The sequence below is a fragment of the Thioalkalivibrio sp. ALE14 genome, assembly GCF_000376845.1.
GTDB lineage: Bacteria > Pseudomonadota > Gammaproteobacteria > Ectothiorhodospirales > Ectothiorhodospiraceae > Thioalkalivibrio.
This window is the reverse complement of record NZ_AQXY01000030.1, coordinates 1-112874: the sequence shown is the minus strand read 5'-3', so window position 1 is coordinate 112874 and position 112874 is coordinate 1. Positions and strand designations below refer to the sequence as shown.

The following is a 112874-nucleotide window of genomic DNA, read 5'->3' as shown; positions in this document are numbered from 1 at the left end:
GCCTCGCGCTCGAAGCGCACCACGCCGGCGGGGCTGGCACCATAGCGCACGCTCTGCGGTCCCTTGGTGACCTCGATATGTTCGTAGGCCTGCGGATAGACATAGGCGGTTGGCGGGTCCATCCGCCCCCCGCAGCCGCCGAGGATCGGGGCGTCGTCCAGCAGGATCGACAGGCGCGAGCCCCCCAGCCCACGCAGCTCCGGGTCTCCACTGGTGCCGCCCTTGCGGCTGACCGTGAACCCCGGGATGGAGCCGAGATAGGCGCCGCCGTCGTGGGCGGGCAGCGGCAGGCGGGGCTGGCGCGGGTCGGTGGTCACCACGCCTGGACCGGTCATGGGCGAAGCCGTGATAACCACCGGGCTCAGCCGCGGCAGTTCATCGGCTGCCAGGGGCGTAACGGCGAGTATCAGGCCCGCACCCATCAGACAGCCCGGCAAGGCGTATCGCGCTTTCATTGCATCCTGCTCCTTTGTCCATCAGGAGCCTGGACAAAGGCAAACCCCGTGCCAGCCCGCGTCGGCCCTCTCAACGCACTGTTCGGAGGAGTGTTTTGCGCGCGGTCGCTCCGTAGGAGCCTACGCCGAGGGTGTGGCAAATGCCACACCGGGCGCGGCAAAGCTCGCACTTTGACTGCTGCCGCGCCGCGTCGCATGCCTTGCCAGACGGGCCGGGTCCGGGCAGGCTTTCAGTCCTGTTAATCCGGTTAGATGTTGTCTGATGGACGTCCCTCCCGAACTGATTGGTGACTCCCCCGAACTGCAGGCGCTGATGCGGCAGGCGAATCTGGTTGCGCGTACCGACGCGACCGTATTGGTTCAGGGCGAGAGCGGAACCGGCAAGGAACGGCTGGCGCGCCGGATCCATGCGCACAGTCGGCGCAGTGCGGCACCGCTGATCAGCGTGAACTGCGCGTCCCTGCCGCCCGATCTGGTCGAGTCGGAGCTGTTCGGTCACCGTCGCGGGGCCTTCACCGGGGCACACGAGGCCCAGTCCGGCCTGATTCGTCAGGCCGATGGCGGCACCCTGCTGCTGGACGAGATCGCCGAATTGCCTCCCGGGGCACAGGCCAAGCTGCTGCGTTTTCTGGAGAGCGGCGAATGCCAGCCACTGGGGGCGGCTCGCCCCGAGAAGGTGGATGTCCGCATCATCGCCGCGACCCACCAAGACCTGAACCAGCATGTGACCGAGGGCCGGTTCCGGGCGGATCTGTTCTTTCGTCTGTTTGTGGTGCCGCTGGAAATGCCACCCTTGCGGCAGCGCCAGGGCGATGTGCGGCGTCTGGTGGAGCATTTCCGCCTGGAGCTCGCCAACGCCCATGAGCTTGAACCACCACACTTCACGCCAGAGCTGTTGCGCTGGCTCGAACGCTGGCCATGGCCCGGTAACGTGCGCGAGCTGAAGAACCTGGTCGAGCGCTGTGTGATCTTCATGGCCGGTCAGACGATCCGGCCGCAGGATCTGCCGGATTCCTGGATGCAGTCGCCGCGCGACCAAAAACACGGTCCGTGGGTGATCCCGCCCGACGGTCTGAGCCTGGAACGCCTGGAGATCGACCTGATCCGGCAGGCCCTGGAGCGTACCGCCGGCAATCGCTCGCACGCTGCCCGCCTGCTCGGGATCACACGCGACACCCTGCTGTATCGCATGAAGAAGAACGCGATTTCATAGCCCGTGCCCGACCGGCTCCCAGTGTTGTCTTCGGGTAGGTATCGGTGCTTTTACCCCTCCGGCAAACGACGTGCTCTGGGGCAGTTTATCCCCCGCTCAAACCCGGCCCACGGACCCTGCCCAGACGGGCACCTTCCATTCGGTGGGCGCGTGGTCGCGGAACTACCACCGCAAGAGCGACTAGCCACCAGCTAAAGGGCCTGGCAGGCAAATGCCGACTGCGCGATCATGGCGGGACTGCCAACCAGGAATGGCCATGGAAACCGGATACGCCAGGGAGACAGGTGGCCGCGCCGAGCAGCAGGATGCGGTGACCGTGCTGCACGGACCCGACGGGCAAACTGCGTTGCTGCTGGTGGCCGATGGCATGGGCGGCCACGAGGGCGGGGCGCAAGCCTCGCGCACGGCCGTGGCGACGGCCGAACGCCTGTGGAATCGCTGCGCGGGGCGGACCGCGGATGGCCCTGCCCTGCTGGAGAGCCTGTTCCACGAGACCCATGCGGCCCTGCTGGAACAAGGCGGTGCTGATCCGGCCCAGCGTCCCGGAACCACACTGGTGGCCCTGTACGTCACGCCGGACTCGGCCTGCTGGGCCCATTGCGGCGACAGCCGCCTGTATCACATCGAGGGGGACCGCCTGCAGGGCCGCACGCGCGACCACACACGGGTGCAGCAGCTGGTCGACCAGGGGGTGATCCGCGAGGCGGAGATGGCCACGCACCCGGAGCAGAATCGCTTGCTGCAGGGTCTGGGCGTGGTCGATCCCATACAGGTCGACCATGCCGCGGCGCCCGTGACCGCCCAGACCCGCTTCCTGCTGTGTTCCGACGGCTTCTGGGAACAGTTCGCGCCGGACGCGATCGTCGAACTGCTGGACCATCCCGATCTGGGCACCGCGACCACCGAGGCGGCCCGCGAGGCGGCGCGGCGCGCCGGGCCCGGCGGCGACAACGTGGCGCTCGCCACCTGGCGGGCGGCGCGACCCCGTGGCCGATTCTGGCGCCGGCACCTGAAGGCCCGTATCCAGCCGACGCTGGCGCTGTTGCTGCTGCTCGCCGCGGCGCTGGCGATCCTGCTGTGGCCGCTGGACTGATGCCGATCGTATACTCCGGGCGCCGCACCGCGCCCGAACCGAAGATGTTGCCATGACGCAGTTCCGCACCCTGCCTTTACGCCTCGTTCTGCTCGCCGCACTGGCCGGGCTGCTGCCCGGTTGCGCGCAGTTGCAGGGGGTATTCAACCCCGATGCGGAGGCCGAGGAGGAAACGGCGCCTGCGGAACCCCCCGCGCCCGAACCGGCAGCGGAAGAACCGGAGATCGAACGTCTCGAGATCGCCGAGATCGTGCAGCTCCTGCAGCGCGGCGAGATGGACCGGGCACAGGTCGCGCTCGACCGGATCCTCGCGGACGAGCCGCGGAACCACGCCGCCCGTCATCTGCGCGAGCAGCTTTCCGGGGATCCGCGGGCCATGCTCGGCGAGGCGCATTTCGAGCACACGGTGGAACCGGGTGAGACGCTGGCCCGACTGGCCCGCGAACACCTGGGGGATGCCAACCGATTCGTGATCCTCGCGCGGTACAACGACCTCGAGCGCCCGGACCAATTGCTGGTCGGGCAGCGGCTGCGCATCCCCCGAGACGCATCGGATCTGCCACGCGGCACCAGCGACCTGGACGATCAGCTGACCGCGCTGGATCCGGATGCCGCCCCCGGGGTGGGCGAGGACGGCCTGCGCCGGGCCCTCGAGGCCGATCTGGCCGCGGAGCGTTACGGCGCGGCCCTGGAGGTCGTGGAGCGGGCCCGGCAGCGCCCCGAGGCGGAGACGCAGTGGGCCGACTGGCTGGAGCCCCTGGCGCGCGAGGCCGAAACGGGCTACTGGTACCAGCGCGGCCTGAAGGCCCGGTCAGCCGGGGACACCGCGGAGGCGCTCGAGGCCTTCGGCGAGGTGCTCGCGCGGGACCCGCAGCATTCCGGCGCCCGCCAGTACCACGCCGAACTGGAGCAACAGCGCAAGGAGGCCCTGCATGCAGAGGCCATCGTGCGCTACCGCAACCAGGACCTGGATACCGCCATCGCGCTGTGGGACGAGGCGCTGGCGATCGACCCCGAATTCGAGGCGGCACGCGGCTACCGGCTGCGGGCACTGGAGCTCCAGCGCCGCCTGGATGCCCTCGACAACGGGAACCGCCCGAGCTAATCCGTACCCGTGCGCCGGGATGGAGCGTCCGGCAGGTCCTCGGGCGCAAGCTCCTGCGTACGGTCGCCGTCGGGAGTCGGTTCGACCGCGCTGCGGTCGGGCGACCGGTCCGCCCGACGCTTCACGCGCGCCTCCAGTGAATCCGCCATCGCGTTGTAGGCGCTGAAGACGCGTTCGAAGTCATCGTGACGCCGGGCCCGGATGCGGGTGTCCAGCCGTCCCTGCCCGATCTGGTCCAGCGCACCCCGTAATTGGTCCAGCGGCTGCTGCAGGCGCCGGGCCAGCACGTAGGCACCCAGCAGCACGGCCAGCAGGGTGACCAGTGTGAACATCACCAGGGCCATGAAGGTGGCCTCGTTCGCCGCCCGCAACGAGCCCGTGGAGAGGCCGACCTGAAGCTGTCCAATCAGGTGATCCTGGTAGCGCACCGGGGCCGCGAACAGGAACAACTCGCCGCCATCCGGTCCGGTGACCGACCAGATAGCCTGCTCGTCGCGGCGCTGGAGCAGCCGCTCCTCGGACGGCGGTTCGTAGGGCTGGCCCACCGCCTCCGGATCGCTGCTGGCCACCACCTCACCGCGGTGGTCCGCCACGTTTAGCAGGGCGATCTCGCGGTTCGCCTGCATGTCGCGCAGGCGTCCCTGGACCGCGATGGTGTCCTCCAGCAGCAGGTCTTCGGCACTCTCCACCGAAATGATTTGCGCGAGCGTCGCCCCGTAGTCGAACGCCAGGTCGGTCATCACCGCGTTCTGCTTCTGCTGGACCAGGGTCCCGCCGGCAACCAGCGTGACCGCCACCAGCACCCCCATGACCGCTGCCCAGCGCAACCGCAGGGGGACAATCCGGCGACCGCCCCCGGCACGCTCGCGCTCGGCGCGTTCCTCCTCGATGCGCTCGAGGTCCACCAGCAGCTCGCCGGCCGACTGGTAGCGCTGATCCGGGTCTTTCGCCAGCAGGCGAAGCACCAGTTCGATTAGCTCCTGCGGGCAATCGCGCACAATGACGCGCGGCGCGGGGACGGGATCCTTGACCACACGGGTCAGCAGGGTCTCGACATCATGGCCACGAAACGGGGTGGCGCCGGTGAGGAGTTCGTACAGGACCACGCCCACCGAGTACAGGTCGGCCCGTGCATCGGTCGCCTGCCCGCGGACCTGCTCGGGGGCCATGTAGTGCGGCGAACCGGCCACGTAGCCATCCTCATCGGCGCGCCAGTCGGGATCACTGAGGGTGCGGGCAATCCCGAAATCCATCACCTTGATGTTCACCGTGGCGCTGGTGACGATGATGTTTTCGGGCTTGATGTCGCGGTGCACCACGCCGTGCCGGTGCGCGTAGTCCAGGGCCTCCACCAGCTGGATGGCGATCTTCAGGACATTGCGCAGTAACAGCGGGCGGAACTGTTCCGCGAATTCCGCGAGCGTGATCCCGTCCAGCAGCTCCATCGCGATGAACGGCTGCTGGTCCGACTCGCCGACATCGAAGATGGTCACGATGCCCGGGTGCGTTAGGGTGCCCGCCGCGCGCGCCTCGGAGAGGAAGCGGCGGCGATACTCCGGGCGCCGTGCGTAGTCCGGCTGCAGGCACTTGATCGCCAGCGGGCGCCGGATATCCGGGTCGTAGCCGCGATGGATCACGGCCATGGCCCCGCGCCCGATCTCCTCGCCGACCCCGTAGCGACCGATTCGCTGCATGGAAGAGCCGGGGCCGGGCCTCAGGCCGACTCGAGCAGGATGCGCGCGATGACCGCCAGCACCAGGACCACCACGGCAATGCCCAGCCAGCGCCAGCGCCAGCGCGACCGGCGGCCGCCACCGGGACGGGCGTCGGAACCATCGTCGCGGCGCCGGAAGACGAACTCGGCACGCCCGAAGCGCACATGATCGCCGTCCTTCAGCACCGCCTCGTGGACTTTCTCGTCGTTCACCCAGGTCCCGTTGGTAGAGAGCAGGTTAACCACCCGGCATTCACCGCCATCGTTGACCAGCCAGGCGTGCTGCGAGGAAACGCTGCCCTCCTGCAGGACGATGTCGTTGTCCGCCTGACGCCCCACCGAGCGCTTGCCCGGCTTCAGCGTCAGGCGCTGCTGGCCAAACGGTTCGGAGAGCCCCACCAGGACCGGGTGCCCGCCAGGCGGTGCGTCCTCGGCTGCGCGGTCGGGGACCGCCTCTTCTTCGGGCACGGCCTGGCCCTGGAAAAGCATGGTCCCCTGCGGCCCACTGCGGCCCGCGTCCCTGCGTCGTCCCTGATCGCTCATACATCCCCCTGCTTCGCGAGCCGTGATCCGGCCCTGTTCGTCGAGCTTGCACCCGTTCGAGTATGCACGGGCCACACGCGCCAAAACAACGAATGCGTCACAGCATGAAACAGCCTGCTATGCTCCGGTCATCCGCCCATCACGACAAGGAGTCTGAACATGGAACAGGACGCAACCAGCGGAACCGACCTCCGCGGACTGATCGAACCACTCGTTCGCGGGAAGTTCTGGATGCAGCTGATCGGCATCATGCTGATCATCTCCGGCGTGCTGACCGCGCTGTCGATCATCGGGATCATCATTGCCTGGATCCCGATCTGGGCTGGCGTGGTGCTGATGCAGGCAGCCGGGGCCTCGCAGCGTGCCTTCGAAAGCGGTGATCCGGAGGCCATCAAGTACGCGCTCGGGCGCCTGCGGATCTACTTCACCATCTTCGGCGTATTGCTGCTGATCTACCTGATCCTGATGGTGCTGGGCATGGTCTTCGGAATCGGCGCCGGCCTGATGGGCGCCGGTGGCATGGGCGACTTCGGCCACATGCAGTAGCGCCCAACCGCGGCACCGTCCTTGCGGGAACCGAGAGCGGGTGGGACTTGAACCCTTCGGGATTGGCCGACCGATCCCGAAGGGCACATGCAACGGGTCCTCTCCCGTAGCGCGCACGATACGGGTCCGGTGGTCGCGGACGGCGATTGCTTCGGCGCGGTGCGCCTCGCAATGATCGTTTGGGGGACCCGGCGCGCCCGCGGGCCGGGTCAGACCTCGCGGTAGATCGTCGCGCCCTTCTCCACGAACTCCACGGCCTTTTCCTGCAGGCCCTTCTTCAGGGCCTCGTCCTCGCTGATGCCCTGGGCCGCGGCGTAGTCGCGCACGTCCTGGGTGATCTTCATCGAGCAGAAGTTGGGGCCGCACATGGAGCAGAAATGGGCGACCTTGTGCGCATCCTTGGGCAGGGTCTCGTCGTGGAATTCGCGTGCGCGCTCCGGATCCAGCGCGAGGTTGAACTGGTCCTCCCAGCGGAACTCGAAACGCGCCTTGCTCAGTGCGTTGTCCTGCAGCTGCGCGCCGGGGAAGCCCTTGGCCAGGTCGGCGGCGTGGGCGGCGATCTTGTAGGTGATGATGCCGTCGCGCACGTCCTGCTTGTTGGGCAGGCCCAGATGCTCCTTCGGCGTCACGTAGCAGAGCATCGCGGTGCCGTACCAGCCGATGTTGGCCGCGCCGATGCCGGAGGTGATGTGGTCGTAGGCCGGGGCGATATCGGTGACCAGCGGGCCGAGGGTGTAGAACGGCGCCTCGAAGCAGTCTTCCAGCTCCTTGTCGACGTTTTCCTTCACCTTCTGCAGCGGTACGTGACCGGGGCCCTCGATCATCACCTGCACGTCGTGCGCCCAGGCCTTCTGCGTCAGCTCGCCCAGGGTTTCCAGCTCGCCGAACTGCGCGGCGTCGTTGGCGTCGGCCAGGCAGCCGGGGCGCAGCCCGTCACCCAGCGAGAACGAGACGTCGAACGCCTTCATGATCTCGCAGATCTCGTCGAAACGGGTGTAGAGGAAGTTCTCCTCGTGATGCGCGAGGCACCACTTGGCCATGATCGATCCACCGCGCGAGACGATGCCGGTCACGCGATCGGCGGTCAGCGGCACGTACTGCAGGCGTACGCCGGCGTGGATGGTGAAGTAGTCCACGCCCTGTTCGGCCTGCTCGATCAGGGTGTCGCGGAACAGCTCCCAGGTCAGGTCCTCGGGCTTGCCGTCGACCTTCTCCAGCGCCTGGTAGATCGGCACGGTGCCGATCGGCACCGGCGAGTTGCGCAGGATCCACTCGCGGGTCTCGTGGATGTTCTTGCCGGTGGACAGGTCCATCAGGGTGTCGCCGCCCCAGCGCGCGGACCACACCAGCTTCTCGACCTCTTCCTCGATCGAGGAAGAGACCGCCGAGTTGCCGATGTTGGTGTTCACCTTCACGCGGAAGTTGCGGCCGATGATCATCGGCTCCAGCTCCGGGTGGTTGATGTTCGCGGGGATGATCGCGCGGCCGCGGGCGATCTCGTCGCGCACGAACTCGGGCGTGATCTCGTCAGGGATCGAGGCCCCGAACGACTCGCCGGCGTGCTGGCGCAGCAGCTTCTTGTAGCGCGGGTCGGCGCGCAGCTCCTGCAGGCGGTTGTTCTCGCGGATGGCGACGAACTCCATCTCCGGGGTGATGATGCCCTGGCGAGCGTAGTGCATCTGGGAGACGTTCGCCCCGGACTTCGCCCGGCGCGGCGGGCGGATGTGCTCGAAGCGCAGGCTGGCCAGTTCCGGGTCGGCGGCGCGGGCACGGCCGTATTCGGAGCTTGGGCCGTCCAGCCATTCGGTGTCGCCGCGCTCGTCAATCCAGCCGCCGCGCAGATCCGTCAGGCCCTGGCGCAGATCGATGGTCGCGTCCGGATCCGTGTACGGGCCCGAGGTGTCGTAAACCGGGATCGGCGGGTTCTCTTCCGGGGTGCCGGAGGTCAGCGTGGGGCTTTGTGCGACCTGGCGGAACGGCACGCGGATATCCGGGCGCGAACCCTGCACGAAGACCTTCTCGGAATTGGGGAACGGGCGCGTGACGTCGGCGGAGACCTGGGCGGTCTTGCGGGCGAAGGACTCGGGGATGGCGCTCATACGATGACCTCTGCAACTCGGGCGTGGTGGCAGAGAGATCGGAACGGGCCGGACAGACTGCGAACGGAGCGCGCGCGGACTGGAACGAGCACCGAGCTTCCCTCCGCCAGTGTGAACTGGTTCAGGTTCAAGGGGACTCTCTCAGCCCGCATCCATGGCGGGCACCCCCAGCTCTGATCCGCGAGTGTAGCGCACAGCGCGCGTCTCGACAGAACAAGTCCGCGCGAGCCGCGGTGTTTTGCGTTAGATTAGCGCTTTGTGACAATCTCCGCGCCGCCATGTCCCCCAAGAACTTCGTCTTCGAGCTGTTTGGCCGTTCCCCGGTGCGCCCGCTGCAGGCGCATATGGAGAAGGTACGTGCCTGCATCGCCGAGCTTCCCCCGTTCATGGAGGCCATGGCCCGCGACGACTGGGAGACCGCCCGCGCGCAGCAGAGGAAAATCTCGACGCTGGAGCGCGAGGCCGACCGCCTGAAGAAGGACCTGCGCCTGCACCTGCCCAAGGGCATGATGCTGGCGATGTCACGGCGCGATGTACTCGACACCCTGCTCATCCAGGACCGCATCGCCAACATGGCGAAGGATATCGCCGGGCTGATGCTGGGGCGCCAGATGCAGTTCCCCGACAACATGCGGGAGCCTCTGAAGCGCTTCCTCGACCGCAGCGTGGATGCCGTCGACCAGGCCGGCCGGGCCATCAACGAGCTGGACGAACTGGTGGAAGCGGGCTTCCGCGGCCACGAAGTGGAGGTCGTCAACGGCATCCTGACCGAGCTCGACCAGATCGAGCACGAGTCCGACGAGGCCCAGCGCGAGGTCCGCGAGATCCTGTTCGCCCAGGAGGTCGACCTGCCGCCGGTCAACGTGATCTTCATGTACCGCGTGATCGACTCGATCGGCGAGCTTGCCGACCTGGCCCAGCGTGTAGGCAGCCGCCTGCAGTTGATGCTCGCGAAGTAACCAACGGCACCCAGGCACACGCACAGGCACCGAGGACCGCATGGAATACAGCACCCTGTTGCTCGGTCTCGCAGTGATCTTCGGCCTGTTCATGGCCTGGGGCATCGGCGCCAATGACGTCGCCAATGCCATGGGCACCTCGGTGGGCTCGCGAGCCCTGACCATTCGCCAGGCGGTATTCGTCGCCGCGATCTTCGTGTTCTCCGGCGCCTGGCTGGCCGGTGGCGAGGTCACCCAGACCATCCGTAGCGGGATGGTCGACTCCAGCCTGATGGCTGACAACCCCGAGTTACTCGTTTACGGGATGCTGGCGGCGCTCGCGGCCGCCGGAACCTGGCTGATGGTGGCCTCCTATTTCGGCTGGCCAGTCTCCACCACGCATTCCATCATCGGTGCGATCGTCGGCTTTGCCGTCGTCGGGCTCGGGTTCGAGGTGGTGCGCTGGGAGCGCGTCGGCACCATCGCCATGTCCTGGGTGGTCTCGCCGATGGTCGGCGGCATGATTGCGTTCGCCCTGTTCCGCAGCGTGCAGATCCTGATCCTCGACACCGTGGATCCGCTCAAGAACGCCAAGCGCTGGGCCCCGCTGTATATCTTCCTGACGGCATTCGTGACGGCGCTGGTCACGATGTTCAAGGGCCTGACCCATGTCGGGCTGGAACTGACGACCGTTCAGGCTTACGGCCTGGCGACCCTGATCAGCGCGATTGTGGTTGTGCTCGGCGTGCTGGCGATTCGCCGCCTGCGCTTTGATCAGACCCCAGGGGAAGACGGGTCCCATTTTGCCAATGTGGAGAAGGTATTCGGGGTCCAGATGGTGGTCACCGGCTGCGCCATGGCCTTTGCACTGGGCTCCAACGACGTGGCCAATGCGGTCGGCCCGCTGGCCGCGGTCGTGGATGTGATCCAGACCGGCGATGTCAGTACCGAAACGCTGGTGCCGGTATGGGTGCTGTTGTTGGGGGGTGTCGGGATTGTGTTCGGCCTGTTCACCTACGGCCACAAGGTCATCGCGACCGTCGGCACCGGGATTACCCAGCTCACCCCCAGCCGCGGCTATGCCGCCACCGCCGCGGCGGCTGCGACCGTGGTGCTGGCCTCGGGCACCGGCCTGCCGATCTCCACCACGCACACGCTGGTCGGCGCCATCCTTGGCGTAGGCCTGGCGCGCGGGATCGCCGCGATCAACCTGGGGTTGGTGCGGATGATCTTCCTGTCGTGGATCGTGACCCTGCCCGCCGGGGCCATCCTGGCCGTGGTCTACTTCTACATCCTGCGCAGCATCCTCGGCTAAGCCCTGGCGCGCGAACCGCGCGCCCGCATCGATCGTTTCACGACGAACAACTCAGCTGAATACCGCTGGCCCATTCCGGAGGCAGGTCCGCATACGCCTCGAACTCCGGCTGCTCGTCGAATGGACGCGCGAGGATCTGCTGCAGACGCAGCACCTCCGACGGATCCCCCGCCTCGGCCTGCTCGATCGCCGCCTGCGCCAGGTGATTGCGCAGGATGTACTTCGGATTCACCGCGTTCATCGCCGCCCGGCGCGCATCCACCGCCAGCGCCTCCTGCGCCAGCCGCGCCTGGTAGCGCGACCACCAGGCCCGCCAGGCGGCCCCATCCTCCAGTTCCGATTCCAGCTGCGCGCGCGTCTCCGCCTGCTCCAGCTCCGGCAACTGACGGAAAAAGCGAGTGTAGTCCACGCCCTCGGCCGCCATGCGCGCCAGCAGGTCCTGGATCAGCGCCTCGTCGCCTTCCTGCGCCGCCTGCAGGCCAAGCTTCGCCCGCATGCGCGCGAGCCACGCAGCTCGGTACTGCGGCTGGAAGTCCTGCAGCAGGCCCTTGGCGCGCTCGATGGCCGCCTCGCGCGTGACGTCGGCAAAATAGATCACCAGGGTCTCGGCCAGGCGGATCAGGTTCCATTGCGCGATCTGCGGCTGCTGGTCGAAGGCGTAGCGCCCGCCCTGGTCGGTGTGGTTGCAGATGTAGCCGGGGTCGAAGGCGTCCATGAACGCGAACGGGCCGTAGTCGATGGTCAGGCCGGCCAGGCTCATGTTGTCGGTGTTCATTACGCCGTGACAGAACCCGATGGCCTGCCAGTCGGCGACCATCTCCGCGGTGCGGGCGATCACCGCCTCCAGCATCGCGGCGACGGGATCATCGGCCCCCTGGAGTTCCGGGTAGTCATGCGCCAGGGCGTAGTCGATCAGCTCCTGCAGGCGGGCGCTGTAGCCGTTGTAGTGGAAGTACTCGAAATGGCCGAAGCGCAGGAAGCTGGGCGCGGCGCGCAACACGATGGCCGCCGGCTCGATGCGCTCGCGGTACACCGGCAGGCTGGACCCGAACAGCGCCACCGCGCGGGTCGTCGGCACACCCAGCGCGGCCATCGCCTCGGAAACCAGGTACTCGCGCACCGAGGAACGCATCACCGCACGCCCGTCCGCGCCCCGCGAGAAGCGCGTGGGGCCGGCGCCCTTGACCTGCAGCTCCCAGGTCTCGCCGTGACGGGTTTGCACCTCGCCCAGGAGCTTGGCGCGCCCGTCGCCCAGTTGCGGGACAAACACCCCGAACTGGTGCCCGGCATACACCGACGCCCGCGGTTCCGCCCCTGTTAGCTCGTGACCCCACGTGCAGGCACCGAGCCACGGGTCGCGCTCGAAGGTCGCGGGCTCCAGGCCCAGTCGCTCGCACATCGCGGGGCTGGTCACCAGACAGGCAGCATCCGGGAACGGGGCCGGCGCCGGGGTCTCGTGAAAGGCCTCCGGCAGGCGGGCAAAGCGATTGATCCACTCCAGTTCGGAGTCGGTGCGGGCAGCTTGGACGGGGTCGGGGACCGACATGGGGCATCTCGGCAGGTTGCGGTGTCAGGGGTTATCATGCGCGTCGCATCGGCCCCGGTTCAGGAACCCACGGCGGTCGCGCGTTCATTTTCCGGCCGGGGCCCTGCAGTCCCCGGCAGTCCGCATCCCGGAGGCAAGCCCCGTGTCCGAACATGACAATCCCAAACCGCAGAACCTGAAGACCAGCGAACGTCTGGTCTGGCTCGGTTTCATGCTGTTTTTCGTCGTCGTGCTGGCGATCTATATCGCGCGCGGCAACGGTCTCGAGCAGGACCTCGCGGAGGCCAACCGCGACCTCCTGCAGACACAGATGCAATTGCAGCAGTACACCCGGCATGAGGTGCCGCGCCCGGTGGAACTGGGCCTGACCAACGCCCACATCCAGGACCTGCAGCGCCGAGGCATGGCGCGCCCCAACGAGCGCCTGGCGAATGACCTGATGCAGCAGACCGGCCTGATCCCGCACGAGGCGCCGGAGGGCGAGGCCTACGCGTTCCGCCGCGACGGCATCCACGTGCTGAACCACCAGTGGGTGCTGGCGAACTTCGAGGGGGATTCCGCCCATGGCCAGCTGCTGCTGGCCTACGAGGTCGTGCACGGCAACGTGCACTGGGAAGTGCTGGAGTCCACGCTGGACCGGATGTAAGGGCCACCGGCCCCGGGCGGGGGGCGCGCTCCCCGTCCCGGAACCCCCGGTCAGGTGTCGGCGCGCGCCAGTGCGTCCAGGTGTTCGCGGGCGGCTGCGGCCTGACGACGTACCTGCTCCGGGGCCGTGCCCCCGGTGAGGTTGCGCGCGGCGGCCGAGCCTTCCGGCGTCAGCACCGCGAAGACATCCTCGCCCACCGCCGGACTGATCGCCTGCAGGTCCGCCAGCGGCAGTTCCGCCAGGTCGACCCCGCGTTCCTGGGCCGTGCGCACCGCCCGCCCGACGATCTCGTGGGCATCGCGAAAGGCCACGCCCCGCCCCACCAGGTAGTCCGCCAGATCCGTCGCAGTAGCGAATCCCTTGCGAGTCGCCGCCAGGGTGTTCTCCCTGCGCACCTCGAGGTTTGGCACCATGTCGCCGAAGGCGCGCAACGAACCCAGCAGGGTGTCAACGGTGTCGAACAGCGGTTCCTTGTCCTCCTGATTGTCCTTGTTGTACGCCAGCGGCTGGCTCTTCATCAGGGTCAGCAGCGACATCAGGTGGCCGTAGACGCGGCCGGTCTTGCCGCGCACCAGTTCGGGTACGTCCGGGTTCTTCTTCTGCGGCATGATCGAGGAACCGGTGCAGTAGCGGTCCGGCAGCTCGATGAAGGCGAACTGGGCGCTGGTCCACAGCACCAGCTCCTCGGCCTGGCGCGACAGGTGCATCATCAGCGTCGCCGCGGCCGCGGTGAATTCGATGGCGAAGTCACGATCGGACACCGCGTCCAGGGAATTGCGGGTAACGCCATCAAAGCCCAGCAGCTCGGCGGTGTATTCACGATCCAGCGGATACGGCGTGCCGGCCAGCGCGGCCGAACCCAGCGGCAGGATGTTCACGCGGCGGCGCGCGTCGCGCAGGCGCTCGGCGTCCCGGTCCAGCATCTCGTACCAGGCCAGCATGTGGTGGCCGAAGGTGACCGGCTGCGCGGTCTGCAGGTGGGTGAAGCCCGGCATTACGGTCTCCGCCTCGCGTTCGGCCAGCGCGACCAGGCCATCCTGGTAGCCAATGATCAGGCGCAGGATGTCGTCGATGCTGGCGCGCAGCCATAGGCGGATGTCGGTGGCGATCTGGTCGTTGCGCGAGCGCCCGGTGTGCAGCTTCTTGCCGACGTCACCGATGCGCTCGATCAGGCGCGCCTCGATGTTCATGTGCACGTCCTCGCGCCCGACCTGCCAGTCGAACTCGCCGGCGGCGATCTCGTCGCGGATCGCATCCAGGCCTTCGAGGATCTGGCCGGCCTCGGCGTCAGTCAGCACGCCGACCTTCGCCAGCATGCGCGCATGGGCCTGGGAGCCCTGGATGTCCTCGCGGTACAGGCGACGGTCGAAATCCACCGATGCGGTAAAGCGTTCGACGAAGGCATCGGTCGGCTCGGAAAAACGCCCGCCCCACAGCTTGGCCTCGCCGGGAGCGGCGGGCGTGGCGGCTGGCTTGTCGTGCGGGGAATCCTGCGTCATGGTGCATCCTGGAGCGGCTTGGAAAGACACGGAAGTATACGGGCACAACGAGGGGGAGAACATGGTGCGACCGCGCCCCCGGAACAAGGCCCGGAACCAGGGGAGCAACAGACGCATGGCCCAGGGGGACACCGCCGGGGAGACCAACGGGGAGCTGTCGCCGCTGCCGGACTTCTGCAGCGCCGAGACGTTGCTGCGCGTGTTGATGGTGGCGGTGCTGCTGGCACTGGCGATCGCGCTGCTGCGCGGCGGGGGGCAGGACTGGCTGTCGGCCCTGGCACTGCATGCCCTGTTCATCTTCTGGGTAGCACTGACCAGCCTCCTGATCCTCTGCGCCCTGAAACGGCCGCTGCGCAGGCTGCCGCTGACGACTCAGATCGTGCTGCCGCCCCTGGTTCCAATTGCCAATACCGCGATCGTCTATCGCCTCGCCGAGGAGCTGGTGCTGGCCGATCCGGCCCTGCGCTGGCCGGTGATCGGCGTGGCGACCATCCTCAGCCTGGTGGCGATGCACTACCTCTACCTGCAGGCGGCCTGGCAACGCGAGACCCGGGCCGTGGCGACCGCCCGCGAGCAGGCGATGCGCGCGCGCCTGCGTCCGCATTTCCTCTACAACAGCATGAACACCATCGCCGGACTGTGCCGCAGTGACCCGGCGCGCGCGGAACAGATCACCCTGGACCTGGCGGATCTGTTCCGCGCCACCTTCGCCACCGGGGACCACCACACGCTGCGCGAGGAGCTGGATCTGGTCCGGGCGTTCCTCGGCATCGAGCAGACCCGCTTCGGCGAGCGCCTGGCGCTGGACTGGGACTGCCCCGACCACCCGGGGCTGGATCTCGCCGTGCCAACACTGTTTCTGCAACCGCTCGCGGAAAACGCAATCCAGCACGGCATTGCGCCGGCGCGCGGGCCCGGCCGCATCTGGGTGCGCTGCCGCATGGACTCGGGCCGGGTCACGCTGACCCTCGGCAACAGTGTCGACCCGCAGGCCCAGGGTGCGGGAACCGGGACCGGTACCGAGGCGGTCCGGCTGCGGCTGCAGCACGCCTTCGGCGGGCAGGTACACTTCCAGACGCAGCATGACCGCGAGCAATTCGAGGTCCGCATCCAGCTGCCACTGGCGAACCGGGAGGGAAGCCCATGAACAAGAGCCCACTGGACTTGCTGGTTGCCGACGACGAGCCGATCGCCCGCCAGCGCCTGACGGCCCTGGCGCAGGACCTGGGGCATCGGGTCGTGGCCGAAGCCGCACACGCCGGCGAGGTCACGACACAGCTGCAGTCCCTCTCTCCGGATGCCCTGCTGCTGGATATCGACATGCCGGGAGAAACGGGGCTCGAACTGGCCCGGCGGCTGCACGCGGAGGACCCGGGGCTGACCGTAATCCTGGTCACCGCCCACGACCGCTTTCCGCTGGAGGCCTTCGAGGCCGGGGTGCGCGACTATGTGCTGAAGCCGGTGCGCCGCGAGCGCCTGGAACAGGCGCTGCAGCGGGCGGTGCAGCAGAAGCAGGGTCGGGGCGAGACCTTCCCGAACGAGGTGCACATCACGGTCGGCCGCCGCGAGGAACGCGTGCCGCTGGAACGGGTGGACATCTTTATCGCCGAGGGGGGCTACGTGATGGCCCGATCGGCGCGCCTGGCCGGCTTCGTGGACGCCCGGTTACGCGACCTGGAAGCGTGCTACGGCCCGGCCCTGCTGCGCGTGCACCGCGGCTGCCTGGCGGTGAAGGCCTCGATCAAGGGGATCGAGAATCTGGGCCCGACCGACAACCGCCTGCTGTTCCACGACGACCTGGACCCGATGCCGATCAGCCGGCGCCAGCTTCCGCGGGTGCGCGAATACCTGCGCAACGGGACTTGAGCCGCCCGGCCCGCCGGCGGACAAACGAACCGTCATGGCCCGCGCATGCGGACGGTATTCGGGGACGGGGCGCAACGCCGTTATACTAGGCGGTTTTGAACGCCCGGCCGCCCGCGCCGAGGCTCGCCCGGACGACCCATGAAGCCAGTACGCATTGCCACCCGAAAAAGCCCCCTTGCCATGTGGCAGGCGGAACATGTCGCTGAACGCCTGCGCGCCCGCGAGCCGGAGCGTCCGGTCGAACTGGTGGGCATGACCACCCAGGGCGACCGGGTGCTGGACTCCCCGCTGGCACGGATCGGCGGCAAGGGGCTGTTCGTGAAGGAGCTGGAGATTGCACTGCTGGAGGATCGCGCCGACATCGCGGTCCACTCGGTTAAGGACGTGCCGATGGAGCTTCCCGAACAGCTGGAACTGCCGGTGATCCTGGACCGCGAGGATCCGCTGGATGCGTTCGTGTCCAACCGTTACGCCCATGTCGACGAGCTCCCGCAGGGGGCGCGGGTCGGCTCTTCCAGCCTGCGCCGGCAATGCCAGCTGCGGGCGCGGCGGCCGGACCTGGAGGTCCGCGACCTGCGCGGCAACGTGAACACCCGCCTGGGCAAGCTGGACGCGGGCGAATACGACGCGATCCTGCTGGCCGCGGCCGGGCTCAAGCGCCTCGGGTTTCACGAACGCATCCGCACCTGCCTGGAGCCGGACGTAAGCCTGCCCGCGGTCGGCCAAGGAGCAATCGCCATCGAATGCCGCGCCGGGGACAGTGCCATTGGCGAGCTGATCGCGCCGCTCAACGACCCCGACACCGCCGACCGCGTGCGCGCCGAGCGTGCCTTCAACCGACGCCTGGAGGGCGGCTGCCAGGTCCCGCTGGCCGCCCACGCCACACTGGCCGGGGATCAGCTTCACCTGGACGGCCTGGTCGGCGCGGTCGACGGCAGCCGCCTGCTGCGCCGCCAGGTCGAGGGACCACGCGGTGATGCGGAGGCCCTGGGCATCCGGCTGGCGGACATGCTGCTGGAACTGGGCGCGGGCGAACTACTCGCCGCCGCCCATCGCGAACACGGCCAGGACAACAGGGGATAGACGCATGACCGCAAGCGCAGACGAAAACGCCGCCGCCGAAGGGAACGGGCCGCTGGCCGGCCTGGGCATCCTGGTCACCCGCCCGGCCGCGCAGGCGGAACCCTTCTGCAATGCGCTGGAGACCGAGGACGCGACCGTGATCCGTTTTCCGGTGCTTGAAATTCTCGCCCCCAGCGACCCCACCAACCTGCGCGAGGTCCTGGATCGGCTGGATGACTTCGACATCGCGGTGTTCATCAGCCCGAACGCGGTGCAGCGGGTGCTGAACCTGGCGCTGGCGGACCGCGAGTGGCCCGCGACCACGCAGATCGCCGCCATCGGCAACCGCACCGCGCAGGAACTGAAGGGGTTCGGTCGCCCGGCGGATATCCTGCCGCCGCGGCGTTTCGACAGCGAGGCGCTGCTGGCACAGGAGGCCATGCAGGACGTGGCCGGCAAGCGCGTGGTCATCTTCCGCGGCGACGGCGGGCGCGAGCTGCTGGGCGACACGCTCAAGGAACGCGGCGCCGAGGTCACCTTCGCCGAGGCCTACCGCCGCGGCCGCCCCGAGGGCGATACCGGCGAGCTGATGTATTCCTTCTCGCGCGGGCAGATCGACATCATCACCATCACCAGTGGCGAAGGCCTGCGCAACCTGTACGAGATGGTGGGCAAGCTGGGGCGCATGTGGCTGCGCAAGACGCCGCTGGTGGTCGGCAGCGAGCGCATCGCGGAGATCGCGCAGGAACTCGGCTTCAAGGCCGCGGTGGAGACCGCCGAGGACCCCACCGACGCCGCCATGCTCGCCGCCGTCCACCGCCTGGCAGAGCAACTGCGCACCGGCGGCGTCTAGATTCACAGGAAGACGCGAAGCAACGAAGAAGGGCGATTTGACCACAGAGGGCACGGAGAACACGGAGCAAAACACAGGGCATTCATCGGGTCCGACTGCGTCGGTCAGAACAACACTCCGACGCCTGCACCACCACGTGGCGGCATGGCCTCGGACGTTCGTCTCTCGTCTCGAGCGAACAACCGGTCGCCCTTTATAGAGACCGCCTTTGAATTTCTCTGTGAACGCTGTGCCCTCCGTGGTGCATCCGCCCTTGCCTTCTTCGCCCCTTCGCGTCTTCCTGTGAGATCACTCGGCCGGGGTGGCGGGCTCGAAGCTGTCGTAATAGAGCTGCTCCGGCGGCAGGCCCGCCGCGCGGAAGGCCTCTCGGGCCGCATGAATCATCGCCGGCGGGCCGGCCATGTAGACGTCGAAGCCGGACAGGTCCGGGTACTCGGCCAGGACCGCATCGTGCGGCCAGCCAGCGACGGCGGCAAAGCCGGCGGCGGTCGCCGCCGGGGTCTCCGACAGCACTGGCGTAAAGCGGAAATGCCCGGCGTGCTCGTCCGTCATCTTTTTCAGCCAGTCGGGGGCGTAGACACCCTCGGCTGCGCGCGCACCCCAGAACAGGTGGTGCGGGCGATCCAGCCCCTCCGCGGCCAGGTGATCCAGCATCCCCTTCAGCGGGCCGAAGCCGGTGCCGCCCCCGACGAACAGGCGCGGGCGCGGGGACTCCTCGTCGACGAAGAAGCTGCCGAGTGGGCCCTCGATGCGCAGCAGGGCCTTGGGCTTAAGCTCCTCGAACACCATGGTGGAGAAGCGCCCGCCCGGCATGTGCCGCACATGCAGGACCAGTTGGGCATCGTCATGCGGGGCGTTGGCGATCGAGTAGCTGCGGCGGTCGCCGCCCTTCAGCAGGATGTCCAGGTACTGCCCGGCGAGGAACTGCAGCCGCTCGGTGGCCGGGAGCTGCAGACGCAGCTCCATCACGTCGTCGGCGAGGCGATTCAGCTCCGCTACGCGGCAGGGGAGGGTCTTGACCACGATATCCCGGGCGGCGCCGATCTCGCGTACCTCGATCTCCAGATCATCCACCGGCACCGCCTGGCAGAACAGCGCCATGCCGTCGGCCAGTTCCGCCTCGGTGATGCCCGGCGGCTTGCTCGGGCCGTGATCGACCTCACCCTGCAACACCCGCCCCTTGCAGGAGCCGCAGGCGCCATTGCGGCAGCCGTAGGGAAAGGCGAAGCCCTGGCGCAGGGCGGCCTCGAGGACGGTCTCGTCGTCCTCCATCTCGAACACATGGCCACTGGGCTGAATGGTGACATCGAACGCCATCGGGGTCCCCCTGTCGCGGAAAGCCCGTCATTCTCGCCAGACCCGGGCCGAACGCAAGCAACCGCAATGAGGCCGGGTCGTAGGGTTGGGACGTGACGAGTGGCCTCGCGGGGGTTCCCTTGGTCTGGCAGCTTCGGCAAAATCACGTGATCCACACAAAAGACAAGGGAATGCCATGCGTCATCTGCTGATTGCCGCCGGGGCCGGGTTGCTCCTCGCGACGGGCTGTGCCTCCAACGAGACTCGTTCCACGGATTCCACCGAGTCCGCCGATACCGCGGGCCAGGCCGAGGCCCCCGCCACCACCGCCGCCGATGTCCCGGCCGACGCGCCGGTGATCCGGGTGGCCCACTCGGTGCCCTACAGCGACGATGCCACCATCGCGAACAACATCCGCCAGGAGTGCAACCTCGAGGAACAGTTCTCCGAGTTCATCGCCCATTACGGCGCCGACCAGGGCATCCGGTTCGAACGTCGCCAGGATGTTGGCCCCTCCGCCGGGGGGCAGGTGCTGATGGTGGAACTGACCGATGCCGTCAGCGGCGGCAACGCCTGGATCGGCCATCGCAAGGTCACGGAGGCGGCCGGCACGCTGTACGCGGACGGAGAGGAACAGGCGAGCTTCACCTCGCGGCGCTTCTCCGGCGGCGGGGCCTTCGGCGGCTTCAAGGGTTCCTGCTCGGTGCTCGGCCGTACGGTACAGGCCATGGGCCGCGACATCGCAACCTGGTCGGCCGCACCAGCGGACGGCGCCCACCTGGGCGACTAGTCGCAGGCGCCGGGGTTTCGAGCGACGGCGGGCCCCGGCGCGTCCCGCGCCACCCGCTCCATCCAGGCCACCAGGCGCGTGGCCGTCTGCTGCCAGTCCGGGGCATGCAGGAGCAGATGCGGCCAGTCCGGTTCGGTCCAGACCTCGGCCAGGCCCCGCGGATGGGCCTCGGCCGCAGCGCAGACCGAGGCCTTCAGGATGGTCCCGTCCTGCTCGCCCCACAGGTAGACCACCGGCGCGCTGACATGCCCGATGGTGTCGGTGGCGTACTGGGCCAGCCAGACCACACCGGCATAGGTATCCATGCGCACGCGCCGGATGATGCGCGGATCGTGGGCGATACGCTCCACCGCCGGCGGCGCGAGGCTGTCGGTATAGTCCGGATCGATGGTCAGCGTGAGTCCGCCGGCGAGGGTCTCGCCGGCGCGCACGGCAGCGTCCCACAGGCCGCGCGCCGGGATACCGCCGCGCAGTCCCGGGGCGACGGCGATGACCCCGGCCACCGGCAGGTCCGGGAGCGTGGCGAGCGCGGCCAGCGCGGCGGAGCCACCCATGCTTTCGCCGAGCACGAAGACCGGCCGGTCGGGGTACGTTATGCGCGCCCTCCGGACCATCACGGCGACATCCTCGATCAGGGCCTCGCTGCCCGGCCAGCGGCCGTGCGGCTCGCTGGCGCCATGGCCGCGCTGGTCCAGGGCGTGCACCGCGTAGCCCCGGGCGGCCAGCCATGGACCCAGTTCCTCGTAGGCGGCGGCGTGGTCGCGAAAGCTGTGCAGGGCGACGACCACGGCGGACGGGTTGTCGGCCGGCCAGTGGCGGATGCGTTCCGGGGCGATGGAAGCGGGAGCCGCGTCCGTCATCGGAGCCTGGGCCGCGCGCACAGTCTCACGCTCGGGGGTGGCGGCGCAGGCCGCGAGGGCGAATACCAGCACGAGCAGAAACGCCGGGCCGCCCGTCGCGTGTCCCGGGCGTCTCACGTGTCATAGCCCCAGTTCATCCCAGATCTCGTCGACCCGGCGCTTGACGGCCTCGTCCATCGCGATCGGTCGGCCCCACTCGCGCTCGGTCTCGCCGGGCCACTTGGTGGTGGCGTCCATGCCCATCTTCGAGCCCAGACCCGAGACCGGGGAGGCAAAGTCGAGGTAGTCGATCGGGGTGTTTTCCACCAGCGTGGTGTCCCGTGCCGGGTCCATGCGGGTAGTAATGGCCCAGATCACGTCGTTCCACTCGCGGGTATTCACGTCGTCATCGACCACGATCACGAATTTCGTATACATGAACTGGCGGAGGAAGGACCACACCCCCATCATCACGCGCTTGGCGTGGCCGGGGTACTGCTTGCGCATCGAGACGACTGCGAGGCGGTAGGAACAACCCTCCGGTGGCAGGTAGAAGTCCACGATTTCCGGGAACTGCTTCTGCAGGATGGGGATGAAAACCTCGTTCAGGGCCACGCCGAGGACGGCCGGTTCGTCCGGTGGGCGCCCGGTATAGGTGGAGTGGTAGATCGGGTCGTCGCGATGGGTAATGCGGTCGATCGTGAAGACGGGAAACTCGTCGACCTCGTTGTAATACCCCGTGTGGTCCCCGAACGGGCCCTCCGGGGCGGTGTCGCCGGGGTGGATATGACCCTCGAGCACGAATTCGGCGGAGGCCGGGACCTCGAGGTCCGAACCGATGCAGCGGGTGACCTCGGTACGGCTGCCCCGCAGCAGGCCGGCAAAGGCATATTCGGACAGGGTATCCGGCACCGGGGTCACGGCACCGAGGATGGTCGCCGGATCGGCACCTAGCGCCACGGCAATCGGGAAGGGCTCGCCCGGATGGGCGCGAGTCCACTCCTGGAAATCCAGGGCACCGCCGCGATGCGAGAGCCAGCGCATGATCACGCGATTGCGCCCGATCACCTGCTGGCGGTAGATGCCGAGGTTCTGGCGGGTCTTTTCGGGGCCGCGGGTGACCACCAGCCCCCAGGTGATCAACGGCCCGGCGTCTTCGGGCCAGCAGGTCTGGACCGGGAGGCGGGAGAGATCGACGTCGTCGCCCTCGATCACGTGGCGCTGGCACGCGGCCCCGCGGGTCTTCTTCGGCGCCATGTCCAGCACTTTGCGGAAGACCGGCAGCTGTTCCCACGCGGCCTTCAGCCCCTTGGGCGGGTCCGGCTGCTTGAGGAACGCCAGCAGCCGGCCGACTTCGCGCAGTGCCTCCACCGAGTCCTCGCCCATGCCCATGGCCACGCGCTCTGGGGTCCCGAACAGGTTGGCCAGAACCGGTATATCGGAGCCGGTGGGGTTCTCGAACAGCAGGGCCGGACCGCCCGCGCGCAGGACACGGTCGGCGATCTCGGTCATCTCGAGATTCGGGTCGACCTCGCGGGTGATGCGGCGCAGTTCCCCGCGCTGTTCGAGGCCGTAGATGAAGTCGCGCAGATCCTTGTACTTCACAGGTGCTCCCAGGGCATAGGCCGGTTGGGCTAGTCGGCGAATTCGGCCCACACCGGGGCGTGGTCGGAGGGGCGCTCCCAGCCGCGGGGTTCGCGGTCGATGCCGGCGGCCTGAAGCCGGGCCTGAAGCGGGTGGCTGGCCAGGATCAGGTCGATCCGCAGGCCGCGATTGCGGCGGAACGACGCGGCCCGATAGTCAAACCAGGAGAATTCCTCCTCGGGCTGATCGAAGGCGCGAAAGGTATCCGCGAGCCCCAGGTCGGTAAGAGTGGCCAGCGCCTCGCGCTCCGGCGTGGAGCACAGGATGCGTTCATGCCAGGCCTCGGGATCGTGCACGTCGCGGTCCTCCGGAGCGATGTTGAAGTCACCCAGGACCACGGTATTGGGGTGCCGGGCGATCTCGTCGGCCAGCCAGGTCCGCAGGCGCGCCAGCCAGTCGAGCTTGTAGGCGTATTTGTCGGTGCCCACGTTCTCGCCATTAACCACGTACAGGTTGACCACGCGGACGTCGCCAATGGTCGCGGCCAGGATGCGGCGCTGGGCATCCTCCAGTCCCGGTGGGTCGGTGACGACGTCGGTCGCCTGGGTGCGCGAGAGGATGGCGACCCCGTTGTAGGTCTTCTGCCCGGAAAAGACGACCTCGTAGCCCGCGTCGCGGATCGCGGCGGCGGGGAAGTTCTCGTCGGTCAGCTTGGTCTCCTGCAGGGCCAGGATGTCCGTTCGCGAACTGTTCAGCCAGTCGAGCACTTGCGGCAGGCGCACCTTCAGGGAATTGACGTTCCAGCTGGCAATTTTCACGCGGCGTCCTCCTCGAGACCGCTGTGACGCAACAGCGCATCAATCTGCGGATCCCGGCCACGGAAGGCCCGGAAGGAGTCGGCGGCCGGACGAGAGGCCCCGGCCTCGAGGATCTCGCGCAGGTAGGCCGCGCCGACCTCGGGCGAGAACAGACCCTCTTCCTCGAAGCGCCCGAAGGCGTCGGCCGAAAGGACTTCGGCCCACTTGTAGCTGTAATAGCCCGCCGCATAGCCACCGGCGAAGATATGGCCGAAGCCGTGGGCGAAGCGGTTGAACTCCGGGGGGTGGACGACGGCAATCTCGCCGCGGACGGACTCGAGCAAGCGCTGGATCTTGGTCGCATCCGACGGGGCCGGGCCTGCGTGCAGGCGCATGTCGAACAGGGAAAACTCCACCTGGCGAAGCAGCTGCAGGGCCGCGTGGAAGTGGCGCGTCCCCAGCAGGCGCTGGTAAAGGTCCTCGGGCATGACCTCTCCGGTCTCGTGATGACGGGCGAACAGGTCCAGGGCCTCGCGCTCCCAGCACCAGTTCTCCATGAACTGGCTGGGGAGTTCGACCGCATCCCACTCCACGCCGTTGATGCCGGCAATATCGGGTTCGTCGACGCGGGTCAGCATGTGATGCAGGCCGTGCCCGAACTCGTGGAAGAGGGTGATGACCTCGTCGTGGGTAAACAACGCGGCCTTGCCGTCGACCGGCGGGGTGGAATTGCAGGTCATGTAGGCGACCGGGAGCTGGGAGCGGTCGCCGAAGACAAAGCGATTACGGCAGACATCCATCCAGGCGCCACCACGCTTGTTCTTGCGTGCGTAGAGATCAAAGTAGAAGCCGGCGCGTTCGACGCCATTGGCATCAAATATACGATAGAACCGGACATCGTCGTGCCAGGTCTCGACGCTGTCATCGGGCTCGAAACGGACCTGGAACAAGCGTTGGACCAGCCCGAACAGGCCGTTCACCGCCTGATCGGCCGGGAAGTACGGCTTCAGCATCTCCTGGCTGAGGCCGAGGCGACGCTCCCGCATCTTTTCCGCCGCGAAGGCCATGTCCCAGGCCTCGAGGTGCTCCAGACCGAGTTCGTCGCGCGCAAAGGCCCGCAGCTCTTCCAGGTCACGTTCCGCCTGCGGCCGCGCGCGGCGGGCCAGGTCCAGGAGGAAGCCCTCGACCTGCTCGGCGCTGCCCGCCATCTTGGTCGCGAGGGAACGCTCGGCATAGTGCGCAAAGCCGGTCAGCCGTGCCTTTTCCTCGCGCAGCTGCAGGATCGCGACCATGATCTCGCTGTTGTCGTGATTTCCCGCCCCGGGTCCACGGTCGGAGGCTCGCGTAGTAAACGCCTCGTAGACGCGGTAGCGCAGGTCGCGATCGGTTGCATGGGTCATCACGGCCAGGTAGCTCGGGATGTCCAGGGTCACGACAAAGCCGCTCTGGTCATGATCGCGCGCATTCTGCGCCAGCATGGCGCGGTCGGATTCGGGGATGCCCGCGAGCGCCTCGGGATCATCCGTCTGCCAGGTCCAGGCCTGGGTGGCATCCAGCACGTTCTCCTCGAAGCGGGCAGTCAGTTCGGACAGCCGGGCATTGATGGCCCGCAGGCGTTCGCGCTCGGCCTCCGGGAGGTCCACGCCGCTGAGATGGAAGTCGCGCAGCATGTCGTCCAGCACCTTGCGCCGCTGCGGCGAGAGCCGGTCGTATTCGTCGCTTTCGGCGAGACGGCGAACGGCCTGGTAGAGGCCCTGATGCTGGGATACCCAGCTTCCGTAGTCCGAAAGCAACGGGAGACTGGCGTTGTAGGCCTCGCGGATCGCGGGGCCGTTCATGACCGCGTTCAGGTGCCCGACCGGGGACCAGACCGCGTCCAGACGCGTGTCCAGCAGCTGCAGGGGGTGGATCAACGTGTCCCAGGTCGGCGCGTCGCCTACGGATTCGACCAGGCGGTCGATTTCGGTTCGGTTCTCGACCAGCACGGTCTCTACTGCGGGCAACACGTGCTCGGGTTCAATGGAGCGGAAGGCGGGCAGCCGGTCGGTCTGCAGCAGGGGATTGGACACGGTCTCTCCTGGGTTCGGGTCGCTCAGCGGGACAGCACGGGGCCGTCCGGGGACGGCGTGCGTTGGCCTGCGAATTATGCCATTCGGACCGAATCGCAGGGAGGGCGTTCCCTGGAATCAGCGGGGTTGATCAGGACCTTGAGGCAGGCGGTGGGCCCACGGGTTCGAAGGCACGATAGCCGGTCAGGCGCGCGAGTGGGCCATAGGCCCAGTGGCGATGCAGGGCCGCAAAGTCCGAGACTGCATGGTTGTAGCGTGCGAGCGCCTGAGCGATGGCCTCGTCCAGGGCCCCTACGCGCCGCCGGATGTCATCCGAATAAAGCACAGCATCCGTTGAATAATCAATTATTTCAGTGAGATAACGATCCCACGTATCACGAATGGTGCGCTCGGCGGCCGCAAGTGCGGGGAGATCGCCGCAGCGCCGCGAGCGCTCCTGATCCTGAACAGCGACGTGCACGGCCGCCAGTACCTCGGGCGGGTCGGGGGTCACCGAATAGGCCTGCTGGAGCAGCCCGTTTCGCTGCGTAAGCAACGTGTCCAGGCGATCCCAGGCCGCAACGACCCGGCGCTCGTGCACGGCGAGATGGGTATGCAGGCGAAACCCGATCAGGCTGAGGACCACCAGGATCGTGATCAGGGCCAGGACCTGCATGAAGGCGGAGGGATCGGGTCGGTCAGCGACGGTCAGATGTCGACGTTTTCCGCGCTCAGGGCCCGGGACTCGATAAAGTCGCGGCGGGGTTCGACCTGGTCACCCATCAGCGTGGTGAAGATCTCGTCGGCGCGGATCGCATCCTCGACACGCACCTGGAGCAGACGCCGGGACTCGGGATTCATGGTGGTCTCCCACAGCTGCTCCGGGTTCATCTCGCCGAGACCCTTGTAGCGCTGGGTCGCCAGGCCGCGGCGGCCTTCCTGCAAAAGCCACTCCATGGCCTCGGAAAAGCCCTCGATTACGTGGATTCGCTCACCGCGCTTCATGTAGGCGCCCTCGTCGAGCAGGGCATTCAGGCGTGCGGACAGATCCAGCATCGCCTGGAAATCGCGCGAGGCCAGGGTGTCGTCATTGAGGTACTGCGACAGTGCGGCGCCGTGCTCGATTCGATCCAGACTCAGCTGGGCGTGACCGTCGCGATCGGTGACGGCACCCAGGCTGTAGCGTGTGGCGCCCGCCTTGTCGCTGGACAGACCGTCCAGGATCCGGCCAAACCACGCCTGAACGGCCGGGTTGGTAACGCTGCGCGGCTCAGGGATCGCGTCCGCTTCGAGCATCGCCCAGAGGATCCGCGGGTCATACAGGCGACCCAGTCGTTCGACCGCGCGAGCCGCCTTCTGATAGCCCTTCACCAGGTCCTCGAACGCCTCGCCGGTAATCGGAGGGGCCTCGGGGCTGGGATAGAGCGCAGCCCCGTCCAGGGCGAGCGAGATCACGATCTCGCCCATCTCGGCCTCGTCGCGGACGTATTGCTCGCGTTTGCCGCGCTTGATCTTGTACAGGGGCGGTTGCGCGATATAAATGTGGCCGCGTTCGATCAGCTCGGGCATCTGACGGAAGAAGAAGGTCAGCAGCAGGGTGCGAATATGGGATCCGTCCACATCCGCATCGGTCATGATAATGATGCGGTGGTAGCGCAGCTTGTCCGGATCGTATTCGTCCTTGCCGATGCCGCAGCCCAGAGCCGTAATCAGCGTGCCGACCTCGGCCGAGCCGAGCATGCGGTCAAAACGCGCCCGCTCGACATTCAGGATCTTCCCCTTCAGCGGGAGGATGGCCTGGAAATGGCGGTCCCGGCCCTGTTTGGCGGATCCACCCGCGGAGTCGCCCTCCACCAGATAGAGTTCGGACTGGGCCGGATCCTTCTCCTGGCAATCAGCGAGCTTGCCGGGCAGCCCGGCGATATCCAGCGCGCCCTTGCGACGGGTGACCTCGCGGGCCTTGCGCGCGGCCTCGCGGGCGCGTGCCGCATCCAGCACCTTTTCGGTGATCGCCTTGGCCTCCTGCGGATTTTCCAGCAGGAAGTTGTTCAGCGCATCGGAGAGCACACTCTCGACGATCGGCTTCACCTCGGAGGAGACCAGCTTGTCCTTGGTCTGCGACGAGAACTTCGGGTCGGGGACCTTGACCGAGAGCACGGCGGTGAGACCTTCGCGCATATCGTCACCGGCGGTGGCGACCTTGGCCTTCTTGATCAGGCCCTCGTTCTCCAGGTACTGGTTGATGGTGCGGGTAAGGGCCGCGCGGAAGCCGGCCATATGGGAGCCACCGTCGCGCTGCGGGATATTGTTGGTGTAGCAGAAGATGTTCTCCTGATAGGAGTCATTCCACTGCAGGGCGATCTCGACGGCGTAGTCCTCGCGCATCTGGTCCGCATAGACGACGGTCGGGTGCAGCGCCGTTTTCTTTTCGTTCAGGTGTTCGACAAAGGCGCGGATGCCGCCCTCGAAGACGAAGGTCTCCTCCCGATTGTCGCGATGGTCGCGCAGCGTGATTCGGACGCCGGAGTTCAGGAAGGACAGTTCGCGCAGGCGCTTCGCCAGGATCTCGTAGTGAAAGTTGATGTCGGTGAAGATCTCGGGGCTCGGGCGGAACCAGATCTTCGTGCCGTTGCGCTCGGTGGTTCCGGTCGTCGCCAGGGGCGCATCCGGCACCCCGAGGTGATAGACCTGTTCATGGATCTCGCCATCCCGATGGATCTCGAGCCGGAGTTCCTCCGACAGCGCATTCACCACGGAGACACCCACGCCATGGAGACCGCCGGAGACCTTGTAGGAGTTGTTATCGAACTTCCCGCCGGCATGCAGCACGGTGAGGATAACCTCGGCCGCCGACATACCCTCTTCCTCGTGGATATCGACGGGGATCCCGCGACCGTTGTCGGTGACCGATACGGCGTTGTTCTCGTGGATGGTGACTTCAATGGAGTCACAGTACCCGGCGAGGGCTTCGTCGATGGAGTTGTCGACGACCTCGAAGACCATGTGATGCAGGCCCGTACCGTCATCGGTATCTCCGATGTACATGCCGGGTCGTTTACGGACGGCGTCGAGTCCCTTCAGGACACGGATCTGGGAAGAATCGTAGGCAGCGGGGTCTTGGGCTTCGATATCGGACATGCGGGTCATTCATCCGGCCAGTTGCAGACACGCCAGTATAGCGCAAAGCCGGGGGTCACCGGTGACGGCCGGAACAGGCGACAGCTTTCCCGCGTGGGTAGGGTTATGCCTGGGTGGAGGGTTGAGATCAGCGTTCGGTGGAGGGTGTTACGCGACCATGTTTCACGTGGAACAATCGGCCCGAGCCTGCGTCCGCCAACCCGGGTATCCGATCCTCTACAGCCGTCACCAGGATTTGCCAATGGGCGGCGGACAGTCCCGCCATCAAACCATCAACCGCCTCCCGATCCATTTCCGACACCACGTCATCCAGCAACAACACCGGAGCGCGCCCTGTCTCCGCCTCCAGCATCCGCGCCTGGCCACCCACCAGAGCCGTCACCAAACGTTTCTGCTCACCCCTGGACGCCTCGGCCGCCGGTCGCCCGGACAGCCTTAAATCGATATCGGCGCGTTGCGGCCCAATCTGGGCAAAGCCCCGTTCCTCGTCGCTTTCCCGACTTCGCTCCAGGGCCTCCCCGAGCGCTCGTTCCCGATCCCAGCCCATCCGGACCTTCAGACCCAACCCACCGAGGCGTTCGCCAAAACCGAATTGATCCCCCGCTTCTGCGGTCGCCCGACCCCACGCCTCGACATACCGCTCGCGCGCCTCACTGATCAGCGCCCCGAACGCCACCCAGGGCCGTTCGAACTCCCTGGCCCCAGCCCGGTCCCCGGACCGTAACGCCGCATTGCGCTGGTCATGCGCGCGCTTCCAACGCTGCCAGTTCCCCCGGTACCCGGCAATGGCATGAAAGCAACCCCAGTCCAGCAGCCTTCTCCGCTCCTCCGGCCCCCCGGTCAGGAGTTCGAACGAACCGGCGTGCAGGGCCCGAACCGGCAGCCATTCCGCCACCGCCGCATGCCCTTCCACCCAGCGTCCGTCCAGCCGCGAACGCCGGATCCCGTCCCAGGCGAGTCCCAGCCGGTGCGTCCCTCCGACGGTGTCCCGGACGGACGCCCCCACCCAAAGTTGCTCAGCGCCGGTGCGCAGCACGCGTCTCAACTGCTGCGTTCGAAACGATCGCCCGGCCGCCAGGATGTGCACCGCCTCGAGCACCGAAGTCTTGCCCGCCCCGTTCGCTCCAATCAGGCGATTGATCCCGGGCCCCAGGTCCAGTGACCCTTCCTCGAGATTGCGCACCCCCTGCCACCACAGCGACTCCAGCACGCAGCCCCCGGGCCTACAGGCGCATGGGCATGACCACGTAACGTGCCCCGCCGGGGGGCTCCGCCTGGATCAGGATCGAGGAATTTCCGTCGCGCAGTCCGATCCGGACCTGCTCGGTCTCCAGCACGTTCAGCACATCCGCCAGATACCCCAGGTTGAATCCAATTTCCATCGGACCGCCATCGTATTCGGCTTCCACCGATTCCTGGGCCTCTTCGCGATCCGCGTTGTGGGTCATCACCTGGCATCCGTTTTCGCCCAGAACCATGCGTACACCGCGGTACTTGTCGCTCGCCACAATGGCCACCCGCCCCAGAGCCTGCTTCAGGGTCTCCCGATCCACGCGCAGCGTGGCAGGGAGATCCGCAGGGATCACACGTTCATAATCGGGGAAGCGCCCCTCGATCACCTTGCTTCGTAGCACGGCATTGCCCAGCTCGAAGACCACCTGGTCCTCGCCGAACCCGATCCGAACCGGCGTTTCGTCATCAGAGAGGTTCCGGCGTAATTCCGCCACCGCCTTGCGCGGTACGATCCGCTCGACGCGGCCCTCTACCGGCTGCTCCAGTTCCACCTCGGCCAGCGCCAGTCGATGGCCGTCTGTGGCGACCGCTCGCAGGCTGTTCCCGCTGGCAACCAGCAAGAGCCCCTGCAGGTAATAGCGCACATCCTGCTGTGCCATCGAGAACATGGTGGCCTCCAGCAGCCGCCGCAAGCGGTTCTGCGGCACGTCCAGGACGACCTCGGAGCCTCGCGCCTCCCAGTCCGGGAAATCGGCGCCGGGCAGGGTGGCCAGGCTGAACCGCGACCCACCAAAGCCCACGGTCATCCGCTCGCCTTCCACCCGAGCACGAATCTCGCTATCCGCAGGCGCAGCCTTGACGACATCCAGGAGCTTGCGCACCGATACGGTCACATCGCACTCCCCCGGGATCGACCCCGAGGCCCCCGCCTGCCAGGCGAGCTCCAGATCCGTGGTATCCATCCGTATCGCACCATTGTCATCCGGGCGCAGACGGACGTTTCCCAGGATGGGCATCGTCAATCTTTTTTCGGCCGCCCCCACAATCCGTTGCAGCGCTTCGGTCATCGTCTCGCGATTGAAAGACAGTTCCATGGCGATGTCCTGTATCTAGTCTGTTTAGATATTTATCTAGTAATAATAAGGGCGGGCTGCACCTGTGCAGGAAACCCGAAATCCGTTTCTATATCAGAGTGTTGCATCTCAATTTCCGGTCCCGTGAACCTCTGTGAACCCTGTTGCCAACCTGTGGACAGTTTTGGCGCCTGGTTTTTCCCCGCTCCCATACCGTCGTTACGCCCAGGTTATCCACAGCTTTGTTAGCGCGCGTTACCGGCCGGGATTCCCTAACTGCTCAGCGTGCGCAACAGGTTGGAATAGTCCTCGTCCAGGCTGGCATCTGCCTCGCGCAGCTCGGCCACTTTGCGGCAGGCGTGAATAACCGTCGTGTGGTCCCGGCCGCCGAACGCCTGACCGATTTCCGGCAAGCTGTGCTGGGTCAACTCCTTGGCCAGCGCCATGGCGATCTGGCGGGGCCGGGCAATCGAGCGGCTGCGCCGCGTGGAGAGCAGGTCCGCGACCTTGACCCGATAGTAGTCGGCCACCGTCTTCTGGATATTCTCCAGCGTAATCAACTTGTTCTGTACTGCGAGAAGGTCGCGCAACGCGTCCTTGGCAAAATCCAGTGTGATCGGTTTCCCGGTGAAGTGGGCATTGGCGATGACGCGCCGCAGCGAGCCCTCCAGCTCCCGGATGTTGGAGCGGATGCGCTTGCCCATAAAGAAGGCTACTTCGGATGGAAGCTCGATCCCGGCCTGCTCGGCCTTGCGCTGCAGGATCGCCACTCGGGTCTCGAGCTCCGGCGGCTCGATCGCGATCGTGAGTCCCCACCCGAAGCGGGACTTCAGCCGTTCCTCGAGCCCTTCGACCTCCTTGGGGTAGCGATCCGACGTCAGGATGATCTGCTGCTGACCTTCGAGCAGGGCATTGAAGGTGTGGAAGAACTCTTCCTGCGAACGTTCCTTCCCGGCAAAGAACTGGATATCGTCGATCAATAGCGCATCGGCGGATCGGTAGTGCTGCTTGAACTCGTCGATTGCGTTGTGTTGCAGCGCCTTGATCATGTCCGCCACGAAACGCTCGGAGTGCAGGTAGATGATCCGCCCTTCGGGATGTCTGGCCAGGATGCTGTGCCCGATTGCGTGCATCAGGTGGGTCTTGCCCAGCCCCACCCCGCCGTAAATGAACAGCGGGTTGTAGGCCACCCCCGGATTCTCCGCTACCTGCAGGCTGGCGGCCCGCGCGAGCTGGTTGGACTTGCCCTCGACGAAGCTGTCGAACGTGAATGCCGGATTGAGATTGCTGACCGGGCCCTGGGGCCGGGGCGCGGGGCTGGGCTTTTCCGAGCCGCCCCGCGCGGAGTTCGTCTCCCGGGTCCCGGGGCCGGGTGCCGCCGGAAGTTCCGCGCCGCCAATGCCCAGTCGAACGCGCCGCGCATCGCCGCCATCTGCTGGCTGAAGCTCGCCCACGGTCTCCTCGATTGATTCCAGCAGGTGATCACGCACGTGCTCGAACACAAACTGATTCGGTGCCAGCAGGCGCAGGGCACCCCCTGACTCCTCGGCATGTAGCGGGCGAAGCCAGGTGTTGAGTTGCTGCTCGCTGACCTTCCCCTGCAGGCGATCCAGACAGGCTGTCCACAGGGCATTGGCTGACACGCGTTCGTCTCCGGGGCGGCGGGGCTTGGAAGCTCCCGAGTCTACGCCGATGGAGGCATCCGGTGCCAGCGACGCGCCACGGTCCGCGATTGACTTTGCGCCCGGATAGCGCTAGTTTTCACCGCCCTTTAACCAAGCGTCACGGGAACTGTCATGAAGCGCACTTTTCAACCCAGCCGGCTCGTTCGCGCCCGCACGCACGGCTTTCGGGCCCGTATGGCCACCCGTGGTGGTCGCAAGGTCCTGAACGCCCGCCGCGCCAAGGGCCGCAAGCGCCTCTGCCCGTAACCCGGGCGGCGCGCCGGCTCCCGTGACCGCGGCGCCAGCCATCCAGACGTTTCCGCGCCGCGTCCGTCTTCTGACGGGTGCGGATTATCAGCGTGTATTCGAGGATGCCCGGCGCCAGCGCGGTCGCGACCTGACCCTGCTCTACCGGCGTTCGGAATCCGGCGAGGCGCGCCTGGGCCTGGCCATCGGCAAGCGGCACGTCCGTCACGCCTCGGACCGGAACCGGATCAAACGGATTGTGCGCGAGGCTTTTCGCCTCCGCCGCACCCAGCTGCCGCCGGTCGACATGATCGTGCTGGCCCGTGGCGGCGCGGCGACCACCGATCGTCGAGCCCTGCGTGCCGAGATCGACAGCCTGCTGGAACGTCTGCAATGAGTCTGCCCCGCAAGATCGCACTGTTGCCCGTCCGGGCCTACCAGTACGGCATCTCGCCGTTCATGGCCCCGCATTGCCGGCATTACCCGACCTGCTCGGCGTATACCGTCGAGGCGGTCGAGACCCACGGGGTCCTGCGCGGTTTCTGGCTGGGCCTGCGGCGTATCCTGCGCTGCCACCCCTGGTCGCCGGGCGGCTATGACCCGGTCCCGGCCCCGCGTTCCGATTCTCCCAGCACCCGACCCTCAAAGTAGTCGCGCTCATGGATAACCTTCGTCCCCTTTTGTGGCTGACCCTGGCCTTTGTCCTGTTCCTGATGTGGCAGGCCTGGAACCAGGATTACGGCACCCCGTCCCAGCCCGATCGCGCCGCCGAGCAGGCCGCCGAGGATCCCGACGCGCGACCGGAGGATGTGCCGGATGCGCCGCAGTTCGAGTCGGACGCGGACCCCCGGGCGGACGACGCGCCGCAGGTCAGCACCTTGCAGGAGCCGGATCGGCGCCACGTCACGGTGCGCACCGACACCCACGAGATCCTGATTGATACCCGTGGCGGTACCTTGCTGCGCGCCGACCTGCTGCAGTATCCCCAGGACCTGCAGGACGATCCGCTGGTGCCGGTGCGCCTGTTCGACCACCGCGTACGCGGCTATGTCGCGCAGAGCGGTCTGACCCACGACCGAGTGAACGACCGTTCCATGGAGGGCCGGGCCCCGTCGCACCATGCCCATTTCCAGGTTGATCAGGAACGCTTCGAGCTCGCCGATGGCCAGGAAACGCTCGAGGTCCCGCTGCGCTGGACCTCCGACGACGGCGAGATCGAGGTCACCAAGACCTATACCTTCACCCGGGGCTCGCACCTGATCGAGGTGGACTACGAGGTCCACAACCGCTCGGATTCTACCTGGAGCGGTCGTCAGTACCGTCAGCTGCGTCACGGCGCCACGCCCGACCGCGAGTCCTGGTGGCTGTACACCTTTACCGGGGCCGCCTACTTCGACGGCAGCTACGAGCGCGAACGCTTCGAGTCCTTCCGCGACGATCCCATCCAGGCGCGCATCCAAGGCGGCTGGATCGCGATGATCCAGCACTACTTCGTCTCGGCGTGGATTCCGGGCGAGGACGAGGTCAACGCCCTCTATGCCCGCGCGGTCCCCAGTGATCTGGGCGACGAGTACCTGATCGGTCTCCATTCCGAATCGCGCCAGATCCCCGCCGGCTCCAGCGGCGAGTTCTCCACTCGGCTGTGGGTGGGCCCGAAGCTGCAGGACGAACTGTCCCAGATTGCCCAGGGGCTGGAGCTGACCGTCGACTACGGCATCTTTACCTTCCTGTCCAAGCCGCTGTTCTGGCTGCTGGACAAGATCCACATGGTCCTGGGCAACTGGGGCTGGTCGATCGTCGTACTGACCATCCTGATCAAGCTCGCGTTCTTCAAGCTGTCCGCGACCAGCTACCGCTCGATGGCGCGCATGCGCAAGGTCGCGCCCAAGCTGCAGGCGCTGAAGGAACGCTACAAGGACGACAAGCAGCGCATGAACCAGGCGCTGATGGACCTGTACAAGAAGGAGAAGATCAACCCGCTGGGTGGCTGTCTCCCGATCCTGGTCCAGATCCCGGTGTTCATCGCCCTGTACTGGGTGCTGCTGGAGAGTGTGGAACTGCGTCAGGCGCCCTGGTGGCTGTGGATCCAGGACCTGTCCTCGCGCGATCCGTACTTCATCCTGCCGATCCTGATGGGCGTATCCATGTTCGTGCAGTACAAGCTGAACCCGCCGCCGATGGACCCGGTGCAGCAGAAGATCTTCATGGCGCTGCCGTTCGTGTTCACCGTGTTCTTCGCCTTCTTCCCGGCGGGTCTGGTGCTGTACTGGTTTACCAACAACCTGTTCTCCATCGCCCAGCAGTGGTACATCACGCGCAAGATCGAGGGCGGCGAGGACCCGGACAAGCAGAAGAGCTGACCCGCTCGTGACCGTGACGGACACCATCGTCGCGGTCGCCACCCCGCCGGGGGTCGGCGGCATCGGCGTGGTCCGGCTGTCCGGCCCGCAGGCGCAGGCCATCGCTCAGCGTCTGACGGGGCGCGACAGTTTGCGGCCCCGTCACGCCCACTATGGCCGCTTCCGCGATCCCGCCAGTGGCGAGGCCCTCGATGATGGCCTGATCCTGTTCTTCCCGGCCCCGCATTCCTACACCGGCGAGGACGTGGTCGAGCTGCAGGGCCACGGCAGCCCGGTGCTGCTGGAGGCAATCGTCGCCGCGGCAGTGGATCAGGGTGCGCGCCGCGCGCGGCCCGGCGAATTCACCGAACAGGCGTTTCTGAACGGCCGCCTCGACCTCGCGCAGGCCGAGGCCGTGGCCGACCTGATCCACGCCCAGACGGCCCAGGCCGCCCGGCTGGCCCGCTCCAGCCTGGACGGGGCACTCGCCGCCGAGCTGGAGCCCGTGTCGCGCACGATTCGCGACATGCGCGTGATCATCGAGGCGGAGATCGACTTCGGCGAGACCGACCTCGAGTCCGAGGCCGCCCCCGATATCGCCCGCCGCGCCGAGACCCTTCACGCGACCATCCGCGAACTGCTGGAACGCCTGCGCCCGGCGCGCTATTTCGCCCAGGGCCTGCGCCTGGCACTGGTGGGCGCGCCGAATGTCGGCAAGTCCAGCCTGATGAACCGCTTGGCCGAGAGCGAGGTCGCGATCGTTACCGATCGGCCGGGGACCACCCGCGACGTCCTGCGTTCCCCGATCGCCATCCACGGCATCCCGGTCGAGCTGATCGACACCGCGGGCCTGCATGCCAGCGACGATCCGGTGGAGAGAATCGGCATGCAACGTGCCCGCGAGGCGGCGACCGGCGCCGATCTTGTAGTCGAGCTGCGCGACCTCACCCGGCCCGAGGCCGTTCCGGTGCTCGAGGCCGCGCCCGACATCCCTCGTCTTGTGGTGTGGAACAAGCTGGACTGCATCGCGGCGGGTTCGGCACCCGCCGATGAACTCACCATCTCCGCGAGCACCGGCGCCGGAATCGATGCCCTGAAACGGGCGATCGTGGAACGCCTGGGTGCGGGCGAGGGCGGCCAGCAGCGCTTCAGCGTCCGCGCCCGCCATCTCGACGGGTTGCGCGCGGCGGCCACGCATCTTGCCGCCGTCGACGCGCACGCGCCTCCGGACCTGATCGCCGAGGAACTGCGCCTGGCCGAGCACGCCCTCGACGAACTCCTCGGTCGCCAGGACCACGAGGCCCTGCTCGGCGAGATCTTCGCCGGCTTCTGCATCGGCAAGTAAGCGCCCAGCCCTCTGGGCGATAGGGGTTTCCCCTGGCTCCGAAGCCCGCGCGCCCCCCAGCGCCCATCCTTGCGAGCGAAGCGAAGCAATCGCCGGAGGCAGGCGCAGCCTCGGCCTCCCCGTCCGGGGCTGCCGTACTCGCTTGCCACGGCGCCTTCGGGACCTCGCCATGACCCACAGCTGGCTGCGACGCCTGTCGATCTCGGGTCCGGAACACCGACCCCTACCGGGGCCGCTTCGCGATTCCGTAACTGCCTGCTAGAATTCCGCTTTTCGTGCCCCGGGTGTGATGGGTGCACGACGCAACCCACAGGCCGGAGCACCGGTCGGGACAGCAGGACCATGGCGAATTCCTTCGATGTCATCGTGATTGGCGGCGGACATGCCGGCACCGAGGCCGCGCTGGCCGCGGCGCGCGCGGGTGCGCGCACGCTGCTGCTCACCCACAACATCGAAACCATCGGCCAGATGAGCTGCAACCCGGCGATCGGCGGGATCGGCAAGGGCCACCTGGTCAAGGAGATCGACGCCCTGGGGGGCGTAATGGCCCGTGCGGCGGATGCCGCGGGCATCCATTTCCGCATCCTCAACCGCCGCAAGGGGCCCGCGGTGCGTGCGACCCGCGCCCAGTCCGACCGGCAGCTCTACCGCCAGGCCATCCGCCAGTTCGTCGAGGCCGAACCGAACCTGCAGGTCTTCCAGCAGCCGGTGGCCGACATCCTCCAGGACGGCGATCGCGTCACCGGCGTGGTGACGGAGGCGGGGATTGCGTTCGAGGCCCGCGCGGTGGTCCTGACCGTCGGCACTTTCCTCAACGGCCAGATGCACACGGGCCTCACCCAGCAGCCCGGCGGACGCGCGGGCGATCCCCCGAGCACCCGCCTGGCGGCGCGCCTGCACGAGATGGCCTTCGCGGTCGGGCGGCTGAAGACCGGTACGCCGCCGCGCATCGACGGGCGCAGCGTGGATTTTTCGCGCCTTGAGGTGCAGCCGGGCGACGACCCGCGCCCGGTGTTCTCGTTCATGGGATCCACCGACAACCACCCGGAGCAGCGCGCCTGTCATATTGCGCGCACCAGCGAGAAGACCCACGAGCTGATCCGGGCGAACCTCGACCAGGCGCCGATGTACAGCGGCCAGATCGACAGCACCGGCCCGCGTTACTGCCCGTCGATCGAGGACAAGGTGGTGCGCTTTGCCGACAAGGCCAGCCACCAGGTGTTCGTGGAGCCGGAGGGGTTGACCACCCACGAGCTCTACCCCAACGGCATCTCGACCTCCCTGCCGTATGCGATCCAGGTCCCGCTGGTGCAGAGCATCGAGGGCTTCGAGCAGGCGCGCATCACGCGCCCGGGCTACGCGATCGAATACGACTACTTCGACCCGCGCGGCCTGCGCCCGAGCCTGGCTACGCGCGAGGTCGGCAACCTCTTCTTCGCCGGGCAGATCAACGGCACCACCGGCTACGAGGAGGCCGCGGCCCAGGGTCTGGTCGCGGGACTCAACGCCGCCCGACTGGTGCAGGAGGCCGAACCGTGGATCCCGCAGCGCTCCGAGGCCTACATCGGGGTGCTGATCGACGACCTGGTGACCCGTGGCACCCAGGAGCCCTATCGGATGTTCACCTCGCGCGCCGAGTACCGGCTTTTGCTGCGCGAGGACAACGCCGATCTGCGCCTCACCCCGGTTGGTCGCGAGTTTGGCCTGGTCGATGACGCCCGCTGGGCGCGCTTCGAGTCCCGCGCCGCGGCCATCGACGCCGAACGCGAGCGCCTGGCCGGTCGGCGCCTCGACCGCGACCAGCGCAACCGCCCGGCCCTGACCGAACTCCTTGGCGGGGCCCCGGACCCCGAGGCCACGCTGCTGGACCTGCTCCGCCGGCCGCAGGCCGACTACGCAAGCCTGATGGCCGCCCTGCCGGAGCTGGCGACCGACTGCACGCCGGATGTCTGCGAACAGGTGGAGATCCAGGCCAAGTACGCCGGCTACATCGAGCGCCAGAAGACCGAGATCGAGCGCCAGGCAAAGGCCGAGCAGACCGCCCTGCCGGACGGTCTCGACTACGACCGGGTCCATGGCCTTTCCAGCGAAATCCGCCAGAAGCTGGCCGAATTCCGCCCGCATACCCTGGCCCAGGCCCAGCGCATCCCGGGCGTCACCCCGGCCGCACTGTCGGCCCTGGCCGTGCACCTAAGGACACACTAATCCATGTACACCCTCGCGTTGGCACCCCTGGTTGTCCGAGACCAGGCGCGGTGCGCAGCCGGTAGTGGTTCTACCGGCAAGGGCCGCAACGCAGGGTCGGGGAACCTGGGGTGCCAACCTCGAAGGGGCCCGGCCGCCCGTTCTCGTCAACAACGGGCGCGCGCACGGCGTTGCGGCTCCCTTGTGCAGAGTGACTGCACGGCCGTCACCGCGCCTTGTTCGCACGCAAAAGCGACTCGAGCGCGAATGTGTACATGGATTAGTGTGTCCTTGGAGCAGCGCGCCAGTGGCGAGTGAGGCCTGGGCGGCGCAACTGGCGCCCTATGCCGATGCCTGGGACCTGGATGCCCGCGCGCAGGAGGTGCTGGCGACCTATCTGGCCGAGCTGCTCCGCTGGAATCGCGTGCACAATCTCACCGCGGTGCGCGACCCGGCGCAGGTGATCCCACGCCACGTACTCGACAGCCTGACCCTGCGCCCGTATCTTCAGGGCGACCGCGTGCTCGATGTGGGCACCGGGGCCGGACTCCCCGGGTTCATCCTGGCGGCGACGGAACGCGACCGCGACTTCTGCCTCCTGGACAGCGCGGCCAAGCGTATTCGCTTTCTGCGCAACGTGATCGGCCTGACCGGTCTGGCGAACGCCGAGGGCATCCATGCGCGGATCGAGGATTTCCAGCCCGCGGCGCTGTACACCACCGTGCTGTCGCGTGCCTTCAAGGCCCCGGCCGAGATGCTCGGCCGGGTCGGGCATACCGTCGCGCCCGATGGTCGCGTGCTGGCCATGCTCGGGCAGCGCCGGGTGGTCGACGATCCGTTGCCGGCGCCCTGGTCGTACCGCCGGGTGGACCCGGTTACCATTCCCGGCGAGGTGGCCGAACGCCACGTCGCCATTATCGAGAGAGCCTGAGCCGTGACCGACACACTGGCGATCACCAATCAGAAGGGCGGGGTCGGCAAGACCACCACCTGCGTCAATCTGGCCGCATCGCTGGCTCGCCTGGGCAAGCGTGTCCTGGTGGTGGACATGGACCCCCAGGGCAATGCCACTACCGGCTCCGGAGTGGACAAGCATGCCGACGACCCGACCTCCTGCGAGGTCCTGCTCGGTCAGGCCACGGTTGCCCAGGCCGCGCATCGGGTCGAGGCCGGTTACGATCTGGTACCGGCCAATGGTGACCTGACCGTGGCCGAGGTGCGGTTGATGGATGCGGAGCGCCGCGAATATCGTCTGCAGGATGCCCTGGCCGAGGCGGTCGCGAACTACGACCACATCCTGGTGGATTGCCCGCCCTCGCTGAACCTGCTCACGGTCAACGGACTGGTCGCCGCCGATGGCGTGGTGATCCCGATGCAGTGCGAGTATTACGCGCTCGAGGGTCTGACCGCGCTGATGCGCACCATCGAGAGCATCCAGCGCGGGCCGAACCCGAAGCTGCGCATCTCCGGCTTGCTGCGCACCATGTTCGACCCGCGCAACCGCCTGTCCGGCGACGTCTCCGCCCAATTGACCGGCCACTTCGGCGACCGCGTGTTCCGTACCGTGATCCCGCGCAACATCCGGCTGGCCGAGGCCCCCAGTTTTGGCCAGCCAGCCTTGTTGTATGATGCCTCCTCGCGCGGCGCGGTGGCCTACCTCGCCCTGGCCGGCGAGATGCTGCGGCGCTGACCGCCCCTTTACGACTGTCTGCAGGAACGATCGAGCATGGCGAAACGTGGATTGGGCCGCGGCCTGGATGCCCTCCTCTCCGGTGCCCAGGCCGGTGGCGACGAAGCCGACAGCCTGGATCAGCTCCCGATCGAGCAGATCCGGCGCGGCAAGTACCAGCCGCGCGTGCACATGGCCGAGGCCGCGCTGGCGGAACTGGCGGACTCGATCCGGGCCCAGGGCATCGTGCAGCCCGTCGTCGTGCGCCGCCTGGATGATGGCTACGAGCTGATCGCCGGGGAGCGCCGCTGGCGCGCGGCCCAGATCGCCGGCCTCGAGACCGTCCCGGCGGTGGTCCGGGATATCCCCGATCAGGCCGCCGCGGCGATGGCGCTGATCGAGAACATCCAGCGCGAGGACCTGAACCCGCTGGAGGAGGCGCAGGCGATCCGCCGCCTGATCGGCGAGTTTGAAATGACCCACCAGGCCGCGGCCGATGCCGTGGGCCGTTCGCGGACCTCGGTCACCAATCTGCTGCGCCTCCTCGAGCTCCACGACACCGTCAAGGAACACGTCAATGAAGGCCGCCTGGAAATGGGCCATGCCCGCTGCCTGCTGGCCGTTCCCCTGGACGACCAGCCCGGCGTCGCCGCCACGGTGGTCAAGCGCGGCCTGTCCGTGCGTGCCACCGAGCAGCTGGTGAAAAAGGTCCTGGCGGCGACCCCGGAGCCGAAGAAGGACACCAGCCCCTCGCCCGAGGTCCGGCAGCTCGAGAGCCGCCTGTCCGACCAACTGGGCGCGCCGGTCCAGGTCCGCTACAACCGCCAGGGCAAGGGCCGTCTGGTCATCGAGTACAACAGCCTCGACGAACTCGACGGGATCCTCGAACACATCCAGTAAACACCGTCCGTTCTCCGGCCCGCGTACCCCCGTAAAACGCTCCGGGGCCCACCCCCAGACCCGGGCTAAAACCTTGCTTCCAGCCCCATAACGGTTTGACCTAATAGAAGGGTGCTCTTATACTACGCGCACTTTTTGGGAGAGGGGTGGGTGTGCCCATCCGCTGAATGACACCGCGACGCTTCAGACACGCCTTACAATCGCTGGGTCTGCAGCTCGCCTTAACGCTGATACTGTCGGGCCTGCTTCTGGCCCTGTTCCCCCCAATCGTGGCGATCTCGGCTGCGGTGGGCGGCATGACCGCGACCCTCGGCAACGCCGTGGCCGCGGTCGTCGTGTTTCGGCCCTACCGTTCCGATCAGGTGGGCTCGTTGACCGCCCGGATGATGGGCGCCCAGCTGGGACGACTGGTAATCATCGCGGTGGCATTCGGGGTGGCGTTCGCTTACCTGGACGAGCCGGACCTGCTGGCCCTGTTCGGCATCTTCCTCCTGGTGCATCTGGCCCCGCTATGGTGGCTGCACCGGGTTTCTGATCAAGCAATGACGAGATAACTGCATGGCTTCAGAAAGCGGACTGCCCACGATGGAAGAGCACATTGCTCACCATTTGACGAACCTCACCTTCGGGCTCCATCCGGAGAACGGATTGAGCTTTGCCACGACCAGCACCCAGGCGGCCGAAATGGGCTTCTGGGCGATCCACGTCGATTCCATGCTCTGGTCGATTGCGCTCGGGTTGCTGTTTGTCCTCACGTTCCGCGCCGCGGCCAAGAAGGTCACCGCCGGCGTCCCGGGTGGCTGGCAGAACTTTGTCGAAATGACCATGGACTTCGTCAATGACAACGTCCGTGGCTCCTTCAAGCACAAGAACGACATGGTCGCGCCACTCGCGCTGACCATCTTTGTCTGGATCTTCCTGCTCAATCTGATGGACCTGGTCCCGGTGGACCTGATCCCGCATATCGCCTATCTGCTGGGCATCCCCTACTTCAAGATCGTGCCGACGACGGATATCAACGTCACGGCGGGTCTGGCGCTGGGCGTCTTCATCCTGATCATCTACTACTCGCTGAAGATCAAGGGCCCGGTCGGCTTCATCAAGGAACTCACGGGCATCCCGTTCCAGACGAACATCGTTTACATCAAGCCGATCTTTTGGGTGATCAACTTCGTGCTGGAGTTCATCAACCTGCTGGCGAAGCCGGCCTCGCTCGCCCTGCGACTGTTCGGCAACCTGTACGCCGCGGAGATGATCTTCATCCTGATCGGCGTCATGTACTCCGCGGGCCTGATCTTGGGTCTCGCCGGCGGTGTGCTGCACGTGGGCTGGGCGATCTTCCACATCCTGGTGGTGCCGCTGCAGGCCTTCATCTTCATGGTGCTGACCGTCGTCTATCTCGACATGGCGTACAGCGAAGACCACTGATTCCGATTTTCCTACTCAACTGACTGTTTCAACACTCGACTGGAGATACAAAAATGGAAATGGCAAACGCTCTGATCGTTCTGGCTGGCTCTCTGCTCCTGGGTCTGGCCGCTGTCGGCGCCGCGATCGGCGTGGGCACCCTGGGTGGTCGCTTCCTGGAAGGCGCCGCGCGTCAGCCGGAACTGATCCCGATGCTGCGTACCCAGTTCTTCATCGTGATGGGTCTGACCGACGCCGTGCCGATGATCGGCGTGGGTATCGGCCTGTACGTCCTGTTCGCCCTGGGCTAAGAGGCTGACCGAGTCCCGAGGATCCCTCACACTCGTCAACCCGAGGTAGCAGGATGAATATCAATCTGACCATCATCGGCCAGCTGCTCGCGTTCAGCGTCTTCGTGTGGTTCACGATGCGCTACGTCTGGCCGCCCATGTCCAACGCCCTGGAAGAGCGTCGCAAGAAGATTGCCGACGGTCTCGCCGCAGCGGAGCGTGGCGAGAAAGAGCAGGAGCTCGCGCAGGAGCGTGCGACCGAGGTGATCAAGGAAGCCAAGCAGCAGGCCAACGAGATCGTCGCCTCCGCTCAGAAGCGTGCCAACGAGCTGGTCGAGGAGAGCAAGACCACGGCCCGCGAGGAAGGTGACCGCATCAAGGAAGCGGCGCAGTCCGAAATCGAGCAGGAGCTCAACCGCGCGAAGGAAGAGCTGCGCAAGCAGGTCTCCGACCTGGCGGTTGCCGGTGCCGAGCAGATCCTGGCCAAGGAGATTGACGCCAAGGCCCACGGCGATCTGCTCAAGAAGCTCGCGGCCAAGCTCTAAGGAGACGTTATGTCAGACCTGATTTCGGTCGCCCGACCCTACGCCCGCGCGGCATTCGAGCGGGCCCGCGAGGCCAGTGATCTCGCCGGCTGGGCCGAGCAGCTCGAGTTGCTGGCGGCGATCGCCAGCGACTCGCAGATGCACAGTCTCCTCTCCAATCCGCGGCTCCCGCGGCCGGACCGGGCCCAGCTCGTCCTGGACGTGGCCGGCGACAAGGTCGGTGCCGAGGCGGGCAATCTGGTTCGTCTGCTGGCGGAGAACGGCCGTCTGCCGGCCCTCCCCGCCGTACGCGCCGCCTTCGAGGAACTCAAGGCCGCCGCGGAACAGCGCGTGCACGCCGATGTCACTGCCTATCGCAAGCTCACGCAGGCGCAGGAGAAAGAGATCCACGACGCCCTGGTCAAGGGCCTGGGCTGCGAAGTCGATCTCGAATGCTCAGTCGACAGCTCCCTGATGGGGGGCGCCATCATCCGCGCCGGCGACCTGGTAATCGACGGCTCCGTGCGAGGCCAGCTGAACCGCCTGGCTGCCAATTTGAGTCGCTAAGAGGATATTTAACATGCAACTGAATCCCTCCGAGATCAGTGATCTGATCAAACAGCGCATCGAGAAATTCGATGCCTCCTCCGAGGCCTCCAACGAGGGTACCGTGGTCAGCGTGACCGACGGCATCGCCCGCGTCCACGGCCTCGGTGACGTCATGCAGGGCGAAATGCTCGAGTTCCCCGGCGACACCTTCGGCATGGCGCTCAACCTCGAGCGTGACTCGGTCGGGGTCGTGATCCTGGGTGACTACAAGCACATCACCGAAGGCCAGACCGTCAAGTGCACCGGCCGCATCCTGGAAGTGCCGGTCGGCGAGGAACTCCTGGGCCGCGTGGTCGACTCCCTGGGCCGCCCGATCGACGGCAAGGGCCCGGTGAACACCGACATCACCAGCCCGATCGAAAAGATCGCCCCGGGCGTCATCGAACGCCAGTCCGTTGACCAGCCGCTGCAGTCCGGCATCAAGGCGATCGACGCCATGGTCCCCGTTGGCCGTGGCCAGCGCGAGCTGATCATCGGCGACCGCCAGACCGGCAAGACTGCCGTGGCCATCGACGCGATCATCAACCAGAAGGACTCCGGCGTTAAGTGCATCTACGTCGCGGTCGGCCAGAAGGCCTCCTCGGTTGCCTCCGTGGTCGCCAAGCTGGAAGAGGCCGGCGCGATGGACAACACCATCATCGTCGCCGCCAACGCCTCCGAATCGGCCGCGATGCAGTTCATCGCCCCGTACGCCGGTTGCGCCATGGGCGAATACTTCCGCGATCGCGGCGAAGACGCCCTGATCGTCTACGATGACCTCACCAAGCAGGCCTGGGCCTACCGCCAGGTCTCGCTGCTGCTGCGCCGCCCGCCGGGCCGCGAAGCCTACCCGGGTGACGTCTTCTATCTGCACTCCCGTCTGCTGGAGCGTGCCTCCCGCGTGAATGCCGAGTACGTGGAAGAAAAGACCAACGGCGAGGTGAAGGGCAAGACCGGTTCGCTGACCGCGCTGCCGATCATCGAGACCCAGGCGGGTGACGTGTCCGCGTTCGTGCCGACCAACGTGATCTCGATCACCGACGGCCAGATCTTCCTCGAGACCGACCTGTTCAACTCCGGTATCCGACCGGCCATCAACGCGGGCCTGTCGGTGTCGCGAGTCGGTGGTTCCGCGCAGACCAAGGCGATCAAGAAGCTGGGTGGCGGTGTCCGTCTGGCCCTCGCCCAGTACCGCGAGCTGGCGGCGTTCTCGCAGTTCGCCTCGGATCTCGACGAGCTGACCCGCAAGCAGCTGGACCGCGGCAAGCGCGTGACCGAGCTGATGAAGCAGGGTCAATACCAGCCGATGTCCATTGGCGAAATGGCGTTCTCGCTGTATGCCGCCAACGAGGGCTACCTCGATGACGTCGAGGCGGAAAAGGTCGTGAGCTTCGAGAAGGAACTGATCGCCTATGCGCGTTCCTCGCAGAAGGAGCTCCTGGACGAAATCAACAGCACTGGCGACTACAACGACTCCATCCAGGACAAGCTGAAGAAGGCCCTGGAAGAGTTCAAGGCCAAGCACAGCTGGTAACGGGAGCACGCAATGGCGGGCACTAAGGAGATCCGGACGCAGATCAAGAGTATCCAGAATACTCAGAAGATCACCAAGGCGATGGAAATGGTCGCCGCGTCCAAGATGCGCAAGGCCCAGGACCGCATGGAAGAGTCCCGGCCCTACGCTCAGAAGATCCACGACGTGATCGGTCACGTCGCCATGGCGAATGCCGAGTACCGGCATCCGTTCATGGTCGAACGCGAGGTGAAGCGGGTTGCGCTGATCATCGTGTCGACCGATCGCGGCCTCTGCGGCGGGTTGAACACCAACCTGTTCAAGAAGGCCGTCGGCGAGATGCGCCGGTACCGCGACGAGGGCGTCGAGGTCGATCTGTGCGTGGTCGGGAACAAGGCACTGCAGTTCTTCAAGCGCCTTGGCGGCAACATCGTGGCCGAAGCCAGGGATCTCGGGGACCGTCCGCACATTAACGACCTGATCGGCTCGATCAAGGTGGTGCTGGACAACTTCCGCGACGGCAAGGTCGACCGCGTCGTGCTGCTGGAGAACAAGTTCGTCAACACGATGACCCAGCAGCCCGAGGTGACCCAGCTGCTGCCGACCGCACCCAGCCGGGACGAATCGCTCAAGCACCACTGGGATTACATCTACGAGCCCGACACGCATCCGGTGATGGATACGCTGCTCGAGCGCTATGTCGAGTCCCTGATCTACCAGGCGGTGGTCGAGAACGTGGCCTGCGAGATGGCCGCGCGCATGGTGGCCATGAAGTCCGCCTCCGACAACGCCGGCACGATGATCAAGGACCTGCAGCTCGTCTACAACAAGGCGCGCCAGGCCGCGATCACCCAGGAGATCTCCGAGATCGTCAGCGGCGCGGCCGCGGTCTAGCGCCCGCCGTCACGTATCGGTCGACTCGGCACGAATTACGACTTACGAGGATGAACAAATGAGTTCTGGAAAGATTGTCGAAATCATCGGCGCCGTCGTGGACGTGGAGTTTCCCCACGGCGAAGTGCCCAAGATCTACGACGCCCTGACGCTGGAAAACGGCCTGACCCTGGAAGTCCAGCAGCAGCTGGGCGACGGCGTGGTCCGCACCATCGCCATGGGTACGACCGAAGGCGTGAAGCGCCAGACCCCGGTCACTGCGACCGGCAAGCCGATCTCCGTGCCGGTCGGCAAGGGGACCCTGGGCCGCGTGATGGACGTCCTCGGCCGACCGGTGGACAACGCCGGTGACGTGGAAGCCCAGGAGACCTGGTCGATCCACCGTGCGGCCCCGACCTTCGACGAGCAGGCGGGCTCCACGGAGCTGCTGGAAACCGGCATCAAGGTCATCGACCTGCTTTGCCCCTTCGCGAAGGGCGGCAAGGTTGGCCTGTTCGGCGGCGCCGGCGTGGGCAAGACCGTCAACATGATGGAGCTGATCCGCAACATCGCGATCGAGCACTCCGGCTACTCCGTGTTCGCCGGTGTGGGCGAGCGTACCCGTGAGGGGAACGACTTCTACCACGAGATGAAGGACTCCAACGTCCTCGACAAGGTGGCCCTGGTCTACGGGCAGATGAACGAGCCGCCGGGCAACCGTCTGCGCGTGGCGCTGACCGGTCTGACCATGGCCGAGTTCTTCCGTGACGAAGGCCGTGACGTGCTGATGTTCATCGACAACATCTACCGTTACACCCTGGCCGGGACCGAGGTCTCCGCGCTGCTGGGCCGTATGCCCTCCGCGGTGGGCTACCAGCCGACGCTGGCCGAGGAAATGGGTGTCCTGCAGGAGCGCATCACCTCCACCAAGAAGGGTTCGATCACCTCGATCCAGGCGGTCTACGTGCCGGCGGACGACTTGACCGACCCCTCCCCGGCCACGACCTTCGCGCACCTTGACGCCACCGTCGTGCTGTCGCGTCAGATCGCCGAGCTGGGCATCTACCCGGCCGTGGATCCGCTGGACTCGACCTCGCGTCAGCTGGACCCGCAGATCATCGGTCAGGAGCACTACGACACCGCGCGTGCCGTCCAGGGCACCCTGCAGCGCTACAAGGAGCTGAAGGACATCATCGCGATCCTCGGGATGGACGAGCTGTCGGAAGACGACAAGCTGGTCGTGGCCCGCGCGCGCAAGATCCAGCGCTACCTGTCGCAGCCGTTCTTCGTGGCCGAGGTCTTCACCGGAGCCCCCGGCAAGTACGTGTCCCTGAAGGACACCATCCGCGCGTTCAAGGCCATCGTCGATGGCGAATACGACCACCTGCCGGAGCAGGCCTTCTACATGGTCGGCACCATCGAGGAAGCCGTCGAGAAGGCCGAGAAGCTCGGCTAAGGAGCAAGGCGTTATGCCCATGAATATGCATGTGGATGTGGTCAGTGCGGAGGAGTCCATCTACTCCGGTACGGCCCTGATGATCGCCGCGCCCGCCGAAGGTGGCGAGGTTGGCGTGTATGCCGGGCATACGCAGATGCTCGCCCGGCTGAACCCGGGCGAACTGCGGATCCAGGAAAAGGAAGGCGCGGAGCCGCAGCCGGTGTTCGTGTCCGGCGGTATCCTCGAGGTTCAGCCGTACCACGTAACGGTGCTCGCAGACACCGCGGTCCGCGCCAAGGACCTGGACGAAGCCGAGGCGCTGGAGGCGAAAAAGCGTGCAGAGGAGGCCCTGGAAAATTCCCAGGCCGACTTCGACTACGCCAAGGCCCAGGCCGAACTGGCCGAGGCCGCGGCCCGTCTCCAGATGATCCAGAAGCTGCGCCGGAAATAATCCGGCAAGCTGTGACGGATGACTTACGCCAAGGGCCAACCGAATCGGTTGGCCCTTTATCATTGTAGGCATGCCTGAAATGACACCCCTCCATATCGCGGTACTGGCAGCCGGCAAGGGGACGCGCATGCGTTCGCGCAAGCCGAAGGTCCTGCAGCCCCTCGCCGGTCGTCCCCTACTCGCCCACGTACTGGAACGCGTCGCGCTGCTGGAAGCGGCCGCCTGTCATGTGGTGGTCAGTCACGAGCAGGAACGCATCCGCGCGGCCTTCGCGGACTCGCCACTGGACCTGCACTGGGTCGATCAGGGGGAACCCCGGGGGACGGGCCACGCCGTGTTCCGCGCCCTGGAGGATATCCCGGATGGCGCCCGCGTCCTGGTGACCTACGGGGACGTCCCTCGAATCCCGGTTGGCGACCTCCAGGCCTGCGCCGAGGGCGACGGTGTGACCGTGCTGGCGGCTCGGGTGGGGGATCCGAGCGGCTATGGGCGCCTGATCCTGGGCGCCGACGGCCAGCTCGAGCGGATCGTCGAGGACAAGGAGGCGAGTGCGGACGAACGCGCCGTGGATCTCATCAACACGGGGGTGCTGGCCGGCCCCGCGGCCGCCCTGCGCGCCTGGCTGGCGGCCTGCGAGCCGGCCCCGGGCGGATCACGCGAGTGGTACCTGACCGACGTGGTCGCGGCGGCTCGGGCGGACGGCCAGTCCGTCGCGGTTGTCGAGAGCCAGGATCCGGCCGCCGTGCTCGGGGTGAATGATCGCGCACAACTGGCCGTCCAGGAGCGCTTGTACCAGCGTGCGCTCGCCACGGACATGATGGGACGCGGGTTGGCGCTGGCCGACCCCGACCGTTTCGATGTCCGAGGCGTTCTCAACTTCGGACAGGATTGCGCACTGGACGTGAACGTCGTGATCGAGGGCACGGTCACGCTCGCCGACGATGTCTACATTGGCCCCGGTTGCGTGCTGCGGGACTGCGACATCGGTCCCGGCACGCAGATCGCGGCCCACACCATCCTCGAGGGGGTGCGGGTGCACGCGGATGCGCGGATCGGACCATTCGCACGACTTCGGCCGGGCACCGAGGTGGGTGCCGGCGCCCGCGTCGGGAATTTCGTGGAAATCAAGAACGCCTCCCTGGGCCCCGGGGCGAAGGCGAACCACCTGACGTACGTCGGTGACGCCCGGGTCGGGGCGGGCGCCAACCTCGGTGCGGGTACCATCACCTGCAATTACGATGGTGCCAACAAGCACCGTACCGAGATCGGCGAACGCGCCTTCATCGGCTCGAATACCGCCCTGGTGGCGCCGATTCGCATCGGCGATGACGCTACCGTAGGGGCGGGCTCGACGCTGTCGGACGACGTCGAGCCCGGCGCACTGGCGCTTACGCGTGCCCGGCCCCGCACCATTCGCGACTGGCCGCGCCCCAAGAAAAGCGGCAAGGAATAAGGAGAACGAACCGATGTGCGGTCTGGTGGCAGGCATAGGCGAACGGAACCTGGTCCCCGTTCTGGTCGAGGGATTGCACCGACTGGAATACCGGGGTTATGACTCCGCGGGGGTCGCGGTCGTCAACGACGGGACCGTGGACGATATCCGCGCGATCGGCAAGGTCGCGGCCCTGGAGCAGCGCATCCAGGAGGCCGGCCTGCAGGGCCGCGTCGGGATCGCCCACACCCGTTGGGCCACCCACGGCGCACCCACCGAAGGCAATGCCCACCCTCACCGTTCCCGCGACGGGCGGGTAGCCATCGTGCACAACGGCATCATCGAAAATCATGCGGACCTGCGTTCCCGTCTGGACGCCGCGGGCTGGCCCTGCGTCTCCGCGACCGACTCGGAGGTCATCGCCCATCGCCTCGAACAGGCCCTGGAGGCCGGGGCGTCGCCGCGGGAGGCCATGCGGGCCACATGCGCCGAGCTGCAGGGCGCCTACGCCATTGCCGCCGTGTTCGCCGATTTCCCCGACGAGCTGATCGTCGCGCGTTCGGGCAGCCCCGTGCTCCTGGGTCTGGGCATCGGCGAGACCTTCGCGGCCTCCGACGTCCAGGCCCTGCTCCCGGTGACGCAGCGGTTCGTCGACCTGGAGGACGGCGATATCGCGCGCCTCACCCGTGACGGCGTGGCGATCGAGGACGCAAGCGGGGCGCCGGTCGATCGCGGCATCCGCGAGAGCCGCTGCCAGGTCAACATCGCCGATCGCGGTGAATACCGGCACTTCATGCTCAAGGAGATCTACGAGCAGCCGCACGCGCTGGAAGAGACGCTGTCCGGCCGCCTGGGCGAGTCCGCCATCCTCGAGAATATCCTCGGACCCGGGAGCGATGAACGCCTTGCGGATGTCGCGGCGGTCCAGATCGTCGCCTGCGGCACGAGCTACCACGCCGGTATGGTCGCCGCCCACTGGATCGAGGAGCACCTTGGCCTGCCCGCTCGGGTCGAGGTGGCGAGCGAGTATCGCTATCGCCGCCATGTCCTCGCCCCTGGCACGCTGCTGGTCGTGATCTCGCAGTCGGGCGAGACGGCCGACACCCTGGCCGTACTGCGCCAGTCCCAGGACGAGCCGTTCCTGGCGCGCCTGGCGATCTGCAACGTCCCCGAGAGCACCATGGCGCGCGCGGCCGATATGGTGATGATGACCCATGCCGGGCCCGAGATCGGCGTCGCCTCCACCAAGGCGTTCACCACCCAGCTCGCTGCGCTCGCCGTCCTGGTCCTGTTGCTGGGGCAGGCCGCCACTGCTGCGCGCATGCCCGATGGCGAGCGCGCCGCGGCCGTCGCGGCCCTGCGCGGGCTCCCCGAACAGGTTGCGCGGATCCTTGCCCTGGACACACCGATCGCGCGCATCGCCGAGGGCCTCCTGGAGCGCCAGCATGCGCTTTTCCTGGGGCGCGGGGCCTATTTCCCGATCGCGCTGGAGGGCGCGCTCAAGCTCAAGGAAATCTCCTATATCCACGCCGAGGCCTACCCCTCGGGCGAGCTGAAACACGGCCCGCTGGCCTTGGTGGATACCGAGATGCCGGTGGTGGCCGTGGCGCCGGATGATGCCCAGCTGGAGAAACTGTCCAGTAACCTCCAGGAGGTCCGCGCCCGCGGCGGCCAGCTGATCGTCATTGGCGAATCCAGCGCGGCGCGCGCCCTGGCGCCGGAAGATACCTGGATCGGTCTCCCGCAGACCGGGGCCGTCAGTCCCTGGCTGGCCCCGATCCTGTTCACCATCCCGCTCCAGTTGCTGGCCTACCACACGGCGGTGCTGAAGGGCACGGACGTCGATCAACCGCGCAACCTGGCGAAGTCGGTGACCGTCGAATAGGGCGCGGCCTGCCCCAACCGCTCATTCCATCAGGAAACGCTTGTATTCGCGCCCCGGGTCCGCTAGATTCGGGCGCGCTTGAATAACCTGTCACAGGAGTACCTCATGGATCAGCAAGAGCTCAACAACCGCTGCGTCACCCTGTTCCAGTCCCCGCGCATTCAGACCAAGCTCTGGAACCCGCGCATGTTCTGGGAAGTCGGCCGCAAGCTGAACACCACCCCGGACGAGCTGACCCAGCCGAAGGTCGACCTGTGCGAGCTGGAAGTGATGCTCTCCGCTGCCGCCTACGAGCCGTCGCAGTGCGCCGACAACCTGAACCAGCGCGAGGCCGGCCGTGCCGACTTCATCCGTCGCGCGGTCCAGTCCGGCCAGCGCCCGTTCCTGCGTCGCGCGGCCTGATCCGCGCGCATAGCGAACCCAGCGTTGCTCTAAGGGACCCGGCCTCGTGCCGGGTCTCTTCGTTTGGGGCCCATGAAAACCGAATGCTCTACCACAGAGGACACGGAGGTCACGGAGAAACGAAGGAAAGGTACAAGGCTGTGGCTAAATGCCGCGTGCGACGCCATTCTTTCCGATCCCCGGTCGCTGTCGGGCGGCCCCCCTGCACCGTGGCGTTCCAGCAAAGACCTCCTCTGTGTCCTCCGTGTTCTCTGTGGTTAATTCGCCCTTGACCTGGGTTTGGGTTCGGCCGCCCGTCGCGGCTTACTGCCCGCGCGCCTCCAGCCAGAAGGTCACCGGGCCGTCGTTGGTCAGGCTCACCTGCATGTCCGCGCCAAAACGCCCGCTGGCGACCGGTGCGTGGCGTTCGGTCGCCCGGCGCACCAGCACCTCGAACAACGCCGCCCCGTGTTCCGGGCTGGCGGATCCGGAGAAGCTCGGGCGCATCCCCTTGCGGGTATCGGCGGCGAGGGTGAACTGCGGCACCAGCAGTAGCCCGCCGCCGGCCTCGACCAGGCTCCGGTTCATCCGACCGTCCTGGTCCGCGAACACGCGGTAGCCCAGCAGGCGGTCCAGCATGCGCTCCGCGCTCGCCTCGGTGTCGTTCGGCTCCACGGCCACCAGGGCCACCAGCCCGGGCCCGATGGCGCCCGTCACCTCACCGCCGACCGCCACCTGGCCCTCGGTGACGCGCTGGATCAATGCGATCACGCCCGCGCCTTGCCGGTGCCGGGCTCGACCCGCCCCGCGAGCTGCGTGCCCAGTCGGTCGGTGGCCGCGACCAGTCGACGCAGGATCCCGGGCTCGGGGGCCGAGTGGCCGGCATCGGGGACGATCTCCAGCTGCGCCTGCGGCCAGGCCTGGTGCAGCGCGACCGCCTGGTTCACCGGACAGACCACGTCGTAGCGTCCGTGCACGATGGTGCCGGGAATGCCTCGGAGCCGGCCGGCATCGCGCAGCAGCTGGTCGGGCTCCAGGAAGGTGTCGTGCATGAAGTAGTGGCATTCCAGCCGCGCCAGGCTGACCGCCACGTCGGGCTCCTCGAAATGGGCGATCACGTCCTCGTTCGGGATCAGGCAGGAGGTGCGTCCCTCCCAGCCGGACCAGGCCCGGGCCGCCGCCTCGCGTACCGCCCGATCGTCATCCGTGAGCCGCCGGTAATACGCGCCCACCATGTCGTCGCGCTCCGCCTCGGGGATCCGCGCCTCGTAGTCGGCCCAGGCCTCGGGGAACAGGCGGTCGGCGCCGGACTGGTAGAACCACTGGATGTCCTGCGGGCGGCACAGGAAGATCCCCCGCAGCACCAGCCCGAGCACCCGCTCCGGGTGCCTCTGGGCATACGCCAGCCCCAGGGTGGAGCCCCACGACCCGCCGAACACGGCCCAGCGCTCGATCCCCAGGTGCTCACGGAGCCGCTCGATGTCCGCCACCACATGCCACGTCGTGTTCGCCTCGAGGCTGGCATGCGGCGTCGAGCGTCCGCAGCCGCGCTGGTCGAACAGCACAATGCGGTAGCGCTCGGGGTCGTAGAACCGGCGATGCCAGCTCTCGCACCCCGAGCCCGGCCCGCCATGCAGGAACACCACCGGGATGCCGTCCGGGTTGCCGCATTCCTCGAAGTAGAGTTCGTGGCCGTCGCCGACCTTCAGCCGGCCCATCCCGTGCGGTTCGATCTCGGGGTACAGTGCGTCCATGGCGGTTCTCCGGAAAAACCCCGAGTGTCGCCAAAACGCCCGCCCCGCGAAACCCTCGATGCGATTGCTGGCGCTACTCCGGGTCCTCGATCACCCGCCCTCGGTAGACCCGCCGCTTGTGTGCAGAGTGCGACCCGGTCGCTGCATGGGGATCCGCTTCCGTGTTCGCCGCGGGCGGGGACCGCAGATACCCTGATCCCTCCAGCTGGCTGCGCAGGGTCAGCGCCGCCGCCTGCACCAGGCTCGACTGCGAGCGGCCGGCGTAGTCCAGGATCGCTTCCATGAAATCGGGATCGCTCACCGACAGCCTCGCCACTGCGGGAAATTCGGTCCGCAGGTTGCGCCGCAGCTCGGCGGCCAGACTGAGGCTCTTGCGGTCGTGCATGGGGTCCCCCGGTGGACATTGCCTTCCGGATCCCTTGCAAACGCAGTGCCATGGCGAGACTGCGTATCGCAGGCCATGCGTGGGGCCCGCTCACCGCGTTGCCGCACCCTTGCGGCGCAGCGGCTGCCCGGACCCGGTGCATGCCTGCGAGCCGTGCACCAACGGTTGGCGCCCCCAACCCCGCACCGGCCTACCGATGCTTGCGTGCAGACCGCGCGCGGCCTATGTTGCGGCCCCATGGAGACTCCCGCCGTTCCCGCCTCGATCCGCCGCCTTGCCGGGCGTGCCATCGCCGACTTCGACATGGTCCGCGAGGGTGACCGTATCCTGGTCGGCCTGTCCGGTGGCAAGGATTCGCTGACCCTGCTGTGGCTGCTGCACAACCTCGCGCGGCGGGCCCCGGTGCATTTCGAGGTCGGGGCGGTCACCATCAATCCCGAGATCGAGGGGTTCGAGCCGCAGCGGCTGATGGACTACCTCGCCGCGTATGGCATCCCCTATCACTTCGTGTCCGAGCCGATCGCCGAACTGGCGGACGCGCACATGGACAACGACTCGTTCTGTTCCTTCTGCTCGCGGATGAAGCGCGGCCTGATGTATCGCACCGCGCGCGAACGCGGCTACAACGTACTGGCGCTGGGCCAGCACCTCGATGATCTCGCGGAGAGCTTCATGATGAGCGCCTTCCATGGCGGCCAGCTGCGCACCATGAAGGCCCACTACGCGATCGACGCCGGCGACCTGCGGGTGATCCGCCCGCTGGTCTACGTGCGCGAGCGCCAGACCCGTGACTTCGCCGAGGCCGCGGGGCTGCCGGTCATCCTCGACAACTGCCCGGCCTGCTTCGCCATGCCCACCCAGCGCGAGCACATGAAGCAGCTGCTGGCGCAGGAAGAGGCGCAGCACCCGCGGCTGTTCCGCAACCTGCGCACCACCCTCAAACCCCTGATGACCGAGGGCGGCATTCCTCCGCGCGAGCCGCCGCCGGACAGGACCGCCGAACCCGAAGCGTCCGAGCATGGCCCGACGTCGGCATCTGCGTGACCGCCTGATCGGGGGCGGCCTGCGCCTGCTCGCGCGACTCCCGCTGCGGGTAAACCACGCCCTGGGCGGCGGGGTGGGCGCGCTTGCCTGGTATCTCCCCACGCGCGCGGCCCGTATCACCCGCATCAACCTGGCGCTGTGCTTCCCGGAAAAGGATCCGGCCTGGCGGCGGCGGGTGGGGCGTCGCTCGTTGATGGCCATGGGCCGGGCCCTGACCGAATCGCCCTGGCTGTGGCAGTCGCCCCCGGCAAGCCTGGAGACGCTGGCCGTCCAGCCGCCGCACTACGCGCGCCTGCGCGAGCGCCCCCCCGGCCGGGCGCTGTTCCTGTGCGCCCCGCATCTGGGTTCCTGGGAGTTCGCCGGCCTGCATGCCGCCCGCCACGGTCCGATGGCCACGCTGTACAGCCCGTTCAAGACCCCGGAGATTGATCGCTGGGTGCGCGAGGCCCGGGCCTCGACCGGGGCCGAGCTGGCCCCGGCCGATCGCAGCGGCCTGCGCATCCTGCAGCAGGCCCGCGACCGCGGCGAGATCATCGGCATCCTGCCGGACCAGAGCCCCAAGGGCGCCTCGGGCCAGCACGCTCCGTTCTTCGGCCGCCCGGCCCTGACCATGACCCTGCTCCCCCGCCTGCTGCGCGGGCGCGCGGATCACGTGGTGTTCCTGTTTGCCGAGCGCCTGCCCGGGGGCCGGGGCTTTCGCTATCACGAGGTCGAAGCCGGGCCGGAGGTGGCCGACCGCGATTTCGCCCGCGCGGCCGCGGCGATCAACGCCCATGTGGAGACCCTGGTGCGGCGCTGCCCCGAGCAATACAACTGGGCGTACAAGCGCTTCCACCCGCCGCCCGAGGGCTGGCCCGACCCCTATCGCCAGGGGCCCCCCGAGTAGCGCCCCCTGGCGCAGATCACGGGGCGTCGGTCCCGGCGGGGCTGCGTCAGAGGATGTAGCGGGACAGGTCCTCGTCCTCGACCAGGTCGCCCAGGCGTTCGTCGACAAAGGCACGGTCCACGATCACGGCCCCGTCGACGTCCGGGGCGCGGTAGGCCACATCCTGCAGCAGGCGCTCCAGCACGGTGTGCAGGCGGCGGGCCCCGATGTTCTCGGTGCGGGCGTTCACGTCAAAGGCGATCTCGGCCAGGCGGCGCACACCGTCCTCCTCGAAACGCAGCTCGACGGCCTCGGTCTTCATCAGTTCGGTGTACTGCTCGGTCAGCGAGGCCGTGGGCTCGGTCAGAATGCGCACGAAGGCGTCCACCGACAGGGAGTCCAGCTCGACGCGGATCGGCAGCCGGCCCTGCAGCTCCGGGACCAGGTCGGACGGCTTGGAAAGGTGGAACGCGCCGGAGGCGATGAACAGGATGTGATCGGTGCGCACCATGCCCAGCTTGGTGGACACGGTCGTGCCCTCGATCAGCGGCAGCAGGTCGCGCTGCACGCCCTCGCGGGAGACCTCGCCGCCGCTGGTCTTCTCGCTGCCCTTGGCGACTTTGTCGATCTCGTCGAGGAATACGATCCCGCTTTCCTCGACGCGCTCGATGGCGCGCTCCTTCAGCTCTTCCTCGTTGATCAGGCGCGCGGCCTCCTCGTCGATCAGCAGCTTGCGCGCCTCGGCAATCTTCAGCCGCCGCGAGCGCGTCTTCTGGCCGCCGAGGTTCTGGAACATCGACTGCAGCTGGCTGGCCATCTCTTCCATGCCCGGGGGTGTCATGATCTCCACGCCCTGCGGGTTCTGCGAGATCTCGATGTCGATCTCGCGCTCGTCCATGTCGCCTTCGCGCAGGCGCTTGCGCAGCTTCTGCCGCGTTTCGCTGTTGGAATCGTCGGGCTCGGACTCGGTGAAGCCGGCGTTGCGCGGGCGCGGCAGCAGGGCATCCAGGATGCGTTCCTCGGCGGCGTCCTCGGCCTTCACGCGGTTCTCGCGGATCGCCTCGTCGCGCAGCTGCTTGATCGCGGCCTCGGCCAGATCGCGGATGATCGATTCCACATCGCGGCCGACGTAGCCGACCTCGGTGAACTTGGTCGCCTCGATCTTGATGAACGGGGCATGGGCCAGCTTGGCCAGACGCCGGGCGATCTCGGTCTTGCCGACACCGGTCGGGCCGATCATCAGGATGTTCTTGGGCGTGACCTCCGGCTGCAGCTCCGGCGGCAGCTGGCGGCGGCGCCAGCGATTGCGCAGGGCGACGGCGACGGAGCGCTTGGCCTCGTCCTGGCCGATGATGTAGCGGTCCAGTTCCTGGACGATCTCGCGGGGGGTCATGTCGGTCATGGCAGAAGGGGCCTTGGTCGAATCATTCGGGGCCGGGGCGCGTCATTCCGCGTCCAGGCTCTCCAGGGTGATGTTGTGATTGGTATACACGCAGATGTCGGCGGCGATGTTCAGGGATTTCTCCACGATTTCGCGGGCCGGCAGGTCGGTGTTCTGCAGCAGGGCCTGGGCGGAGGCCTGGGCGTAGGGGCCGCCGGAGCCGATCGCGATCAGCGCGTTCTCCGGCTCGATCACGTCGCCGTTGCCGGAGATCACGAAGGAGTTCTCGCGGTCGGATACGGCCAGCAGCGCCTCCAGCTTGCGCAGGGCGCGGTCGGTGCGCCAGTCCTTGGCCAGCTCGACGGCGGCGCGGGTGATGTTGCCGGAGTGCTTCTCCAGCATGCCCTCGAAGCGCTCGAACAGGGTGAAGGCGTCGGCGGTGCCGCCAGCGAACCCGGCCAGGATGCGGTCGTGATAGACGCGGCGCACCTTGCGCGCGTTGCCCTTCATCACGGTGTTGCCCAGAGATACCTGGCCGTCGCCGCCAAGCGTGACGGCGCCGTCCTTGCGGACGCATACGATGGTGGTGCCGCGAAACTGTTCCACGGGCGGTCTCCTTTTGCTGCGGTCGGGGAAGGCCCCGGGCCGGTTCCTGCCGCTAGGCCCCGGGTGCGCCGATCGTTCGGCCGGCCGTTCCGGGGCGCGAGGTTGCGGTGTCCCGGGGCTTCGCGCAATGAATCGGTGGCGAGGGTGTGGCTTCTCCCGAGGTTTCGATGATGCTCAGTCGCTGTCGGACGAGCGGCTTCGCCGGGCGCGCGGGTGGGCCGCATCATACACCTGTGCCAGGTGCTGATAGTCGAGATGGGTATAGATCTGGGTGGTTTCAAGGTTGGCGTGGCCAAGAAGTTCCTGGATGGGGCGCAGATCGCCGCTGGACTCCAGCAGGTGGCTGGCAAAGGCATGGCGCAGGCGGTGCGGGTGCAGACGCACGTCCAGGCCGGCGCGCCGGCCCGCCTCGGCGACCCGGCGCTGCACCGCGCGGTTGCCGATGCGCTGGCCGCGCCGTGTGACGAACACGGCGTGCTCGTCCGGCGCGGTCCAGTCACCCCGGTGTTTCAGCCAGGTGCGCAGGGCATCGCGGGCCACCCGGCCTACCGGGACGCTGCGCTCGCGCCGGCCCTTGCCGAGCACCCGCACCAGCCCCGAGTCCAGATCCAGATCGGTCAGATCCAGCCCGGTCAGTTCCGACAGGCGCAGCCCGGAGGAGTACAGCAGTTCGAGCATCGCCTGGTCGCGGGCCGCCAGCGTCGGGTTCAGGCCCTCGGCCGGGGCCAGGGCCTGCTGGGTCTGGTCGACGTCGAGGTCGCGTGGCAGCGGGCGCCCGGCGCGCGGCCCGCGCATGCCGGCGGCCGGATTGGCCGGCATGCGCCGCTGTTCCACCTGGTAGGCGAAGAAGCCACGCACGGCGGACAGGAAGCGCTGGATGGAGCGCGGGTGGCGTCCCTGACGGGCCAGCTGCCCGGCGATGCGGCGCATGTCCGCGGCCTTCAGCGTCTCCCAGGGGCCTTCGTGCAGCCCGCGCAGACGCGTCAGGTCGCGCCGGTAGGCCTGGATGGTATGCGGCGAATGACCGCGGACATCGCGCATGTGGGCCAGAAAGGCCGCGATGTCCGGGTCCGGCGCGGGGGCGTTGGCGTGCGCCGCGTCAGGCCGCGGCGTGGGTCCGCTCGACATGGCAGCGGATCGATTCGGCCAGCAGGTCGCCGATATGGGTCACGAAGTAGGTGCCCATGTCGGGCTGGAAGCGGTCCGCGGACTCACTGGCCAGGCCGAGCACGCCGATGCGGTCGGTCTCGTCACCCAGCGGCATCAGGATCGCCGAGCCGATCTCTTCGGCGTCGTCGAACAGCACGTCCAGCATCTCGGCGGGCACCCGGCCGCACTGTGCCTTGCCACGGCTGAACAGGGGATCGAAGGTCCCCAGTTCGCCCTTGTCGAGCGCGTGCAGGTCGTCGACCTTGCGGTTGGCCAGGCGGATGCTGACACGCTCCGCGCCCAGCTCGTTACGCAGGGCGTCCTGGGTCAGGGCCAGCACGGCGTCCAGGTTCTCGGCGCGCATCAGGGTCTTCGCGAGTTCGTGCAGGTGCTGGCCCATGCGCTCGTTATCGCGGGCGCGCTCCACCAGCTCGCCCATGTGCTGCTCCATCGCCCGGTGCTTCTCGCGCAGCAGGGCGACCTGGCGCTCCAGCAGGGATACCGCACCGCCGGTCGGGTGCGGCAGGCGCAGGATATCCAGCAGCGGGAGGTGGTTCTGGAAGAAGTCGGGGTGCTCGCGCAGATAGGCCTCGACGTCGGCCGCGCTGATCGCGTCTTTGGGGTGGTTCTTCGTTGTGCGGGTCTTCGCGGTCTCTTTCACAGAGGCGTTGGAGGAGTGCCCAGTCATAGATCGATCCAGCCGTTGAATACCGTGGTGGCCGGCCCGGTCAGCCAAACCGGTGCCTCGGCCTGTCCGTTCCAGCTTAGCACAAGGGTCCCGCCCGGCAGGGTTACCTCGACGTCGTCGTCGACCAGGCCGCGGCGGCGCAGGACGGCCATCGCGGCGGCGGCACCGCTGCCGCAGGCGAGCGTCTCCCCGACCCCGCGCTCGAACACCCGCAGGTCGACATGCCCGCGGTCGCGCAGCGCGGCAAAGCCGACGTTCACCCGCCGGGGGAAGCTTTCGTGGCGCTCGATGACCGGGCCGATCTCGGCCACCGGCGCGCGGGCGACGTCGTCGACCAGGATCACCGCATGCGGGTTGCCCATGGAGACCGCGCCCAGGGTGATCGAGTGGCCCTGCACGTCCAGGGTGTAGGCGTCGGCCTCGCCTTCGGCGACCAGCGGGATGCGCGCCGGCGCGAACTCAGGGCGGCCCATGTCGACGCGCACCCGCTCGTCGTCCTCGACATGCAGCACGATGCGCCCGCCCAGGGTCTCGACCGGGATCTCGCGGGCCTCGGTCAGGCCCTGCTCGCGCACGAAGCGGGCGAAGCAGCGCGCGCCGTTGCCGCACTGCTCCACCTCGGACCCGTCGGCATTGAAGATGCGATAGCGGAACAGGGCCTGTGCCGGATCGCCGGGGGCTTCCACCAGCAGGATCTGGTCGCAGCCGACCCCGAAGTGGCGATCCGCCAAGTGGCGCAGCGTCGACTCGTCCAGCCGGACTGCCTGGCGGATGCCGTCGATCACGACGAAGTCGTTGCCCAGCCCGTGCATCTTGGTAAATTCCAGGCGCATCAGACGGCCTCCGGCAAGTGCCCGTGGATGATCATGTGCCGATCCGAGGTGGTGCGGACGGTGAAGCGATCGAGCCCGGCGGCGGCCAGCTGGTCGCGGACCTCGTCGGGAGTGAAGGCCGCGTGCAGGGAGTGCTCGAAGTCGCGGCGCAGGACCGGAGGGTCGTCGGCCGCGTACTGCGCCACCAGGGCCTGGACCGCCTCCGTCGAGTCCGGGCGCCGCAGGTCCATCACGAACACCGTCGCACCCGGCGCACCGTCCCGCCGGATCGCCTGCCACAGCACGGCCGGGTCGTGCAGGTGATGCAGCAGGGAGTTGCTGATGATCGTGGCGTACGGGGCGCGTGGTCCGCGCGCCTCGGGCAGGCAGCCCTCGGACAGGTGCACGCGCTCCGCCGCCGGGTGGCCGGCCATCAGCGCGTCACCCGCGGCCAGCATCGCCGGGGCACCGTCGAGGCCGTCGACCTCGCAGTCCGGGTAGCGCGCGGCAAAGCGCAGCGAGACATCGCCCGGGCCGCAGCCGAGATCCAGCACGCGCCCGGTCACCGGGGCCGGGAAGGCCTCGGCGAAGGCATCCACGAAGCCCTCGTGCGGGGCGGCGAAGTCGGCCTCGGCGTAGGCGCGGGCCTGCTCCGGCGCCAGCATCAGCTCGGGTTCGGGCTGGCGCGGGATCACGGGTCCACGCTCCCGGGCGGGTTCTCGTCGTCCGGGTCCTGCGGGAGCATGCTCTCGCGCATCATCAGGTGATCCACCTGCTCGCGGCGGTTGATGATCTGGAAGTGGTCGCCGTCGACCATCACCTCCGGCGGGCGTGGGCGCGAGTTGTAGTTGCCCGCCATTACATAGCCGTAGGCGCCGGCCGAGCGCACCGCCAGCAGGTCGCCGGTGGCCAGCGCCAGTTCGCGTTCGCGCCCGAGGAAGTCGCCGGTCTCGCAGACCGGGCCGACGATGTCGTAGGTGCGCGCGGCGGTGTCGTCGCGCTGCACCACCGGCACGATCTCCTGCCAGGCGCCATACAGCGCCGGGCGCAGCAGGTCGTTCATCGCGCCGTCGACGATCGCGAAGTCGTGCGCCTCGGTGTGCTTCAGGTATTCCACCCGGGTCAGGAACACGCCGGCGTTCGCGGCGATCGCCCGCCCCGGTTCCAGCAGGACCTTGAGATTCCGCTCGCCCAGCACCTCGCGCAGGGCGCTGGCCCAGGCCTCGGGCTCCGGCGGGGTCTCGTCGCGGTAGCGCACGCCCAGCCCGCCGCCGACATCGATATGTTCCAGTTCGATGCCGTCCGTGGCGAGCTCGTCGACCAGCGCCAGCACGCGCTTCAATGCATCGGTGAATGGATCGATGCGCGTGAGCTGCGAGCCAATATGGAAGTCGACGCCGGTTGCCTCCAGGTGTTCGCTGTCGCGCACCCGGGCGTACAGCGCCGGGGCCTCCTCGATCGCCACACCGAACTTGTTCTCGCGCAGCCCGGTGGCGATGTAGGGATGGGTCTCGGCGTCGACATCCGGGTTCACCCGGATCGACACCGGGGCTTTGACCCCCATTTCCGCGGCGACCGCCTCCAGTCGGTCCAGCTCCGGGGCGGACTCGACGTTGAAGCAGTGGATGCCGACCTCCAGCGCCCGGCGCATCTCGGCCGCGGTCTTGCCCACCCCCGAGAACACCACCCGCGCCGGGTCGCCGCCGGCGCGCAGCACGCGCTCCAGTTCGCCGCCGGAGACGATGTCGAAGCCGGCGCCCAGGCGCGCGAGTACGTTCAGCACGCCCAGCGCGGAGTTGGCCTTGACCGCGAAGCAGACCTGGTGCGGGGTGCCGATCAGGGCCTCGCTGAAAGCCCGGTAGTGGCGTTCCAGCGTGGCCCGGGAATACACGTAGGCGGGGGTGCCGACCAGCTCGGCCAGGCCGTCCAGGGCGACGCCTTCGCAAAACAGGGTGTCGCCGTGGTAGTCGAAATAGTCCATCTAGCGGCGCTCCTCGGTTTCTTCGTCATCGGGCAGGTAGAGATCGCCCTTCTGGCCACAGGAGGCGAGCATCTGCATCGTGCCAAGCACGACGATCACGGCAATCAACAGCCATTGGGCCTTGCAGGAGAACATGGTGGGGTCCAGGGTCTTCGTTGCATGGGAAGGCGATAGTGTGCCATTGATACGCCGCTGGCTTCAGGTGCACCCGGTGTTCGCTGTGGCGCTCACCCGGATGAAATCCGCCCGGTTCAGGAATCGCGATGATTCGTTCATCAATGATTCAGCCTGGTTTGGGACGATGCATCTGCGAGACCAGCAAAAAGACCACTGAAGCTGGTCAGGGGGCGGAGTCCGGTCCGCAGGGAATAGACCCCTGCAGGTCGCCGTCCAAAGCAACAGGCGTCACAGCGGTTCGCCGCGGAGACGTCCCCGGATCATCCGGAACTGACCCACAAGATGAGAGGAGATCATCCATGATTAGCACCAAGCGCCGTGTCTTCCTGAAAGGCACTCTCGCCGCCGGTACTGTCGGTGTCGCCGTCGGGGCCGGTCTGCTCGCCCCGAGCAAGCTGCTCGCCGCCTGGCCGTCCGAAGCCTTTGGCGCCGAAGGCCTGGCCGCCGCCATGGAAGCCGTGACCGGTTCCAGCGACGTGGCCGATGGCGACGTCACCCTGAGCGCCCCGGAAATCGCCGAAAACGGCGCCGTGGTTCCAGTGTCCGTCGAATCCGGCCTGGACAACGTGACCGAAATGGCCGTGTTCGTCGAGCTGAACAATCAGCCGCTGACCGCCCACTACGTGCTGGCGGATGGCGCGCATGCGAACGTCTCCGGCCGTATCCGCATGGGCGAGTCCTCCAACGTGATCGCCGCCGTGAAGTCCGGCGACACCTGGTACAAGACGGTTCAAGAAGTGAAGGTCACGGTCGGTGGCTGCGGCGGCTAACGCCGACCCCGAACCGCTGATCCGAACACTACTGGAGGTTTAAGATATGTCTATTCGAGTTCGCGCCCAGGAAAGCAACGGCGTTATCAATGTTCGTGCGCTGATCAGCCACGACATGCTGGTCCCCGACGACGACGGTGGCCCGCACTTCATCGAAACCGTGGAAGTGGCGCGCAATGGCAGCACCGCCATCACCGCCAACTGGAACTACACCGTTTCCCGCAACCCGTTCTTGCAGGTTGAGCTGGACGGTTCTTCCGGTGACACCGTGTCCATCTCCTGGACGGACAACAAGGGTGAATCCGACTCGACCGAGGTCGAGGTGCGGTAAAGAGCGCTTCCACGCTCTGCAAGAAAGCCGGGGCTTGTCCCCGGCTTTTTTTGTGCCCGGATCCGGGCCGTCGCACTCCGGCCTTTCTGGCCTACACTCCAGACAGGTCCATGCCGAGCGACGCGCCATGCCGCCCCATTCCCCTCCGCGAACCCCGGATGCCGAACCCGCGCTGCGGCCGGCCCTGCTCCTCGAACCCCATCAGCCCCTGTGGCAGCGTCTCCCGCGGCGCGACGCCGAAGGGCGCCGGCTGGCGGATTTCATGATGCTGATCCCCGGTTTGCGCCAGCGCCCGCGCGAGGAGATCCATGCCCGGGCCCGCGCCATCGAACGGGTCCTGAACGCCTACGGTGGGGATATCGCCTTCGTTGAGCTGAACCTGAAGCTGAACACGTTGTGGGTCTCGCTGACCGCGCGGCCGGGGATTTGCAGCGAACTGCCCTGCGCCATCCAGGAGGCCGTGCCGGAGGCGTTACTGGTGGGGCCGAAGCTGGGGCCGCGCGGATAACGCCCGCGGTCATACCGGGCGCGGGCCAGCCTTGCTACACTGACGTTTTACCGTGCCTGAACCGGAACATGACTGAACGTACCGCATCCGTCCGCCGCGACACCCTGGAGACCCGGATCGCCATCGAACTGAACCTCGACGGCACCGGCCAGAGCCACCTCGAGACGGGCATCCCGTTCCTCGATCACATGCTGGACCAGATTGCCCGCCACGGACTGGTGGATCTCGACGTGCGCGCCGAGGGCGACCTGCACATCGATGCCCACCACACGGTGGAGGACATCGGGATCACCCTGGGTCAGGCCCTGGTGAAGGCCCTGGGCGACAAGAAGGGCATCCGCCGCTACGGCCATGCCTATGTCCCGCTGGACGAAGCCCTGTCGCGCGTGGTGATCGACTTTTCCGGGCGTCCGGGGCTGGAGATGCATGCCGATTTCCGCCGTTCGCACATCGGCGAGTTCGACGTGGACCTGTTCCACGAATTCTTCCAGGGCCTGGTCAACCACGGCTGGATGACCCTGCATATCGACTGCCTGCGTGGCGACAATGCCCACCATGTCGCCGAGACCATCTTCAAGGCCTTCGGACGTGCCCTGCGCGTGGCGGCGGAGATGGATCCGCGCTCGGCGGGCATGATGCCGTCCACCAAGGGAACCCTGTAACGGACCAACGGACGAGACCCGGCCATGGAAACTGTTGCCGTCATCGATTACGGCATGGGCAATCTGCACTCGGTCGTGCGTGCGCTGGAGCACGAGGCGGCGGCCGATCAACGCGTGCTGCTCACGGACGACCCCGAGACCCTGCGCGAGGCGGATCGCCTGGTGTTTCCCGGCCAGGGCGCGGCCGGGGATGCCATGCAGGCGCTCGCCCGGCGCGGGCTCGACCGGCTGCTGCCCGAGCTGGCGGCGGACCGGCCCTTCCTGGGCCTGTGCCTGGGCCAGCAGATCCTGATGGACACCAGTGAGGAAAGCGGCGGGGTCGACCTGCTGGGCGTCCTGCCGGGCCGGGTCGCGCGCTTCCCGGCGATGCAGGGCCCGGATGGCCGGCGCCTGAAGATCCCGCACATGGGCTGGAACCGCGTGCTGCCGGCGCAGGAGCATCCCCTGTGGCACGGCCTGCCGGAGACCCCGTGGTTCTATTTCGTCCACAGTTACCGGGTGCAGCCCGAGCGCGAGGCCGATGTGGCCGGGCGCACCGATTATGGCGAGACCTTTGCCTCGGCACTGGCGCGGGGCTCGTTGTTCACCATGCAGTGCCATCCGGAGAAGAGCGCCGCCTGCGGGCTGCGCCTGCTGCACAACTTTCTGCGCTGGGACGGAGACGGTCCCGGGGCGTCGTGAGGAGTCGAAGATGCTGGTCATTCCCGCAATCGATCTGAAGGAAGGCAAGTGCGTTCGCCTGCGTCAGGGGAACATGGACGATTCCACCGTGTTCGGCGAGGACCCGGTGGAGATGGCGAAGCGCTGGGTGGATGCCGGGGCCGAGCGCCTGCACATCGTCGACCTCGACGGCGCCTTCGCCGGCCAGCCGCGCAACGCCCGGGCGGTCCACGCGATCGCCAGGGCCTTCCCCGACCTGCCGATCCAGATCGGCGGCGGCGTGCGCGACGAGGACACGGTACAGGCCTATCTGGATGCCGGGGTCGAATACGTCATCATCGGCACCCGGGCCGTCAGCGCCCCGCACTTCGTGAACGACCTGTGCCTGGAATTTCCCGGACGCATCATCGTCGGGCTGGACGCAAAGGACGGCAAGCTGGCGGTGGATGGCTGGTCCAAGCTCTCGCACCACGATGTGATCGACCTCGCCCAGCACTTCGAGGCGGACGGCGTGGTCGCCTTCGTCTACACCGACATTGCCCGTGACGGGATGATGAAGGGCCCCAACGTGGAGGCCACCGCACGCCTGGCAAGCAACGTGAGGGTGCCGGTGATCGCCTCCGGCGGCATCAGCTCTCTGGACGATCTGCGCAACCTCGCCGAGCGCGAGGAGGACGGCATTACCGGCGCGATCGTCGGGCGCGCGCTGTACGAGGGCGCTTTCACCCTGGAGGAGGCCCGCCAGGCCGCCGGGAACTGAGATGCTCGCCAAACGCATCATCCCCTGCCTGGACGTCGACGCCGGCCGCGTGGTCAAGGGCGTCAACTTTGTCGGCATCCGCGATGCCGGCGACCCGGTGGAGATCGCTCGGCGCTACAACGCTCAGGGCGCGGACGAGATCACCTTCCTCGACATCACCGCCTCCAGCGACGACCGCGAGACCATCCTGCACGTGGTCGAGGCGGTGGCCCGCGAGGTCTTCATCCCGCTGACCGTCGGTGGTGGCGTGCGCGCGGTGGAGGATATCCGCCGCCTGTTAAATGCCGGGGCCGACAAGGTCTCCATCAACACCGCCGCGGTGCACCGTCCGGAGCTCGTGCGCGAGGCCGCCGACTGGGTCGGCAGCCAGTGCATCGTGGTCGCGATCGACGCCAAGCAGGTCAGCACCGGGAATGAATCACCACGCTGGGAGGTCTTTACCCACGGAGGCCGCCGCGAGACCGGGCTGGACGTGGTCGAGTGGGCGCAGCGCATGGAGTCCCTGGGGGCCGGCGAGATCCTGCTGACCAGCATGGACCGCGATGGCACCCGGATCGGCTTCGATCTGCCCCTGACCCGGGCGGTGAGTGACGCGGTCGGCGTGCCGGTGATCGCCTCCGGTGGCGTGGGCGAGCTGCAGCACCTGGTCGAGGGCGTGACCGAGGGGCATGCCGACGCGGTCCTGGCGGCCAGTATCTTCCACTTCGGGCAGCACACGGTGGGCGAGGCCAAGGACGCGATGGCCGCGGCCGGCGTCCCGGTGCGGCCGAACGATGCCGGGGTGGCCACGCAATGACCGATTCGAATTCCGCGCGCCCCGGTGGGGCCGAGGTGCTGGCCGCGCTGGCCGAGGTGATCGAGCAGCGCCGTCAGGCCGACCCGGAGCAGTCCTATGTGGCCAAGCTCCATGCCCGGGGCCTGGACGAGATGCTCAAGAAGCTCGGCGAGGAATCGGCCGAGACGCTGATCGCCGCGAAGAACGATGATACGGACGCCCTGGTGTCGGAAATGGCCGACCTGTGGTTTCATGCTCTGGTGGTGCTCGCGGCCCGCGGGCGACACCCGGATGACGTGCTGGATGAACTGGCGCGGCGTTTCGGCCTGTCGGGTGTCGCGGAGAAGGCTGCGCGCGAAACGAGTGGACGCCGTTCCGATCACTGATTTTTCCGGCCGCCTTTTGATCGGCTCCGGTAAAGCGTGCGTTCATGTAGCCTGGCTACACTGCATTCGCTGCGCGTGGTGCGCGAGCAAGAGCGAACCGGGCGCGTACGTGTACATTACTCGGGTGCCCCATAGTTGATTATGGGCCTGGCGCCGTTCAGGCTAACCCCAAAGTTGTTTTACCGGAGACAGAGTTCATGGGTATCGGTGGTATCAGTATTTGGCAGCTCCTCATCATCCTGTTGATCGTCGTGCTGCTGTTCGGCACGAAGAAGCTGCGCAACATGGGCGGGGATATCGGCTCGGCGATGAAGAACTTCCGCCAGGCGGTCAAGGATCCCGACGCCGAGAAGAAAGAAGGCGAGGAAGGCGAGGAAGGCGGCGAGCCGCGCGAGGTCGAGGATCAGACCGACGAGAAGGGCCGCGTCGTCGATGCCGAGGTCAAGAAGAGCAGCGAAAAGGAATCCGACGCCTCGCAATCGGACAAGAAGTCCTGAGCGCCGCGCCCGACGCGGCGGTCCGGCTCGAGCGACGATAGCCCATGTTCGACATTGGCTTCTGGGAAATCATCATCATCGTGCTGGTAGCGCTTCTGGTCGTCGGGCCGGAGCGGCTGCCCGGGCTTGCGCGCGAGATCGGGCGCTGGGTGGGCAAGACGCGGCGCTTCGTCCATAGCGTGCGCTCCGATTTCGAGCAGGAGCTGCAGACTGACGAGCTGCGCAACATGTTGAAGAGTCAGGATCGCGAGATCCGTCAGCTCAAGAACATGATGGACGAGACCGAGACCAGTCTGCGCGAGGATATCGAGGATACCGAGCGGGGTCTCCGGGAGGATATCGAAGGCCAGCCGAAGACCCGCAAGAACCTCTCGGAGCAGGAACAAAAGGCCCTTTCCGAGAAGAAGCCGAGCAAGCCGGCGGTGCGCGACAAGCCTTCCATGCGCAGTCCTGATGCGTCGGTCCGTGATACGGATCAGGCTGCGTCGGAAACCCCCGGGGATGCGGATGCCCCCGAGGTGCGCCGCGTGCCTACCCAGGGTGACCTGGACGGCAACCTGATGACCGATGACCCGGCGCTGGCCGCCGAGCAGAAGGCACGCGAGACCGATGGACCGCGCCCGGAGCGCAAAAAGCCGGCCGTGCGCGAACGTCGAACCCCGGACTCCGCGAGCGACACCTCGACGCCGGACAGTGGCTCGACAACCGACACCACTCACGACAACCAGACCCCTGACAAGCACTCATGAGCAAGACCAAACCGGGGGTCGAGCCGAGTCCGGAAGCCACCGAGACCCTGCTCACGCACCTGATCGAGCTGCGTGACCGCATCCTCAGGATGTTCATCGCCATCCTGGTGGTGTTCCTGGTCCTGTTCCCGTTCGCCAACCCGATCTACACCTGGCTGGCCGGCCCGCTGATGCAGCACCTGCCGGAAGGCACCAGCATGATCGCGATCGACGTGGCTGCGCCGTTCCTGATCCCGTTCAAGCTGACCCTGCTGCTGGCGGTGGTGCTCAGCATCCCCTACCTGCTGTATCAGGTCTGGTCGTTCGTGGCGCCGGGGCTCTATTCCCACGAAAAGAGCATGGCACTGCCGCTGGTGGCTTCGTCCACCGCGCTGTTCTATCTGGGCATGGCGTTCGCCTACTTCGTGGTCTTCCCGCTGATTTTCGCGTTCTTCACGGCCACGGCCCCCGAGGGCGTGGCCGTGATGACCGATATCTCGCGCTATCTGTCCTTCGTCATCATGCTGTTCATCGCCTTCGGTATTGCCTTCGAGGTGCCGGTGGCGACTATCCTGCTCGTCTCCATGGGCGCCACGACGCCGGCCAAGCTCGCACAGAAGCGGCCCTACGTGATCGTCGGGGTGTTCCTGGTCGGCATGGTGCTGACCCCGCCGGATATCATCTCGCAGACCCTGCTGGCGCTGCCGATGTGGCTGCTCTTCGAGATCGGCCTGATCCTGTCGCGGATCATGGAGCGCAAGAAGGCCGAGCGCCGTACCACCGCGGGTGGTGGCGATGGTGCGTCCGATGGCGACGGTCCGGACGACGACGGTCCGGGCGGGGGCGGTGGTACGTCGCCCGGCGGTGGATCGGGCGGCTCCGGGGGTGCCCGCACCACCGCCGCGACGACGGGGGCGGCTGCCTCCACCGCCAAACCCGCCAAGGGCGAGGGCACCAGTGCCGCGGCCCGCACCGGGTACACCCCGCTGACGGACGACGAGATGGACGCCGAGCTCGACCGCATCGAGGAAGAGCAGGCTGAGCTGCGCCGCCAGCGCGAGGCCCGCGACTCCGGCGGCGCCACCGCCGGGCAAGCGCCAGCGGATCCGGCGCCCGATGCCACGTCGGCTCCTGCCGCCGAGAACCAGGACGACGCGGGCTCGCCATCCGACGAGGACAAGGGCGGTGGGCCGCCCGACCATCCCGACGCCGGGCGGGAGCGCTGACCCTCTCTGTGCTCCGCCTCATTTGTGCGGCGCCACGCCCCGCCAAGCATCGGAACTTGCTAAAATGCCCGGGTAACCCATTGACCCAGGTAATGATCCCGCGATGGCCGATCCGCGTTCCACCCCCCGCCGCCCCGTCCTGCTGGTCGTCATGGACGGAGTGGGCGTAAACCCCTCCAAGCTGAACAATGCCTACGCCGAGGCCGACACTCCGCGTCTCGACGAGTATCTGTCCACGCACACGCACACGACGCTGGATGCCTGCGGCCGCGCCGTCGGGCTGCCGGACGGGCAGATGGGCAACTCCGAGGTGGGGCACCTGACCCTGGGGGCCGGGACCGTGATCAACCAGGACCTGGTGCGCATCGACGACTCCATCACCGATGGCAGCTTCTACGAGAACGACGCCCTGGTCAGTGCCGCCCGGGCGGCCGCCAACAACGACCTGCCCCTGCACCTGATCGGCCTGGTCTCGGACGGCGGCGTGCATTCGCATATCCGCCACCTGCGCGCTCTGATCGAGATCTGCCAGCGCGAGGGGGCCCGCCCGATGGTGCACATGATCACGGACGGCCGCGATACCGCGCCGCGCTCCGCGCTGAACTACCTCGATCCCCTCGAGGAGGAGCTGGCAAGCGCTGGCGGCGCCATCGCCACGGTCTGCGGGCGCTACTACGCGATGGATCGCGACAAGCGCTGGAAGCGTACGGAGAAGGCCTTCCGCGCCATTGCCTACGCCGAGGGCGAGGCCGCCGGTTCCGCCCGGGAGGCCATCGAGGCGGCCTACGCCGCCGGCGAAGACGACGAGTTCATCAATCCGCGCATCATCAACGGCGGCGCGCCGCTGGGCGAAGACGCGGTCTGCGTGCTGTTCAACTTCCGTAATGATCGCCCGCGCCAGCTCACGGCGGCCCTGGGCATGGACGACTTCGACGGCTTCGACCGCGGCGACTTCCACCCGGTCTCCGAGACCTGCCTGACCGAGTACGACCCGCGCTTCCTGTCGCCGATCGCCTTCCCGCCGGAGCGCCCGTCGACGACCCTGGGCAGCACCATCGCCTCCGCCGGGATCCCGCAGTTCCACTGCGCCGAGACCGAGAAGTACGCCCACGTGACCTTCTTCTTCAACGGCGGCAAGGAAGAACCCTACGCCGGGGAGCAGCGCGTGATGGTTCCCTCGCCTTCGGTCGATACCTACGACGAGCAGCCCGAGATGAGTGCGAAGGAAGTCGCTGACGAGACCATCCAGGCCATGCAGAGCGGGCGCTACGGCTTCATTCTGGTTAACTTCGCCAATGGCGACATGGTCGGTCACACCGCCAAGCGCGAGGCCCTGATCCAGGCGGTCCAGACCCTGGACCGCGAGGTCGGCCGGGTGCTGGATGCTGCGAAGGAACTGGAATACTCCGCGATCGTGACCGCCGACCACGGCAACTGCGACGAGTACATCGACCCGGTGACCGGGGCCCCGCACACTCAGCACACCATCTACCCGGTCATGTGCATGATTCTCGACTCGCAGCGCTGGCGCCTGCGCACCGGCGGCGGGCTGGCCGACGTGGCGCCGACCGTGCTGGAACTGATGGGCGTGCCCAAGCCCGCCGCGATGGGCGGGCAGAGCCTGTTGTTCGAGGAAGTGCCGGCTTCGGCCTGAGCAGGGGCAGCCATGCACACGCGCTATAGCGACATCCCGGCCTACGACACCAAGGACGGCTCCGAGATCCGCGAGTTGATGCACCCCGATGTGCATGGCAATGCGGCCCAGAGCCTGGCCGAGGCGGTGGTCGAGCCCGGGGCGACGACGCGCCTGCATCGCCACGGTCGAACGGAAGAGCTCTATCACGTGACCCGTGGACAGGGCGAGATGCGCCTGGGTGACACGACCTTCCCGGTGAGCGTGGGCGACACCGTCTGCATTGCCCCCGGCACGCCGCACAACATCCGCAATACGGGTAGCGAGCCGCTGCATATCCTGTGCAGCTGCTCGCCGGCGTACTCGCACGACGACACCGAACTCCTGTAGCGCCGAGCGGCGCACGCCGCTACCCCGCTCCGTCATTGCGAGGAGGCGCAGCCGACGAAGCAACCTCCCGAAGCTGGCAGGGGCCGGACCGGTCGGGATCGGGTGGTTCCAGACGCAGGTTACTCGCTTCGCTCGCCCTGCGGGCCGGCCTGCGGCCGTTCAACGCAGCTTCGCTGCTTTTGTGCTTCGTCGCCGCGCTCCTCGCAATGACGGGGGCATGGATGCGGCGGTATGCGCCCCCTAGGGAGACGCTGATTGAATCGCACGTCCGCGTTGGTGCCCCTGTTTTCCGAGACACGGCGCGTCGTGCAGCGGGTAGTGGTTCTACCCGCAAGCGGCGCAACGCAGGATCGGGGAACAGGGGGCGCCAACCCCACAAACCATTGAAAGCAGGGGATCGGCCGCCCGCTGTTGAGAAAAACGGGCGTGGGAACGGCGTTGCGGTTCCCTTGTGCAGAATGACGGCACGGCAGTCACCGCGCCTTGTTCGCACGCAAAAGCGACTCGAGCGCGGACGCGCGATCCAATCAGCGTCTCCCTAAACCCCGTATTCGGCGCGGTAGGCGCGCAGGGCCTCCAGGTGTTCCGGTGCGCGGCCGGTGTCCTCGAGCATGGTGACCAGGTCGCCCAGCCGGGCGACGCGCACTACCTGAAGGCCCAAGTCGGCCTCGACCTCCTGGATCGCGGAGCGTTCGCCGCGCCCGCGTTCCTCGCGGTCCAGCGCAATCGCAACCCCCACCGGCGCCGCACCCGCCGCGCGGATCAGGTCCACCGACTCGCGGATCGCGGTGCCGGCGGTGATCACGTCATCCACGATCAGCACCCGGCCCTCCAGCGGGGCGCCGACGATGTTGCCGCCCTCGCCGTGGTCCTTGGCCTCCTTGCGGTTGAAGGCCCAGGGGCGGTCCATGCCGTGGTCGCGATAAAGCGCCTCGGTCACTGCTGCCGCCAGCGGGATGCCCTTGTAGGCCGGGCCAAACACCAGGTCGAACTCGATGCCGGAGTCCACAATCGCGCGGGCATAGAATTCGCCCAGGCGGGCCAGATCCGACCCCCGGTTGAACAGCCCCGCGTTGAAGAAGTAGGGACTCACCCGCCCGGACTTCAGCGTGAACTCGCCAAAGCGCAGGACATCGCGTTGCAGGGCATATTCCAAGAAGGCGTGGGCGGTCATCGGGGTGCTCCGGTCGTAAAACGCCGTATTCTGACACACCCACCCGCGAATCCGGCATCGGCGCCGGTCGGGGCCCTTTTCCGCGCCCGCGTGCGCGGGTATTGTTCCCCGCCATGCGCATACTCTCGATGAACGCCAATGGCATCCGTGCCGCCGCCCGCAAGGGCTTCTTCGACTGGCTCCCGACCACTGAGGCCGACGTGGTCTGCATCCAGGAGACCAAGGCCCAGATCCATCAGATCCAGGGCGAGCCCTTCCATCCACCCGGTTATCACAGTGTCTATGTCGATGCGGTGAAGCCCGGCTACAGCGGGGTGGCCCTGTACAGCCGTCGCCAGCCGGACGAGGTTGTGACCCGCATCGGCTTCGAGGAGGCCGACAACGAGGGCCGCTATGCCGAGATGCGGTTCGGCAACCTGTCGGTGGTCTCGCTGTATCTGCCCTCGGGTTCCTCGGGCGATCACCGCCAGGACTCCAAGTGGCGCTTCCTGGAGTTCTTCCGCCCCTGGCTGGCGGAACGCATGCAGGACGGGCGTGAGTGGGTCATCTGCGGCGACTGGAACATCGCCCACAAGGAGATCGACCTCACCAACTTCAAGTCCAACCGCAAGAACTCCGGCTTCCTGCCGGAGGAGCGGGCCTGGCTGGACCACCTGTTCGACGAGATCGGCATGGTCGACGTGTTCCGCCGGCTGGATGGGCGCCCCGAGCAGTACACCTGGTGGTCCAACCGCGGCCAGGCCTGGGCCAAGAACGTGGGCTGGCGGATCGACTACCAGATCGCCACCCCGGGCATTGCCGCCACCGCGCGCGACCCGTACATCCATACCGACGATCGCTTCTCCGACCACGCGCCGTTCTGGATCGACTATGACTACCAGCCCTGACCGGGGCCTGTGCCGCGCATGACCGACGCCGCCGAAGCGCAACGGCCCCCGCGCCGCGACTGGCGCGCGGCCCTGGCGGTCTACCGCCATCCGCGGGTCATCGGCATGCTGTTCCTCGGCTTTGCCGCAGGGCTCCCGCTGCTCTTGACCGGTGGCACCTTCACCGCCTGGCTGCGCGATCTTGGCGTGGAGCTGGCCTCCATCGGGTTCCTCTCCTGGGTCGGCATGGCCTACAGCATCAAGGTGTTCTGGGCACCGGTGGTCGATCGCCTGGCCCTGCCGGTCCTGACCCGGGTATTCGGCCGCCGCCGCGCCTGGATGCTGTTCGCCCAGGCCGTCATCATGCTCGGTCTGGCCGGGATCGCCCTGACCGACCCGACGGAGCAGCTCTGGCTGGTGGCCGTCTGGGCCGTACTCACGGCCTTCGGCGCCGCGACCCAGGACATCGCCATCGATGCCTACCGCATCGAGGCCGTCAGCCAGGAGCGCCAGGGCGCGATGGCTGCCGCCTACGTGTTCGGCTATCGCGTCGCCCTGTTGACCGCTGGAGCCGGGGCACTGCATATCGCCGCGATCGGCAGCTGGAGTCTCTCCTACGGCGCGATGGCCGCGCTGATGCTGGTGGGCGTGGTCTGCACGCTGATCGTCCGTGAGCCCGAGGTGGCCCGGCGGGACTCCGCCACGGCCCGGCTCGAGGACCGCGTGGTCGACTACCTCAACAACACCTCGGATACCGGATGGTGGCGCGGTCTGAAGGCCTGGTTCATCGGCGCGGTGATCTGCCCGTTCGTCGAGTTCTGGCAGCGCTTCGGGAAGATCGCCCTGGTGGTGATCGCCTTCATCGCCGTGTTTCGCATCAGCGACATCTTCATGGGGGTGATGGCGAACCCGTTCTACCTGGATATCGGCTTCACCAAGGACGAGATCGCCAACATCGCCGCCGCCTTCGGCCTGGCCATGACCCTGACCGGCGCGGCCCTGGGCGGGCTGCTGGTCGTGCGCTTCGGCATCATGCGCATGCTGATCACGACGGCGGTTCTGGCGCCGCTGACCAACCTGACCTTCTCCTGGCTGGCCACCCTGGGCCCCGAGACCTATGGCCTGGTGTTCGCGATCATGGCGGACAATCTTTCCGGTGGCATGGCGATCTCGGTGTTCATCGCCTACCTCTCCAGCCTGACCAACAGTGCCTACACCGCCACCCAGTACGCCCTGTTCAGCTCGATCATGACCCTGCCCGGCCAGTTTCTCGCCGGTTTCACCGGCGTGCTGGCGGAGCACATCGGCTGGGTCTGGTTCTTCGCCAGCTCGGCCCTGATCGGCATCCCCACCATCCTGCTCGCCTTCGCCCTGATGCGCTGGGCCAACCCCGACCATATGGCCCAGCCGGGCCGGCCGGATGTGCCGGAGCCCCAGGCCGCGAATAGCGCCTGACCCAGGGCGCTGCCCCGAGCACAAAAAAGCCCGCACCGGATGGTGCGGGCTCGAGTCGTCCGAAGGCCGTCAGGCGACGACCTTCCGCGACCGCCTTTAGAAGTAATACCCGAAGTTGATGTTGAAACGGGCCTCCCAGTTGTCGTCCTCGTTGGCGCCCAGGCGATCCCCGAACGGGTTGTCACCGCGACGGTTGCCACCAACGAATTCGTTACCGTTGGCATAGGCCAGGTCCGTATAGATATACCAGTTACCCCGTGCCCAGGCGGCGCCGAGGACCAGCATGTCGCTGTTGTTGAAGTCGCTCTCGCTCTTCACGATGGAGGAGACCTCGGCATAGGGGATCACGTAGTCCAGCCACGGGATGTTGCTGGTCTCCTGGTAGTAGCTGAGCGAGACAGCCGGGATCCAGCCTTCGGCAGCCACAGTGTTGGGGAAATCGTAGGCGCCCATCTGGACAAGCTTGTCGGTACCCAGTGGCTGGTTCGCGTCCACGTCGAACTTGTAGTAGGTCAGCTGGCTGGCCAGAGTCCAGTTGCCCCAGTTGTTGACCATGTGGCCCGAGACCGCGTAGTGGTCGCCATCGCTTTGCGGACCCTTGCTCTTCAGCTCCCCGGCCTGGGCCGAGAAGCCAACATCGGTGTTCGCGCCCGGGATGCTGTAGATCCCGCGCACGTTGATCTGGTTGCGCTCTTCGTAGCCCCTGCCGCTTTCATTCACGACATCGTAGGAGTAGCGGGCGCTGTCACGTGTATCGCCCGAGTAGTGTCCCTCGTCGCGTGCGTAGTAGCCGAAGTCCCAGGTCCAGTCACCCATCGGCATCGAGTACTTGACGCCGAGATCCATGTCATCGGACAGGCCGACGTAGTAGTGCTGGTCGAAGAACCAGCTCTGGGATACCCCGTAAGGTCCGGGGCCGAACGGAACCCGATTCACACCGACCTGCAGTTGGCTTTCGTTTTCGAAGTTATAGCCGACCCAGCCGGTGTGAAGCATGTTGTAGCCGTCGTACCAGCGGTACTCCAGCTTGCCGAGCCAGGGGCCGTTTTCGTAGTCGAGATTGATGCGGGCGGTGTCGAGCAGAAAATTGCCGCCCTTGTCCCACGAGCGACGGTCGGAGTCGGGATAGTCGCCGACCACATAGTTTCCGCGCAGGGCGCCACCGATCGACAGGTTGCCGACCTGGATGCTGTCGTATTCCGCGGCGGCGACATTCGGGCCCAGGAACAGGGCCAGGGCAACGGCACCGGACAGCGGTGCCAGGGTCCAGCTCATCGTCTTGTTCATTGCGATTCCTCTTCTGGTCGGGCGGTTCGGGTGTCGCCAGCGGCCTTCCCGGGCGGACACGGAGTGCGCGCGGTGTCTCGGGATCCAGCACGACAACGCCTATAAGCGTTTGCTGATTCGTTGTAAACGGGACACGAAAATTCGGCGCACCTGTGGTGTGACCGCGACACCCGCCCCGTGTTCCTTCTCTGGCTTGGAGGGCCTTCAGCCGCCCGAGTCCCGGCGCACCGGGTGGGCCTTTTGCCTCGGCAGGCTCCCCAAATCACGTTTTTAGAGGCCATACCGCGATTTCGCCAGCCCGGGCGTAAGTTGCAATGGAACTATTTTTGTACAAAAATAACTAAACGAGTGATTCAACTGCGAGAAGTTTTGATGGCATCCACCGAGGCTGTGCCCGAGGCACCCGAAAACGAAACCGGCCCTGTGGCCAGCACGACTGGCGAGCCGGACGTGGCGCGTTCGGTGATCCGCCAGCTGCGCGTGATCATCCGCGCCCTGCAGGGGCATTCGAGGACGGTGGAGCGGGCCTGCGGGATCAGCGCCTCGCAGCTGTGGGCGCTGTGGGAGCTCCAGCGCACGCCGGGATTGAACGTCAGCGACCTGTCGCGCCGACTGTCGGTGCATGCCTCCACGACCTCCAACCTCCTGGACAAGCTGGAGCACCGAGGCCTGATCGAGCGTCGGCGTCCGGAAAAGGACCAGCGCATCGTGCGTCTGTACGTGACGGATGCGGGCATGGCGTTGCTGGACAAGGCCCCGGCCGCGCCGCAGGGCGAGTTGAACCGGGCCCTGCATTCGCTGCCGAAGGGCTGCCTCGAAGACCTGGACCAAGGCCTGGACCTGCTGGTCGAGGCAATGAACACCACGGAACCCAAGGCCGGCTTGCAGCCGTTCGACGGCAAATCCTGACCCCGGCCCGCGCGGAGGCCCCGATGCGACTCATTCGCCCCCTCCTGCCGTTCCTGTTCTGGCTGCCGCTGGCACTGAGCGCGCAGCCGGCGTTCGACGCGCCTCCCGAGCGCTCCACGGATGGGGGGTTCACGCTGTCCTGGGAGGCCGAGGATGCCGTCGTGCTGGAGCGGGCCACCGGGCCGGACCATGAGGATGTGCGCATCGTCTACGAAGGCGGTGATGCCAGCACCGTGGTCAGCGGCCTGCCCGACGGCGAGTATCGCTTCCGCCTGCGCGCCGCGGATGCCGACACCTGGGCCGACGAGGCCACCGTCGTCGTGGAGCATCACAGCCTGGCGCGCGCCTTCGGCTTCTTTGCGGTGGGCGCCGTCGTCTTTCTGGTCCTGATCGGGGCCATCCTGCGCGGTCGCCCGCGCGACTGATTCACCCGGCCCGTCTCGTCGATCCGTGGCTGCGTAAAGCGTCTTCGCGTGATCCGGGGTGGGCCCGCTACCGGAGGTTTCCATGACGGATCTCAAGATCAACATGCAGCGCCTGCAACAGGACATCAACGAACTGGGGCAGATCGGCCGCGACGAGGATCGCGGCCTGCACCGCCGCGCCTTCAGCGAGGGTGACCGCGCCGGGCGCGAGTGGTTTCGCGGGCGCCTGGAGGCCGCGGGTCTGGACGTGTGGCAGGACGGCGCCGCGAATCTTCACGGCCGTCTGGACTACGACGGCAAGCGCCCGGTGGTGGCCATGGGCTCGCATCTGGACACGGTGCCCGGCGGCGGTCCGCTGGACGGGGCCCTGGGCGTGCTGATCGGGCTTGAGGTGCTGCGCACCGCCAAGGAGAACGCGGTCGATCTGGAATACCCCCTCGAGGTGATCGACTTCACCGACGAGGAAGGCCGATTCGGCGGCATGTTCGGCTCGCAGGCGATGGCCGGCAAGCTGACCCCGGAGAGCATCAGCCATGCGCGCGACCTGGAGGGCGTGACCCTGGTCGAGGCGATGGCCAACTGGGGCCTCAATGCCGACGATGCCCTGGCCGCCCGGCGCGATCCGCACACCCTGCATGCCTTTATCGAGACCCATATCGAGCAGGGGCCGGTCCTCGACCGGCGCGGCCTCAGTGTCGGCGTGGTCGAGGCGATCACCGGCCTGTTCAAGTGGGAGGTGCGCCTGAAGGGCCAGCCCAACCACGCCGGCACCACGCCGATGGACATGCGCATCGATCCCTTCCAGGGGCTGGCCGAGTTCGGCGGCGAGATCAATCGCCTGCTCGAGGAACACGGCAGCCCCAACTCGCGGGCGACCATTGGGCGTGTGGAGCTCGCGCCCGGCGCGGCCAATACCGTGCCGGGCATGGCGACCTTCTCCTTCGAGGTGCGCGACACCGACGAGAAGGTCCTGACCGCGCTGGCCCATGCGGCCCGGCGCACCCTGTCGAGCCTGGCGCGCCGGCGCGACCTGATGTTCGAGTTCGACGTCCTCTCCGAGATCGATCCGGTGCGCTGCGACCCGGGCGTCGTGCAGACCATCGAGGCGCAGGCCGAACGCATGGGGCTGGAGTACATCACGATGCCCAGTGGCGCGGCCCACGATACCCAGAGCATGAGCCGGATCACCCGCACGGGCATGATCTTCGTGCCGAGTCTCCAGGGGCGTAGCCATTCCGCCGCGGAATGGACAAACTGGGAGGACATCGAGACCGGCGCCAACCTGGCCCTGCAAAGTGCCCTGGCGCTGGCGGCCCGGCAATAAACCGCGACGAGAGGAAACGCCCGGAATGGCCGACAACAACAACGTCTCCCGCCTGACCGATTACGACTCCCTGGACCCGCTGCGCGAGCAGTACCAGGAGAGCCTGATCACCACACCGGTCCTGCGTCAGGAGCTGCGGGAGCACCATGTCGCGCTCCTGTGCATCGACCTCCAGTATCTGGATGCCGCGCGGGGCCACGGGGTGTTCGCCGATTCCGCCGAATCCGGTGTGCCGCTGGAGGCGCAGGAGTACTACTTCAACCGCCTCGAGCAGACGGTGCTGCCCAACGTGCGCCGCCTGCAGGATGCCTTCCGCGAGGAGGGGCTGGAGGTGATCCATACCCGCATCCGCTCGCTGACGCACGATGGCCGCGATCGCAGCCCGGGCCACAAGCGTCTGAACCTGCACGCGGCCCCCGGCTCCAAGGATGCCGAGTTCGTCGAGCAGGTGGCCCCGGTGGGCGACGAGATCGTGCTCGACAAGACCGCCAGCGGGGTCTTCAATTCCACCAACCTGCACTACATCCTGCGCAACCTGAACATCTCCGCGCTGTTCATCGTGGGCGTGTACTCTAACGAGTGCGTTTCCACCGCCGTGCGCGATGCCTGTGACCTGGGCTTTTATGTCACCCTGATGGACGACGCCACGGCCACGGTGACGCCGGAGATGCAGAAGGCCACGCTTACGACGATCAAGGACCGCTACGCCCGCGTGATGACCACCGACGAGGCGATCCGCGAGATCAAGAAGGTGCAGGAGGCCTCGTGACCGGTCTCGACGACCCCATCCTCCCCACTTCCATTGCCTGGGGGCTGCTGGCGGCGTTCAGCGTCCTCTGGGTGGTGCTGGGCTGGTGGCTGGGTCGTCGCAACAAGACCGCCGAGGACCACATGCTGGCGGGGCGCAACGTCGGCCTGGCGCTGGCCACGGCCACGGCGATGGCCACCTGGGTGACCGCCAACACCACCATGACGGCCCCGCAGCTCGCGCTGCAGCTGGGTGTCTGGGGCATGCTCGGGTACTCGCTGGGTGCCCTTGGCCTGATCCTGTTCGCGCCGCTGGCGCGACGCATTCGCGAGCTGATGCCCCGGGGGTTTACCTCCGGCGACTTCATCCGCCTGCGCTTCGGAACCTTCACCTGGCGTGTATTCCTGGTGGTCTCGCTGATCTACGCCTTCGGCTGGCTGGTCTCGATGGCGATGGCCGGTGGCGTGCTGATCAACGCCCTGGCCGGCATCGACTACCGCGTGGGCATGACCGTCATCCTGACTGTCTGCGTGGTCTACACCCTGCTGGGCGGCCTGCGCGCGGTGATCGGCACCGACTTCATCCAGACCATCATCATCATTGGCGGGGCCGCGTTCATCGCCTGGCTGACCATCGACAAGGTCGGCTTCGAGGCGATCCACTTCAACCTGATGGAAGAGCGTCCGGAACTGCTGAACCTGCTGTTTCCGGCGGCGATCATGTTCCTGTTCAACAACCTGCTGTTTGGCGTGGGCGAGATCTTCCACTCCAACGTCTGGTGGTCGCGCGCCTTCGCCTTCGGCCGCAACGTGGGCTTTCGCGCCTACCTCTTCGGCGGCCTGCTGTGGCTGCCGATCCCCATCGTCGCGGGCTTCATCGCGCTGGCCACGCCGGCGCTGGGGATCAACGTCCCCGCGGCGGACATGGTCGGCCCGCTGGTGGCCGCCGAGGTGCTGGGCCTGACCGGTGCGATCGTGGTGTTCATCGTGGTGTTCGCCGCGCTGGCCTCCAGCCTCGACTCACTGCTGGCGGCCACGTCCGACCTGGTGACCCGCGACATCTACCGCGGCCATATCCGCCCGCAGGCCAGCGAGCAGCACCAGTTCCACGCGACCAAGGTGATCGTCGTGCTGCTGGGGCTGCTGACCTGGCTGGCGGCCAGCTATCGCGGGGAGATCCCGATTGTCGGTTCCCTGGCAGAACTGCTGTACTTCACCGGGGCCTTCGTGGCCTCCGCGATCTGGCCCATCGTCGCCGGGCTGTACTGGCAGAAGGCGAACCCGCAGGGCGCCGCCTGGTCGATGATACTGGGGTCCGGTATCGGGCTGGCCAGCTACTTCCTGATCGGGTTCTACGTGGCCGCGCTGGTCGGGGCCGCCGTGTCGCTGGCCGTGATGGTGCTGACCACCTGGCTGATGCCGCGGCCGTTTGACTGGGGCCGCCTGGCCCGTTCGGACGCCGAGGTGCCGGCATGACGATCTCGATTACCGCACTGTCCGTGATCGTGGTCATCGCCACCAGCGTGGCGACCCTGACCCCGATCCTGCTGCTTGCCCTGTTTATCCGCGACTGGAAAAAAGGATGCCTCTGGTGAACTACACCGAAGATCCCCTGCACGTGCTCCACCCGAAAGACGGCGCCGCTGGCACCGACCGGCCGAAGGCGCTGCTGGACGCGGTGGAGGAAGATCCGGATCCGCTCCTCAAGCTGGCCGCCGCGCATGTGGTCTCCAGCCAGCAGTTCTCGCGCGACGAGCTGCTGCAGCTGTTCCGCCTGGCGGCGCAGTACGAGACCACGCCGGCGCTGATGCACCTGCCGCTGGCGGGCAAGATCCTGATCAGCGCGTTCTACGAGCCGTCCACGCGCACCCGGCTGTCATTCGAGAGCGCCTGGCACCGCCTCGGCGGGGCGGTGATGTCGATCACCGACCCCAAGAGCACCGGCATCGCCAAGGGCGAGTCGCTGGCGGACATCGCCGAGATGTTCAACAACTACGGTGACGTGCTGGTGCTGCGCTCCTCGGATGGCGAGGCGGCGCACAACATGCTGGAGAACCTGCGCATCCCGCTGGTGAATGCCGGCAACGGCATCGACGAGCACCCGACCCAGGCGCTCGCCGATGTCTACACCCTGGCCAAGTGGCGCCCGGAGCTGTTCGCCGGGCAGGTGGCCCCGCAAGACCGCATCAAGGTCGGCATCATCGGGGTGCCGTCGCGGATGCGCACGGTGCGTTCGCTGCTGCGCCTGCTGAGCCTGTTCCCGGAGGCGATCGAAGAGGTCGTGATCATCTCGCGCGAGGACGAGAACTTCGACCCCGGCCAGCGCGAAGAGCTGGAACAGGCGGGGCTTTCCCTGCGGGTGGTCCACGATCTGGACCCGGTGCTGCCGGAGCTGGATGTCGTCTACATCAACGCCATCGCCTGGGTCGGCGATACCTTCGAGTCGATGGGCGAGGGTCTGAAGCTGGACCGCAATTCGCCGCTGAAGAAGGGGGCGATCATCATGCACCCGCTGGCGCGCGGCGACGAGCTGTCCACCGATCTCGACGACACCCCGCACAACTGGTACTTCGCCCAGGCCCGCGGGGCCGTGTTCGTGCGCATGGCGCTGCTGACCACGGTGGTGCGCCGCATCAGCGCGGTGATGGACACCCCGGAGGGCTGACGCCCCACCTTTTCATTTGAACCGCGAGCGGCGTGGCGCGCCGGACAAGCCCGGCCCGCGCCCCGCTCGCCCCGAACGGATAACCAAGGAGACATGCCATGTGTGGCATTGCCGGAATCTTCCACGCCGACCCGAACCGCAAGGTCGACCCGCAAACTCTGGTCAACATGGCCGCGATCCAGTATCACCGAGGGCCCGACGGCTTCGGCTACAAGACGCAGGATGACCGCGGTGTGGGTTTCTCCCACGCCCGGTTGTCGATCATCGACCTGGACGAGAACCGCGGTCGCCAGCCGTTCTGCATGACCAACGGCGAGATCATGACCGCGGTCAACGGCGAGCTGTACGACTACAAGCGCATCCGCACGGATCTCACCTCGCGCGGCGTCAAGTTCCGCACCAAGAGCGACTCCGAGATGGTCATGCACCTGTACCAGCGCGAGGGTCTGGAGGACGCGGTGAAGCACTTCCGCGGCGAGTTCGCGATCTCGCTGTACGACCGCGAGCACGACCGGCTGGTGCTGATCCGCGACCGCTTCGGTATCAAGCCGCTGTACTTCACCGAGGCCAACGGCAGCTTCGTGTTCGGCTCCGAACTGAAGGTGCTGTTCGCCAACCCCGACGTCCCGCGCCAGTTCTCCGACGACGGCCTGTACCACCAGCTGATGCAGACCATGGTGCCCGGCACCACCGCCTTCGAGGGCATCCAGCAGGTGAAGCCCGGGCACATGGTGATCGTCGAGCGTGCCCACGGGAAGCTGAAGATCCGCCAGGAGAAGTACTGGGACATGGACTTCCCGCTGGCCTCCGAACGCCCGCCCGAGAGCGAGACCGACGAGGACTACTGGATCGAGGGCGTGCGCGAGAAGCTGATGGAGGCCGTGCAGCTGCGCCTGGAGGCCGATGTGCCGGTCGCCTGCTACCTTTCCGGCGGGATCGACTCCTGCATCACCCTGGGGCTGGCCTCGGCCAGCCAGCAGTCGCCGGTCAAGGCCTTCACCATCGGCTTCGACAACGCCGACTACGACGAGACCGCGATCGCCCGCGAGATGGCGGAGAGTGTCGGCGCCGACCAGGACATCATGACCCTGAACGCGGACCACCTCTACGACAACTTCGAAGAGGCCCTGTGGCACGCCGAGCGCACCATCTACAACACCCTCGGCGTGGCCAAGCTGCTGATGAGCCGCCACGTGAACAAGGCCGGCTACAAGGTGGTGGTCACCGGCGAGGGCTCGGACGAGCTGTTCGGTGGTTACCCGGCGTTCCGCCGCGACATGTTCCTGCACGGCCTGGACACCCTGCCGGAGGCCGACCGCCAGGCCTGGCAGCAGATGCTGAACGAGTCCAACGAACTGGTCTCCGGCGCGATGCTGGCCGAGGACGAGGTGGACGATCCCGAGTTCACGAAGATGATGGGGTTCACGCCGTCCTGCCTGCAGCCGTGGCTGGCCGCGGCCGACCACGTGCCGGGCCTGCTGCACCCGAAACGCCGCGAGCGCATGCAGGGCTACCAGCCGGGCAAGGCGATCGCCAACGCCCTGGACAACGACATGCTGGAAGGTCGTCATCCGCTGGACAAGGCCCAGTACGTCTGGATCAAGACCATGCTGGAGGGCCAGATCCTGACCTGGGGCGGCGATCGCATGGACATGGCCAACTCGATGGAGGCACGCCCGCCGTTCCTCGATCACCACCTGGCCGAGTTCGCTGCCCACCTGCCGCCGACCATGCGCATCAAGGGCCCGACCGAGAAGTACGTGCTGCGCGAGTCGATGAAGGGTCTGTTGCCGAAGGTGCTCTACGAGCGCGAGAAGTTCGCGTTCATGGCGCCGCCGGCGCATACCGACCCGGTCAAGTGGGCCGCGATGAAGGCCCTGGCCGATCGCTACCTCGCCCCGGAGAAGGTCGAGGAGGCCGGCCTGCTGGATCCGGAGGGTGTACGCCAGGTGTTCGAGCTGCACGAGTCCGAGGACACCCCGGCCGCCACCCAGGTCCAGCTGGACGCGGTGATCAATCACATGATCGGGGTCCAGGTGCTGTACGAGAAATTCGTCGCCACCGACATCCCGGCGCTGGCGCAGCAAAAGGCCGAGGAGTTCGGCTGGCACGCCTGATTGCCGATCGCCGGTCAGAGGCCCGGGAGCGTCCTCCCGGTGCCACGCAAGAAGGCCCCGCGGATCGACGATTCGCGGGGCCCTTCATTTGCGGCTTCCGTCCCCGTCCCGCCAGGCCGTGATGGGTCCGGGGCGTGTCCTCGGCCGTCTTCGTGGGGCCGGCCGGCAGACACAAAAAAGCCGCCGGCCCGGGGGCGCGGCGGCGGAAGGCCTCGCGGCCCCGAGGGGCCGGAAGCGGATGCCTTACAGGCTGTAGTACATGTCGAACTCGATCGGATGGGTGGTCATGCGCATCTGCGTGACGTCTTCCATCTTCAGGTCGATGTAGGCATCGATCATGTCGTCGGTGAACACGCCACCCTGGGTCAGGAACTCGCGGTCCTGGTTCAGGGCTTCCAGCGCCTGGTCCAGCGAATGGCAGACCTGCGGGATGCCCTTTTCCTCTTCCGGCGGCAGGTCGTAGAGGTTCTTGTCCATCGCGTCGCCCGGGTGGACCTTGTTCTGGATGCCGTCCAGACCGGCCATCAGCATCGCGGCAAACGCGAGGTAGGGGTTGGCAGTGGAGTCCGGGAAGCGCAGTTCGACGCGGCGGCCCTTCGGGTTCATCACGAACGGGATGCGCAGCGAGGCGGAGCGGTTGCGGGCGGAGTAGGCCAGCATCACCGGCGCCTCGAAGCCCGGGACCAGACGCTTGTAGCTGTTGGTGGACGGGTTGGTGAAGGCATTCAGCGCGCGGGCGTGCTTGATGATGCCGCCGATGTAGTACAGCGCGGTCTCGGAGAGGCCGCCGTAGAGGTCACCGGAGAACAGGTTCTTGCCGTCCTTGGACAGCGACTGGTGCACGTGCATGCCGGAGCCGTTGTCGCCGACGATCGGCTTGGGCATGAAGGTCGCGGTCTTGCCGTGGATGTGGGCCACGTTCTGCACCACGTACTTCAGGATCTGCACCTCGTCGGCCTTCTGCGTCAGGGTCGCCGGGCCCACGCCGATCTCGCACTGGCCGGCGGTGGCCACCTCGTGGTGGTGCACCTCGGTCTCCAGACCCATCTCGGTCATCACTTCGCACATGGTGGAGCGGATGTCGTGCAGGCTGTCGACCGGCGGGACCGGGAAGTAGCCGCCCTTCACGCCCGGGCGGTGACCGATGTTGCCGTCCTCGTAGACGCGTTCGGAGTTCCAGGAGGCCTCCTGGGAGTCCACGCGGCAGTAGGAGCCGGACAGGCTGGTGCCCCACTTCACGTCGTCAAAGATGAAGAACTCGTTCTCAGGGCCGAACAGCGCGGTGTCGGCGATACCGGTGCTCTGCAGGTAGGCCTCGGCGCGGCGCGCCAGGGAGCGCGGGCAGCGGTCGTAGCCCTGCATGGTGGCCGGCTCGACCACGTCGCAGCGGATGTTCATGGTCATGTCTTCGAAGAACGGGTCGATCACGGCCGACTCGGCGTCCGGCATCAGGATCATGTCGGACTCGTTGATCCCCTTCCAGCCGGAGATCGAGGAGCCGTCGAACATCTTGCCTTCCTCGAAGGTCTCTTCATCGATGTCGTGGGCCGGCATGGTCACATGCTGTTCCTTGCCCTTGGAGTCGGTAAAACGGAAGTCGACGAAGCGCACTTCCTTTTCCTTGATCTGGTTCAGCACGTCGGCTGCGGACATGGGGATCTCCTTGGTCTTTACTTGAGTCTTCAATGGTGGCCGGCCGGCTTGCTGCGCCCTGCACGGCTTCGCGATTCACTATGCAGGCATCATGCCATCCGGCCGGATTCGGCCCGGGCGCGCGAAAAACGGGCACCCGGTGCCCGCCGCCGCATCCTGTCTGCACCACAATAGTGCGTTATATGCACAAGCATTGGGCGCACCGGCCAGGAGCGCACCTAATGAGTGCAGGGTCGATAGAGTAGCGTGACCTCGCCCAGCATGTCGCCCACCTGCGAGTGGCCATGCAGCCGGTCGGCCAGGGCTCGGGCCCGCGCCTCCAGGTCGGGCGCGGCGGTTGCCCCGTCAAGGCGCAGGGTCACAGTCATGTGCACCCGGCCGCCGAGGTAGTGCAGCGACAGGTGTTCCACCGCCTCCAGCTCCGGGGTGCCGGCCCAGGCTTCGCGCAGGGCCTCGACCAGGACCGGGCGCAGCGGCAGAGACGAACTGCGCGCCTGGTCCGCATCGTTCTCCGGGTCCACGTGCACAGTGATGTCGTTGACCCGGTCGTGTTCGTCGGTCACCGAATGGAACACCGCATCGGCGATGCGGTGGCCCTCGGAGACCGAGATCATCGGGGCGACCTGGATATGCACGTCGGCCACCACGTCGCTGCCGTGGCGGCGGGTGCGCAGCATGTGCGCATCCTTCACCCCGGGCACGTCCATGATGGTCTGGTGGATGCGATCGACCTTTTCCGGTTCCAGTGCCGTATCGATCAGTTCCGCTGCGGCGCGCACGATCAGGCGTCCGGCGATGTGCAGGATGAACAGCGCCACGATCAGCGCGGCCAGGGCATCCGCCCACGGGTAGCCGGCCACTGCCGCACCCACGCCGACCAGCACGAACAGCGACGAAATCGCATCCGACCGATGGTGCCAGGCGTTCGCATCCAGCATCCGCGAGCGCAGGCGCTTCGCCACCCGATGGGTGTACTGGTACAGACCCTCCTTGGCCACCAGCGTCAGTGCGGCAAAGAAGATGGCCATGTTCGCGGGGCCGGTCATGCCCTCGGGCTCGACCAGCCGGCTGCCCGCCGCCCAGGCGATCCCCAGGCCCGCCAGCGCCAGAAAGACCCCGACGACCACCGTCGCCAGCGTCTCGATGCGGGCGTGGCCGTAGGGATGGTCCTGGTCGGGGGAGGCGGATGCCTTGCGCGCGGCGAACAGCACGACCCCGTCCGTGACCAGGTCCGACAGCGTATGCACGCCGTCCGCCACCAGCGCCTGCGAGTTCAGCAGCCAGCCGCTGATCAGCTGCGCCAGGGCGAGGAAGCTGTTCACGGTCGCGCCCACCAGCGTGACGCGGCGGGTGTCGCGGTAGCGCTGACCGTTCTCCGCGGTCACCGTCGGCTCCGAATTGGCGTGGGGCTCGCTCAGGGCGGTTCTCCCGAACCGGATCAAGCCTCCAGTATGGGCGCCTTGCCGGCTGGCGCAAAACCCGCCGCCGAACCGCGCAAAATGCGGGCTCGCGCGGCTGGCTCCGTGAGTCCGCGTTTCGCGCTGGCGGTGGCCGCGGCTGGAGCCCGCCCGATATACTGTCCGCTTTGCTCTGACCCGGGATCCCGCATGTCGCACGAACGTACCCCGTCCAGCAGCCCGACCTTCCAGGACCTCATCCGGCGCCTGCAGGATTACTGGAGCGATCATGGCTGCGTGGTCCTGCAGCCCTATGACATGGAAATGGGCGCGGGGACCTTCCACCCGGCGACCTTCCTGCGTTCCATCGGGCCGGAGCCGTGGCGGGCGGCCTACGTGCAGCCGAGCCGGCGCCCGACCGACGGGCGTTACGGCGACAACCCCAATCGCCTGCAGCACTACTACCAGTTCCAGGTGCTGCTGAAGCCCTCGCCGCCGGATATCCAGGACCTCTACCTGGGTTCGCTGGAGGCGCTCGGCTTCGACACCCTGACCCATGACGTGCGCTTCGTCGAGGACAACTGGGAGTCCCCCACTCTCGGCGCCTGGGGGCTGGGCTGGGAGGTCTGGCTGAACGGCATGGAGGTGACCCAGTTCACCTACTTCCAGCAGGTGGGCGGGCTGGATTGCCACCCGGTCTCCGGCGAGATCACCTACGGCCTCGAGCGCCTGGCGATGTACCTGCAGGGCGTGGAGAGTGTGTTCGACCTGATCTGGACCGTCGGCCCGGACGGCCGCCCCGTGACCTACGGCGATGTCTACCACCAGAACGAGGTGGAGCAGTCCACCTACAACTTCGAGTACGCCGACCGCGATGCGCTGTTCGCCGCCTTCGACCAGCACGCGACCGAGAGCGACCGCATGATCGAGCTGGGCCTGCCGCTGCCGGCCTACGAGCAGATGCTGCGCGCCTCGCACAGCTTCAACCTGCTGGATGCGCGTGGCGCGATCTCGGTCACCGAGCGTCAGCGCTACATCCTGCGCGTGCGCGAGCTGTCGCGGAATGTCGCGCAGAAGTACTACGAGTCACGCGAGGCCCTGGGCTTTCCCCTGTGCGCCGACGACGATGCGAACAAGCCCGACGCCGCCTGAATTCTTTTTCCGGACCGCGCCCCCCGCGCGGTCGTGATGGACCCGACACGGACCCGACATGGCTGAAGCCCGCGAACTCCTGATCGAACTCGGCACCGAGGAGCTGCCCCCGACCGCGCTGGCGCGCCTGCGCGATGCCTTGGCCGAGGGCCTGACCACCCGCCTGCGCGCGGCCGGGCTGGAGCCGGGCGCGCCCGAGACCTTTGCCACCCCGCGCCGGCTGGCGGTGCTGTTCCCGGACGTCCCGGCCCAGCAGCCGGACCAGCTGCAGGAGCGTCGCGGCCCGGCCGTGGCCGCCGCGTTCGACGACGCTGGCGAGCCGACGAAGGCGGTGCTGGGCTTTGCCCGCTCCTGCGGCGTCGAGGTCGATCGCCTGGAGCGCGAGACCACCGACAAGGGCGAATATCTGGTCTTTCGCCAGCTACAGCCGGGCCGCGCGCTGGGCGAGCTGCTGCCGGAGATGCTCGAGGCCGCGCTGGACGCCCTGCCCACCCCCAAGCGCATGCGCTGGGGCAGCAGCCGCACCGAGTTCGTGCGCCCGGCGCACTGGCTGGTCGTGCTGCACGGCACCGAAGTCCTCGACATGACGGTGCTGGAACAGACGGCCGGGCGCGCCACGCATGGCCACCGCTTCCACCAGCCCGGCGCGCTGGAGCTCAAGCGCGGGAACGACTACGCCGAGCGGCTGCGCAGCCCCGGCTTTGTCGAGCCCTCGTTCGAGGCGCGCCGCGAGCGCATCCTGGAACAGGTCCACGAACAGGCGAAGGCCCTGGGCGGCCGGGCGCTGGTGGATGCCGAGCTGCTGGACGAGGTGACCGCGCTGGTCGAGTGGCCGGTGGCCCTGACCGGTGCCTTCGACCCGCGTTTCCTGGAGGTCCCGCAGGAGGCGCTGATCTCCACCATGCAGGACAACCAGAAATACTTCCCGGTGGTCGACGAGGCCGGCCGGATGCAGCCGCACTTCATCGTGATCAGCAACATCGAGTCGCGCGACCCGCATGCGGTGCGCGACGGCAACGAGCGCGTGCTGCGCCCGCGCTTCGCCGATGCCGAGTTCTTCTGGCAGCAGGACCGCAAGAAGCGCCTGGAGGAACGCCTGGAGGCACTCGATTCCGTGGTGTTCGAGAAGCGCCTGGGCACGCTGCGCGACAAGTCCGCGCGCCTCGAGGCCCTGATGCAGCGCCTGGCCGGGCTGATGGATCTGGACGCGAACCTGGCCGCGCGCGCCGCGCGTCTGGCCAAGTGCGATCTGGTCACTCAGATGGTGTTCGAGTTCACCGAGCTGCAGGGCACGATGGGCCGTTACTACGCCCTGCATGACCGCGAGGACGAGTCTGTCGCCGCCGCGATCGAGCAGCACTACTGGCCGCGCCAGTCCGGCTCCGAGCTGCCGGACGCCCCGCTGGCCCAGGCGCTGGCGCTGGCGGATCGCCTCGACACGCTGGTCGGCATCTTCGCCATTGGCAAGCAGCCCACCGGCACCAAGGACCCGTTCGCCCTGCGCCGCGCGGCGCTGGGGCTGGTGCGCATCCTGGTCGAGCGCGAACTGCCGCTGGCCCTGACCCCGCTGCTGCAGGCCGCCGCCGAGCCGATCCGCGAACGCGTGCCGGAGGCCGATCAGGCGGTGGAGCCGGTGCGCGAGTACATTCTCGAGCGTCTGCGCGGGTACCTGCTGGAGCAGGGCCAGGCGCACGAAACCATCGAGGCGGTGGCCGCGGTCGCGCCGGATGCCCCGCTGGACTTCGCTCGCCGCGTGCGCGCGGTGAGCCTGTTTCGCGAGCGCCCGGAGGCCGAGGCCCTGGCCGCGGCGAACAAGCGCATCCACAACCTGTTGCGCAAGGCCGGCGAGGAGGCCGAGGCCGACCTCGACCCGGAGGCCCTCGCGCTGGACGAGGAGCGTCAGCTTTACCAGGGCCTGCAGGCGGTGCGTCCCGGCGTCGAGCAGGCGGTGGCCGATGGCGATTACCTGCACGCCCTGGGCGATCTGGCGGGCCTGCGCGATCGCGTCGATACCTTTTTCGACCAGGTGATGGTGATGGCCGAGGATGCCGCCGAGCGGCGCAACCGTCTGGCCCTGCTGCGTGAACTGCGCCGCGCGTTCGAGACCGTGGCCGACATCGGCCGCCTGGCCACGGGATAGCACCGCCGCATGCTGCCCCTGATCCGCGGTCTGCTGTTCCAGCTCGGGTTCATCAGCTCGATGCTGGTCTTCGGCGTGCTGGTGCCGCCGCTGATCTGGCCGCTCTCGCGCCGCACCCGCTACCGGGTGCTGACGCAGTGGGGGCGCTTCAATGTCTGGTGGCTGCGGGTCACCTGTGGCGTGGACTACCGGGTGCGTGGCGCCGAACACATCGATGCGTCGCGCCCGCATGTGGTGCTGTCCAAGCATCAGTCGGCCTGGGAGACTATCGCCTTCGTCGCGATCTTCCCGATGCAGACCTGGGTGCTCAAGCGCGAGCTGATGCGTATCCCGGTCTTCGGCTGGACGCTGGCGATGATCGATCCGGTGCCGATCGACCGCGAAGGTGGGCGCCAGGCGCTGGAGAATCTGGTCACCGAGGGCCGGCAGCGCCTCGACGAGGGCCGCTGGGTGATCGTGTTCCCCGAGGGCACGCGCGTGGCCCCGGGCGAACACGGGCGCTACCGTCAGGGCGGCGCGATGCTGGCCGCGCGCACCGGTTACCCGGTGCTGCCGGTGGCGCTCAACAGTGGCAGCTTCTGGCCGAAGAAAGGCATCCGGCGCTACCCCGGCACCATCGAGGTGGTGATCGGCCCGCCGATCGAGACCGCCGGGCGCAAGCCGGTGGAGGTGCTGGCCGAGGTCGAAGAATGGATCGAGACCACCATGGCCGGGATCGAGCCGCGTCCCGCCCGTCCGTCATCGGAGCCCGCACATGGCGAATGAACCCGTGATCAGCGCGCCGCTGGTCGAACTGCGTGACCGGACCATTTACCGCATCGGGGATGGTTCGCCGGCGGTCTGGCTGATCGACGACCTCGAACTGGGCGGGATCCTGGTCAACGCGCCGGCGTATTCGGAACCCCTGCTGGCGGCGATCCGGGCCATCACCAGGCCCGCCTACCTGTTCCTGCCCAGCCGCCATGGGGCACAGGACCTGGAGGCCTGGCGGGCGGCTGCCCTCGAGACCCTGGCGTTCGAGGCGGAGGCCCCGGCGATCCGCGCGGCCGGCGGCGAGATCGATATCGCCTTCAACCGCAAGCAGCGCCTGTCCCGCACCATCGATTTCCTGCCGATGGCCGGGGTGACCGAGGGCACCTGTGCCCTGCGCCTGAAGAACCTGCCGGGAGTCGTGTTCTTTGGCCCGGCGCTGGCACCCGGGGCGGATGGCTGGCCCACGCTGACCCAGAATCCGGAGGACCATTCCTTCGAGGCGCGCCTGTTCGGCGCCCTGGGCGTGAAGGACCTGAAGTTTGCCTACGCCTTCTGTGATCGCTTCGACCCGGCGAGCACGCAGTATGGCCCGGACGCCGACCAGCACATCCAGGCCCGCATCGAGGCGGTATTCGACGAATAGCGTCTTCGTAGGGGGTGGGGTTGTCTTGGCCTGTAGGAGGCCAGCCCTCTGGCCGATGAGGTCGGGCCGCGCCGTATCGCTCAGGGGGCTGAGCTCCCACAGGGCAGGACGGAACCCGTGGGTGCAGGGGTCTGACGGAGCAAGCCGTGTATAGCGGTCAGGCGCGGGCGATCAGGCTCTGGATTACGTGGCCGGCGGCGGTCAGGCCGAAGATCGCGGGCAGGTAGGAGATCGTGCCGTTGACCGAACGCGGCCGGCCGCCGTCCCCCACCGGGCGGTGTTCGGTGCCCTTGCGCGGCTGTTCGATGGAGAACACCACGGGGTAGTCGAGATGCGCGCCCAGGCGCCGCAGGCGCTTGCGCATCTGGCGCGCGAGCGGGCACACGCGCGTCCCCGCCAGCGGCCCCACGCGCACGGCGGTGGGGTCGATGCGCCCGCCGGCCCCCATGCTCGAGATCACGCCCTGCCCGCGCGCCTGGGCCGTCGCGACCAGCGCGGCCTTGCAGACGATGGAGTCGATCGCGTCGAGGACGAAGTCGGCATCCTCCGGGACCAGGTCACCGACGGTATCGGGCTGGAGGAAGTCGTGGCGGATCGTGAGCTCGATTTCGGGATCGATGTCGTGGATGCGGTTCGCCATGATCTCGGTCTTGGGTCGGTCCACGGTGGAGCGCAGCGCGACCAGTTGGCGATTCAGGTTGGAGGCGCCCACCACGTCGTGATCCGCCAGGGTCATGCGACCGACGCCGGCGCGGGCGATGGCCTCGGCGGCGTAGCTGCCCACCCCGCCCAGCCCGGCGATGAAGACATGCCGGTCGCGCAGGCGCGCCGTCACATCCCGCCCCAGAAGCAGATCCGTGCGCTCGGTGTATGGATTGAAGTCCGGGGACGGGTTCGTGCTCATTGGGGAGTGCCGTTGGGTAGCCGGAGGATCCGGCGTGCATTTTGTGTGGTTATTATAGCCATGTCCTGCGGCGCAATGTCCCGAAGTGTCGCCATCGCTGTGTTGACCTCGCGCACCCGGCCCGGCTCGTTGCGCTCGCCCTGGTGCCCGGCCAGGGGTTGGTCGGGGGCATCGGTCTCCACCACCAGGGCCTCCAGCGGGGCCTCGCGCACCACGCGGTGCAGTTTCTTGGCGCGCTCATACGTCACGGGGCCGCCGATCCCGAGGCAGCAGCCAAGATCTACGGCCTGCCGGGCCTGCTGCGGGCTGCCGATGAAGGCGTGCAGGATGCCGGTGACACCCTGGTGCTGGCGCAGGCCCTTCAGGACCTCGTCCAGCGCCCGCCGGCTGTGGATGATCACCGGCAGCTCGCGCTCCCGGGCGATCGCCAGCTGTCGGGTGTAAAAGCGCCACTGGCGGTCCCAGTCGCGGTCCAGCCGATAGCCGTCGAGGCCGATCTCGCCGATGGCGACGGTCTCGGGGTGTGCGTCCAGCCAGTCCTCCAGTGCGTCGAGGTCGGCATCCGCGTGGTCCTGCAGGAAGATCGGGTGCAGGCCGTAGGCGACATGCAGGCCGGCGTAGTGACGGCTCAGGGCGTCGAGATCGGGCCAGCGTGCGCGGGTGACGCCGGGAAGGACCATCTCCTGTACCCCGGCGGCCCGGGCGCGATCCAGCACCGCCGGCCGGTCCGGATCGAACGCGTCCAGGTCCAGGTGGACGTGCGTGTCGATCAGCTCCACGCCCTGCTCCCCGAGTTTACGGGCAGGGGTAGGTGTAGCGGGCGTGGATGGCCTCGATCGCCTCCAGCACGGCATTGGACAGGGTGATGTCGACGGTCGAGATGTTCTCGCGCAGCTGTTCCATCGTGGTGGCGCCGATCAGATTGCTGGTCACGAACGGCTGCTGGTTGACGAAGGCCAGCGCCAGTTGGCTCGGGGTCAGCCCGTGTTCGGCGGCCAGCCGGGCGTACTCGGCGGTGGCGGCCAGGCCGGATTCGTTGCTGTAGCGCTGGAAACGCTCGAACAGCGTCAGGCGGGCCCCTTCCGGCTTGGCCCCGTCCAGGTACTTGCCGGAGAGCATGCCGAAGGCCAGCGGCGAATACGCCAGCAACCCCGCGTCTTCGCGGATGGCCATCTCCGCCAGCCCCGCCTCGAAGCTGCGGTTGAGCAGGTTGTAGGGGTTCTGGATGGAGACGATGCGCTCGGACAGCCCGCGGTCATGCGCGCGGATCCACTCCATGAAGCCCCAGGGGGTCTCGTTGGAGATGCCGATGGTACGCACGCGGCCGCTGTCGACCAGGGCCTTCAGGGCCTCGGCGGTCTCCTCGATCGGGGTCGCGTCGTCATCCGGCTTGTGGACATAGCCCAGCTGGCCGAAAAAGTTGGTGGAACGGGCGGGCCAGTGGACCTGATAGAGGTCCAGATAGTCGGTCTGGAGCCTCGTCAGGCTGTCGTTCAGGGCCTGCTCGATGTGCTCGCGGTTCAGCTTCGGGCCACCGCGGAGGTAGTCGATCATGCCGGGACCGGCGACCTTGCTGGCCAGCACGACCCGATCGCGGTTGCCGCGCGCCGCCAGCCAGTTGCCGATATAGGTCTCGGTCAGGCCCTGGGTCTCCTCGCGCGGGGGCACGGGGTACATCTCGGCGGCATCGATCAGGTTCACGCCCTGTTCCAGCGCGTAGTCGAGCTGTTCGTGGGCCTCCGCCTCGGTGTTCTGCTCGCCCCAGGTCATGGTGCCCAGGCCGATCAGGCTGACCCCGATGTCGGTACGTCCCAGTTTGCGGTATTCCATGCCTTCTCCCGGCTGCAGTCAGGCGTGTCAGGTGAACAGGGTGAGGACCCCGGTATAGCCGTACAGGCGGTTGGCGAAGATCTCGCCGTTGGCGAAAAACCCCACCAGGGGTACGTCGCCCAGGTGCTTCTGCACGATACCCAGTTCGGTGCCCTCCTGCGCGAACTGGTGGCGCCCGCGCCCCACGCAGGAGACGTAGATCGCACCGCGGATGCCATTCGGGGCCTGGGTGCGGATCTGCTCCAGCATGCGCTCCAGGTCCTCGATCGCGGCCTGCCCGTCGCGGCGAACGAACAGGATCTGCGAGCCCTGCTCCAGCATCTCCCCGACCGCCAGGACCTGCTGGTCGAGGTCGATGCCGATGATGTTGCGCACGCGGTAGTCGCCGGTGTCGGAACCGGCGATGGGAAAGCCGACCAGGATGTAGCCCAGTGCCCGCTCCAGGTCGCGCGACAGGACATCCCCGATGATGCCCTTGAACGCCGGCAGGGCCTGCTGGCCGTCCAGGCGCACGATGATGTTGCGCCAGGTCTCGGTGAGTTCGTGCTGGCCGGGCAGCGGGGTGCAGCCCTGGCTGTGGCGCGCGGCGATCGCGACGTCGTCGCGCAGCGCGAGCCCGGTGATGCCCGAGGCGGCCACGCCGTCGGCGATCTGCACCACGCCGTCGTCACCGGAGTTTACCCCGCCGGTCGCAAACCAGGCGGTCCGTTCGCCGATCTCGGTCAGGGTGTCCTCCAGCCCCTCCATGCGCGGGTCGGCGTTCAGGATCAGCCGGCCCGGGGTCTGCGGGTCGAGAAAGCCGTCGAGCTCCTTCACCAGTTCGTCGAAGCCACGCACCGGGTGGTAGATGACGCGGACGCTGGTGGCCGGGAATTCGCCGATCATCAGGGTCGCGCCAGGCTGCTCGTAGAGCTCGTCCTGCGGGCCGATCACGGCCATGGCCATGCCGCCGACGAAGTGGTCCACGCCCAGCCCCTCGCGCAGATGCTTCAGCAGGGCGCGGGCATGGCGGCTGAGGGCATCGGAAAGGTAGATAAAGCCGACCCGTACCTCATCCTCGCCACGCTGGGGTTGTTCGCCCAGTTCGGCGATCAGGGCGTCGGCCAGGGCCCGGGGTTCGTCGCCGCGGGCGGTGGCACTGCGAAAGGGTGTGGTCATAAACCGAGCTGCTCCAGCATGCTGAGGGCCTCGTTGTCGTCGACCGACAGGCCGGTGTGCACGTTCAGGCCGCCGTCTTCGGTGAAGACCAGGCGGGCGTGGTGGCGCGTGTCCAGCTCTTCCAGGAACCAGGCGATCTCCGAGGGATGCACCGCATGGCTGCCGCGCACCAGGTGACGGGCCAGGATGGCGTCCTCGCGCACGTCCAGAAACAGGGGTTGGGGCAGTTCCAGCGGCAGGATATGGGTCTGCACCAGCCACTCCACGGGGCTGGGCCGCCGCCGCGGCAGCGGACGGCTGTCGATACGGAAATGCCCGCCGCCGCCCGGCTGCTTCAGGAGTTCCTCCAGCCAGTCGCCGGTGAAGCCCTGATGAACGATCAGCGAGCGACCGGTATAGCGGCCGCGAAAGCGCTCCATTTGCTGGGCCGGCCGTGGCCCCAAGAGTCCGAACACGCCTGCTCCGTCCTGTCGGGTGGATAAAGCCCGAATCCTAGCCGAATGCTCGGCACGGAACGAAAAAAGCCCCGCCGGAGCGGGGCTTGGGAACTTCCTTCGAACGGCGCGATCAGCCGCGGCGCGACAGCATGTCGTGGATGATCGGGCCGAGGATGACCTCCATCGCGAAGCTCATCTTGCCGCCCGGGACCACCAGGGTCTTGGGATCGGACATGAAGGAGTCGGGGATCATGTTCAGCAGATAGGGGAAGTCGATGCCGAGCTTCGTCGGATCCTTGAAGCTGATCACCACCATCGACTCGTCCGGGGTCGGCACCGCGCGGGCGATGAACGGGTTGGAGGTGTCCACCGTCGGCACGCGCTGGAAGTTGATGTCGGTGTAGCCGAACTGCGGGGTGATGTAGTTCACGTAGTCCGGCATGCGGCGCAGGATCGTGTCGACGATGGCCTCGGCGGAATAGCCGCGCTCGGCGTTGTCGCGAAAGATCTTCTGGATCCACTCGAGGTTCACGATCGGGACCACGCCAATGCCCAGATCCACGTGCTGCGCGGCGTCCACTTCGCCGTTCACGACCAGGCCGTGCAGGCCTTCGTAGAACATCAGATCGGTGCCCGGCTGGATCTCTTCCCAGGGGGTGAATTCGCCCGGTCCGAGGTTGGTGCCAAGGCGCTCGTTGTGCTCGGCGGCCTCTTCGTCGGAGTGCAGGTAGTAGCGCTTCTCGCCCTGGCCGGTCTCGCCGTAGGTCTTGAACAGCCCTTCGATGCGATCGAACAGGTTGGCCTCGGGGCCGAAGTGCGAGAAGTGATGATTGCCGTCGTCGGCGGCCTTCTGCATGGCCTCCTTCATGGCCTTGCGGTCATAGCGATGGAAGCTGTCGCCCTCGATCACAACCGGGCTGATCTGCTCGCGACGGAAGATGGACTCGAAGGAGCGCTTGACGGTGGAGGTGCCGGCGCCCGAGGAACCGGTCACTGCGATCACGGGGTGCTTCTGGGACATGGGAGTTCTCCTTGCAAACGGGTTGCGGAAGGTTGCGTTTAAGAGACTAGAAAATCAGGTTGAGCATGAACATGGCGACCACGGCGAACAGGATGGTCATGATGCCGCCCGCCTTCATGTAGTCCTTCACCCGGTAGCCGCCGGGGCCCATGATCAGGGCGTTCACCTGGTGGGTCGGGATCAGGAAGGAATTCGAGGTCGCGATCGCGACGGTCAGCGCGAACACGCGCGGGTCGGCGTCCATGCCCGCGGCCTGCGCCGCGATCGCAAAGTTGATCGCCAGCGGCACCAGCAGCACGGTCGCGCCCACGTTGGACATGACCAGGGTAAAGAATGTGGCCAGGGCGAAGATCGTCGCCTGCAGCACCCAGGGCGGTACGGTCCCCAGCATCTCCAGCGTGTTCTGCGCGATCCAGGCCGCGGTGCCGGTGTTTTCCACCGCCATGCCCAGCGGGATCAGCGACGCCAGCAGGAAGACGGTCTTCCAGCTGACGGCGCGATAGGCGTTGTCGAGGCTGATCACGCCGGTCAGGATCATGCCCAGTGCGCCGGTCAGCAGTGCGACCGAGAGCATCAGGTCGGTGAACACGATCAGGCCCACGGTCAGCGCCAGGAAGAACAGCGCATGCGGCACCTTGGACGGTACCAGTTCCTCGCGCGGATAATCCGAGGTGATCACCACGAAATCGCGGTCCTGCTCCAGCCGGGCCAGGGATTCCCAGGTGCAGTGCACCACCAGGATGTCGCCCGGCTCCAGGGGGATGTCGCGCAGCCCCTCGCCATAGGTCTCGTTGCCGCGCTGGATGCGCATCACCGACAGGCCGTAGGTCTGGCGCATCGCCAGTTCGGTGACTGTCTTGCCGGCGAGGTTCGAGCCCGGTGCGATCGCCACCTCGGCGACGCCGGAACGCCCACGGTCCAGGGCGTTGGCGAACACGTCGAGATGGGTGGTGGGGCGCTTGCGCGTGCCCTCGCAGAGCTTTTCCATGCGTGACGGGCTGGCCAGCACGGCCAGGTGCGAGTTGGCCTGGATCTCGTAACCGGTCCACGGCGCCATGCGCAGCTCGTCGCGCACGTAGGTGCCGACGATCGCGATCCCGGTCTCGCGCTCGATCTCGGCCACCGTGCGGCCGACCATCGGGTCGTTCTCCGGGACGAATAGCTCGTGGATCTCGTAGGACAGGCCGTACACGCGCTGGAAGTAGTCCTGCGCGCTTTCGCGCTGGGTGGCCTTGCTCTTGACCGACGGCAGCACGAAACGGCCCAGCAGCACGAAATAGACGATGGCGGTCGCCAGCAGGGCCAGCCCGATCGGGGTCACGTCGAACAGCTGGAACGGCTCCATGTCGGAGGGCAGCAGGTCGTTCAGCAGGATCAGCGGGCTGGAGCCGACCAGGGTGATCGTCCCGCCCACGATCGCGGCGAAGCCCATGGGCATCAGCAGGCGCGACAGCGGGATGTTCAGGCGGTTGGAGATGCGGCTCATCACCGGCATGAACAGGGCGGCCGCGCCGATGTTCTGCATGAAGCTGGAGATCACGCCGACCGTCCCGGAGACGGTCGGGATGATGGTCTTCTCCGAGGTGCCGCCCACCCGCATGATGAACGCCGCAACCCTGTGCATTACGCCGGTCTTGTCCAGCCCCGCGCCGATGATCATCACCGCGATGATCGAGATCACCGCGTTGGAGGCGAAGCCGCTGAACAGCTCCTCCTGGCCGACCAGCATCCCGAGCCCGGGCACCAGTGTCAGCAGGCCCAGCAGTACCATCACCGAGATGGCCGCGAGGTCCACCCGGACGATCTCGGAAACAAACAGGAAGATCGTGAACGCGAGCAGCGCGAGCACCACGATCATCTCGGTGGTCAGCGTAAGGTTTTCCATGTTCCAGTCGTGTCCTGAAGACCCGCGCCGGGCGGCGCGTGGCCGGAAGCCGAAGGGGACGCACGCCGGGCGCGGGCGCCGAGGCGGCGGGTCGGGGAAACGGATTCCGCCTTTCCCTTGAAAGCGCGGGATTATTTCATCCCGCGGGCACGGACGCAAAAAAGGCGTGGTTGGGTGCCTTGGGGGTGGCATCCCGAGTGCTGGCGTTTGCCGGCGTGTCGGTTATGCTGAGAAAAAAGCCCAGGTGGAGAGCCCGCATGTCCGAATCCGAAGCCCCGCTGTGCCGTTTCGAGACCATCGTCCTGGCGACCGATGGCTCCGAGTTCAGCGAATCCGCCGAGAGCGTGGCGCTGGACCTGGCGCAGCGCTGCGGTGCGCGTCTGGTCGTTGCCCGCATCATCCCCACGGACACCCAGCACGACGCCCTTTCCCCGCCGCGCAGCCACGAAGCGAGCGTGGCTGGCCAGGCCGACCTGGATGCGCTGGAGAAGCGCGCCCGGGAGGTCGGGATCGATGCCTCGATGATCCTGCGTCACGGGGTCGACCGGCATCAGGAGATCGTTGCCATCGCCGAGGAATTCAAGGCCGGACTGATCGTCATCGGGCGCCGCGAGCGTGGTGATCTGTCGCGCCTGATGGTGGGCGACGCCACGCGCAAGGTCATCGGGCTGGCACCCTGCAACGTGATGGTCGTCCCGCGCGGGGCCCAGGCACCGCATCGCGGTTTGCTGGTGGGGACCGACGGATCCGAGCTGGGCGACCAGGCCGTGCTCGCCGCGATCGAGCTGGCGGGCTACTGCGACCTGCCGCTCACCATTGCCACGGTGGCGGTCCCGGGCCAGAGCGACGAGCGCCGCAAGGAGGGCGTGGAGGCGGTGCAGCGCTTGCAGGGCGAGGCCCGCGAGAAGGGGCTGACGGCCGACGCCACCACCGAGGAAGGCCGCCCCGAGCTCGCGCTGGTGGACATCGCCCATCGCGATCAGCGCGACCTGATCGTGCTTGGCAGCCACGGCCGTACCGGCCTCAAGCGACTGTTGATGGGCAGTGTCTCCGAGCGCGTGATCGGCGGCGCCGAATGCCCGGTGCTGGTGGTCAAGAACGTCTGAGGGAAGCACGGATCAATATACACGCTCGCGCTCGAGTCGCTTTTGCGGGCGAACAAGGCGCGGTGACTGCCGTGCAGTCATTCTGCACAAGGGAGCCGCAACGCCGTGCGCGCGCCCGTTTTTGATAACAACGGGCGGCCGAGCCCCTTCGGGGTTGGCATCCCAGGTTCCCCGATCCTGCGTTGCGGCCCGAATCATTCAACAACGGGCCGGCAGAACCACTACCGACTGCGCACCGCGCCTGGTCTCGGACAACCAGGGGTGCCAACGCGAGTGTGTATATTGATCCGTGCTTCCCTCCGGCCTCAGGCCGGTTCGTCCGTGCGCCGGTAAAGCAGATCCGCCACCTCGTGGCCGCGGCTTTCCCCGCGACGCTCGAACTTGGTGACCGGGCGTTCCGGCGGCCGGCCAGGCGCCGGAACCGGGCCGTCCGGCTCGAACCACGGCGCGCATTCCTGCATCACCGCCATCATGTGCTCGGCGTACTCGGCCCAGTCGGTGGCCAGGTGCAGCCGCCCGCCCGGCCGGATGCGCGTCGCCAGGTGGCGCACGAAGGCCGGCTGGATCAGGCGCCGCTTGTGGTGGCGCTTCTTGTGCCACGGGTCGGGGAAGAACACCTGCACGCAATCCAGGCTGGCCGGTTTCAGGTAGTGTTCCAGCAGCTCCACCGCATCGGCGTCGCTGACGCGTACGTTGGTGAGCCCGCGCTGCTCCACCTCGCGCAGCAGGTGCCCGACCCCCGGCCGGTGGACCTCGGTGCCAATGAAGTCGCGTTCTGGCTGGTTCGCGGCCTGCTCGGCCAGGCTCTCGCCGTCGCCGAAGCCGATCTCCAGGGTCACGGGCGCCGACCGCCCGAATACCGCCGCCAGGTCCAGCGGTGCGGCGGGTTCCGGCAGCTGCAGGCCGAAGCGCGGGAACAGGTCATCCAGCGCCCGCTGCTGGCCCGGCGTCAGCCGGCCCTCGCGGCGCACGAAGCTGCGGATGCGCCGGTAGAACGGCTTGTCGTCGGAAGCGGAATCGACAGTTTCGCCCATGCTCAGCTAAAAAACAGGCCGGTCTGCGGCGAGGAGGCCGAGGCATAGCGCCGCGGCGCCATGCGCCCGGCGAGGAAGGCCTGACGCCCGCCGACGATCGCGTGGCGCATCGCCGAGGCCATCAGCACCGGGTCGTCGGCCGCGGCGATCGCGGTGTTCATCAGCACGCCGTCGCAGCCCAGCTCCATCGCGATCGCGGCATCCGAGGCGGTGCCCACGCCGGCATCGACCAGCACCGGGACCGACGCGTTTTCCACGATCTCGCGGATGTTGTAGCGGTTCTGGATGCCCAGTCCCGAGCCGATCGGCGCGGCCAGCGGCATGATCGCCAGGCAGCCGATCTCTTCCAGGCGCTTCGCCAGCAGGGGGTCGTCGGTGGTGTAGACCATCACGTCGAAGCCCTCGGCCACCAGCGTCTCTGCGGCCTTCACGGTCTCGAATACATCCGGGTACAGGGTCTTCTCGTCGCCCAGAACCTCCAGCTTGACCAGGTTGTGGCCGTCCAGCAGCTCACGCGCCAGGCGGCAGGTGCGGATGGCGTCCTCGGCGTTGAAGCAGCCGGCGGTGTTCGGCAGCAGCGTGTAGCGCTCCGGCGAGATCACGTCCAGCAGGTTGGGCTCGTCCGGGTTCTGGCCGATGTTGGTGCGGCGGATCGCCACGGTCACGATTTCCGCCCCGCTGGCCTCGATGGCGTCGCGGGTCTGGTCCAGATCGCGGTACTTGCCGGTCCCCACCAGCAGGCGGGAGGTGAACTCGCGCGAGCCCACGCGGAACAGATCGTCGGCTTTTGCGGCGGCCGATTGGGTCATGGTGCTTCCTTCGTTGTAAGTGATTGCAGGCCGGTGCGGTTGGGGAACACGGCTTCCTATCCGCCCCCGATGGCCTGCACGATCTCCACGCGATCCCCGGGACGCAGCGGGTGTGCCGCGTGCTCGCTGCGCGGCACCAGCTCCTCGTTGACCTCCACCGCCAGGCGGCGCCCGCCCAGACCGCGCGCCTCGATCAGCGCGGCCAGGGTGGCCTCCCGATCATCGGGGAGTTCAAAGGGTTCGCCGTTCAGCTGAATCTGCATGGTTCTTCGACTGGTCATGTTGCCGTTGAGCCGGAGGCCGACAAGGCCTACAATCGCCGGCTCGAGCGGGTGTAGTTCAATGGTAGAACGGGAGCTTCCCAAGCTCTTAATGTGGGTTCGATTCCCATCACCCGCTCCATCTTTTTCATTCTATCAGGCTTCCCGGCCGTATCGGTCGTCCTGACCTGTCTCCGGGGCGGGATATGGACTTGCTCCAGACCCCTGTTATATCGTCGGAAACATGAACCTCGACTCCAATAATCCGGAACTGCTGGCGGTCGACGCGGCGCGCGAACTGCTGCGCGATCATGCGATCTCCCCGACCGAGCAGCGCGTCGAGATTGCACGCGTGATGTTCGCCCGCCACCAGCACCTCAGCGCCGAGCAGATCCTGGCGCAGCTGATGCGGCATGCCTCGCGGGTTTCCAAGGCCACGGTGTACAACACCCTGAACCTGTTCGCCGAGAAGGGGCTGGTGCGCGAGGTCCTGATCGACCCCGCAAAGCTGTTCTACGACTCCAACCTGAATCCCCATCACCACCTGTTCCACACGGACACCGGGGAGCTGGAGGACGTGGATCCGGCGCGCATTGACATCTCCGACCTGCCGCCGCTGCCGGAGGGCAAGGAGCTGCAGGGGGTGGACGTGATCATTCGCGTGGGCAGCCGCTCCTGAACCTGTGGACCGGCCCTGCCGGATTGTGGTCGGTCCCGGCCCCCGCTATCATGTCGCGCTTCGCCGGTGTAGCTCAGTTGGTAGAGCAATCGATTCGTAATCGATAGGTCGGAGGTTCGACTCCTCTCGCCGGCACCAAACTTGCTGTCATCGCCGGATCAAGGGGACGATGACAGACCAGAGCCAGGGACAGGTCCGCCCTATTCGGACCATCGGAAGGGCGGTGTTGGTCGCACCGCCCTTCTTTTTTGCGTCCCCCGCTCGAATGTCGAGGCGTACTGCCAGGTGGCACGTACTGACTGGCTACGGACGGCATGCACAGCCACCCGATCCTTTACTATCCCATATCGGAATCCACAGTCAAGAAAGGGTTTGCGTGTCTGCGGCGATCCGGCACGCTGGCTAGGACCGGCCCGGTTGGGGAAGGTGGTCAACCAACTGGCGCAGCTGCCCCATATCGGGTTCGACGTATTGCATCGTAGTCGATAGGTTGGTGTGTCCCAGCAGGTGCTGCAGCGCGCGAAGCGGAGGGTTCTCCTGACGCCCCACCTCGGTCCCCAGCGTATGCCGGAGACGGTGCGGCGAAATGGGCTGTCCCAGTACCTCGCCTAACTTCCGGAAAAAGCCGCTGACCTGTCCTACTCGGATGCCGTCGCCCTGGTAGCGCGTTTCGCCACGGTGCAGGCCCAGGTTGAACACTTGCGCTTGCTCAAGGCCCCGGGGGCCGCGTAGCGCAATGGTCCGGTCATAGAGTTCCCGCAACGGCTCCACCAAGGGCGCGGGGATCGGAATATCCCACTCTCGGTGGGTTTTCGATCCCGCTGCTGATAGCCGCAGCTCGCTTTCTTTCCAGCACACATCGCCCCAGGTCAGTGCCACCAGTTGCCGCCGTCGCATACCGGTGTAGTAGAAGGTGAGCAGCACCACGAGCCAGAACCAGCGGGGCTCAAGGCATCGATTCTCGGAATCATCGAGCGCCGCGATCGCCTGATCCAGAAGGTCGCGCGAAACGGTCTTGATCCGCCGATCTTCAGGAGCCGCATCGACCCGTTCCAGGGGGTCATGGCTGATCCATTCCGCTTCCATGGCGAAGCGCCACATCGCGCGGAAATGGCGACGGTAGTAGTTCCAGGTCGTCGCGCGGGCGCGCTGCAGGACCTGGCTGCGCCATTCCAGCAGCGTGTCGCGCTGAATCTCGTCCAGCGTCCTGACGCCCATGTCGTTTTGAAACTGTCGAACAACCTGTTGGTATCGGATGGCGGTATCGGGCCGCAAAATCCGCTCGCGCAGATAGATCTGCACCAGGTCGTCGAGGGTGCGGTGGGTTTCCATCGCGGGCATGCCCTCCCCTGTAACGGGTTCAAGTCACGCCCCTGGCATCACTGAAGTTAGCACACGGTCTCCCTGCCAGGCGCGCGACCTTACGGATTCAGCAGTGAAACCGCCTACTCCGTTTGCGATGGAGCCGAAATTTCCTGGGAGGATTGACGTCGTTCCCGCAATGCCTCGCGCACGATCTCCACGCTCTCGGGGGCCTCGATGCCAAGGCGCGCCTTGCGATGGTCGACGTACTCCATCCGGACAGGACCGTCCGGGTGATGAAGTGTGATCCGGCTGCCTGCGGTGTCCCACTCGATATTGAGACCGGGCGCACATGCCGACAGTCGAAGGGGTGCTTCCTGGGTCTGCACCGCGACCAGGAGGGCGCTATCCCCCACGTACAGCGCTTCCCCGTCCTTCAGGGTCAAAACCAACATTCCTTATCCTCCTCCTTGCTTCCTTGCCTGGTTGCCAGATCCCTCTGTAGTGCTTCCGAATATTCGGTCGTTATTATTCCCCCATAAGCCGTGTAGAATATCCCGGTATTCCTCCCGTGTCACATGCCTGTAACTATCCGGGCAAGACGGCTGGCTCACGCTTCGACGGCGGGTGTCAGGTGGTCGTTGGGTGAGGGTGTCCAGTCCGGACCGAAGACAACGGAGACGTCGCGGATCAGGAGACCGTTGATCCGGCTGGTCTGGCGTTCGCCCCTCACCACATAGCGATGGATGTTGGTGCCCTCTGAGGACTTCTCGTGCAGCTGTAACCGCTGAAAGCGCTTCTGAGCGGTGTTCCATGCGTGGCCCGTCGCACTCGCAAAGTCGCGGAAGATCGCGGGACTGACGAGTAGCACGCCCTCGGCGACGACGTGGATCCGGGCCTCTCGCGTGTTCACCAGGAGCGACCCGTCCGCGACACCTCGCCGGATCCATTCGAGACAGGCGTCGCCCGGGTCTTCAGACAGGGGAGTGTCCGCACCCGTATCGCAGGACGGAATCGGCTGCGGTGGTGGCTCGGCCGTCGGTTCGTCAGTGGTTTTATCCAGGGCATCGTCGAGACCCGGCGGGAGTGGCAGATCGTCAACGCCGGCGGATACGGGCGGGCCGGGGGGCGAGTGGTGTTCCGCCACCTCGCCAGACTGCCCCGTCTGGATTGCGACGCTCCTCGCCGCGGGCGGTTCTGCTGCGGGGGTGGCCACTTCTTCCGGTGCAGGGCGGCTTGTCGCTCCGTCGCCAGGCTCCGTTGTCTCCTCGGTCGATGCCTCGCCCAGCGGAGTCACGGAACCCTCGAACTCCGTCGGCATCGTCTCGGGGTCGGACCAGAGACGGGCCACCGGCAGGCGGATCAGAGTCAGCTCGTGCGACCAGCCGTCACTGGCAACCCGGGCCCTCCAGATGGCGCGGTCCCCATTGGCGGTCAGCACTCCGTGCTCCTGCAGTGTGTCGAAGATCCGGTCGTTGTTTGAAGGAATACCGGAATGCCCCTCCTCGCGGAGCTGTGCCCGCAGCGCGTCGGCCGCACGCTTCGACACGAGCCACAGATCCGACTCCGTGCGCCAGCCTGCCGCCCCGTTGCGGTTCAGCGGCAGATCTTCGCTGCTCAATAGGTGTCGAAGCGATGTCATCAACTTCTCGTGAAGCGGCTTCGTGGGCGTCGGAAGTCGGTCCGGTGATTCGCCACCCAGGTTCCGCGCCACCGACTCCCGGTCGGCCTGCAGGATGATCTGTCCCAGCGCCCCCGCATCCTCCATCTGCCCGTGGATTGCATGGATCCACGCCTGCAGCAATTCCTGGTGTTGAGCGATCCAGGACATGCCTTCCGGCGGCAGGACCCAATGCGCGACGAGACTGGATACCGGTTCGTGAAGTTTGTGAGCGCGACCGCGCCTGTACCGCACGGAGTACCAGCGCGCACCCGGTCGCTCGGTCATCGGCCCGTGCCAGGGTTCCCAGCGCCCCAGGCGGTTGCCAACGGCGTCGTACAGGACGATCTCTTGGTCAACCACGGGCTTGCCTACGTCGTGCAGCAGAGCGGCGGAGAAGACGCCGTAGGACCACGCATCCGCCTCGTGTGACAGCCTCTCGGGCTCCGCCCCGGGTGGCAGGACGTATCCCCGGCGAATTTGAAGCGCCTTGAGCACGACTTCGAGGCCGTGGTCCAGCATGCCGCCACGACCGGAGTGATGGTGCACCTCGGACGCCGGTACTGCCTGGACGAATGCCGCGTACTGGCGCAGGCTCGCGGCGATATACCGTTCGGCGCACTCCGACGGGAGTGCGAGCAGGCCGGTGATCTGGCGCAGGAGCGCTTGGCGGTGGGGTGGCTGCAGCAGGTCGTTGGGTGTCAGGACGGGGAGCAGGCCTTCGCGGGGCGTGCTCGGTGGCGTATGTGAAGCAGGCTCTCGACGGCGAAACAAGCGCAGCATAGGGCGGTCCTGTGGAGGGGCGACTGTATGGTCGCTCGGGATCGACACCAAATTCCGTTGGAATCCCTGAATGGTCGCGCCCTGTTTTTCAGAAATCGATCCGACAACGTCACACTCACGAGGCGTGACTGTCACGGTTCTCGCGGGAAGGCCCCATGCAGCACCGGCACGCACTCCGTGTTGCTTTCTGACCGTGCTTCGGCCTCCGAGCATCGTGGCACTCATGGCTCCGACCCCTTACACTTCCTCCCGGTACGAACCACGCTCATGCGGGCGCCCGACGCTCCGACCACGGGAAAAGGGGTAACACGATGGCTAAGTTGCGAAGCACCGCTGCGGAGTCCCAACCTCCCTCGCTCACGATGATCGACCTCTTCGCGGGTGCGGGCGGGTTATCGGAGGGGCTTCATGAGGCGGGGATGCAGACGCTCTACGCCAATGAGATTGAGGAGAGGTACGCACAGACTTACGCGATCAACCACCCTGAGACCATCGTTGACACGTCAGATATCCGGTCAGTGGATGCCCGGGCTGTTCGCAGCCGTCTCGGCTTGAATCGTGGGGATCTTGACTTACTCGCCGGTGGCCCACCCTGCCAGGGCTTCTCCATTAACGCCCCTGTCCGCTCCAGTGAGGACAAGCGCAATCACCTATTCAAAGACTTTCTCCGCTTCGTCGACGAGTTCCAGCCTCGCGCGGTCTTGATCGAGAATGTGCCGGGTCTGGTTTCATACGAGGGGGGCGATACCTTAGGCGCGATCCTTGCAGCTCTCACCAACCATGGTTACGCGTCCGACGTCCGAATCCTCTATGCCCCTCACTTTGGAGTGCCACAGACCCGTTGGCGCACGATCGTGCTTGGCCTCCGAGATCACGTTAGTGTGGACGATGCATTCCCTATACCCGTTCGCTCTGCCCCTCTTCGCGTGAATTTCACCTCAAAGTTTGCTGGGCGAAACATCGTTACCATCCCCGACACAATCGAGTTGCCCCCTCATACTACGGTCCGTGATGCGATCGACGATCTTCCCATCCTTCAGAACGGAGAGGCTTCTCCGGAAGGCAGTCCGTATCGCCTCCCGCCCCAGAATGACTTCCAAAAGATGATGCGGGCCGGTTCCGCGGAGGTGATGAATCATTCCGCGGCGCGACTCAGCCGCCTTAACCTCGAGCGCATGCAGCATATTTCTCCAGGTGGAAACTGGACCCAAATCCCATTCCATCTATTGCCGAAAGGCATGCAAAGAGCCCGAAGGACTGATCATACCCGCAGGTACGGAAGAGTGGATCCAGATGGTTTGGCCTCAACCATTCTCACTAAGTGTGACCCTCACTGGGGCTCTTACTTTCATTACAATCAAGATCGCGCATTCACCGTGCGCGAGGCGGCGCGCATCCAGACTTTCCCTGATACCTTCCGATTCGTGGGGTCGCGTGTAGAGCAATATGAGCAAGTGGGCAACGCGGTACCGCCTCTTCTGGCGGCTGCTATCGGAAGGTCGCTCGCGCGCGTTCTTGGGCGGTCGACCTCTGATTTGATGCGAGCCATCTGATGGCGAGCTACATTTGGGAATTCTTTGGCTATCGAGCTAATGACACCTCCCATAACGCTGTGCAAGCTTTTCAAGCCGGGCAATGCCCCATCCTTAAGGGTGATTGCGAAAAACGTTTCAACAATGGTGTAACGTCAGGCGTCTGCACGATCAAGCCCATTAAGTCAGGACCCGTAATTTGTTGCCCCGTTCGCCTGTATTCGGAGAACTACAAAATTCTCCGCGATGTGACGCATCAAGCATTTGGCCCAGGGTTTGATTTGCTGCCAGGGCGCGAAGCTCGATCTCATGCAAAGAAAACGGGACGACCATGCGTTGCGGTGTTTGGCCAGCGCTGGGGGGGGGAGCTTCGACTCCCTCAAAAATCCGGTCGAGGAAGCTACTTTGTCGATTGGGTTCTTGCGAAACTAGACGGCACTGGAAGCCTAGAAGAGTTTGTAGCCGTCGAAGTTCAAAGTATAGATACGACCGGCAGCTATCGGAAAGGGTTTGACGCCCTAAGTAACGGTCGCACTGACGAAAAAACCGGGGCCGGATTGAACTGGGAGAATGTCAATAAACGCATTCTTCCTCAGCTAATCTACAAAGGGCAGGTCCTCCAGCGCGAGTCGCTGTGTAAGAAGGGTCTTTTCTTTGTCTGCCCGCAACCCGTTTATCAGCGCATCATGGACCGCCTAGGCGGGCAGGCAGGACTTGTGACATACGCACTCCAGCCTGCCTCAATTACATTTATGGTGTACAGCCACAGTTCTGACCAAGCACCACAGACGGGTGGCGTCATCCCTTTGACGCACGACGCGACACATTCAACGACCGTGTACAAAGTTCAAGAGGCATTCAATAACGTTACGTTGCCGGCCGCGGACGTATACAAGGCTGCCATTGAGAACGCGTTGGACGGTTGACTTGCTGTAGCGCCTGTTGGAGTGCGCGTCCGGTTGGTCCCCGATTCTAGCCCTTTGTTATCGAGCGAGTAAGATCCAGTCGGTCAGCACGCTACAATCCAGAACGGTCAGCTGGTGAAGGTTAGTGGCGCGTACTCGGTCGCAATTTGACCGCTTGAGCAGGCGTAAGTGTGAAGAACTCGTCGAGTTGACCGTTGAGGGTCACGCCGTCCGCCCACGTGAGACCCACCATGCCTGGACCTTCTCCAATGAAATATTGCCCCAAACGGTCCTTGCGCACGGGATAACGGAGGCTACTCCAGAAGACCGCTTCGCCGCGATCCACGGCATCCATAATCTGCTGTGCATTCTCAAATGGCCTCTTTCGAGTACTCATAAGCAAACTTTAGCTTGAAGATGTCTGTATCTCCCGCACACCGACTTGATGCGCTATAAGCGCACCAGCGCTCCACCACCCTCCGATCCCGCTCCGCCCGTGGTGGAATGGTCAGGGTTCGGGCCCCTTCGCCATTCGCATGGCCCCCGTTGACCGGCGGGCGCAGTACGGTTAAGCGTACCATGAACGGTTGCGCCAGACGGCGCGTGACGCCAGACGTCCCCCACGATGCATGTTACCGTTCTAAAGTCGACTCGGTGAGCGCCCCTAGCCTCGTCGGCGCGATCATGTCTCATAGGGGCCAACACATCTGTGCAGTAGGTGCAGCCCCATGGGCGAGCCGTATGACAATGCTGTTATGAAGGTCCTGCGTGCGATTGACGAATCGCCCGCAATGCAAGCCTTTCATGCAATAGAGGACTCGCCTGTTGCGCGGCTCGGTCATGAATTGAGTCAGTCCCCTGGATGGCGTGCTTTGAGTCAGATGAATGACTCACCTGCAATGAAGGCGGTACGGGATCTCAACGAAATGCCACTTATGCGAGACCTGGATGACTCGCCGGCCTTGAGGGCATACCGGCAACTTGAAGACTCTGCCGACTTGGCGGCGTTCCAGCGCATAGAGGAGCATCCAGCAATGAGAGCGATGCAAGCTCTAAGCGACCATCCCTCTTTAGGGAGACGCTGATTTAATCCGCCGCTGTTCCCGCGCGGCGAGCGGGTTTGGGATAATGGCAGCAGGTTTCCTGCCCGAGGTGATGGTCGATGTCGCAGCGCAGTTTTTCCGATCTCGAGTACTCCGCCAAGCGCAAGCAGACGCGGCGCGACCGGTTTCTGGGCGAGATCGACGCGATCACGCCCTGGGCGGCGCTGGTGGAGGCGATCGAGCCGCACTACCCGAAGGGGAAGCGCGGCCGCCCACCGATTGGCCTGGAGCGGATGCTGCGGATGTACGTGGCGCAGCAGTGCTTCAACCTGTCGGATGAAGGGATCGAGGACGCGGTCTACGACAGCCAGGCGATCCGGCGCTTTGTCGGGATCGACCTGAGCCGCGAAGACGCCCCGGATGCCACCACCCTGCTGCAGTTCCGTCGGCTGCTGGAGCGGCACGACCTGACTCGGGTGATCTTCGACCGGATCAACGCCCATCTGCAGCAGCGCGGCCTGCTGCTGCGCGAGGGCACGGTGGTGGATGCCACCCTGATTGCGGCCCCGCCATCGACCAAGAACCAGGAGAAGGCGCGGGACCCGGAGATGCATCAGACCAGGAAGGGTAACCAGTGGTACTTCGGCATGAAGGCGCATGTCGGAGCGGATGTGGTCACGGGGCTGGTGCACACCGTGAAGGGGACGGCCGCGAACGTCTCGGACGTGTCGCAGGTGCCGGAACTGCTCCACGGCGAGGAACAGAGCCTGCATGGCGACGCCGGGTATGTCGGTGCGGAGAAGCGCCTGAACACGCATCGCCCCGAGACCCATATCGCGCGCAAGCGCGGCACCGTGCGCGCGATGCCGGAAGGCCCGGCGCGCGAACAGGTGCGCGCCGATGAACGGCAGAAGGCCCAGTTGCGTTCGATCGTCGAGCATCCGTTCCATGTGGTGAAGAACCTCTTCGGGTACCGCAAGGTGCGCTACCGGGGTCTCAGGAAGAACACCGCGCAGCTGCACAGCCTGTTCGCCCTCGCGAACCTGTACCGCGCGCGACGATGGGGGCTCCTGTCGCAGGGGTAGTGTGTTCGCAGGACCGGAAATCACCCCTGTAACCGCCAAAAACGGCGGTTACAGGGGGTACAGCAGGCCGACCTGGCCCAAATGTCCTTCCAGAAACGCGTTGGCGGTATATGGATCCGGGTGCTGGGCCATTGATCAGCGTTTCC

General features: G+C 66.8%; 111 protein-coding genes, 2 tRNA genes and 1 riboswitch (1 of these 114 running past the window's edge). Of the genes, 69 read left to right on the top strand and 44 right to left on the bottom strand.

Annotated elements, in window-relative coordinates; all coding sequences use genetic code 11:
- Positions 1–422: the start of a TonB-dependent copper receptor gene (locus F572_RS0111680; protein ID WP_017943031.1), read on the bottom strand. Its footprint begins 1507 nt before the window's first position; the window shows 422 of its 1929 coding nt (coding positions 1–422); it begins with the start codon at positions 420–422; the stop codon falls past the left edge of the window.
- 295 nt (positions 423–717) lie between these two features.
- On the opposite strand from F572_RS0111680, the gene F572_RS0111675 reads away from it, so the two are divergent.
- The 3 genes from F572_RS0111675 (at position 718) to F572_RS0111665 (ending at position 3866) form a co-directional block, all read left to right on the top strand.
- On the top strand, positions 718–1668 hold the full coding sequence (locus F572_RS0111675; protein ID WP_017943032.1) for a sigma-54-dependent Fis family transcriptional regulator: 951 nt from the start codon (positions 718–720) through the stop codon (positions 1666–1668).
- A gap of 256 nt (positions 1669–1924) precedes the next feature.
- Positions 1925–2761 carry a PP2C family serine/threonine-protein phosphatase gene (locus F572_RS0111670; protein WP_017943033.1) on the top strand — a complete coding sequence of 279 codons (837 nt, stop codon included), beginning with the start codon at positions 1925–1927 and terminating at the stop codon, positions 2759–2761.
- A 52-nt stretch (positions 2762–2813) separates the two neighbouring features.
- Complete coding sequence (locus F572_RS0111665) at positions 2814–3866, top strand: LysM peptidoglycan-binding domain-containing protein (RefSeq protein WP_017943034.1); 1053 nt, start codon at positions 2814–2816, stop codon at positions 3864–3866.
- On the opposite strand, the gene F572_RS0111660 is transcribed toward F572_RS0111665, so the two are convergent.
- Positions 3863–5560: a serine/threonine-protein kinase gene (locus F572_RS0111660; protein WP_017943035.1), complete on the bottom strand. Its 1698-nt coding sequence runs from the start codon at positions 5558–5560 to the stop codon at positions 3863–3865. The two genes, F572_RS0111665 and F572_RS0111660, sit on opposite strands and share 4 nt — an antisense overlap.
- A 20-nt stretch (positions 5561–5580) precedes the next feature.
- Complete coding sequence (locus tag F572_RS0111655; protein WP_017943036.1) at positions 5581–6069, bottom strand: FHA domain-containing protein; 489 nt, start codon at positions 6067–6069, stop codon at positions 5581–5583.
- 213 nt (positions 6070–6282) lie between these two features.
- On the opposite strand from F572_RS0111655, the gene F572_RS0111650 reads away from it, so the two are divergent.
- Positions 6283–6669 (top strand): DUF5362 family protein, encoded by a 387-nt coding sequence (locus tag F572_RS0111650; protein ID WP_017943037.1) that lies wholly within the window; start codon positions 6283–6285, stop codon positions 6667–6669.
- A 209-nt stretch (positions 6670–6878) separates the two neighbouring features.
- Here F572_RS0111650 and thiC read toward each other — a convergent pair whose 3' ends face one another.
- Complete coding sequence (gene thiC, locus F572_RS0111645) at positions 6879–8768, bottom strand: phosphomethylpyrimidine synthase ThiC (RefSeq protein WP_017943038.1); 1890 nt, start codon at positions 8766–8768, stop codon at positions 6879–6881.
- An 81-nt stretch (positions 8769–8849) separates the two neighbouring features.
- Positions 8850–8947: riboswitch (TPP riboswitch) on the bottom strand.
- A 99-nt stretch (positions 8948–9046) separates the two neighbouring features.
- Here thiC and F572_RS0111640 point away from each other — a divergent pair.
- Both F572_RS0111640 and F572_RS0111635 read left to right on the top strand, forming a co-directional pair.
- Entirely contained in the window at positions 9047–9727 is a 681-nt protein-coding gene (locus tag F572_RS0111640; RefSeq protein WP_017943039.1) for a TIGR00153 family protein, read from the top strand.
- A gap of 40 nt (positions 9728–9767) precedes the next feature.
- Positions 9768–11021 (top strand): inorganic phosphate transporter, encoded by a 1254-nt coding sequence (locus F572_RS0111635; protein WP_017943040.1) that lies wholly within the window; start codon positions 9768–9770, stop codon positions 11019–11021.
- 37 nt (positions 11022–11058) lie between these two features.
- Here F572_RS0111635 and F572_RS0111630 read toward each other — a convergent pair whose 3' ends face one another.
- A complete protein-coding gene (locus F572_RS0111630) occupies positions 11059–12567 on the bottom strand; it encodes a YdiU family protein (protein WP_017943041.1) in 1509 nt (502 codons plus the stop codon).
- 142 nt (positions 12568–12709) lie between these two features.
- On the opposite strand from F572_RS0111630, the gene F572_RS0111625 reads away from it, so the two are divergent.
- Entirely contained in the window at positions 12710–13213 is a 504-nt protein-coding gene (locus F572_RS0111625; RefSeq protein ID WP_017943042.1) for a hypothetical protein, read from the top strand.
- Between the two features lie 50 nt (positions 13214–13263).
- On the opposite strand, the gene argH is transcribed toward F572_RS0111625, so the two are convergent.
- Positions 13264–14712: an argininosuccinate lyase gene (argH, locus tag F572_RS0111620; protein ID WP_017943043.1), complete on the bottom strand. Its 1449-nt coding sequence runs from the start codon at positions 14710–14712 to the stop codon at positions 13264–13266.
- A gap of 115 nt (positions 14713–14827) precedes the next feature.
- Here argH and F572_RS0111615 point away from each other — a divergent pair, with 115 nt between their 5' ends.
- From F572_RS0111615 to F572_RS0111600, 4 genes are all read left to right on the top strand, one after another.
- Positions 14828–15859 carry a sensor histidine kinase gene (locus F572_RS0111615; RefSeq protein ID WP_017943044.1) on the top strand — a complete coding sequence of 344 codons (1032 nt, stop codon included), beginning with the start codon at positions 14828–14830 and terminating at the stop codon, positions 15857–15859.
- A complete protein-coding gene (locus tag F572_RS0111610) occupies positions 15856–16578 on the top strand; it encodes a LytTR family DNA-binding domain-containing protein (RefSeq protein ID WP_017943045.1) in 723 nt (240 codons plus the stop codon). Before F572_RS0111615 ends, F572_RS0111610 begins: the two co-directional genes overlap by 4 nt.
- A gap of 138 nt (positions 16579–16716) precedes the next feature.
- Complete coding sequence (gene hemC, locus F572_RS0111605; protein WP_081602055.1) at positions 16717–17661, top strand: hydroxymethylbilane synthase; 945 nt, start codon at positions 16717–16719, stop codon at positions 17659–17661.
- Positions 17662–17665: 4 nt separating this feature from the next.
- Positions 17666–18493 (top strand): uroporphyrinogen-III synthase, encoded by an 828-nt coding sequence (locus tag F572_RS0111600; RefSeq protein WP_017943047.1) that lies wholly within the window; start codon positions 17666–17668, stop codon positions 18491–18493.
- Positions 18494–18781: 288 nt separating this feature from the next.
- Here F572_RS0111600 and F572_RS0111595 read toward each other — a convergent pair whose 3' ends face one another.
- Positions 18782–19810, bottom strand: coding sequence for a CDP-6-deoxy-delta-3,4-glucoseen reductase (locus tag F572_RS0111595; RefSeq protein WP_017943048.1), 1029 nt, complete (start codon positions 19808–19810; stop codon positions 18782–18784).
- A gap of 175 nt (positions 19811–19985) precedes the next feature.
- Between F572_RS0111595 and F572_RS0111590 the strand changes: the two genes are divergently transcribed.
- Positions 19986–20579 carry a hypothetical protein gene (locus F572_RS0111590; RefSeq protein ID WP_017943049.1) on the top strand — a complete coding sequence of 198 codons (594 nt, stop codon included), beginning with the start codon at positions 19986–19988 and terminating at the stop codon, positions 20577–20579.
- Here F572_RS0111590 and F572_RS0111585 read toward each other — a convergent pair.
- The 9 genes from F572_RS0111585 to dnaA form a co-directional block, all read right to left on the bottom strand.
- On the bottom strand, positions 20576–21511 hold the full coding sequence (locus F572_RS0111585; protein ID WP_017943050.1) for an alpha/beta fold hydrolase: 936 nt from the start codon (positions 21509–21511) through the stop codon (positions 20576–20578). The two genes, F572_RS0111590 and F572_RS0111585, sit on opposite strands and share 4 nt — an antisense overlap.
- Before the next feature lie 48 nt (positions 21512–21559).
- A complete protein-coding gene (gene ubiD / locus F572_RS0111580) occupies positions 21560–23023 on the bottom strand; it encodes a 4-hydroxy-3-polyprenylbenzoate decarboxylase (protein ID WP_017943051.1) in 1464 nt (487 codons plus the stop codon).
- A 29-nt stretch (positions 23024–23052) separates the two neighbouring features.
- Positions 23053–23820 carry an exodeoxyribonuclease III gene (gene xth, locus F572_RS0111575; RefSeq protein WP_017943052.1) on the bottom strand — a complete coding sequence of 256 codons (768 nt, stop codon included), beginning with the start codon at positions 23818–23820 and terminating at the stop codon, positions 23053–23055.
- Positions 23817–25868 (bottom strand): M3 family metallopeptidase, encoded by a 2052-nt coding sequence (locus F572_RS0111570; protein WP_017943053.1) that lies wholly within the window; start codon positions 25866–25868, stop codon positions 23817–23819. Before F572_RS0111570 ends, xth begins: the two co-directional genes overlap by 4 nt.
- Positions 25869–25998: 130 nt before the next feature.
- A complete protein-coding gene (locus tag F572_RS0111565) occupies positions 25999–26523 on the bottom strand; it encodes a hypothetical protein (protein ID WP_017943054.1) in 525 nt (174 codons plus the stop codon).
- A gap of 32 nt (positions 26524–26555) precedes the next feature.
- Positions 26556–28985, bottom strand: coding sequence for a DNA topoisomerase (ATP-hydrolyzing) subunit B (gyrB, locus tag F572_RS0111560; RefSeq protein ID WP_018158465.1), 2430 nt, complete (start codon positions 28983–28985; stop codon positions 26556–26558).
- Between the two features lie 127 nt (positions 28986–29112).
- Positions 29113–30195, bottom strand: coding sequence for a DNA replication/repair protein RecF (locus F572_RS0111555; protein WP_017943056.1), 1083 nt, complete (start codon positions 30193–30195; stop codon positions 29113–29115).
- Between the two features lie 13 nt (positions 30196–30208).
- A complete protein-coding gene (gene dnaN, locus F572_RS0111550; RefSeq protein WP_017943057.1) occupies positions 30209–31312 on the bottom strand; it encodes a DNA polymerase III subunit beta in 1104 nt (367 codons plus the stop codon).
- Between the two features lie 251 nt (positions 31313–31563).
- Positions 31564–32934, bottom strand: a complete 1371-nt coding sequence (gene dnaA, locus F572_RS0111545) for a chromosomal replication initiator protein DnaA (RefSeq protein ID WP_017943058.1) — start codon at positions 32932–32934, stop codon at positions 31564–31566.
- Positions 32935–33087: 153 nt separating this feature from the next.
- On the opposite strand from dnaA, the gene rpmH reads away from it, so the two are divergent.
- The 21 genes from rpmH (at position 33088) to F572_RS0111440 (ending at position 52441) form a co-directional block, all read left to right on the top strand.
- Positions 33088–33222, top strand: a complete 135-nt coding sequence (gene rpmH / locus F572_RS15430) for a 50S ribosomal protein L34 (protein ID WP_018141118.1) — start codon at positions 33088–33090, stop codon at positions 33220–33222.
- 22 nt (positions 33223–33244) lie between these two features.
- Positions 33245–33598, top strand: a complete 354-nt coding sequence (rnpA, locus tag F572_RS0111535; RefSeq protein ID WP_017943059.1) for a ribonuclease P protein component — start codon at positions 33245–33247, stop codon at positions 33596–33598.
- A complete protein-coding gene (gene yidD, locus F572_RS0111530; RefSeq protein ID WP_017943060.1) occupies positions 33595–33852 on the top strand; it encodes a membrane protein insertion efficiency factor YidD in 258 nt (85 codons plus the stop codon). The genes rnpA and yidD overlap by 4 nt, the downstream gene beginning before the upstream one ends.
- Positions 33853–33860: 8 nt before the next feature.
- Complete coding sequence (gene yidC / locus F572_RS0111525) at positions 33861–35561, top strand: membrane protein insertase YidC (RefSeq protein ID WP_026143159.1); 1701 nt, start codon at positions 33861–33863, stop codon at positions 35559–35561.
- A 7-nt stretch (positions 35562–35568) separates the two neighbouring features.
- Positions 35569–36885: a tRNA uridine-5-carboxymethylaminomethyl(34) synthesis GTPase MnmE gene (gene mnmE / locus F572_RS0111520; protein WP_017943062.1), complete on the top strand. Its 1317-nt coding sequence runs from the start codon at positions 35569–35571 to the stop codon at positions 36883–36885.
- Positions 36886–37227: 342 nt separating this feature from the next.
- A complete protein-coding gene (gene mnmG / locus F572_RS0111515) occupies positions 37228–39090 on the top strand; it encodes a tRNA uridine-5-carboxymethylaminomethyl(34) synthesis enzyme MnmG (protein WP_017943063.1) in 1863 nt (620 codons plus the stop codon).
- Between the two features lie 286 nt (positions 39091–39376).
- Positions 39377–40000, top strand: coding sequence for a 16S rRNA (guanine(527)-N(7))-methyltransferase RsmG (rsmG, locus tag F572_RS0111510; RefSeq protein ID WP_017943064.1), 624 nt, complete (start codon positions 39377–39379; stop codon positions 39998–40000).
- A 3-nt stretch (positions 40001–40003) separates the two neighbouring features.
- Positions 40004–40759: a ParA family protein gene (locus F572_RS0111505; protein WP_017943065.1), complete on the top strand. Its 756-nt coding sequence runs from the start codon at positions 40004–40006 to the stop codon at positions 40757–40759.
- 36 nt (positions 40760–40795) lie between these two features.
- Positions 40796–41638, top strand: coding sequence for a ParB/RepB/Spo0J family partition protein (locus F572_RS0111500; RefSeq protein WP_018158464.1), 843 nt, complete (start codon positions 40796–40798; stop codon positions 41636–41638).
- A gap of 167 nt (positions 41639–41805) precedes the next feature.
- Positions 41806–42192, top strand: a complete 387-nt coding sequence (locus tag F572_RS0111495) for an ATP synthase subunit I (RefSeq protein WP_017943067.1) — start codon at positions 41806–41808, stop codon at positions 42190–42192.
- A 31-nt stretch (positions 42193–42223) separates the two neighbouring features.
- Positions 42224–43066 (top strand): F0F1 ATP synthase subunit A, encoded by an 843-nt coding sequence (atpB, locus tag F572_RS0111490; RefSeq protein WP_026143160.1) that lies wholly within the window; start codon positions 42224–42226, stop codon positions 43064–43066.
- A 53-nt stretch (positions 43067–43119) separates the two neighbouring features.
- Positions 43120–43356 (top strand): F0F1 ATP synthase subunit C, encoded by a 237-nt coding sequence (gene atpE / locus F572_RS0111485; RefSeq protein WP_012983953.1) that lies wholly within the window; start codon positions 43120–43122, stop codon positions 43354–43356.
- A gap of 53 nt (positions 43357–43409) precedes the next feature.
- Positions 43410–43880 carry a F0F1 ATP synthase subunit B gene (locus F572_RS0111480; protein WP_017943069.1) on the top strand — a complete coding sequence of 157 codons (471 nt, stop codon included), beginning with the start codon at positions 43410–43412 and terminating at the stop codon, positions 43878–43880.
- Positions 43881–43889: 9 nt separating this feature from the next.
- Positions 43890–44426 (top strand): F0F1 ATP synthase subunit delta, encoded by a 537-nt coding sequence (locus F572_RS0111475; protein WP_017943070.1) that lies wholly within the window; start codon positions 43890–43892, stop codon positions 44424–44426.
- A gap of 13 nt (positions 44427–44439) precedes the next feature.
- Positions 44440–45981, top strand: a complete 1542-nt coding sequence (gene atpA, locus F572_RS0111470) for a F0F1 ATP synthase subunit alpha (protein ID WP_017943071.1) — start codon at positions 44440–44442, stop codon at positions 45979–45981.
- A gap of 12 nt (positions 45982–45993) precedes the next feature.
- Entirely contained in the window at positions 45994–46854 is an 861-nt protein-coding gene (atpG, locus tag F572_RS0111465; RefSeq protein WP_017943072.1) for a F0F1 ATP synthase subunit gamma, read from the top strand.
- Between the two features lie 58 nt (positions 46855–46912).
- Complete coding sequence (gene atpD / locus F572_RS0111460) at positions 46913–48289, top strand: F0F1 ATP synthase subunit beta (protein WP_017943073.1); 1377 nt, start codon at positions 46913–46915, stop codon at positions 48287–48289.
- A 13-nt stretch (positions 48290–48302) separates the two neighbouring features.
- Positions 48303–48722: a F0F1 ATP synthase subunit epsilon gene (locus tag F572_RS0111455; protein ID WP_017943074.1), complete on the top strand. Its 420-nt coding sequence runs from the start codon at positions 48303–48305 to the stop codon at positions 48720–48722.
- Positions 48723–48801: 79 nt separating this feature from the next.
- Positions 48802–50175, top strand: a complete 1374-nt coding sequence (gene glmU, locus F572_RS0111450; protein ID WP_026143161.1) for a bifunctional UDP-N-acetylglucosamine diphosphorylase/glucosamine-1-phosphate N-acetyltransferase GlmU — start codon at positions 48802–48804, stop codon at positions 50173–50175.
- Positions 50176–50188: 13 nt separating this feature from the next.
- Positions 50189–52039, top strand: a complete 1851-nt coding sequence (gene glmS / locus F572_RS0111445; RefSeq protein ID WP_017943076.1) for a glutamine--fructose-6-phosphate transaminase (isomerizing) — start codon at positions 50189–50191, stop codon at positions 52037–52039.
- Between the two features lie 105 nt (positions 52040–52144).
- Entirely contained in the window at positions 52145–52441 is a 297-nt protein-coding gene (locus F572_RS0111440) for a hypothetical protein (protein WP_017943077.1), read from the top strand.
- Positions 52442–52744: 303 nt separating this feature from the next.
- Here the strand turns inward: F572_RS0111440 and dtd are convergent, their stop codons facing one another.
- From dtd to F572_RS0111425, 3 genes are all read right to left on the bottom strand, one after another.
- Positions 52745–53191 carry a D-aminoacyl-tRNA deacylase gene (dtd, locus tag F572_RS0111435; RefSeq protein ID WP_017943078.1) on the bottom strand — a complete coding sequence of 149 codons (447 nt, stop codon included), beginning with the start codon at positions 53189–53191 and terminating at the stop codon, positions 52745–52747.
- A complete protein-coding gene (pip, locus tag F572_RS0111430) occupies positions 53188–54174 on the bottom strand; it encodes a prolyl aminopeptidase (protein ID WP_017943079.1) in 987 nt (328 codons plus the stop codon). The genes dtd and pip overlap by 4 nt, the downstream gene beginning before the upstream one ends.
- A gap of 73 nt (positions 54175–54247) precedes the next feature.
- On the bottom strand, positions 54248–54559 hold the full coding sequence (locus F572_RS0111425; protein WP_017943080.1) for a hypothetical protein: 312 nt from the start codon (positions 54557–54559) through the stop codon (positions 54248–54250).
- 237 nt (positions 54560–54796) lie between these two features.
- On the opposite strand from F572_RS0111425, the gene F572_RS0111420 reads away from it, so the two are divergent.
- Positions 54797–55603: a tRNA 2-thiocytidine(32) synthetase TtcA gene (locus tag F572_RS0111420; protein ID WP_017943081.1), complete on the top strand. Its 807-nt coding sequence runs from the start codon at positions 54797–54799 to the stop codon at positions 55601–55603.
- Positions 55578–56489: a lysophospholipid acyltransferase family protein gene (locus tag F572_RS0111415; RefSeq protein WP_017943082.1), complete on the top strand. Its 912-nt coding sequence runs from the start codon at positions 55578–55580 to the stop codon at positions 56487–56489. The genes F572_RS0111420 and F572_RS0111415 overlap by 26 nt, the downstream gene beginning before the upstream one ends.
- A 46-nt stretch (positions 56490–56535) precedes the next feature.
- On the opposite strand, the gene hslU is transcribed toward F572_RS0111415, so the two are convergent.
- From hslU to F572_RS15425, 8 genes are all read right to left on the bottom strand, one after another.
- The gene (gene hslU / locus F572_RS0111410) at positions 56536–57870 is read right to left on the bottom strand and encodes an ATP-dependent protease ATPase subunit HslU (protein WP_017943083.1); all 1335 of its coding nucleotides are present in this window, start codon (positions 57868–57870) and stop codon (positions 56536–56538) included.
- Positions 57871–57912: 42 nt separating this feature from the next.
- Positions 57913–58455 carry an ATP-dependent protease subunit HslV gene (gene hslV, locus F572_RS0111405; RefSeq protein WP_017943084.1) on the bottom strand — a complete coding sequence of 181 codons (543 nt, stop codon included), beginning with the start codon at positions 58453–58455 and terminating at the stop codon, positions 57913–57915.
- 174 nt (positions 58456–58629) lie between these two features.
- Positions 58630–59583 (bottom strand): tyrosine recombinase XerC, encoded by a 954-nt coding sequence (gene xerC / locus F572_RS0111400; protein WP_017943085.1) that lies wholly within the window; start codon positions 59581–59583, stop codon positions 58630–58632.
- The gene (locus tag F572_RS0111395; RefSeq protein WP_017943086.1) at positions 59555–60292 is read right to left on the bottom strand and encodes a DUF484 family protein; all 738 of its coding nucleotides are present in this window, start codon (positions 60290–60292) and stop codon (positions 59555–59557) included. Before F572_RS0111395 ends, xerC begins: the two co-directional genes overlap by 29 nt.
- Positions 60289–61125, bottom strand: coding sequence for a diaminopimelate epimerase (dapF, locus tag F572_RS0111390; protein ID WP_017943087.1), 837 nt, complete (start codon positions 61123–61125; stop codon positions 60289–60291). The genes F572_RS0111395 and dapF overlap by 4 nt, the downstream gene beginning before the upstream one ends.
- Complete coding sequence (locus F572_RS0111385) at positions 61125–61799, bottom strand: trans-aconitate 2-methyltransferase (RefSeq protein ID WP_017943088.1); 675 nt, start codon at positions 61797–61799, stop codon at positions 61125–61127. The genes dapF and F572_RS0111385 overlap by 1 nt, the downstream gene beginning before the upstream one ends.
- Positions 61796–63085, bottom strand: a complete 1290-nt coding sequence (gene lysA / locus F572_RS0111380) for a diaminopimelate decarboxylase (protein WP_017943089.1) — start codon at positions 63083–63085, stop codon at positions 61796–61798. The genes F572_RS0111385 and lysA overlap by 4 nt, the downstream gene beginning before the upstream one ends.
- Positions 63086–63220 (bottom strand): lipoprotein, encoded by a 135-nt coding sequence (locus F572_RS15425; protein ID WP_017943090.1) that lies wholly within the window; start codon positions 63218–63220, stop codon positions 63086–63088.
- A gap of 341 nt (positions 63221–63561) precedes the next feature.
- On the opposite strand from F572_RS15425, the gene soxY reads away from it, so the two are divergent.
- From soxY to F572_RS0111305, 13 genes are all read left to right on the top strand, one after another.
- Entirely contained in the window at positions 63562–64032 is a 471-nt protein-coding gene (gene soxY, locus F572_RS0111365; protein ID WP_017943092.1) for a thiosulfate oxidation carrier protein SoxY, read from the top strand.
- 46 nt (positions 64033–64078) lie between these two features.
- Positions 64079–64363: a thiosulfate oxidation carrier complex protein SoxZ gene (gene soxZ / locus F572_RS14810; protein WP_017943093.1), complete on the top strand. Its 285-nt coding sequence runs from the start codon at positions 64079–64081 to the stop codon at positions 64361–64363.
- Between the two features lie 127 nt (positions 64364–64490).
- On the top strand, positions 64491–64871 hold the full coding sequence (locus tag F572_RS0111355; protein ID WP_017943094.1) for a hypothetical protein: 381 nt from the start codon (positions 64491–64493) through the stop codon (positions 64869–64871).
- Between the two features lie 68 nt (positions 64872–64939).
- Complete coding sequence (gene hisB, locus F572_RS0111350) at positions 64940–65533, top strand: imidazoleglycerol-phosphate dehydratase HisB (RefSeq protein WP_017943095.1); 594 nt, start codon at positions 64940–64942, stop codon at positions 65531–65533.
- A 24-nt stretch (positions 65534–65557) separates the two neighbouring features.
- On the top strand, positions 65558–66214 hold the full coding sequence (gene hisH / locus F572_RS0111345; RefSeq protein ID WP_017943096.1) for an imidazole glycerol phosphate synthase subunit HisH: 657 nt from the start codon (positions 65558–65560) through the stop codon (positions 66212–66214).
- A gap of 10 nt (positions 66215–66224) precedes the next feature.
- Positions 66225–66953, top strand: a complete 729-nt coding sequence (hisA, locus tag F572_RS0111340; RefSeq protein WP_017943097.1) for a 1-(5-phosphoribosyl)-5-[(5-phosphoribosylamino)methylideneamino]imidazole-4-carboxamide isomerase — start codon at positions 66225–66227, stop codon at positions 66951–66953.
- Between the two features lies 1 nt (position 66954).
- Positions 66955–67749, top strand: a complete 795-nt coding sequence (gene hisF / locus F572_RS0111335; protein WP_017943098.1) for an imidazole glycerol phosphate synthase subunit HisF — start codon at positions 66955–66957, stop codon at positions 67747–67749.
- Positions 67746–68114 (top strand): phosphoribosyl-ATP diphosphatase, encoded by a 369-nt coding sequence (locus F572_RS0111330; RefSeq protein ID WP_017943099.1) that lies wholly within the window; start codon positions 67746–67748, stop codon positions 68112–68114. The genes hisF and F572_RS0111330 overlap by 4 nt, the downstream gene beginning before the upstream one ends.
- 197 nt (positions 68115–68311) lie before the next feature.
- Entirely contained in the window at positions 68312–68611 is a 300-nt protein-coding gene (tatA, locus tag F572_RS0111325) for a twin-arginine translocase TatA/TatE family subunit (protein WP_017943100.1), read from the top strand.
- Positions 68612–68655: 44 nt separating this feature from the next.
- Complete coding sequence (gene tatB, locus F572_RS0111320) at positions 68656–69360, top strand: Sec-independent protein translocase protein TatB (protein WP_017943101.1); 705 nt, start codon at positions 68656–68658, stop codon at positions 69358–69360.
- Positions 69357–70565, top strand: coding sequence for a twin-arginine translocase subunit TatC (tatC, locus tag F572_RS0111315; RefSeq protein ID WP_017943102.1), 1209 nt, complete (start codon positions 69357–69359; stop codon positions 70563–70565). The genes tatB and tatC overlap by 4 nt, the downstream gene beginning before the upstream one ends.
- Positions 70566–70668: 103 nt before the next feature.
- A complete protein-coding gene (gene gpmI, locus F572_RS0111310) occupies positions 70669–72219 on the top strand; it encodes a 2,3-bisphosphoglycerate-independent phosphoglycerate mutase (RefSeq protein WP_017943103.1) in 1551 nt (516 codons plus the stop codon).
- Positions 72220–72231: 12 nt separating this feature from the next.
- Positions 72232–72588, top strand: a complete 357-nt coding sequence (locus tag F572_RS0111305; protein ID WP_017943104.1) for a cupin domain-containing protein — start codon at positions 72232–72234, stop codon at positions 72586–72588.
- A gap of 538 nt (positions 72589–73126) precedes the next feature.
- Here the strand turns inward: F572_RS0111305 and pyrE are convergent.
- Positions 73127–73762 (bottom strand): orotate phosphoribosyltransferase, encoded by a 636-nt coding sequence (gene pyrE / locus F572_RS0111300; protein WP_017943105.1) that lies wholly within the window; start codon positions 73760–73762, stop codon positions 73127–73129.
- 113 nt (positions 73763–73875) lie between these two features.
- Here pyrE and F572_RS0111295 point away from each other — a divergent pair, with 113 nt between their 5' ends.
- Both F572_RS0111295 and F572_RS0111290 read left to right on the top strand, forming a co-directional pair.
- Complete coding sequence (locus F572_RS0111295) at positions 73876–74649, top strand: exodeoxyribonuclease III (RefSeq protein WP_255349336.1); 774 nt, start codon at positions 73876–73878, stop codon at positions 74647–74649.
- A gap of 18 nt (positions 74650–74667) precedes the next feature.
- Positions 74668–76083, top strand: coding sequence for an AmpG family muropeptide MFS transporter (locus tag F572_RS0111290; protein ID WP_038034359.1), 1416 nt, complete (start codon positions 74668–74670; stop codon positions 76081–76083).
- A gap of 96 nt (positions 76084–76179) precedes the next feature.
- Here F572_RS0111290 and F572_RS0111285 read toward each other — a convergent pair whose 3' ends face one another.
- The gene (locus F572_RS0111285; protein ID WP_017943108.1) at positions 76180–77370 is read right to left on the bottom strand and encodes a hypothetical protein; all 1191 of its coding nucleotides are present in this window, start codon (positions 77368–77370) and stop codon (positions 76180–76182) included.
- Between the two features lie 372 nt (positions 77371–77742).
- On the opposite strand from F572_RS0111285, the gene F572_RS0111280 reads away from it, so the two are divergent.
- The 8 genes from F572_RS0111280 (at position 77743) to asnB (ending at position 85557) form a co-directional block, all read left to right on the top strand.
- Positions 77743–78279 carry a MarR family winged helix-turn-helix transcriptional regulator gene (locus F572_RS0111280; protein WP_017943109.1) on the top strand — a complete coding sequence of 179 codons (537 nt, stop codon included), beginning with the start codon at positions 77743–77745 and terminating at the stop codon, positions 78277–78279.
- A gap of 23 nt (positions 78280–78302) precedes the next feature.
- Positions 78303–78704, top strand: coding sequence for a hypothetical protein (locus F572_RS0111275; protein WP_017943110.1), 402 nt, complete (start codon positions 78303–78305; stop codon positions 78702–78704).
- An 82-nt stretch (positions 78705–78786) separates the two neighbouring features.
- Positions 78787–80028 (top strand): Zn-dependent hydrolase, encoded by a 1242-nt coding sequence (locus F572_RS0111270; protein WP_017943111.1) that lies wholly within the window; start codon positions 78787–78789, stop codon positions 80026–80028.
- A 25-nt stretch (positions 80029–80053) separates the two neighbouring features.
- Positions 80054–80797 carry a cysteine hydrolase family protein gene (locus tag F572_RS0111265; protein WP_017943112.1) on the top strand — a complete coding sequence of 248 codons (744 nt, stop codon included), beginning with the start codon at positions 80054–80056 and terminating at the stop codon, positions 80795–80797.
- The gene (locus F572_RS0111260; protein WP_017943113.1) at positions 80794–82251 is read left to right on the top strand and encodes a sodium:solute symporter family protein; all 1458 of its coding nucleotides are present in this window, start codon (positions 80794–80796) and stop codon (positions 82249–82251) included. The genes F572_RS0111265 and F572_RS0111260 overlap by 4 nt, the downstream gene beginning before the upstream one ends.
- The gene (locus F572_RS16015; RefSeq protein WP_017943114.1) at positions 82248–82370 is read left to right on the top strand and encodes a hypothetical protein; all 123 of its coding nucleotides are present in this window, start codon (positions 82248–82250) and stop codon (positions 82368–82370) included. The genes F572_RS0111260 and F572_RS16015 overlap by 4 nt, the downstream gene beginning before the upstream one ends.
- Positions 82358–83440, top strand: coding sequence for an aspartate carbamoyltransferase (locus tag F572_RS0111250; protein ID WP_018158463.1), 1083 nt, complete (start codon positions 82358–82360; stop codon positions 83438–83440). The genes F572_RS16015 and F572_RS0111250 overlap by 13 nt, the downstream gene beginning before the upstream one ends.
- 98 nt (positions 83441–83538) lie before the next feature.
- Positions 83539–85557: an asparagine synthase (glutamine-hydrolyzing) gene (gene asnB / locus F572_RS0111245; protein WP_017943116.1), complete on the top strand. Its 2019-nt coding sequence runs from the start codon at positions 83539–83541 to the stop codon at positions 85555–85557.
- 243 nt (positions 85558–85800) lie between these two features.
- On the opposite strand, the gene glnA is transcribed toward asnB, so the two are convergent.
- Both glnA and F572_RS0111235 read right to left on the bottom strand, forming a co-directional pair.
- Positions 85801–87210 (bottom strand): glutamate--ammonia ligase, encoded by a 1410-nt coding sequence (glnA, locus tag F572_RS0111240; RefSeq protein ID WP_017943117.1) that lies wholly within the window; start codon positions 87208–87210, stop codon positions 85801–85803.
- A 218-nt stretch (positions 87211–87428) separates the two neighbouring features.
- On the bottom strand, positions 87429–88652 hold the full coding sequence (locus F572_RS0111235) for a cation diffusion facilitator family transporter (RefSeq protein ID WP_017943118.1): 1224 nt from the start codon (positions 88650–88652) through the stop codon (positions 87429–87431).
- 165 nt (positions 88653–88817) lie between these two features.
- On the opposite strand from F572_RS0111235, the gene glyQ reads away from it, so the two are divergent.
- The 4 genes from glyQ to F572_RS0111215 are packed head-to-tail and all read left to right on the top strand — an operon-like array spanning position 88818 to position 93295.
- Positions 88818–89759 carry a glycine--tRNA ligase subunit alpha gene (gene glyQ, locus F572_RS0111230; RefSeq protein WP_017943119.1) on the top strand — a complete coding sequence of 314 codons (942 nt, stop codon included), beginning with the start codon at positions 88818–88820 and terminating at the stop codon, positions 89757–89759.
- 58 nt (positions 89760–89817) lie between these two features.
- Positions 89818–91899, top strand: coding sequence for a glycine--tRNA ligase subunit beta (gene glyS, locus F572_RS0111225; protein ID WP_017943120.1), 2082 nt, complete (start codon positions 89818–89820; stop codon positions 91897–91899).
- A gap of 9 nt (positions 91900–91908) precedes the next feature.
- Positions 91909–92664: a 1-acyl-sn-glycerol-3-phosphate acyltransferase gene (locus F572_RS0111220; RefSeq protein ID WP_017943121.1), complete on the top strand. Its 756-nt coding sequence runs from the start codon at positions 91909–91911 to the stop codon at positions 92662–92664.
- A complete protein-coding gene (locus F572_RS0111215) occupies positions 92654–93295 on the top strand; it encodes a hypothetical protein (RefSeq protein WP_017943122.1) in 642 nt (213 codons plus the stop codon). The genes F572_RS0111220 and F572_RS0111215 overlap by 11 nt, the downstream gene beginning before the upstream one ends.
- Positions 93296–93452: 157 nt before the next feature.
- On the opposite strand, the gene F572_RS0111210 is transcribed toward F572_RS0111215, so the two are convergent.
- The 7 genes from F572_RS0111210 to F572_RS0111180 form a co-directional block, all read right to left on the bottom strand.
- Positions 93453–94199, bottom strand: a complete 747-nt coding sequence (locus F572_RS0111210) for a ThiF family adenylyltransferase (RefSeq protein ID WP_017943123.1) — start codon at positions 94197–94199, stop codon at positions 93453–93455.
- Complete coding sequence (locus tag F572_RS0111205; protein ID WP_017943124.1) at positions 94196–94978, bottom strand: TatD family hydrolase; 783 nt, start codon at positions 94976–94978, stop codon at positions 94196–94198. The genes F572_RS0111210 and F572_RS0111205 overlap by 4 nt, the downstream gene beginning before the upstream one ends.
- A 16-nt stretch (positions 94979–94994) precedes the next feature.
- Positions 94995–96029 (bottom strand): NADP(H)-dependent aldo-keto reductase, encoded by a 1035-nt coding sequence (locus tag F572_RS0111200; protein ID WP_017943125.1) that lies wholly within the window; start codon positions 96027–96029, stop codon positions 94995–94997.
- 27 nt (positions 96030–96056) lie between these two features.
- Positions 96057–97187, bottom strand: a complete 1131-nt coding sequence (locus tag F572_RS0111195) for an FIST C-terminal domain-containing protein (protein ID WP_017943126.1) — start codon at positions 97185–97187, stop codon at positions 96057–96059.
- The gene (locus tag F572_RS0111190) at positions 97184–97642 is read right to left on the bottom strand and encodes a hypothetical protein (protein ID WP_026143163.1); all 459 of its coding nucleotides are present in this window, start codon (positions 97640–97642) and stop codon (positions 97184–97186) included. Before F572_RS0111190 ends, F572_RS0111195 begins: the two co-directional genes overlap by 4 nt.
- Positions 97643–97754: 112 nt before the next feature.
- Positions 97755–98645, bottom strand: coding sequence for a phosphoribulokinase (locus F572_RS0111185; RefSeq protein ID WP_017943128.1), 891 nt, complete (start codon positions 98643–98645; stop codon positions 97755–97757).
- A gap of 46 nt (positions 98646–98691) precedes the next feature.
- Positions 98692–100530 carry an SLC13 family permease gene (locus F572_RS0111180; RefSeq protein ID WP_017943129.1) on the bottom strand — a complete coding sequence of 613 codons (1839 nt, stop codon included), beginning with the start codon at positions 100528–100530 and terminating at the stop codon, positions 98692–98694.
- Positions 100531–100787: 257 nt separating this feature from the next.
- Between F572_RS0111180 and F572_RS0111175 the strand changes: the two genes are divergently transcribed.
- Positions 100788–101636, top strand: coding sequence for a universal stress protein (locus F572_RS0111175; RefSeq protein WP_017943130.1), 849 nt, complete (start codon positions 100788–100790; stop codon positions 101634–101636).
- 305 nt (positions 101637–101941) lie between these two features.
- On the opposite strand, the gene trmB is transcribed toward F572_RS0111175, so the two are convergent.
- Genes trmB through thiS form a run of 3 tightly spaced genes read right to left on the bottom strand, consistent with a single transcriptional unit; the run spans position 101942 to position 103742 of the window.
- Positions 101942–102670 (bottom strand): tRNA (guanosine(46)-N7)-methyltransferase TrmB, encoded by a 729-nt coding sequence (trmB, locus tag F572_RS0111170; protein ID WP_017940370.1) that lies wholly within the window; start codon positions 102668–102670, stop codon positions 101942–101944.
- 2 nt (positions 102671–102672) lie between these two features.
- Complete coding sequence (locus F572_RS0111165) at positions 102673–103479, bottom strand: thiazole synthase (RefSeq protein ID WP_017940371.1); 807 nt, start codon at positions 103477–103479, stop codon at positions 102673–102675.
- Between the two features lie 56 nt (positions 103480–103535).
- Complete coding sequence (gene thiS, locus F572_RS0111160; RefSeq protein ID WP_017940372.1) at positions 103536–103742, bottom strand: sulfur carrier protein ThiS; 207 nt, start codon at positions 103740–103742, stop codon at positions 103536–103538.
- 65 nt (positions 103743–103807) lie between these two features.
- On the opposite strand from thiS, the gene F572_RS0111155 reads away from it, so the two are divergent.
- From F572_RS0111155 to F572_RS0111145, 3 genes are all read left to right on the top strand, one after another.
- Positions 103808–103881 (top strand) — tRNA-Gly (locus F572_RS0111155).
- 102 nt (positions 103882–103983) lie between these two features.
- Positions 103984–104418: a Fur family transcriptional regulator gene (locus tag F572_RS0111150; protein WP_017940373.1), complete on the top strand. Its 435-nt coding sequence runs from the start codon at positions 103984–103986 to the stop codon at positions 104416–104418.
- Positions 104419–104480: 62 nt separating this feature from the next.
- Positions 104481–104556 (top strand) — tRNA-Thr (locus tag F572_RS0111145).
- A 264-nt stretch (positions 104557–104820) separates the two neighbouring features.
- Here F572_RS0111145 and F572_RS0111140 read toward each other — a convergent pair.
- The 3 genes from F572_RS0111140 to mobH all read right to left on the bottom strand — a co-directional run bounded on the left by F572_RS0111140 (position 104821) and on the right by mobH (position 108163).
- The gene (locus F572_RS0111140; protein WP_018158462.1) at positions 104821–105759 is read right to left on the bottom strand and encodes a site-specific integrase; all 939 of its coding nucleotides are present in this window, start codon (positions 105757–105759) and stop codon (positions 104821–104823) included.
- A 104-nt stretch (positions 105760–105863) separates the two neighbouring features.
- Positions 105864–106175, bottom strand: a complete 312-nt coding sequence (locus F572_RS0111135) for a carbon storage regulator (protein WP_018158461.1) — start codon at positions 106173–106175, stop codon at positions 105864–105866.
- 155 nt (positions 106176–106330) lie between these two features.
- Entirely contained in the window at positions 106331–108163 is a 1833-nt protein-coding gene (gene mobH, locus F572_RS0111130) for a MobH family relaxase (RefSeq protein WP_018158460.1), read from the bottom strand.
- Positions 108164–108474: 311 nt separating this feature from the next.
- Here mobH and F572_RS0111125 point away from each other — a divergent pair, with 311 nt between their 5' ends.
- The 3 genes from F572_RS0111125 to F572_RS0111120 all read left to right on the top strand — a co-directional run bounded on the left by F572_RS0111125 (position 108475) and on the right by F572_RS0111120 (position 112728).
- Positions 108475–109716 (top strand): DNA (cytosine-5-)-methyltransferase, encoded by a 1242-nt coding sequence (locus F572_RS0111125; RefSeq protein WP_018158459.1) that lies wholly within the window; start codon positions 108475–108477, stop codon positions 109714–109716.
- Complete coding sequence (locus F572_RS15410) at positions 109716–110621, top strand: NotI family restriction endonuclease (RefSeq protein WP_081611960.1); 906 nt, start codon at positions 109716–109718, stop codon at positions 110619–110621. The genes F572_RS0111125 and F572_RS15410 overlap by 1 nt, the downstream gene beginning before the upstream one ends.
- Before the next feature lie 1141 nt (positions 110622–111762).
- Positions 111763–112728, top strand: a complete 966-nt coding sequence (locus F572_RS0111120) for an IS5 family transposase (protein ID WP_017940765.1) — start codon at positions 111763–111765, stop codon at positions 112726–112728.
- Positions 112729–112874: the final 146 nt, after the last annotated feature.

Coding starts and splice junctions, on each gene's coding strand:
- F572_RS0111275 (WP_017943110.1), top strand. CDS start 78,303: ATGCGACTCATTCGCCCCCTCCTGCCGTTCCTGTTCTGGCTGCCGCTG.
- rpmH (WP_018141118.1), top strand. CDS start 33,088: ATGAAGCGCACTTTTCAACCCAGCCGGCTCGTTCGCGCCCGCACGCAC.
- xerC (WP_017943085.1), bottom strand. CDS start 59,583: ATGTCGAGCGGACCCACGCCGCGGCCTGACGCGGCGCACGCCAACGCC.
- atpB (WP_026143160.1), top strand. CDS start 42,224: ATGGAAGAGCACATTGCTCACCATTTGACGAACCTCACCTTCGGGCTC.
- F572_RS0111650 (WP_017943037.1), top strand. CDS start 6,283: ATGGAACAGGACGCAACCAGCGGAACCGACCTCCGCGGACTGATCGAA.
- F572_RS0111295 (WP_255349336.1), top strand. CDS start 73,876: ATGCGCATACTCTCGATGAACGCCAATGGCATCCGTGCCGCCGCCCGC.
- F572_RS0111135 (WP_018158461.1), bottom strand. CDS start 106,175: ATGTTGGTTTTGACCCTGAAGGACGGGGAAGCGCTGTACGTGGGGGAT.
- mobH (WP_018158460.1), bottom strand. CDS start 108,163: ATGCTGCGCTTGTTTCGCCGTCGAGAGCCTGCTTCACATACGCCACCG.
- thiC (WP_017943038.1), bottom strand. CDS start 8,768: ATGAGCGCCATCCCCGAGTCCTTCGCCCGCAAGACCGCCCAGGTCTCC.
- thiS (WP_017940372.1), bottom strand. CDS start 103,742: ATGCAGATTCAGCTGAACGGCGAACCCTTTGAACTCCCCGATGATCGG.
- F572_RS0111475 (WP_017943070.1), top strand. CDS start 43,890: ATGTCAGACCTGATTTCGGTCGCCCGACCCTACGCCCGCGCGGCATTC.
- hisA (WP_017943097.1), top strand. CDS start 66,225: ATGCTGGTCATTCCCGCAATCGATCTGAAGGAAGGCAAGTGCGTTCGC.
- F572_RS0111660 (WP_017943035.1), bottom strand. CDS start 5,560: ATGCAGCGAATCGGTCGCTACGGGGTCGGCGAGGAGATCGGGCGCGGG.
- F572_RS0111600 (WP_017943047.1), top strand. CDS start 17,666: ATGACCGCAAGCGCAGACGAAAACGCCGCCGCCGAAGGGAACGGGCCG.
- F572_RS0111140 (WP_018158462.1), bottom strand. CDS start 105,759: ATGCCCGCGATGGAAACCCACCGCACCCTCGACGACCTGGTGCAGATC.
- glyS (WP_017943120.1), top strand. CDS start 89,818: ATGGCTGAAGCCCGCGAACTCCTGATCGAACTCGGCACCGAGGAGCTG.
- dapF (WP_017943087.1), bottom strand. CDS start 61,125: ATGCGCCTGGAATTTACCAAGATGCACGGGCTGGGCAACGACTTCGTC.
- glmU (WP_026143161.1), top strand. CDS start 48,802: ATGACACCCCTCCATATCGCGGTACTGGCAGCCGGCAAGGGGACGCGC.
- trmB (WP_017940370.1), bottom strand. CDS start 102,670: ATGGGCGAAACTGTCGATTCCGCTTCCGACGACAAGCCGTTCTACCGG.
- F572_RS0111270 (WP_017943111.1), top strand. CDS start 78,787: ATGACGGATCTCAAGATCAACATGCAGCGCCTGCAACAGGACATCAAC.
- F572_RS0111210 (WP_017943123.1), bottom strand. CDS start 94,199: ATGAGCACGAACCCGTCCCCGGACTTCAATCCATACACCGAGCGCACG.
- F572_RS0111455 (WP_017943074.1), top strand. CDS start 48,303: ATGCCCATGAATATGCATGTGGATGTGGTCAGTGCGGAGGAGTCCATC.
- F572_RS0111125 (WP_018158459.1), top strand. CDS start 108,475: ATGGCTAAGTTGCGAAGCACCGCTGCGGAGTCCCAACCTCCCTCGCTC.
- F572_RS0111675 (WP_017943032.1), top strand. CDS start 718: ATGGACGTCCCTCCCGAACTGATTGGTGACTCCCCCGAACTGCAGGCG.
- F572_RS0111290 (WP_038034359.1), top strand. CDS start 74,668: ATGACCGACGCCGCCGAAGCGCAACGGCCCCCGCGCCGCGACTGGCGC.
- F572_RS0111665 (WP_017943034.1), top strand. CDS start 2,814: ATGACGCAGTTCCGCACCCTGCCTTTACGCCTCGTTCTGCTCGCCGCA.
- F572_RS0111670 (WP_017943033.1), top strand. CDS start 1,925: ATGGAAACCGGATACGCCAGGGAGACAGGTGGCCGCGCCGAGCAGCAG.
- F572_RS0111215 (WP_017943122.1), top strand. CDS start 92,654: ATGGCGAATGAACCCGTGATCAGCGCGCCGCTGGTCGAACTGCGTGAC.
- F572_RS0111330 (WP_017943099.1), top strand. CDS start 67,746: ATGACCGATTCGAATTCCGCGCGCCCCGGTGGGGCCGAGGTGCTGGCC.
- dnaN (WP_017943057.1), bottom strand. CDS start 31,312: ATGGAACTGTCTTTCAATCGCGAGACGATGACCGAAGCGCTGCAACGG.
- F572_RS0111615 (WP_017943044.1), top strand. CDS start 14,828: ATGGCCCAGGGGGACACCGCCGGGGAGACCAACGGGGAGCTGTCGCCG.
- F572_RS0111500 (WP_018158464.1), top strand. CDS start 40,796: ATGGCGAAACGTGGATTGGGCCGCGGCCTGGATGCCCTCCTCTCCGGT.
- glmS (WP_017943076.1), top strand. CDS start 50,189: ATGTGCGGTCTGGTGGCAGGCATAGGCGAACGGAACCTGGTCCCCGTT.
- F572_RS0111635 (WP_017943040.1), top strand. CDS start 9,768: ATGGAATACAGCACCCTGTTGCTCGGTCTCGCAGTGATCTTCGGCCTG.
- F572_RS0111495 (WP_017943067.1), top strand. CDS start 41,806: ATGACACCGCGACGCTTCAGACACGCCTTACAATCGCTGGGTCTGCAG.
- hisH (WP_017943096.1), top strand. CDS start 65,558: ATGGAAACTGTTGCCGTCATCGATTACGGCATGGGCAATCTGCACTCG.
- F572_RS0111610 (WP_017943045.1), top strand. CDS start 15,856: ATGAACAAGAGCCCACTGGACTTGCTGGTTGCCGACGACGAGCCGATC.
- F572_RS15410 (WP_081611960.1), top strand. CDS start 109,716: ATGGCGAGCTACATTTGGGAATTCTTTGGCTATCGAGCTAATGACACC.
- hisB (WP_017943095.1), top strand. CDS start 64,940: ATGACTGAACGTACCGCATCCGTCCGCCGCGACACCCTGGAGACCCGG.
- hslU (WP_017943083.1), bottom strand. CDS start 57,870: ATGACCGACATGACCCCCCGCGAGATCGTCCAGGAACTGGACCGCTAC.
- tatC (WP_017943102.1), top strand. CDS start 69,357: ATGAGCAAGACCAAACCGGGGGTCGAGCCGAGTCCGGAAGCCACCGAG.
- glyQ (WP_017943119.1), top strand. CDS start 88,818: ATGTCGCACGAACGTACCCCGTCCAGCAGCCCGACCTTCCAGGACCTC.
- F572_RS0111220 (WP_017943121.1), top strand. CDS start 91,909: ATGCTGCCCCTGATCCGCGGTCTGCTGTTCCAGCTCGGGTTCATCAGC.
- lysA (WP_017943089.1), bottom strand. CDS start 63,085: ATGGACTATTTCGACTACCACGGCGACACCCTGTTTTGCGAAGGCGTC.
- F572_RS0111595 (WP_017943048.1), bottom strand. CDS start 19,810: ATGGCGTTCGATGTCACCATTCAGCCCAGTGGCCATGTGTTCGAGATG.
- argH (WP_017943043.1), bottom strand. CDS start 14,712: ATGACGCAGGATTCCCCGCACGACAAGCCAGCCGCCACGCCCGCCGCT.
- hemC (WP_081602055.1), top strand. CDS start 16,717: ATGAAGCCAGTACGCATTGCCACCCGAAAAAGCCCCCTTGCCATGTGG.
- F572_RS15425 (WP_017943090.1), bottom strand. CDS start 63,220: ATGTTCTCCTGCAAGGCCCAATGGCTGTTGATTGCCGTGATCGTCGTG.
- F572_RS0111200 (WP_017943125.1), bottom strand. CDS start 96,029: ATGGAATACCGCAAACTGGGACGTACCGACATCGGGGTCAGCCTGATC.
- tatA (WP_017943100.1), top strand. CDS start 68,312: ATGGGTATCGGTGGTATCAGTATTTGGCAGCTCCTCATCATCCTGTTG.
- asnB (WP_017943116.1), top strand. CDS start 83,539: ATGTGTGGCATTGCCGGAATCTTCCACGCCGACCCGAACCGCAAGGTC.
- atpG (WP_017943072.1), top strand. CDS start 45,994: ATGGCGGGCACTAAGGAGATCCGGACGCAGATCAAGAGTATCCAGAAT.
- F572_RS0111305 (WP_017943104.1), top strand. CDS start 72,232: ATGCACACGCGCTATAGCGACATCCCGGCCTACGACACCAAGGACGGC.
- pyrE (WP_017943105.1), bottom strand. CDS start 73,762: ATGACCGCCCACGCCTTCTTGGAATATGCCCTGCAACGCGATGTCCTG.
- F572_RS0111180 (WP_017943129.1), bottom strand. CDS start 100,530: ATGGAAAACCTTACGCTGACCACCGAGATGATCGTGGTGCTCGCGCTG.
- F572_RS0111420 (WP_017943081.1), top strand. CDS start 54,797: ATGGAGACTCCCGCCGTTCCCGCCTCGATCCGCCGCCTTGCCGGGCGT.
- F572_RS0111590 (WP_017943049.1), top strand. CDS start 19,986: ATGCGTCATCTGCTGATTGCCGCCGGGGCCGGGTTGCTCCTCGCGACG.
- soxZ (WP_017943093.1), top strand. CDS start 64,079: ATGTCTATTCGAGTTCGCGCCCAGGAAAGCAACGGCGTTATCAATGTT.
- atpE (WP_012983953.1), top strand. CDS start 43,120: ATGGAAATGGCAAACGCTCTGATCGTTCTGGCTGGCTCTCTGCTCCTG.
- F572_RS0111355 (WP_017943094.1), top strand. CDS start 64,491: ATGCCGCCCCATTCCCCTCCGCGAACCCCGGATGCCGAACCCGCGCTG.
- F572_RS0111565 (WP_017943054.1), bottom strand. CDS start 26,523: ATGCAGGTCCTGGCCCTGATCACGATCCTGGTGGTCCTCAGCCTGATC.
- F572_RS0111175 (WP_017943130.1), top strand. CDS start 100,788: ATGTCCGAATCCGAAGCCCCGCTGTGCCGTTTCGAGACCATCGTCCTG.
- F572_RS0111395 (WP_017943086.1), bottom strand. CDS start 60,292: ATGACTGGGCACTCCTCCAACGCCTCTGTGAAAGAGACCGCGAAGACC.
- F572_RS0111165 (WP_017940371.1), bottom strand. CDS start 103,479: ATGACCCAATCGGCCGCCGCAAAAGCCGACGATCTGTTCCGCGTGGGC.
- F572_RS0111440 (WP_017943077.1), top strand. CDS start 52,145: ATGGATCAGCAAGAGCTCAACAACCGCTGCGTCACCCTGTTCCAGTCC.
- F572_RS0111280 (WP_017943109.1), top strand. CDS start 77,743: ATGGCATCCACCGAGGCTGTGCCCGAGGCACCCGAAAACGAAACCGGC.
- glnA (WP_017943117.1), bottom strand. CDS start 87,210: ATGTCCGCAGCCGACGTGCTGAACCAGATCAAGGAAAAGGAAGTGCGC.
- yidD (WP_017943060.1), top strand. CDS start 33,595: ATGAGTCTGCCCCGCAAGATCGCACTGTTGCCCGTCCGGGCCTACCAG.
- F572_RS0111195 (WP_017943126.1), bottom strand. CDS start 97,187: ATGACCACACCCTTTCGCAGTGCCACCGCCCGCGGCGACGAACCCCGG.
- yidC (WP_026143159.1), top strand. CDS start 33,861: ATGGATAACCTTCGTCCCCTTTTGTGGCTGACCCTGGCCTTTGTCCTG.
- mnmG (WP_017943063.1), top strand. CDS start 37,228: ATGGCGAATTCCTTCGATGTCATCGTGATTGGCGGCGGACATGCCGGC.
- F572_RS0111185 (WP_017943128.1), bottom strand. CDS start 98,645: ATGTCCCAGAAGCACCCCGTGATCGCAGTGACCGGTTCCTCGGGCGCC.
- F572_RS0111655 (WP_017943036.1), bottom strand. CDS start 6,069: ATGCTTTTCCAGGGCCAGGCCGTGCCCGAAGAAGAGGCGGTCCCCGAC.
- soxY (WP_017943092.1), top strand. CDS start 63,562: ATGATTAGCACCAAGCGCCGTGTCTTCCTGAAAGGCACTCTCGCCGCC.
- gpmI (WP_017943103.1), top strand. CDS start 70,669: ATGGCCGATCCGCGTTCCACCCCCCGCCGCCCCGTCCTGCTGGTCGTC.
- F572_RS0111120 (WP_017940765.1), top strand. CDS start 111,763: ATGTCGCAGCGCAGTTTTTCCGATCTCGAGTACTCCGCCAAGCGCAAG.
- gyrB (WP_018158465.1), bottom strand. CDS start 28,985: ATGTCCGATATCGAAGCCCAAGACCCCGCTGCCTACGATTCTTCCCAG.
- F572_RS0111250 (WP_018158463.1), top strand. CDS start 82,358: ATGCCTCTGGTGAACTACACCGAAGATCCCCTGCACGTGCTCCACCCG.
- F572_RS0111640 (WP_017943039.1), top strand. CDS start 9,047: ATGTCCCCCAAGAACTTCGTCTTCGAGCTGTTTGGCCGTTCCCCGGTG.
- tatB (WP_017943101.1), top strand. CDS start 68,656: ATGTTCGACATTGGCTTCTGGGAAATCATCATCATCGTGCTGGTAGCG.
- F572_RS0111265 (WP_017943112.1), top strand. CDS start 80,054: ATGGCCGACAACAACAACGTCTCCCGCCTGACCGATTACGACTCCCTG.
- F572_RS16015 (WP_017943114.1), top strand. CDS start 82,248: ATGACGATCTCGATTACCGCACTGTCCGTGATCGTGGTCATCGCCACC.
- F572_RS0111285 (WP_017943108.1), bottom strand. CDS start 77,370: ATGAACAAGACGATGAGCTGGACCCTGGCACCGCTGTCCGGTGCCGTT.
- F572_RS0111425 (WP_017943080.1), bottom strand. CDS start 54,559: ATGCACGACCGCAAGAGCCTCAGTCTGGCCGCCGAGCTGCGGCGCAAC.
- F572_RS0111480 (WP_017943069.1), top strand. CDS start 43,410: ATGAATATCAATCTGACCATCATCGGCCAGCTGCTCGCGTTCAGCGTC.
- atpA (WP_017943071.1), top strand. CDS start 44,440: ATGCAACTGAATCCCTCCGAGATCAGTGATCTGATCAAACAGCGCATC.
- F572_RS0111630 (WP_017943041.1), bottom strand. CDS start 12,567: ATGTCGGTCCCCGACCCCGTCCAAGCTGCCCGCACCGACTCCGAACTG.
- atpD (WP_017943073.1), top strand. CDS start 46,913: ATGAGTTCTGGAAAGATTGTCGAAATCATCGGCGCCGTCGTGGACGTG.
- hisF (WP_017943098.1), top strand. CDS start 66,955: ATGCTCGCCAAACGCATCATCCCCTGCCTGGACGTCGACGCCGGCCGC.
- F572_RS0111415 (WP_017943082.1), top strand. CDS start 55,578: ATGGCCCGACGTCGGCATCTGCGTGACCGCCTGATCGGGGGCGGCCTG.
- F572_RS0111150 (WP_017940373.1), top strand. CDS start 103,984: ATGAACCTCGACTCCAATAATCCGGAACTGCTGGCGGTCGACGCGGCG.
- pip (WP_017943079.1), bottom strand. CDS start 54,174: ATGGACGCACTGTACCCCGAGATCGAACCGCACGGGATGGGCCGGCTG.